We start from the raw sequence: 110,400 nt of genomic DNA, 5'->3' as shown, positions 1-110,400 counted from the left end.
CCAAAAACCGCCGCCCCCCTGTCAAATCCTACGGGTGGCCAACGGCCTGTGAAGCCCCTTCGGGCTTCGCCTCTGATCGCCTCTGGCGCATCCGCGACCGGAAGGGGCGGAAAGGTTGGGGTCCGGGTCTGGGTCCGGGTGCGGGTCTGGGGGGTGTGTGATGGCGGCGCGGCCCAAAAGCGAGCGGAGCTATCAAGAGCGGCTGGGAATGTTCCAGTCCTACACGCCGCCCGGCCCGATCGCTCAAGCGTGGCTCTATGACACCACGGAAATGAGCTTCATCATGGGGCCGGTTGGCAGCGCCAAGACCACGACAGGGGGTCAAAAGGTTCTGGAAATCGGCCGCGCGCAGCACCCTTCCACACGGGACGGCTGGCGTAAAGCCTATATCTGCGCGATCCGCATGAACTATCGCCAGATGCACCAATCGCTCATCCCGAGCTGGAACAAGATGTTCCCGCGCGATTTTCCAAATTCGGAATGGACGGGCGAGAAGGACGGCCCGTGCCGGCATGTCCTGCGGTTCGAGCCAAAGGGCGAGCCGCCCATCATGATCATTGTGGACTTCCGGTCCCTGGCGGATCACAGCCTGGAAAACTTCGTGCGCGGTTTCGAGCCGACCGCCTGGTGGCTCAACGAGGTGGACGAACTGCCGCCCGGCGCGCTGGGCGCATGCTATGACCGCGCGGGCCGGGCCTTTCTCGACGAACGGCCTGATGACTTGCCGCCCGTGCAGTATTCGAAAGTCTTTGGCGATCTGAATGCGCCGGATCTCGATAACTGGTTCACCGAGGATTACATCAACGCCAAGCCTGCGGGCTTCCGGCTCTACCGCCAGCCGTCCGGCTTTGATCCGCGTCACGAAAACGCGGTCAATCTGCGCAAGATCAATCCGAACTATTATCAGGACAAGGCGGAGAAATACCGCAACGAGAACGGCGATTGGGCTGTCAAGCGCTTCATCGAGAACGAGCCGGGGATCTCGCGGCGCGGCAAGTCCATCTACGACACCTATGTGGACGAGGTTCACACGGGCAAGGCGGCCCTGCCCTGGTCTGGCGGGCGGATCGTCATTGGCGTTGACCAGGGCTCAACCCCGGCCGCAGTCGTGTGCGAGGAAACCCGGCTGGGCGGCGCGCATGTGCATTTCGAGCTGGTGACGCCGCCCGGCGAAACCCAGGTGGCGGCGGATCTGGGGCGGCGCGTGGCGCGCAAGATGCTGGCCGAGTTTGGCCGCACCAGTGTGACCGCCAATATCGAACTGGCGTTCGACCCGGCCAGCTTCAACACCGAAAGCACCGAGTACCATTTCGCCTTCAACTTCATGACCGGCTTCCGCGAAGTCATGGGCGAAGGCGTGGGGCGCGTCGTTCCCAAACAGGCCCTGTCCAATGACCCGGACACGCGCTGGGATGCGGTCAAGCGCCTGCTGCGCGAGGTGGGCGGGCTGCTGGTGTCGCCTGATTGCCCGTATCTGCGCCGGGGGTTCATGGGCTCATACAAGCGCGCCCAGCTGCCCGGCCAGACGGCGCGCTTCTCCGATCGCGCGGAAAAGAACGAATACAGCCACGTTCATGACGCCTTGCAGTACGCCGCCCAGCGGTTCCGCCCCGCGATCGGGCGGATGACCGAGGTCGCGCCGGGCGTTTACCGCGACACCTTGCCCGAACAGCGCGGCCGTCCGGCGCTTTACGCCCCCACCCCTTCCATTCTTCTCGATCATGAGTGAGGCCATGGGTTTTCTGTTTCCGTCCGCGCCCGATCCCGAACCGACGCCAGAGGCCGAAGACGCCACGGCGCGCCGTCGCGCCCGCGCCTTCCGCGAGCGACGCCGCAATATGGGGCGGTCCTCCACGGTCCTGACCGGTCGCACCGATGCGCCGGCCGCGTCCGCCCCTTCCAGTCCGTCCGACCCGGTTGGGTCTGCCCGCATTCGCCGCACGGGCGGCGGCGCGCTGACCCCCTGGACCCAGCAAGGCGGGGCGACCCGCTCCACGCTTTTGAGTGATCTGCGATGAAACTGAAGCCCGGCGCTGCGAGCGAAGAAGAAAACAAGGCTGGCATGTCCGCGATCAAGTCGCGGATGGCCGAGCTGAAACAGATCCGTGACGGCGATGTGCTGACCGAGTGGGAGGAACTGGCCCCCTGGGTGCTGCCGCGGCGTGACTTCTGGCTTCCCAAGACACGGGGCGGGCTGCGCCGCAAGAAGCTGGTGGACCTGTCCGGCGCGATCAACTGCGAGCGCGCGGCCGCCCTGATCCATGGCTACATGATCAATCCCTGGGAGCCCTGGATCAGGCCCCGACTGCAAACGCCGCGCGATTTGTCGCGGGAGGAAGAAATCTGGTTTGAGGATACGGGCGACCGGATCTTCAATTTCCTGTCCGGCTCTCGATCGAGCTATCGCACCGCCAGCCATGAAGCGCTTCTGGACTGGATCACCTTTGGCAATTCGGTGAAATGGTCCGGCTCGGCCGGGGCGGCGCAACGGCCCTATTTCAAATCCGTTCCGCTCAAGGAATGCTATTGGGCCGAGGGCGAGGACGGCACGGTGGATACGCTGTATCGCCGCTTCACCATGACCCTGATCAATGCGGTCAAGCGCGCTCAGGCGCTGGGCGTGTTTGAGGCCCTGCCCGGCCTCAAGCGCAAATGGAATGACGGCAAGTGCAATCACCAGGAAGAACTGACCATGGTGCGCGCGGTGGAGCCGCGCGTTGATGGCGTCTATGGCGCGGCCGGGATCAACAAGCCGTTTTCTTCGGTGCTGTATTGCGAAGACACCGATGACGTGTTCCAGGTGTCCGGGTTTGACCTGTTCCCCTTCACCGTCTCGCGCCTGACCAAGCGGGCCGGGAGCGCCTATGGTCAAGGTCTGGCCTGGAACGCCCTGCCGGCGATCAAGCTCCTGAATGCCCTGAAAGAGGGATTGCTGCGCCAAGCCGAGCAGGAAGCGGACCCCGCCCTGATCGACGTGAATGGCGTGTTCCGCGACAAGGCGCTGGATCGCCGCCCCGGCGCAGTGAATTTCCTGCAAGGCGCGGACTTTGGTCTGGCGCAGCCGCGCGAGCTTTTGCAGCGCGTCCAGCAGCAAGGCAATCTGCAAATCAATGTCGAGCTGGTGCGCGAACTGCGCCGCGAGATTGAACAGGCGTTTTTCACCGACTGGATGGCGTTGGGCGAAGGCAAGTACGTCACCGCCGAGCATACCGCGTCGATCCGGGATCTGCGCTTGCGCGCCATGTCGCCCATGGTGGCGCGCGGCGAGCAAGAAGATCTGACCCATACCGGCGACCGCGCGTTCTACCTCTTGCAGAAAAGCGGCGGCTTCACCGAGGCCCCGCAAACTCTGGCTGATGAGGTGGTGGATTACGATTACACCAGCCCGCTCGCCCAGGCGCAGAAACGCGGCGAGCTTGAGGAAGTCGATCGGGTCATTCAAGGCGCCATGGCGCTGCGGGATCTGGACCCGGACAGCCTGGACGTTTTCGATTTTGACGAGATCGCCCGCTCGCGCGCCAAGGCGACCGGCGCGCCGGTTCGCTATACGCGCAGCCTGGACGAGGTGGAGCGTTTGCGCGCCGAGCGTCAGAAGCGCCGCCAGCAGCAAGAACAGGCCGAGCAAGCCGAGAAACAGGCCCGCGCCCTGCGCGATGGCTCGCAGGCGCTCAATACGGCCGGGCTGACGCCGGAGGCTGTCTGATGGCCGTGGCGTCGATCTTCCGTCTGTTTGAAGGCTTGCGTGAATGGCAGGCCCGCGCGGCGTTCGCAAGGGATGCCCGCGCCCTGTTCGGCGGGCCGCGCGGCCGCCGTGTCATGGCGGGATTGTTTCAAATGAATGGCGTGTTTGCAGGAGCCGAAGCCCGGCCCGTAGATGCACGCGCCGCCTTCATCGCTCAGGGCCGCCGCGAGGCGGTGCTTGAGCTGTTCAAAGCCGCTGGGGGCGATGTCGGCGCCCTCGGCCGAGCTGTCGCGGCCGACAATCTCAATGAGGCGTTTGATGACGACCGAAACCACCGAAACCCCGAACACGCCGCCGACCCCGGACACGGAGACGGAGAACGGGACGCAGAACCCGCCCCCCTCCGATACGCAGACCTCGACGACGAAGGATACAACGATCCTCGGCGGGGAGCAGTCCAGCTCGGAGGACCAGACGGATACGACGAACTCGACGACCCAGGCGAAGACTGAAACGGCCAATATGGCGGCGCTTCTGGCGTCGCTTCCCAAAGAGCAGCAGGACTTCATCCGGTCGCGCGGCCATGGGGAACACTCGCTTGAGGAACTGATCGGCGGCTATCAGGCAGCCTACCGGTACACGGGCATGGACAAGGCCGAGCTTGTGCGCCGTCCGCGCGAGAGCCGGGAGAATGACCCCGAAGGCTGGGCGGCCTATGACAAGGCGCTGGGCGTGCCCGAAGATGGCAAATACGGCGAGTACACGCCGCCTGACGGACTGGCCAATCAGGTGCCCGATGAAGTCATGACCAAGCTCGATGCGTTTCTGATCGAGCAAGGCGGCCCGGCCGCCACGCCGGAAACGCGCACGGCCGTGCTCAATTTCTACAACCAGCTGGCCAAGGACGAGGGCGCGCGCGCCGAGGACGCCTACAAGCAGCAGGTGGAAACCGGGCTGAAAGCGCTCAAGGATGAATGGGGTGATGATTACGCCGGGCGTGTGAACGGGGCCATCCAGGTGCTGCGCCAGTTTGACGACAAGCCCGCCGAGGGCGAGCAGCACGGCCCCATGGTCAAAATGCTCAATGAAACCGGGCTGGGTGATGATCCGCGCATGATCGCCTTCATGAGCAAGATCGCCGAAGCCACCGCCGAAGGCGGGCTGGATCAGGTGACAAGCCCAAGCAGCCCGCACCGCATGTCAGCTGACGCGGCCAGCAAGCGCATTCAGCAGATTGAAAGCACGGATGGCTTCTGGACCGGTCAACGCCCCGATCATCAGCAATTGGTGAAAGAGCGCGCAGAGCTTATGAAAATCGCTCACGGCGCTTGACGCTCGCGCCAAATCAGGACAGCGATTAAAACCCTTGCTTTCGTCGGCGGATACCCGGTCACGGCCCGCTGGCGAAGGCCGGTTGGGCGACCGCAAAACGTCAAGGCGCAAGTCCGGTATCTGCCGGGGACCTTAGCCGTCTGAGCACTTGTTCATTCGGAAACACTAAGGGAGCGCCGCAAGATGGCCGATACCCCCACGGAAGGCGGCCGCCTTCCCCAGCACAAAGTCATCGCCTTTGGTCAGAATGTGACCTTTGTGGGTCAGCAGAAACAGAACCGGCTTGTCGGTGCTGTTCAGGCCCAGATGGGTTACGCCGAAAAAGGCGACCGCTACACGCTTGAAGGCTTTGGCCTGTCTGATCCTACCGAGATCTACGATGATTTCGGTGATACGCCGGACGGCGATCAGATCGACAAGCACCGCCGCGTCGGCATGTTCAAGACCTATACTGACACCAAGAAGGTCGGCAGTATCGAGCGGGCTGAAACCCTGATTGATCCGGCCAACCCGACGGTCATGGCCATGGGCTGGGGCATGGAGCGCCGCCGCGATCGGACCATTCTCAAAGGCATGGTTGGCAAGGCGGCCTATTACGACAAGGAAGGCGATATTGCCTATTCCGCCTTGCCGAACAGCCAGAAGATCGCGCACGACTTCAACAAGCTGACCAAGGGCGCAGCGGATGGTGACGCGGCGCCGGCCTCGGCGGTTGTGGGGCTGAGCTGGCCGAAGCTGCGCCAGATGAAGATCATCCACGGCCGTTCTGATCGGGAGCGCACCGGCCCGATCCATATTGCCTGCACCGAAGAAGACATTGAGTTCCTGCGCACCTCGGCCGAGTTCTCCGCCGAGCGCCATGTGATCAACGGGATCTCCCGTGTGGCGGATGGCGAAACCGCGCAATTCGGCTCGTACTTCTTCCACATCATGCCGGAAAAGCAGCTCAAGGCTGACTTCCTGGTGGGCGGCGCTGCGAACCGTTGGTTCATCCCGACCTGGAACCCGGCCGTGATCCATTACAAGGAACGGCCGCTGGTCAGCACGAAAGTCTGGGAGCGCTCCGAGAAGCGTTTCCGCTGGTATGCCCACTACGAAAACCAGGACTCCTGCGTGCGGGAGTATGATGACGGTGTTGTGCTGATCGAGGTCCAGCGCGAGGCCGCCTGATAAGCGGGGCGGGGTTCAGGCCCCGCCCTGATCTTCCCTGTTTACCCTTACAAGCAAGGAGCCAATCATGGCGACCCTCTACACCAATCTGACCAAGGGGCTTGACGAAACTCCGTTCCGCCCTGTCCCGGAAGGCTATCTGCAAGGCAAGGCGCGGGCAGTTCGCACGCAACCGGCCGTCCTTGAACCGGCGCAGAATGACGTGCTGGACATTGCCGTGCTTCCGGCTGACACCGTGTTCAACCCGATCCATGCCGCCGTGCTGTTCGGCGCGTTCGGTGCGGGCGTCACGCTGGATATTGGCTGGAAAGCCAATGGCGCGATCGGCCTGGCCGCAGATCCGAACGGCCTGGCGGACGGCCTGGATATTTCCGCCGCTGGCAGCGCCAACCCCTTCGGGATCAAGAACACCGTGACCGGCTTTGATCAACCGCTCTGGAAATGGTGCGGGCTGAGCGAAGCCCCGGCGCCCGGCAGCATGATTACCCTGACCGGGACTTTCGCGGACGCCGCGCCCGACCCGGCCTCGATCGCGTTCTACCTGCCCCTGCTTCAAGGGCGCTAACCCCTCCCCGGCGCGTGGTGGGCGCGTCGGGCGCGTGACGGGGGCTATTCGGCCGCAACCTTGGCCCCCGTCACGCCAGTTTTCCAACCCGGAGCGAGGCGCGCGATGGACACCCGGACCGACATTATCAACGGTGCGCTGGATTATCTCGACGAGCCTGAAGTGCGCGGCGAGCCCGACAGCGCCGAGCTTCTGGGGCGGTCGCTGCAATCAGCGGCCTTTCGCCGTTACAGCAGCGCGCTTGATGATCTGCTACGCCGCCGGGCGTGGAGCTGGGCGATGCGATACGAGCAATTCGCCGCCCATGTCGGCCCGGCTACGGATCGTGAGGCCGAGTTTAAAACCCTGATCGAACTGCCGGAAGGTCTGATCAAGGTCATTGCCGTCAATGATGACCCCGAACTGCGTTGGGCGCGGCGCGCGGGCGAAGCGGGCAGCGCAGCGGGGCTTCTGGGCGTCAACGCGGATGCGCCTGTGCGCGTGCGTTACGTGCTGCGCCCGGACGAAGCGCATATGCCCGCCGACTTCAAGCTGGCGCTGGCCGCGCATCTGGCGCAGCTGGTCAGCGCGCGAGCGTCCGACATTAGCGGCGCCACCCGACAAGGCATCGCCCAGGATGCGCGCCGGCTTTACGGCCAGGCCGCGATCAATGACGGCGCTGAAGGCGGCGCGGCGCTGACGCGGCCCTTCGGCGAGGACGAAAGCCCGATGCTGAACGAGGCGTTCAGCTGATGGATACGGGCGTTCAGCAAACCCGGTTCAATGGCGGCGAGTATGACCCGCGCCTGCATCGGCGGTCTGACTGGGACGCCTGGCAATGGGGCATGTCGCGCATCCTCAATCTGGTGGCGCTCAAGGAAGGCGGGCTGACCCGCCGCATGGGAACCCGGTTTGTCGCGCGCTGCGTGGATGATGCGCCGGGACGGCTTCTGCCGTTTCGCCGCTCGCAGGACGACATGGTGCTGATTGACGCGCGCGCGGGCGCGTTCCGGTTCTTTGATGCAGCCGATCAAAGCGTGATCGAGCATGAGGGCGCGCCCTATGAGCTGGCGCACGCCATGGACCTGCCCGCCCTGACGGCGCTCTACACCTGGCAATCGGCGGACGTGCTGTTCATGAGCGATCGCCGGGGGGATGATCAGCCCCAGTCACTGGCCCGGTATGACACGACCGACTGGCGATTGAACCCGTTTGAAGCCAAGCAAGGCCCTTACCTACCCCAGAACGGGGATGACACGCATACGCTGAGCGTGAGCGCCTATGAGGGCGCGGCCACCCTGACCAGTTCAAAGCCCTTGTTCACCGCCGCCCATGTGGGCGCGCTGGTGCGCCTGTTTGAAGGCGATCAGATGGAGGATTATTCCGTCTGGACCCCGGAAGAAACGGTGGACGCCAATTCGGTGCGCTCCTATGGCCCGAATGTCTATCAGTCCCAGGGCAGCGCCACATGCGGCAACCGCCCGCCCGTGCATCTGGACGGCATTGTGCGCGACGGTCAGGCGGGGGCGTTGTGGCAGTACCTGCATGACGGCGCGGGGCTGGTTGAAATCACCAGCGTGGCTTCTGCGACGAGTGCAGGCGTCACGGTGCTCAAGCGCCCGCCCTCCGCAGGCGTCGCTCTGAAATTCTGGGCTGAAGGCGCGTTCTCGAATGCGCGCGGCTGGCCGCGCATTGGCGGGATCTTTGAAGAACGCTTTGTGCTGTTCTCGACCGCCGCCGAACCGGACACGGTGCATCTGTCAGCGACAGGCGAATACACGCCGACCCAAGCGGTGTTCCGCCCCGGCACCGGATCGGGCGAGGTCAACGACAATGACGCGGTGCGCCGCACCATCGCCAACGGCCAGGTGCTGTTTCCGGCCTGGGTCCATGCGGACGAGCAAATGCTGATCGGGACGCCTCTGGGCGTGTTCCGCTTTGTCGGCCCGACCCTGGATGAGCCCATCAGCCCGGCCTCGGCCGTGGCGCGCAAGCTGCGCCGCGTGCCCGGCTGCGCCCCGGACGTTCTGCCTGAAACCGCCCATGGCCGCCTGATTTACCCCTCGCGCACCGGGCGCGGTCTGGTGTCGCTGGATCTGGTGGATGAAGGCTTTGAAGACCTTTTGGCGCGGGCGGGCCATATCGGCCGGCGCGGCCGCATCCAGCAAATCGTCTGGCAGGCCGAGCCCGAACACCGGCTCTGGATGCGCAACGAAAACGACGAGCTGTTCTGCTTCACCTATGACCCGACCCATGGCGCCTATGGCTGGACGCGTCAGGCCCTGGGCGGACGCTATGAGGACCGCGCGCCCAAGGTGGAGAGCCTTGCGGTCCTGCCCGATCAGTCCGGCCGGGACCGGCTCTGGTTGCGCGTCGCGCGCACTGATGATGCGGGCGCTGTGGTGCGCACCATCGAAGTGCTGGACCCGGACTGGTCGCCCGAACGCGCCCTGCTGGATGCGTGTCTGCATCTGGACGCAGCCGTGAGCTATGACGGATGGAACACCGACGCCAGCCGCACGCTGACGATCGAGAGCGTGACCGCGCTAGAGCGGGACGCCAGTTGCACGCTGAACGCGGCGGGCATAACCCTGGACGCCCTGGCGGGGCGGACCGTGCATTTGCGGGTTGTGGACACTGACCGGGACGGCCAGCTGAGCGCGCGCATTATCAAGCTCAAGCTGGCTGATGACGCCAGCGGCGCGACCGCCAGCGGCCGTTTCACGCACACCCCGCCCCAGGATCTGAGCGGCTGGATCGCCAGCCCGATCAGCGACTGGGCCGAATGCGCCTTGCAGGTTGGCGGTGCAAGCCATCTGAATGGCATGCCCCTGACCGGCTGGGCGGACGGCGTGCGCCTTGATGATCTGAGCGCCGAAGCGGGCGTTGTGGACGTGAGCGCGCTGATCGAGCCCGCCGCCCGGATCGAGGTCGGCTTGTCTCATGACTGGTTGGCGCGCACCCTGTATCTGGACTTTCCCAGCCGGGGCGAAACCAAGCTGGCGCGCAAGCGGATCAAGGATCTGGCGATTGGCTATGTGAACACGCGCGGCGGCCGCGTGCGCGTCATCACCGGGTCTGACAAAGGCGTGTCCCATCACGCCCTGCCGCTTGAAATCCGCGATGATGCGGACCCGCTGGGCCAAGCGCCGCGCGCCAAGAACGGCCAGACCCCAATCAATATCGAGAGCGGCCGCGCCTATGAAGTGCGGCTGGAAATCAGCGGCGACGGGCCGGAGCCCTTCACGCTGGATCATATCGCGGCGGGGGTTGGCCTTGGCGTATGAGTTGCGCCCCTATGCGCCCGGCGATGTGCTGGCGATCGAGGTTCAGCCCGATCAGCGCGGCGAGCTGATCGAGGGCTGGCGCGACCAATGGCGGACGCGGCGGCCCAAGGGGCCGGCGCTGAGCCTTCTGTCAGACGGGCAGGCGCGGATCTGCGGCGGCATCGAGCCGATCACGCCCTGGCGCGGCTATTTCTGGCTGTTGGCCAGTGAGGGCGTGGGCGCGAGCGGCTGGGGAAAGGTCATGCGCGCAGGCCGCCAGCTGCTGGACGAAAGCCCGCACCATCGGATTGAGAGCGTGGCCAATGCCGAGGTGGGACGGTTCGCGCGGTTTCTGGACAAGCTGGGCCTGCACCGCGAAGCCGTGATGCGCCGTTACGGCGCGGCCGGCGAGGATTTTGCGCTTTATGCGATCACGAAGGAGGCGGTCTGATGGCGAATTTGCTGATGGCGGGCGGCGCGATCGTCACCGGGGTGGGCGGCTATTATCGCTCACGCGCCGAGGCCGCCGCCCTGGAAGCGGATGGCCGCGAGGCGCGCCGGGTGGCGGAGAGCGAAGCGCGGGCGCGATCGCGCGAAAGCCGCGCCGCGATCGGCCGGGGCATCGTGACGGCCGGGGCGTCTGGCGCAACGATCGAGGGCTCCGCCCTCGACGTGCTGGCTCGCATGGAAGCTGAGGGCGACGCCCATGCCCGCCGCGCCCGATATGAAGGGCGTCGCCGACAGGATGCGCTCAACAATCAGGCCGCCAGCACCCGCGCCCAGGGCACGATCACGCTGGTGTCCTCGCTCCTGGCTGCAACCGGAACCGCCCTGTCGGGCGGCGGGTCAAGCGGCGCTGGCGCGGAAGGCATGAAGATCCAGGCAGGCGCGAGCAAAGCCGCCAGCGCAGGCGGATAGGAGGCGACATGGCGGCGCGTATTGATGCAGGCGCAAACCGGCGCAGCGGTCTTGGGTTCATCCAGACGGCCGCGCGTCAGGCCGATATTGGCGATCTGGGGCTAACCACGCTGGGCCGGGGGCTGATGCAGCGTGAAGCGCGCAATGAGGCCCAACGTGATGCGCTTGGCCGCCAGATCGACGCGGAAAAGGCCGAGCATGCCCGCAATGAAGCGCGCTTGTGGCTGGCGCAGGAAAGCGGCGGTCTGCGTGAAGAACTGACCACCCTCTTCAACACCGAGGCCGAGCGCTATACGGGCGCGGAAGACGGGTTCGCCCAGCACTTCCAGACCCGCATGCAGGAGACAATCAGCGCCCGCCTGGGCTCGACCATGACCGACGAACGCCGCACGGCCCTGCGCTATGCGGCGGAAGGGCTGAGCGAGCATTTCGGGCTGAGCGCGACGGAGCTGGAAACCAGCCGCCGCAGCGCCTACCAGGCCGGGGCGGTGCGCGATGGCGTGGTGTCGCGCGCCAATGCCGTGCTGAGCGACTGGCAGAGCTATGACACGGTGCGCGCGGAAGTGCCCGTGCTGGTGGAAGCGGCGCCCGAGCATTTGCGCCGTCAGCTACAGGCGGACGCTGAAGAACGGCTGGCGGTGGCGCGCTTCTCATCGCTGATCGAGGATGACCCGGCGCAGGCGCTCGCCGAGCTGGACAGCGGCGAGTGGGATGCACGGCTTGGCGATCGCAAGGGACCGGTGTTGAACCGGGCGCGTTCCGCACGGGAAGCCGCGCGCCGGGAGGCCGCCCGCGCCCAGAGCGAAGCGGATATGTTCGCCCTGATCAATGCGCAGCCGGCCATGGAAAGCCATGTGGCCTCGATCGCGGCGACCGGCCGGGGCGTGGAGGGTTTTGACGAGGACGACATTCTGGGCGTTCTGGCGCGGCGTAGCCCGCAGCGCGCCGCCCAGTTCCGTCGCGAGATTGACCAGGCGCACGCCACCTATGCCGCGCTTGGCGATATTGACCAGATGACGGGCGCGGAAATCAACGCGCATCTGCAAACCCTGCGCCCCACGCCGGGCGCGGCCGATTTCGCCCAGTCCGCCGCCCTGTATGAACAGGCCGCGCGCGTGGTGAGCGCAACCCAGGAGCAACGCGCCGAAGATCCGGCCGCCGCCGTGGCGCGATCGGAACCGGTGCGCCGAGCCAGCGAGATCGCCCGCGCCGCCGAGATCCTGTCTGATCCGATGACCGGGGAAGCCGAGCGCAGCGAAGCCGCGCGGACCTTGCAGGCGAGCGGGATTACAGATCCGGGCCAGGCGCAAATCCTGCTGGCGCGCACCCGGCTGTCCGAGCAGGAGCGGCTTGGCGTGCCGCCCACCCAACGCCGGGTGATGACCCAGGCCGAAGCCGACGCCGCCGTGGCCCGCTATGAGGGCGAAACCGATCCGGGGCGCGCCTTGCGCGATGTGCTGGACATGGCCAATGGCTGGGGCGCGTATGCGCCGCAAGTGCTGGCGGATCTGGAAGCGGCGGGCCTGCCGTCCGAAGTGCGGCTGGCCGCCGCCCTGCCCCAGACGCCGGGCATGGTGACGCGGTATGCGCGCGCGCTGACCAGCCGGGACGACAATGAGGACCGGCTCAGCGCGTCCGAAAAACGCAATCTGGAAAACGCGGTTGCGCGCGAACTCTCGCCCCTGGTGGAGAGCTTCGCCGCCAATGTGGACGCCGCCCCGCGCAGCGCCGCCCTTGTGGAGGCCGCCTATGCGCTGGCGCTCGATGCGCGCGTGTCCGGCACACGCCGGGGCGCGGCGGCGCGCGATGCGGCCCAGGCGTTCACACAGCGCTATGACTATCATGACGGCTATCGTGTGCCCGTCAGCGTGGCGAACGCGCAGGTTCACTTGCCGATGACGCGCGAGCTGGACGGGGCGTCGCGTCCGCGCGGCGGTTCCGGGCCGCAGCGTCGCGGCGATGTGATCGCGCAAGGCGCGGATGCGGCCCTGTCGATCCTGACCGCGGACAATGGCGCCCGGCTTCTGGCCACCGAAGGGGGCGCCCTGCCCGTCTTGTCACGCGCGCGCATTACCGCGTCCGGCGTTCTACGCGAGGGCCAATGGGTGACCCAGGACGATGAAAGCGGGCTGGCGCTGATGGCCGAGCGTGACGGGGTTCTGTTGCCCGTGCGTGATGCAGCGGGCGATCCGGTGCGTCTGGGCTGGGACGAGCTGACCGAGCTGGGGCGCGTGCATATCGCCCGGCCTTCGCAATCCTCCGCCGTCTTTGACCGCATGACCGCCCTGCGTCGCGGCGAAGACCCTGACGCGCCCGGCGTGCGCCCCTATGGCCGTGCAACCGGGGAAGGCTGGCGTAACTGGCCGATCCTTGAACAGATCTGGGGGGATGAATGAACCCGTTCGGCCTGCACCTGCCTGAGCCCGATCCCGAATTTGAGCAGAGCGCCCCCTTGCGCGTCGGCCGAGGCGCTGCGTTTGGCGCGGCCGTGGATGACGCCCTGTCCACCTCCCTGACCGGATTAAGCGCGCGCGGCCTGACCGCCGCCTCGCGCAATCTTGGCCGCGCGGTTGAAAACCTCGCTGCGCCGGGCGTGCCGCGTCTTGAGAGCGATCCGTATCTGTCGGCCGAGGACGCCAACGCCGCCTTCGGCATTGAGGGGGTTCTGAGCTTTGATGCGGCCGTGCCCGAAAGCCGCGCGCGTGAGCTGTACCAGATCAAGAGCGCCGAGGCGGAGCGCCAGGCGCTGTTGTCGCGCTCTGACGCCACCGCGCCCGAACTGTTCGCGGTGGGGCTGAGCGCGTCATTCCTGGACCCGCTGGGCGCGGCGGCGTCGGTCCTGCCGGTGGGCGCGCTGGCGCGATCCGCGCCGGTCATGGGCCGGCTCGCCCGCTCATCCTCACTGTCAACCCGGCTGGGCGTGAATGCAGTGGAAGGCGTTGCGGGCGCGGCCGGGGCGGAAGCAGCGATCTATCCGCTGGCGAGCGTGCGCGAGCAACGCGACTACACCGTGGCGGACAGCCTGTTGAACCTTGTGGTCGGCGGCGGTTTCGGCGCAGCGACCGGGGCTATGGGCTATGCCTTCATGCCCGGCGCGGAACGCCGCGCGCGCCAGCAGGCCGAGGCGTTGAACGAAAGCGCCCCCGCGCCCCAGCCGGTCCGGCAAGCGGCCATGGAGGGCGCGATCGCGGATCTGGCGAGCGATCAGCCCGTGTCCACCGCTGGCGAAGTCATGCAGACCTATCGCGCGCTCGAGCGCGAACGGCTGGAAACGCCGGGCGAGCCCATCGCCACACGGCCCTTGCGCCGCTCCACCGCGATCACGCCCACCGGGAGCCGGGTTGATGTGGAGTATGCGCTGGTTGAGGTAGATGATCTGATTACCTCGCACACCGATGATTTCCGCCGCGATCCGCGTTTCCCCGAAGCCTTGCAGCCGCGCGACCGCACCCGCGCCGCCATGCAGATGCAGGTTGAGGAAATCAGCCGCCATCTGGACCCCGAACGCCTGGGCGAAACCTTTGAAGCGGGATCGGGCGCGCCGGTCATCGCCCCGGACGGGATCGTGGAAAGCGGCAATGGCCGGGGCATGTCGATCCGCCGCGCCTATGCCAACGGCCAGGCGGAAGCCTACCGCGACTGGCTGACCCGTCAGGGTTTCAACACCAAGACCATGGCGGCCCCGGTTCTGGTGCGTGTGCGCACGTCCCAGCTTGACGCCCGATCGCGCATCGACTTTGTGCGCGATGCGAACACCCGCGCCACGGCGGGCTTGAGCGCAGCCGAGCAGGCGTTGACCGATGCGCGATCGGCGAGCGCGGAACTGTTTGACCTGTATCAGGGCGGCGACCCGGCCCAGCTACAGAACACCGATTTTCAGCGCGCCTTCATCGAGCGCGTCGTGCCCGCCGCCGATCGCAATATCTATCAGAATGCGGACGGGGCGCTGTCGCCCGAAGGCTTGCGCCGCCTGAATGATTTCCTGTCCGCCTGGGCCTATGATGACTTGAACCTGATCACGGCCCTGACCGAGAACGAGGAACCGGGGCTGAAATCACTGGGCGGCGCATTGCGCGATGCGGCGGCCGATATGGGCCAGCTGCGCGCGGCGATCCAGCGCGGCGACCTGCATCCCGATCTGGACCCGGCCCCGGCGATCGGGCGCGCCCTGCAAGCCTTGCGCGTGATCCGGGAGAACGGGATTTCCGCCATCGACACGGTAGACGCCTTTGATGGCGTTCTGGACCTGGACGCCTATTCGTATCTGGCGCGCTTTCATGTGAGCGGCGATCTCAACCGGTTGCGTTCGCGTGAAAGCCTCGCCAAGCTCATCAGCACCAGCGCTCGCATCCAGCTGGATCGGGCGCGCGGCGCGCTCATGGAGGAACCCCGCCATGTCACAGTCACGGACGCGGCCCTTGAAAGCCTCGACACCCTCGCCCGCGCCGCAGAGCGAGAGCCCGGACGGGGCGAACAGCGCGCAGCGGGTTTCCGCAGCGTCGCTGAGGCGATCCGCGCACGCCGAAGCGCTGGAATTGGCGGCGAAGGAGGTGGCGGAGAGCCCAGAGGACGCAGCCTATTTGACGCGCCTGAGCCAGAGGCTCGCGCCGAAATAGGCGGCGATGACGCCACCCGCCTTCAATCGGAAATCGAGGATCTGGACGCGCTTCTGAGTGAAGACGAGCGCGCGGCCGCCGCCGAGGCGGACGGCGTGCGTGATCCATCCGTGATCAATACTGCGCTGCGCGCGGCGGCGCGTTGCCTGCTGGGACGCTGATATGAGCTGCAAACCTTCCATGCGTGAAGCGGTGGGCGAAGGCTTCACCGACGCCGAACTGGACGAAGCGCTGGCGCGCATGTCCGCGCGCTTTCGCCGCGAGAAGGCCCGACACGCCAGCGATGCGGACGCCATGAACGCGGCCCGTGAAGCGGTGCTGGCCGATATGGTCAAGGACAATCTGATTGAAGCGCGCATGCGCCGCTATGCGGCCCTGGCCAAGGACGGCCGGAACCGCACCTTTGACGCGATGTATGGCCGGGGCTTTGACGAGGCGAGCGCGCTGCGCGCCTTCAATGTGGGCGAGGAAAGCGATGCGCCCGGATCGGGCGCCAGCGTGGACGCCCAGGGCCGCGCGCTGGAAGCGGACCTGACCGGAACCTTGCTGGCCGACCTCAAGGCGTCCGGCGTCATGGATCGGCTGATGAAGTGGAGCGGCGGCCGCGACAAGCCGCTTGAGCAACAGATCCTGCGGGAAGTCCATCGGCTCAATGGCGGGGATGGCGCGCCCGCTGCGGACGCGGACGTGGCGCAGGCGGCGAAGGCCATTCAGCAAACGCTCAAGCGCGCCATGGACATTCAGAACGAACACGGCGCCTGGATCGAACCGCTCACGGGCTATATGGGCCGCCAGTCCCATGACCCGATCAAGATTTCAGGCGGGTTCTGGCGCGGCGGAATGAACCCGACCGTGCGCGAGCGCGCCCGCAAGGACTGGGTGGCGTATATCCGCCCCCTGCTGGACGAGCAGAGCTTTGACGCCATCCACGCCGAACGCGCGCGCCGCGCCCAGGAGATCGAGGCGGGCGGCGTGCGCGAGACAGTGGACCCGGAAGGCTTCACCACCCTGAGCGATGAAGCGCTGGAGCAAGCCTATCTGGAAAGCATCTGGTACGACATTACGGCCGGGCGGCATGAAGGCTCATCAGGCGCGCTCGATGATCTTGACGGCTTCCGGCCGCCGCCCGGCAAGGCGCGAGCCGCCAGCAAGTCCCGCACCCTGCATTTCCGCGACCCGGAAGGCTGGTTTGCCTATAACGAGAAATACGGCCGGGGCTCGATGATGGAAGCGGTGCTGGGCCAGGTGCGCCGCGCGGCCCGCAATGCGGCGCTGATGAAAGCCTGGGGGCCGAACCCGCGCGCGGCCTTTGACGCCCATGTGCAGAGCGCCCGCCAGCGCGCCAAGGCGCGCGGGGCGGACACGAAAGTGGATAACCGCCTGTCAAACTGGCTGCGCATCGCCGAGTTCGAGCAGCTGGACGGCAGCGCGGATGCGCCAGAAAGCGTGCGCATCGCCGCCGTCAGCCGGGCGATCCGCAACTGGCAGCAACTCTCCAAGCTGGGCGGCGTGGTGATCAGCGCCCAGACCGATACCGCCTTCGCCGCCAACGCCATGAAACGCGCCGGGATTGATTACCTGGACGCCTATTCGTGGATCTACAAGGCGGCGGCCGGGTTGGATGGTGACGCGGCGCGGGACGTGGCCGATGATCTGCGCGTGGCCTCGCTCGCCATGGCGGGCGATGTGGCCGGCCGCTTCAATGCGCTGGATGGCGCACAGGGCGTCATGAGCCGCATGCTGTCGGTGTTCTACCGCGCCAATGGCTTCCAGTTCTGGAACGAGCGCTTGCGCCGGGGCGCGGGCGTGCTTCTGGCGCGCAATCTGGGCCGCAAGGCGAAACAGAGCTGGGCCGAGCTGGACGACGCCACGCGCGGCGGGCTTGAACGCTATGGCGTCAATGAGCGCCTGTGGGGGCTGATCCGCGACAAGACGCAGAGCGTTGACGAGGTGGGCGATCTTATCACGGTGGATGCGGTCAAGCGCGTTCCGGCCGACCGGCTGGCCCGCGCGCTTGGCATGACCCCGCCGGGTAATCGCAAGGCGTTTACAGAGCTACAGCTGACCCGCGCCCGACGCGAGGCGGAAACCCGGTTGCAAGCCTATTTCACCGATCAGGCGGACAATGCCCTGACCGAGCCGCGCGCCCGCGAGCGCGCCATGATCCGGGGCGGCACCCAGGCCGGGACCGTGCCGGGGCTCGCCATGGAATTGTTCATGCAGTTCAAGTCCTTTCCGCTCACCGTGATCACGCGCCAGATCAATCCGGCCCTGCGCGGCGTGGGCCATGGCGAGCCCGTGGCGGCCATGGCCCACCTGATCCTGAGCACGGCGGTGCTGGGCTTTCTGACCTTGCAGCTGAAGGAACTGACCAAGGGGCGCATGCCGCGCCCCGCGATTGATGAAGACACCGGGCTTCCCAATGGCGATCTGTTCGTGGCGTCCCTGTTGCAAGGCGGTGGCGCGGGCATCTATGGCGATCTTCTGATGGCCGATTACAACCGCTATGGCGGCGGGCTGGCGGAAACCTTGGGCGGCCCGGCCGTGGGCGAGCTGTCCAGCCTGTTCCGGCTCTACGCCACCTTGCGCGATGTGGAGCATTCCGATCAGGCGCCCGCCCAGGCCCTGCGCTTTGCGGCGAACAACACGCCCTTCGCCAACCTGTTCTATGTGCGTCCGGCGCTGGACTATCTCATGCTCTACCACGCCCAGGAGGCGTTGAGCCCTGGTTATCTCGATCGCTACGAACAGCGCATCGAGCGCGAGAACGATCAGCGCTTCATCGTCCCGCCCAGTGAGGTTGTTGACGGCTGAGCCGTTGGACATGACGAGAACCGGGTGATCATGCCAGCCGTCAACCACGAAGGCGCATGATGACTGAACCCGTCCAGACCGAGATCCTGCGTTCGCCGGCCAACGGCGCTCAGACCGATTTCACCCTGCCCGGCAATGAGGCGACAACGCCTTATGAGATCATTCTGGTGGACGCCAGCGGGGTTGAAACCGTCCTGGTGGAGGGTGATGACTGGACCCGGATCGTCTCGGCGGGCCAGCAATATGCACGGATCAGCCCGGCCCCGGAAGCAGGGCAGACCGTCACGCGCTTGCGCGCGTCGGCGGCCATCCAGCCGACCCGGTTTCAGGACGCGCGCGCGTTTCCGGCGCGGCCGGTCGAGGACGCCCATGACCGGCTGACCCGTGTGGTTCAGGATCTGGATGCGCGCACCTCGAACACCGTGCGCATGCCGCGCAGCGATCCCAAGCCCATGGCCCTGCCCGCCCGCACCGCGCTGCGTGACCGTCTAATGGCGGGCAACAAAGACACGGGCGATCTGGAACCCACGACCTTCACCGCAAAGCAGGTCGCCGATGTGGTCAATCTCGTGCTCAATGGCTACACGCCCGAACCGGGCGAGCCGGGGCAAGTGGTGGCGCAAGTGGCCGTGCCGACCCTGGCCGAGCTGCAAGCGGTGGACGTGTCCGAGCTGAGCGGCGGCGCCGGCATCGCCATGGCGTCGCGTACGGCCCTGGGCGATGGCGGCGGCGGCCTGTTTGTCTGGCGCGCGGGCGATCATTCAGCCCAGCTGGACGCTGACGAAGTGACGGCCGGGCAAGGCGATGGCGGCTTGCTGGTGGCGCCATCCAGCGATCGCAGCGGCGCGTCTGGCGTCTGGCAGCGCTTTCCGATCAATCCCGACGCGGTGCATCTGGCCTGGTATGGCGATGATGACGCCGCCGTGGCGGCCGTCGAGCGCGGGTCCGCCCGCTATGTGGATCTGGGCGGGCGCACGGTTGCGACCACGGTGTTCGATGAAGGGCTGACCAAGAACTATTTCAACGGGGTCATCGGCGCAGAGAACATTGTCGGCAATCCGGTTGAGCTGCGCCTGCAATACCCGATCCGGGATAACCAGATCGCCACCAGTTCGACCAAGACGCCCATCCTGGACTGGGAAGGCAAGCGGGTCTTGTGGCTGGGAACCTCAATCCCGTTCGCAGGCGACCGCGCCACCGGCTATCCCGAACAATTCTGCGAGCGCCTGAAATGCGAGCCGGTCAAGAACAATTCCTGGGCGGGCTCACACGCCAGCTGGCATCCCGACCAGGACCCCTATAACGATCAGACTTCGACCCGCGCCCTGTCCATGACGGAGGCGGACCGGATCTGGGGGATTTCCGAATACGGCTCGAACAGCTTCTACGATGACAGCTATTCGCCCATTACGGTAACAAGCCAGCAGACCGCCGATTGGCGCATCTTCAAGCCGTTTGAAGACCATGCCTATGACGTGGTGATGCTCGATCACAACCATAATGACCGGCGACAGACCACGGCCGGCACGTTGTCTCCGCCAGAAAGCGCGATTACCGCGATCGCCAAGGGCGCCTCCACCGCTGTCACCGTATCCAATCCAGAGCGCTTCGCCGTGGGCGATGGCGTCGCCCTGCTCATTGAGGGCATTGATCAGCTCAAATATTGCGCGGCGCGTGTGGACGCGATCAGCGGCAATGACCTGATCCTGATTGTCGATAGCAGCAGCTATTCGGGCAGCTTCACGTCCGGCACGGCGGTCAAGCTCGATCGCACCACCGTGTACGGCGCCTGGGAGTTCCTGATCTATTACACCCGCTGGGCGGCCAGGGCGAACGGCCGCCCGGACCCGACGATTATCCTGTCTGGCGCGCCATCCAATTTCACGGGCGGCAAGCTCGATCACGGCATTTACTTCGTGGGCGAGCTGATCCGAGACGTGGCCGAGAAACACGGCCTGGCCTATTTCGACGTGGCCGAGGCGATGAAGGTGGCGCTGTTTGATCACATCACCTTCTTCACCGATAACGTCCATCCCAACGAGCTTGAGGCCCAGACCGCGATTGCGAACCATTGGGTGCAATGGGCGCGCGGCGGCGCGATCAAGGAAGCCAATGATGGTGATTTCCTCAAGCGCGGCTCGCGCCAGCTGGCGCATCTGAACCAGCACGCGCCGATCTACTCGCGCTGGTTTGAGGGTTTCGTCACCTCGCCCTTTGTCGAGGGCGGCGCGGTTACGCGCCTGGACGAGGATTTCAGCACCGATCTGAGCGCCTATACCAGCACCGGCACCGCGCCCGTGATCGTCAACGCCCCATGGGGCGGCGGCAAGGCGCTCAAATCCACCTCGCGCGCCGGCCAGCTGCAAGGCAATTCCTATATTCGCGCCTCAAGCCTGGACCTGTCCGGCGGCGGCGTGTCCATGGAGTTCGATCTGTGGCTGGACAGCGTGACCGGGCATGTGGCCAGCGGCGGCGCAGGCGTGAGCCTGTTTCGCACCTACACGCCGTCCGGCCAGCACATCACCGTGGAAATCATCTTCATTCCCACGGGCGCCCGGCTGCAATTCTCTGTCTATGATCCGGTCAACGGCTTCTCCAAACCGCAAGTCTCGGCCGCGAACTTCCTCACCGCCCAGACCCGCCACCGCGTCAAGATCGAGGCGATCAAGGCCACCAACGCCTATCCGGGCTCGGCCCTGTTCTATCTTGATGGCGAGCAGCTGGGCGGCGCCACGCTCATAGCCGACGAGAACACGCCAGACCCAACCATGGTGGATATGGGCGTGTGCTTTACGGCCCTGGCGGGCGACATTGATGTTCATATCGGCAATGTCCTGGTCAAGGACTTGCAGGCGATGGACTATACCGGCCGGTGGACCGGCTCGCTCAATACGACAGACGGGCTCGTGCAAGTGGTCAACGGCACGATTGTCGGCGGGCCGGGCTCCGGCTCCGGCTCGGGCAATACGGGCACGCCTGACAGCCTGTCCGGCTTTAACGATCTGGGCGAAGCGGCGAGCTTCACGCTGGGCGCGGGGCTGGCCTTTGACGGCGCATCGCTCAAGCTCGCCGATGGAACCGCGAACACGCTCAAGGGCCATGATAATACGGGCGCGGCCTCCGAAGTGACGATCGGAACCGGGCTTGAGCTGGTCGGAGGCGTGCTCACCTGCACCGTGACCGGCAGCGGCGGGACAAGCCAACCCGGCACGCGCACGGTCGGACTGAATGAAATCAAGACGGGCACTGCGGGGCGCGTCCTCGGCTGGAAGACCAATGGCGACCCGTCCTATTACGCGGCCGGCGCCGGCATCGAGCTTGACCCGACCTCGCCCGGCTTCATCAAGCTGGCGGACGTGATCGGCGTGACGGCCCTCAAGATCGGGCCAACCCAGCGATTGAACGCGGATGGTCTGTTTGATCGCAATGGCAACCGCGTCGTCTATGACCGCCAGCCCTCCATTGGTGATGTGAACAATCTCACCCAGCAGACCAACACCAATTTGTTCAACACGATGGATGCGACGTTCGGCGGGGCCTACGCCGTCAGCGCTCAGCGGATCAACGAGAATTTCGCCACAACCGCCGATCGCCTCAATCGCATTGTGGCGGCGATGCGCGCGCACGGCCTGATCTTCCCATAGGAGCGAATGATGACGCACCCGACAGTTCAGAACGTCACCGAAGCCTCGGCCACCGTCATCGCCCTGGGCGCGATCCATTTGACGGGGCCGCAGCTGTTTGAGGGTTTCGGCCTCCTGTGCGGCATGGCCTTCGTCTTCTTCCTGCGCGAGAGCGTGCCGTTTCGCAAGCGGCTCTACTATGCGGCGGGCTCTGTGGCGGCCGGGCTGATTTTCACCCATGCGGGGGCGGCCGTGCTGGCGACCAACTGGCCCTCCATGCCGGGGGAAATGCGCGTCGCCATCGCCTTCCTGTCCGTCCTGTGCGCCATGCCGCTTGTCACGCTCTGGCGCGGCGCATGGCGCGCCGCCGCGAGCGAGCCCGGCAATTTTGTGGACATGATCACCGGCCTTGTTCGCCGGATCTTCAACCTGCCCCCGCGTTCAGGCGGCGGGCGATAGGAGCAAGCCATGAGCGATCCCAAGCGCCTGCGCACACAATCAGGTTGCGTTGTCGGCATAAAGGCCATCACGCCCAACGACAGCGAGGATCTGGCCAATGAGCAGGGCGAGTATCCCACCCATATTTTCTTCGGCGAAGTCGGGGCCGTCACGGTCCATGACTGTTTTGACAACGCCATCACATTTGCGGCGGGCGAAATCATGCCTTCGCGCTGGCACGCCATGAGCGTGAAGCGGGTTCTGGAAACAGGATCTGACACCTTCACGGCGGGCGCAATCAAGATCGGATGGGGAAGCTAGATGGCCCAGGCGCAAGCACCTTCAACGTTCTTCGGCGGCAGCGGCGGCGGCGGCGGTGGCGGCGGTTCCTCAGACGCCAGCCTTGGCGAGCTGGCGATCGTTCAGGCGGTCAACGCTGCATCGGTGTCGTATGGCTGGCGTAAAGTTGAGGATGCATCTGCTTTACCAGCGGCGATCAATCGCCTTTACGGGGCGACTATTGTCAGCAACACATTCGCGGATTTATTTGCATCCAGCTCTGATCGGGCCGCAGTTTTCGCTAGCCCTGCATTGTTGTCCTCATTGGGCGATAGTGAGGTTGCAAGTTCAGCGCTCGTTACATCGGCTGCTGCCATGTCTGAACTTGCGGCGTCTGAGAGCGCCATGCGTGCCGTGCTCTCGTCTCATGGATTGTTTTCCAAAATAATGACAACGCCTTCGGCGCGATCAACCTTTACAAGTTCGTCCGCACTTGCGCAGGCGACAATCCCCAATCATGTGGCGAGCAATACTAGTGCAGCCGGGGTTATATCTGCCTCAAATTCCGGTGCGCGCCCCCCCTATTACTCGGTAGACGGTACAGGGAATTATTGGACTCCCGAAGCATCGCCAGCATGGTTGGAGTACACGTTTAATGCACCTTGCGTTATCCACACGGCGTCATGGCTACACCAAGGCGCCCAGAAGGCGCAATCAGGTGACGTTGAGGCCTATGTCAACGGGGCTTGGCTTAAGGTGGGAGAGATGTCACTCGCCGGGGTTTCGTATCTAGACCCTGCCTACCTGAACGCGCCGGTTTCTTCCGCGCGCTGGCGCGTGAACAACATCACACCAGACTATACTCGCGTTTACGATTTCCGCCTTTACGGTTTTTACGACTAGGGCGACGCATGACCCATCTTGTCCTCAATCGCAAAAGCCATGGCGAACACTCCACGCTGGGCGCGCTGCACCTGGCCCAGGGTCTGTTCATTACGTGGATGCTGGAACGCGGCCCCGGCCCGAACCGGCCGAACCTCGATCGCATCCCGGCCGGGGAATATCCGCTGATCGAGCGCACATGGGGCGACTGGTACGAACGCCTCGGCCGCAAGCCGCTGGTGGAAATCGCCGATGTGCCCGGCCGGTCCGCGATCCTGTGTCACCCGGCCAATCGCCACACCGAAATCAAGGGCTGTCTGGCCCCAGGGCTGCGCCATTCGAAAGAGGATGGCGAGCATTGCGTCTGGGCGAGCCGCGACGCCTTCGCCAAGGTCAACCCATATCTGCTGATGGCGGCGCGGGATGGCGGAACCCTACTGATCACGGATGAAACGCCATGAGCGGCGGCGGCCTAGCCGGCATCGTCGCCGCGATCAGCTTCACGCTGGGCGCGAGCGTGGGCGCGGGCGCGCTCTATGCCGCGCCTCATATCGGCTTGCGCGCCGTGGAGCAGCGCTTGACCAAGGCGCAAGGCGCAGCCGCCGCCCAGGCTGATGCGCGGGCGCGTGAAAGCGAGAACCGCAGCGACGAGCGCGAACATGCGGACGAAGACATAACGGCGGAGCGTCGAAGCTGTGACGCCCGCATTGCCGATCTGACGGCCTTGTGGAGCGTTCCCGCGCGTTCAGCAACCCAGACGCCCCCGAATGAGGCAGACCCCTATGAGAGCTGTTCTTGCGCTGACTATGGCGACATTCGCCCTCTCGATCACTGGCTGTCAGACGCCGGACTCCTGGATGACGGTTGAGCCTGTTCGCCCTGTCGCGCCCTCACCGTCCCTCTGTGCGCCCAGCCCGGCCGAGCCCAGGCGCCCGGCCATGGCGGCCGTCAATCAGGTGGCGGCCGCATATATCCTCGCGCTGCAAGGCCACGCCCGCGCGGCCTGGACCATCATCGACAAGGAGCGCCAGCGGCGGTGCGAGCCGGAACTGGTTGCAGGAACACACGCGGAACGGTAGTCACACAAAAATGGCTGTGTGACTGTTTGCAGAAGTCACACAAACCGGAATGTTCCGGTTCTGTTTTTGCCAACCCTTTGAAAAGATTGGTGGGTGGTGACGGGGTCGAACCGCCGACCTACTGGGTGTAAACCAGTTGCTCTACCAGCTGAGCTAACCACCCGCTTCCGACTCGGAAGGGCCGCCCTTTTAGCCTTCAAGCTGGGTGGGCTTCAAGCGGTCAGAGCCGTAAGATCCGAAGCGCCGGACAGATTTTGCATATCCGCCCAGATGCTCCAGCGCCCTGGCCACCGCCTTGTCCTCTTCATGGCCTTCCAGATCGAGGAAGAACATCTGCTCCCAGGGCGCGCCATGGACAGGACGGCTTTCAAGCTTGGTCATGTTCACGCCATGCTGGCGGAAGCCATCCAGTGCATCCACCAGCGAGCCCGAGGCGTCAGACGTGATGAAGACCAGCGAGGTCTTGCACGGCAGCAGGGGCGAGGCCGGCGCAGGATCCACAGCCAAGGCGACGAACCGGGTCTCATTGCCTTCGAAGTCTGAAATATTGGGTTCGATAAGGTTCAGACCGAACAGGCGCGCCGCGTCGGGCCCGGCTACGGCGGCCACAGACGGGCCCTCATCCAGCGCGCGTTCCAGGGCGCGCGTGGTGGAGGTGACCGGGATCTTCTTGAGATCGGTGCGCGCGTTGAGCCATCGCTGGGCCTGACGCAAGGCCTGGGGGTGACCATAGACGGTCCGGACCGGACCCAGATCGGTCGCCTTGCCCATCAGGGTGTGCTGGATCTTCATATGGTGTTCGCCGGCGATCTTCAGATTGGAATCGCGCAGCAGGTCGTAGACCTCGTTCACACCGCCCGTGGCGGTATTCTCGATCGGCAGGAAGCCGTAATCCGCTTCACCATCCTCGAGCGACTTGAAGATGGCGGCGTAGTCGCGCTTGATGACCGGCGCGACCCCTGAATACCGGCCCGAGAAATGCGCGTTCGCTGCAAACTGGGAGTATGAGCCCGGCCCGCCCAGATAAGCGACGCGCGCCTCGGTCAGCATGGCGTCCCCGACCCGCGCATCCAAGCTGGCGCGCTGGCGACGCAGGGAGTCGTCAATGATCGCCTGGAACAGGGTTTCCACGAAACTGTCCGCCAGCCCCAGATCACGGCCCTTCGCGACAGCGCGTTCGATCACGGCGCGTTCGCGGTCGGTATCTCGCACCGGGCTCTGATCGCCGGCCTTCAGCGCCACCAGCGTTTCCACGAGGCGACGTCGCTCCGCCAGGAGCTTGAGGATTTCGGAATCGGTCGCATCAATGGCCTGACGCAGGATCTGGCGTTCGTCATGCGGCTTGGTCGGGCTCATCGCCTCATCTCCCAATAAAAAACCCCGCCATTGGCGGGGCTGGTGACTTTTTCTTGCAAGCAAGCAGCGTCAACCGGCCCCGGGGGGACGATAAAAATAGCCGCCAAAGAAAAAGAGGTTCGCTGTCATCATGCGTTGCAGCATGAAACTGTCTCAGCGCATCGGTCAAGCCCTATTGGACCGACATTTGACTTTCCGCGCGCAACACCGCCCGATAGCCGCTCATCTGCTGCAAGGATCGCCCAGACATGCTCACCGCCCTCACCGCCGCAACCCTCATGATCGCTCAGCCCCACGCCGTCATCGAGACGAGCGAGGGTGATATCGTCGTGGCGCTCAACGACAGCGCTGCGCCTGTCTCAGTGGCTAATTTCATCGCCCATGCCGAGGCGGGGCATCTCGATGCGGGCAGCTTCTATCGCAGCGTACGCGACGACAATGAGCGCCCCGGCGTCGAACCCATGCATCTCATCCAGGGCGGATATGGCCGTGACGGCCTGCCTGAAGCCGAAGGCATCGCCCATGAGAGCACGCTGGAGACCGGGCTGACCCATAGCCGCGGCGCGATCTCCATGGCCCGCACCGCAGTGGGCACCGCCACGACAGAATTCTTCATCATGGTTGATGATTATCCCGGCCTTGATGCAGGACCGGGCAAGCGCAATCCCGATGAAGCCGGCTATGCCGTGTTCGGCGCCGTCATAGAAGGCATGGATGTGGTGGAGCGCATCTGGATGGCGCCGACAAGCCTTGAGGCAGCGCCGGACGACTTTCCCTATCCGCAATACATCGTCGAGCCGGTCCGGATCGAGACCGTGCGCATTGTCGACGAAAACGACGAAGACTAGTCCTTGAGCTCCAGCCGGAGCGCGGTGAGGCGCTGGGCGACATCATGCGCCGTCGCTTCACCCATCATCTTTTCAAGCCGCGCATTGACGGTCTCAAAAGCAATGCGGGCTCGATCCGCCTTCTCCACGCCTTCCTTGCTGACCGTCAATCGCCAGCGGCGGCGGTCACTGGCGTCACGGGCGCGCTCGATCAGGCCTTCCCGCTGCAGACGCGCCACCATCTGGGTGACGGCGGGTTCTGACAATTCCAACCGCACGGCGATATCGCTCTGGGTCGCCTCGGAGTCACTCAGCACCACGCCCAGAAGCGCAGCCTGCGCCACAGTCAGCCCCGCTGCTTCAATGACCACGGCATCCGCCTCCTGACGCAAACGTTCGGCGGTTTTGATCACGGCGGAATACAAACGGGGGCTGGCGTCGCTCATTCACTCTCTCGGCATTCAAGGCCCGTCCAACCGACAGAACAGGCATAAAACAATTTATCGCTATCCCAGTTTGGTCAGAAAAGCCAAGTCGCTAAACGTCTAAACTGTTTCCTGGGCACAATAGAAAAGGCCCCGGAGCGTGCTCCGGGGCCAGATCCGCCTGAAAAAGAGGCTTAGTGAGGGCGTTGTTCTCCACCACCACTGACTTCGGTGGAGCCGGGCAATGCTGCAAGAGCAGCCGCTTCCGCTTCGGTCCACTCCACTGGCTTGATCGGTTCGGACAGCGCCGTGTTGAGCACTTCCTCGACCGTTTCGACCGGTATGATCTCGAGCCCTTCTTTGACGTTGTCCGGAATCTCGGCGAGATCCTTCTCATTGTCCTTGGGGATGAGCACGGTCTTCACGCCACCGCGCAGCGCGGCCAGCAATTTCTCCTTAAGACCACCGATTGGCAGAACGCGCCCACGCAGGGTGATCTCACCCGTCATGGCCACATCCTTTCGCACCGGCACGCCGGTCAGCGAAGAGACGATTGCGGTGATCATGGCGCCGCCGGCGGACGGTCCATCCTTGGGCGTTGCGCCTTCGGGCACGTGCACGTGAATGTCGGTGGTGCGGAACACCGTCGGCTTGATGCCCAGTGTCGGCGCCCGGCTCTGCACGAACGAATTCGCGGCAGAAATGGATTCCTTCATCACTTCCTTGAGATTGCCCGTCACGGTCATCTTGCCCCGACCCGGCATCTGGACCGCCTCGATGGTCAGCAGATCGCCGCCCACCTCGGTCCAGGCCAATCCGGTCACAAGGCCCACCTTGTCTTCGGACTCGGTCTCGCCAAAGCGATGCTTCCGCACGCCCGCGAAATCATCCAGATTGTCCGCGTTGATCGTGACATGCTCCACATCACCCGCAACAAGCTTGCGCACGGTCTTGCGCGCCAGCCGCGCAATCTCGCGCTCCAGGCTCCGCACGCCGCTTTCGCGCGTGTAATACCGGATCAGATCGCGCAGAGCACTGTCTTCGACCGTCCACTCGCTTTCTTTGAGCGCATGCGTCTTGAGCTGCTTGGGGATGAGGTGGCGTCGAGCAATCTCGATCTTCTCATCCTCGGTATAGCCTGCGATCCGGATGATCTCCATGCGGTCCAGAAGCGGCTGCGGCAGGTTGAGCGTATTCGCCGTGGTGATGAACATCACGTCGGACAGATCATAATCCACTTCGAGATAGTGATCGTTGAACGTGGAGTTCTGTTCCGGATCCAGCACTTCAAGAAGCGCCGAAGCGGGATCGCCGCGATAGTCCGCGCCCAGCTTGTCGATCTCATCAAGCAGGATGATCGGATTGGTGGACTTGGCTTTCTTCAGCGACTGGATGATCCGGCCCGGCATGGAACCGATATAGGTCCGGCGGTGACCACGAATTTCGGCCTCGTCCCGCACACCCCCCAGTGACACGCGGACAAATTCCCGCCCCGTCGCCTCAGCGATGGAGCGACCCAGCGACGTCTTGCCGACGCCCGGCGGGCCTACAAGGCACAGGATCGGACCGCGCATCTTCTTCACGCGAGTCTGGACCGCCAGATGCTCGACAATGCGTTCCTTGACCTTCTCCAGACCGAAGTGATCGCGATCAAGAACCTGCTCGGCCTTGCCCAGATCCTTCTTCAGGCGCTTGCGCTTGCCCCAGGGCAGCGCCAGCATCCACTCCAAATAGTTGCGCACCACGGTGGCTTCCGCCGACATGGGGCTCATCTGACGCAGCTTCTTGAGTTCCGCCTCGGCCTTCTCGCGCGCTTCCTTGCTGAGCTTGGTTTCGGCGAGTTTCTCTTCAAGTTCGGTCAGCTCTTCGCGACCGTCATCGCCCTCGCCCAGCTCGCGCTGGATCGCCTTCATCTGCTCGTTCAGATAATATTCGCGCTGGGTCTTCTCCATCTGCCGCTTCACGCGGTTCCGGATCTTCTTTTCGACCTGCAGCACGCTGATTTCGCCTTCCATCAGCGCGAACACCTTCTCGAGGCGTTCAGCGACCTTGGAATTGGCCATCAGCTCCTGTTTCTCGGAGATCTTCACAGACAGATGCGCCGCAATGGTGTCTGCCATCTTGGCGGCGTCGGAAATCTCGCTCACCGCAGACAGCGCTTCGGGCGGCACTTTCTTGTTGAGCTTGACGTAGTCCTCGAATTTTTCGGCGGCGGCGCGCATAAGCGCTTCCACTTCCGCCGGATCGGCGACTTCCTCATCAACAAGCTCGGCTTCGGCCTCGAAATAGGCCTGATTGTCCAGGAAGCGGGTGATGGTCATGCGGCGACCACCCTCGACCAGCACTTTCACCGTGCCGTCGGGCAGTTTGAGAAGTTGCAGCACGGACGCAACCACACCGTCGGTATAGACCGCTTCATGGGCGGGATCGTCATCCGCAGCGTTCTTCTGGGTCGCCAGCAGGATCTGCTTGTCCGCGCGCATGACTTCTTCGAGCGCCCGCACCGATTTCTCGCGGCCCACAAACAGGGGCACGATCATGTGCGGGAACACGACGATGTCGCGCAGCGGCAGCAGGGGAAGCGTTTTTGTTTCGCTCATAGTCATTCTCCAATGGGCCGGGTCGCCCCCGCTCCGGGGCGCAACTCAACCGCGCCGACCCTTGCGGCGTCGGCCTCACGACCAAGCCCTCTTATCAAGCCGAGCCTCGCCGTGTTCGCGTACCCAAACAAGTGGAGGCGGCGCCTTGAGGCTTCAAGCCTGAGGTTCAGCGCGGTCTGCAGCCTGATCCGTCCTGCCCGAGAGTATCCGGGCTGAGTTTGGACTTTATGAAGCGGCTGAACGCGCTCCTGCCAAACCCACATGGCTCAACAGCTCATCGTGGGTCGGCCAGTCATCTTCCAGACCGCATTCACTGCAGAAGGCCAGCCAATCGGTTTGCTGCAACAAGCGCTCAAACTGGGCGGGCGGCACGGGCCGGCTGAAGAGATAGCCCTGGAACTTCCAACAGCCCAGACGCGTGAGCGTTTGCGCTTCCTCTGGCGATTCAACGCCTTCGGCGAGCACCTCCAGACGCAAGCCCGCGGCCAGCGAGACAATGGCCTGGGTCAGCATTTGCCGCTTGCTGTCTGTGTTGATGCCCGTGACGAAGGACCGGTCGATCTTCACCAGATGCACCGGGACCGCGATGAGTGAGGCGATCGAGGCCCGCCCGGTGCCGAAATCATCCAGCGCGAGACGAAACCCTGCTGCCGCCAGGTCTTCCGCCGCCGCCCTGACCGCAGGCTTGCCGCCATCAATCAGGATCGATTCCATAAGCTCGATCATGACCTCGGAGCGTGCGATCCCACGCGCATCCGTTTCCCGTTCAAGCGTCTCGAGGAACGTGGAATCCGAGAGCTTGTCGGCTGTTATGTTGAAGCACAGATGGGGCAGATCCAGTCCGCGTTCTTTCCATTGGACAAAGTCATCGAGCGCACGGGTCAGAATGCAGGCATCAATCGTTTCGGTCAGTTTGGAACGCTCGGAGATGACGAGAAATGTGGCCGGCGTCAGCAAGCCGTGCACAGGGTGCCGCCAGCGCGCCAGCACCTCGGCCCCGTAGACCTTTCCGGTCAGCGCATCCACCTGAACCTGATAGAAGGGTTCGAACTGTCCGCTTGCGATCGCCGGCTCCAGATCCCGTGTCAGCGATTGGACAAGCGCCTGTCGCGAGCTCAGTGAGCAATCGTAAAAATGAATCCGGCCGCGCCCATTGGTCTTGATCTCGTAGAGCGCCAGATCCGCTTCCAGCAGGACATCATCGACCGATTTCTTCTCTCCGGCCCGAGCAAAGGTGATCCCGATGCTGGCGCTGATCTGGGCCTGGTACCCTGCGATCATCACAGGCTGCGAAATCTCACGGATCAATTGCTGCGCCATTTCCAGCAAGGGTTCCTGGGCATCGTTATCAATCGGAATCAGCAAGACGAATTCATCGCCCCCGATCCGGGTGGCCATGCCGTGCTCACCGGCAGCCCGGATCAGAATCTCGCTCACGCGAGACAGGACCTCGTCGCCCGCCCCATGCCCCAGGGTGTCGTTGACCCGTTTGAAATGGTCCAGATCCACGTGAACGACCGCCAGGCACTCTCCCAGCCGGCCTGAAACCAGCACAGTCTCCAGCTGACGCGACAAGGCCCGACGGTTTGGCAGCCCCGTCAAAGGGTCCGTGAGCGCCAGCTTCATCGCCGCGTCCTTGGCTTCTTTCAGCCGTGTGGCCATGGCCTGACTGTCCGCCAGAAGAACGGACTGGGTCTTCATGACATAGAGCAGGTCGATAGACGGGTCGGCCGGTGAGAAGTCCCGCTCTGTCAGATTGAACAGGTCCACCGCCTTGGACAGCTGCACGCCGAAGGAGGCGTTGAAGACGTACAAGCCCGGCGTGGCGGGTGTGGGACACAGATGAACCCGCAGAACAAAGGGCTCGGTTGCATCAGGGGCCGAAAACTCGACAGACACCCGTTCATTGAGGAACTGGGAAATCTCCTGTGACTTCCGAAGTGAGCGTGGGCTTCTGACCTTGAACACATCGAAGAACCGGCGCTGCACCGCTTGCTCACCCACCACCTTCTTCAAGGACGGAGCCAGGTGTACGATCTTTCCTTCACCATCGACAAACCCACCGAACGGGAGGATCTGGTCCAGGAAGGCCGTCTGAGCGGTGCTGGCCTTCATCAGGTCACTCCTGCAGCCGGATGGTGAAGCTGGCCCTTGCATCCGACACCGCAGGCGTCTCGTCCTGTGTGAGTTCGATCGCTTGTCCGGTTTGCTCGGACAGGCCGCGGACGAGACCCATGACCATGGATTCCAGCCCTTCGCGATCACTGAAATAGCGCAGAGAGAAAACGTTCTCCGCCAACTCGACGAAATCAAATGAGGGCGGCTTGAGATGCGGCATGGACAGCTTGATGCGCTCATGCAGCTCATTCAGGCCATCCAGACGCTCGAGGAGGTCATTGCCGCCAAAGCGGAGCAATTGTCCGATCGCGGTTTGCCCCGAATAGTCGACCCAAAATGTTCCGAACACCTCCAGAACCTGAGATGCCGGCATGTCGTATTTGGCCGAAATCGTTTTCACGAGATCGTAAGTCACTGCGTCGGGATAGGTCGCCATCGCCTCGAACTCGTCATCTGACAATCCGACGGACTGACAGATTTCAGACCAGTCCCGCTGGCCGAAATACTCAACGATGAAGGCCCGCACCCCCTGATTGACCATTCCATACATGGCCGCCAGCTCTCCCATCTGTTCAAAGACAGGATTTCGCGTCGAGCATAACAAACCGTGACACAGCTGTGCGGCCCACCGTGGTCACAAAAAAGGCCGGAGCTTCACGCTCCGGCCTTTGTTTCGATCAATGCGGCAAGTCTGCGAGATCAGGCGCCCTGTTTCGGGGTCGCCGCTTCGCCCTTGGACTTGGCGTAGATGTAAAGCGGGGTCGCATCGCCGGTCACAACCTCGGCGTTGACCACGACCTCTTCGACGCCTTCAAGGCTGGGCAGATCAAACATGGTGTCGAGCAGAATGCCCTCCATGATCGACCGCAGGCCGCGCGCGCCGGTCTTGCGGGCGATGGCCTTGTCGGCGATGGCGGTCAGCGCGTCCTCGGTGAAAGAGAGGCCCACGCCTTCCATCTCGAACAGGCGCTGGTACTGCTTGACCAGCGCGTTCTTCGGCTCGGTCAGGATCTGAACCAGGGCTGCAACGTCGAGATCTTCCAAGGTCGCGATCACAGGCAGACGGCCAACGAATTCGGGGATCAGACCAAACTTGGTCAGATCGTCCGGCTCCACCTCGGCTAGCACTTCACCCTGACGGCGGGCGTCCGGATCGCGCACATCGGCGCCAAAGCCGACGGCGGAGCCTTTGCCGCGCTGGGAGATGATGCCTTCAAGGCCGGCGAATGCGCCGCCCACGATGAACAGGATATTGGTGGTGTCCACCTGCAGGAATTCCTGCTGGGGATGCTTGCGGCCACCCTGGGGCGGAACCGAAGCCACCGTGCCTTCCATGATCTTCAGAAGCGCCTGCTGCACGCCCTCGCCCGACACGTCGCGCGTTATGGACGGATTGTCGGATTTGCGGCTGATCTTGTCGATTTCGTCGATATAGACGATGCCGCGCTGGGCGCGCTCGACATTGTAGTCCGCCGCCTGCAGCAGCTTGAGAACGATGTTCTCCACGTCCTCGCCCACATAACCGGCTTCGGTCAGCGTGGTGGCGTCGGCCATGGTGAAGGGCACGTCCAGGATCCGCGCCAGCGTCTGGGCCAGCAGCGTCTTGCCGCAACCGGTCGGCCCGATCAGCAGGATGTTGGACTTGGACAGCTCCACCTCGCCGTTCTGGCCGGCATGGTTGAGACGCTTGTAGTGATTGTGCACCGCAACCGAGAGCACGCGCTTGGCCTTGGCCTGGCCAATGACATAGTCCTGCAGGACCTGAAAGATTTCCTGCGGGCTGGGCACGCCCTCATTGGATTTCACAAGCGAGGTCTTGTTCTCCTCGCGGATGATGTCCATGCACAGCTCAACGCACTCATCGCAGATGAATACGGTCGGTCCTGCGATCAGCTTGCGGACCTCATGCTGGCTCTTGCCGCAGAAGGAGCAATACAGAGTGCTCTTTCCGTCGCCTGTGGTCGCCTTGGTCATGGCTGCTCCCGTCGGTCCCGCTGTGCGCCGTAGCGCGGTTGGTTCGCTGTGGCCTTTAAGGTCACTTCATAGCTCAAAGTGACTCGACCCGTTCCTGCAAGATCAAGGCCGGACCTTAGCGAAACGTTTCCATAGCGCATGTGATCACAGCCAGAGGGGTTGGATCAAGCATGCAAAACCGCGCTGACCCGGTCTGGCGCAGCGCGGCTCACATGCTCAGAACTGAGACAGACCTGACCGAAATCAGGACGCTTCAGCCCCGCCGCGCTTTTCGTAAACATGGTCGATGAGGCCGAATTCCTTGGCTTCATTCGCATCCATGTAGAAGTCCCGGTCCAGGGTTTTCTCGACTTTTTCAAGCGGCTGGCCGGTGTGCTTGACGTAAATCTCGTTCATGCGGCGCTTGATCTTGAGGATGTCCTCGCCGTGACGCTCGATATCGGCGGCCGTGCCGCGGAAACCGCCGGACGGCTGGTGCAGCATGATGCGCGCATTGGGCGTGGCGAAGCGCATGTCCTTGTCGCCCGCCGCCAGCAGCAGCGAGCCCATGGACGCCGCCATGCCGATGCAGGCCGTGGCGACCGGCGAGCTGATGTACTGCATGGTGTCATAGATCGCGAGACCCGCGCTGACCGAACCGCCAGGCGAGTTGATGTACATGGCGATTTCCTTGTTCGGGTTTTCCGACTCAAGAAACAGAAGCTGGGCCACCATCAGGCTGGCCATATGGTCTTCGATCGGGCCTGTGACGAAAACGATGCGTTCCTTCAGCAGGCGCGAATAGATGTCGTAGGCGCGTTCGCCCCGCGCACTTTGCTCGACCACCATGGGAACGAGGTTCATCATCACATCCTGCGGCTCACGCATAGCCAGCTCCTCAAGGAAAGCAGTGTTCGTCTAGGTCGGCCCGATATGGCCATGGACCCGCACTGTGACAAGCCGCGCGGCTGCGCGCAAACCCTCAAATGCACAAGGCCCGGGCCTTTTCCCTCTCAGGCGAGAAGAAAACGACCCGGGCCTTCATGGTCCCGATCGGGTTAAGGCTGGATTAGTCCTCGTCGGACTTGGCTGCCTTTTTCTTCGGAGCCGCCTTTTTCTTCGCCGGAGCCTTTTTCTTGGCGGGCTTTTTCTCTTCAGCGGCCGGCGCTTCATCGTCTTCAGCGAACAGCGCTTCGCGATCGATCTCCTGATCGGTCACTTCGGCCAGTTCGAGAATATAATCGACGACCTTTTCTTCATAGATCGGCGCGCGCAGGGCCTGAATGGCGCCCGGATTCTTCTGGTAGAACTCGACGACTTCACGTTCGCGGCCCTGAAAGCGTTGCGCTTCCTGGTTCACGGCGCGCGCCAGCTCTTCCTGGGTGACGTCCACATTGGCCTTGCGGCCGATTTCCGCCAGCACCAGGCCCAGACGCACGCGGCGCTCGGCGATCTTGCGATAGTCAGCCTTGAGCTCGTCCTCAGACTTGCCCTTGTCTTCATCGTCAAGCTGGTCGTTTTCGATGGCGTTCTGAACTTCACGCCAGATCTGCTCGAATTCCTGATCGACCATCTTGGCCGGCAGCTCGACCGCGTCGTGCGCCGAATCAAGTTCGTCCAGCAAGGAGCGCTTGACCTTCATGCGAGACGCCTGGGCGTGCTCGCTTTCAAAGCGCTTGGACAGGGCGTCTTTCAGGGATTCCAGATCGGACAGGCCCAGGCGCTCAGCCAGGGAATCATCGATCTGAGTCTCGCCCGGAGCCTGGACTTCCTTCACCTCGGTGGCGAAGACCGCGTCCTTACCCGCCAGGTGTTCGGCCTGGTATTGCTCGGGGAAAGTCACTTTGACCTCGACCTTGTCGCCCGCCTTGGCGCCGACGAGCTGGTCTTCAAAGCCGGGGATGAACTGGCCCGAACCGATCACCAGTTCAGCGCCCTCAGCGGCGCCGCCCTGGAATTCCTCACCGTCGATGGAGCCGACAAAGTCGATGACGAGCTTGTCGCCCTCAACAGCCTTGCCCTTCTTCTCTTCGTAAGAGACGGCCTGCTTGGCCAGCTCTTCGAGCGCTTCGTCGATCTGCTCGTCCGCAACGCTTGCGACCGGACGGGTCAGCTTGAGGGTCTTGGGATCGACGGTGTCGAATTCCGGCATGATCTCGAGGCTGATCTCGAAAGAGAAGTCCGAGCCGTTTTTCAGAACGTCTTCAGGCTCCGACTTCACATCAACGGCCGGCTGGGACGCCGGACGGATGTTGCGCTCGTCCAGGGTTTCCTGGGTGGCTTGCGGCACCAGCTCCTGAAGGATGTCGCCCATGATCGAGGCGCCAAACATCTTGCGGATGTGATTGGCGGGCACCTTGCCCGGGCGGAAGCCTTTCAGGCGCACTTCAGGACGGATCTCTTCGATCTTGGCGGTCAGTTTGGCTTCGAGCTCCGACGCGGGCACGACAACCTCAAACGTGCGCGAGAGCCCTTCAGCGGATTTTTCAACTACGTTCATCTTGGCGAGGCCTTGTTAGAAAGCGGTCGCCGCCATGCACGGACGCGCAATGCACGCCGGCGGCGGCCGGGAATGAGCGCGCGTTATGTCATGCAGAATTTGCAGACGCAACGCCCAGCGGCGGTGAATATATGCAGTCCGGCGCCCCGGTCAGTAAAAACCGGAGCGGCGCGAAGAGGCAGATCATGCCTTATCAGCATTATACCTGCTCAACTCAATCAAAACTTCTGCGCCAGCTCAGTGAGATTTCATTGTTCGAATCCCCGCTGACCTCCGACGCCAGCACAAGGGACGGGTTAAGACGCCATTCGATCCGGGCCGAACCCAGCGCCTGCCCCACCCCGGATTCGAGCTCCAGATAGACATCTTCGGTCAGCTGACGCCCACCGAGCACGGTAATGGCGCCGTCTGCGTTCTGCCGCACATCAAGCCGGTCCACGCCCAAGGTGGCGCGCACATCCGCCATCGCGTCCATCCAGCCCGCCCCTGACAGTTGCGCCGCCAGTTGGGACGCCTGCAGCGCACTGAGGTCGGACACGCCGGATCCGAACAAAAGGCGAGAGAGAATTTCATCTTCGGGCAGGCTGGGCGTGCTTTCAAAATGCACTTCCGGCGCCCGCACCGAACCTTCGACACGCCCGATGACGGTAAGGTCGTCCGCTTCGTGACGCGCCTCAATCGCCAGACGGGTCTGCGCCACAGGGCCATCAAACGTCACCCGGCCCGAAACCAGGTTGAACTGAGCTGTCAGGAGCGAAGCCTGTCCGGAGATGAGATTGGCCTGACCCGACAGCCGCGGTTGTTGCGCAGATCCGGTCACGTGAACATCAGCGGACCATTCCGAGCTGAAGGCCCGGCTTGAAACCATCAAGCGGTCATCCGCACGCAATTGATAATCAAGCTCGATCCGGACAGGCCGTCGATAAGCCCGGTCCAGTACGTCGGGGCGGTTCACCTCTTCCACCTCGATCTGGGGTATGGAATTGCCGCCGCCACCGCTCGGACGCACGTCCAGACGCTGGATGTCGGCCTCGCCCGTCACCGTGACCACGCGTTGCTCCAGGGTGAACTCTGCAAAACCGCTCGCGCCGCCAGACAGCTCGGGGCGATCCACCAGATACAGCTGATTGAGCTCGATGCGCCCTTCCCCTTCGAGCCCTTCGGACGTAGCGCGAAACTCAGCCCGGGCAGAGGCGCCGCTTTTCCCGCCTTCGCCAATCTGCATGCTTTCAATGATCAAGGCGCCATCACGCCAGGCGCCATCGGCTCGGATGGGTTCGAACGCACGACCTGCAATGGCGGACTGCAGGGCCCCATCGCGAAACCGGACCTGTCCCGATGAATCGAGCCCATCGATCTCGGCCTCCACGGACAGCACGCCGCGCAGGATTTCACCTTCAGGCATGTAGAGCGCCGCCAGAACGCCGACATCGCCATTGACGCCCAATGTCCCGCGCCAATCAGGCTCAAGCAGTGACCCAAGTCCCGTAACAGCGCCTTCGCGGTTCAGGTCCAGACGTATCTCAAGGTCTGTATCATTGAACGCGCCCGACAGGTCCGCGCGGTCTCCGGTCAGTTCAAGGCGTAGTTCGCCATCGAGCGCCCCCAGCGCGGGTTCGGCCGCCGAGGACAGACCTGAAACGCCCAGCACCGACTGCCCCGACCATGCGCCGCCTTGCCGAGTGAACTCACCGTCCAGAGCCAGCTCCCCCTCCGCCTGGGGCAAGCTCAACAAGCCCATAACGAGATCTGCCGGGATGGCGCGAAGATCATAGGAGAGTTCTGTGAATTCCCCGTTGTGACGGTAATCCAGGTCCAGCCCCGCGCCATCCAGAGCAAGCCCGGTACGAGCGGTCAGTTCACCGCCGGCATAGGCGATTTCCAGCGGCTGCGGGGATGTCAGCGTTCTCTCTGTCAGCTCTCCCGCGAAATCCAACGAGGCCTGGAGCCCGTCATCGCCATAGGAGACGGGGCCGCCAACAGACACGGTGAAGGGCTCTGTCACCGCGCCATCGGCATTCAGCTCAAACGTCATGGCCTCCACGGGCCCGGACAGGCGCATATTCGCCGCGTTCAACGTCACGCCGGACATGCGATAGCTCTCCAGGCGGGCGGCCAAGTCGACACGGCCGTCCATCAAGGCGTCTCTTGCAGCGTTATATTCCACAGAGGCGGACCAGAGCTGGATCGCGCCGTCCTGGCGGGCCGCGAAATCAACAATCAGCGCCTCAGCGTCCAATCGCGCTTCACCCTCCACAGCGATGTCGGCGAACCGGCCTGATTGGACGCCCACACGCCCCGCGCCATCGGCCCAGCTTATATCACCCGCCATATTCAGGGTGCGGTCAGAGGTTTGCGCATCAAAGCGCCATTCGCCCCCCAATCCGCCTTCGACCTGAGGGTTGATTTCAATACGCAGCACGGGGTCCGACACAACGGTTCCGCTGATCGACAAGGTGTCGGCCTGGGCCTGGAGCCGGGCGGCAAGTCCGACTTCAGACTGCTCGAGAGAGGCTGCACCGGCCACAACACCGGACAATCCGCCCACTCCAAGGCCTTCTGCATCGAGTGCGTAATCGATCTGGCCCTGCCATGTGCGCTCTGGCTCGGGACGAAGGATTTCGCCCGTCAGACGCAGATAGTCGCTTTCCAGATCCAGATCCGAGACGGCGACGCCGTCGGCGAAATCCACTCGCCCCTCACCGCTGAGTCCCGTTGCGAGGGTGTAGGGCGCCGCCTCTCCGGTCAGCTCCTCGCCATCCACGTAAAGCATGAGGCCGGAGACACCGCCTTCCCCCCTCACAGTGACCGGACCGCTCAGCCCCTCCTGCACCCGGCCCGCATCATCAAGATTCAGCGCGAAGCGTCCGTCGAAATCCAGAGGATCCAGTGTGACATCGCCTGAGCCTTCCAGCGCCAGGCCAGTCGATTTCGCCCGAAAACGATCAAAGCGAAGTCTCTGATTAGAGCGCTCATACAAACCAGCAGCGGAATACTCGACGGTCTCTCCCAATAGAGCGCCGGCGCGCGCACTTGACCAACGCGCCTCTTCCCCGTCACCTGACAAGTCAAACAGGATACGCTCACCCTCGCGCCCCAGAGTGAAGTTGATGCTCATGGCCTCAAGCTGCAGCTGAGGATGAGAAACCGTTTCCAGCTGCACATCACCCGCCACCCAGCGCTCGTCATTGTCCGGTTCGACTTGGGCGTCAAAACGCGCCGAGCTGACCTCGATCGCTACGGGGAGAACCAGCGCAAGCCCGTCCTCGTTCAGGGTCCCGGATATGTAGAGCACTGCGTCGTCCGAGCGGATCAGCGTGACTTGTCCCGCCTCACTGGTCACCCGCACCTGGCCGCTCTTGGGCTCAATTGCGCCTTGCCCCGTCACTGCGCCATTCTGCAGGAGCGCACGGACGGTTTCCGGCAAGTCGGGCCAGGCTTCGGCGTCTGTGTCGGCGTCAAGGCTCCAGCTCCCGCCATCCCAACGCCCTCGCCCCTCCAGGCCAGCGCGGTCCGCGATCATGAGCACGAAGTCCGCAGCGCCGGCGTCAGCATCTCCCGAAACCTCAGCATTCAGGGTCAATCCGCGGCCTTGCGCGTAGGCAAGCTGGGCCAGCGGGCTGTCGGCCTCAATCTCTGCAGAGAGCCGCCCTTCGATCACACCCTGCGGGCTTCGTGTGAACTCTCCGCTCAGACGGTCGGAAGCGCCATCGGTCCGCACGACTTCGATGGTCGCGCTTTGCCCCTGTTGCGCGTCACTGGCCAGGGACGCCCGCGCCTGCAGCGCCGCACGTTCTCCCAATACCGGCTCAGCCAACACGAGTTCAGCAATCCGCAGCGCGTTTAGCCGCAGGCCCGGTCCGCCACCACTCCCCGAGGACGGCTCGCGTTCGAGCTCTGGCCGACGCAGCATCTCGATATGAGCGGCCTCGACCGCCTCGATCCTCACCGCCGAGCCCAGAAGCGATCGGGCGCGCCAACGGACATGCAGCCCTTCCGCCTCCAGCCAGACTCCCTGATCATCCGAGAGCGTCAGGCGGCGTATCGTGAAATCGGACAGCACATCGCCTTCCAGGCCCGACAGCTTCACTCTGCCGACGGCGCTGATCTCACGGTCGTCCACGAAGTGAGTGACCAGGGCGCGGCCCGGCCCCTGCGTCAGACTGAACAGCCCGGCCGCCAGCAACAGCACCAGGCCCGCCAAAGCGAAGGCGACATATTTGAAAACGGTTGAAGCGCGCATCAGAACGCCTCTCCCAGTCCGATATAGACCTGGATGTCCGCATCACCGGTGTTGGCGTCGAGCGGCGTCGCCACATCAAACCGGACCGGCGCGAAATCGAGATAATACCGCACACCCAGGCCGACAGCGCTTCTGACCGCGCCAAAATCCGGCGTCTCGTCACGTCCGGCCGCAGCCGAATCCACAAACAGAACTCCGCCCCAGCGCCGGGACTGGCGCCACCGCAGTTCAACGCTGGATTCTACAATGGAACGCCCCCCGACCAGATCGCCCTGCGCATTGCGCGGCGATAGCGACTGGTACTCATAGCCCCGGGCCGAGCCGCCCCCACCCGCGAAAAATCGTTGCTCCGGCGGCAGGGATTCCAGAGGAGCGCCAATCAGCCCACCTGCCCGCAAACGGCCGGCGATGATCAGAGATGACGTCAAACGCTGATAGGTCCGCCCTTCAGCGACTGTCCGGAAATAGGTGGAAGTCGCATCACCCGCCAGCACCGTGGGCGACACCTCCATGGACACCAGATGCCCCTGGCTGGGCGCAATCGCGCTATCGCGCTGGTCCCAAACAGCACCCAGAGACACCGAACCGGTATAAACGTTGAGATCCAGCGTCGCATTTTCACTGTGAGAGACGCTGAGATCACTGCCCAAGGATACAGTCAGGGCGTCCGTGATTGGCCTTGATACGCGTGCGCCCACACCGGCCTCGACAAGGTCATACGCATCAGTCTCTTCGCGTTCAGCCCGCGCTTCCAGCGTCAGGGCCTGGCCCAGACGTCGCCAGTGCGGCGCCGTCAGTTCGACCTGCAGACCGCTTTGCACCGTCGCAAGGTTGAGATTGATATCCAGGGTTTCATCACCGCCGAAGAGGTTGCGTCTTTCATAGGCTCCGCTCACCCCGCCACCTTCACTGGTGGACAGGCTGAACCCGGCTTCCGCCACGTGACGCGGAGCGGGTGACGGAGACACCCTGACAGCGCGCCGTTGCGGACCATCAGCCTCATCTGGCGCTTCGAGCGTTACGGCTGCGCTAGACATGCTTTGCAGAGCTTCAAGGCGGCTTTCAAAACTGCGCATTTGTGACGCGCTGACCCGTTCACCGGGTTGAAACGGCGCGAGACGGCGTATGAATGTCTCTCGCCAACGCCCTGATTCAAGGACGATATCTCCATAGAGGCTTTCAGCGCCCGGCGCGTACACAAAAACGGCGTCACCGCTCGCATCGGCATGATCCACCGTGATAGTGCGATCTTCCAGTTGAGCGTCCGGCCAACCAGAATTGCGCAACGCCCTCAAAGCCTCGGTCTCCGCATTGAGAACAGCTTCCGCACGGACGGGGTCGCCCACCTCGATCGGAAGCGCCTGGCGGGCCACGGAGCGCGCATCGGACTGACCACCTGTCTGCACGCTCACAGCCGTGAAGTGGAAACGCTCACCCGCCGTTACCTGATACACCGGCGCGTCTTCGCTCTGATCCACGATCACCCTTGCGGTATAATACCCCTCAGAGCGCAGATAACGTACGAGCTGTTCCGAACTGGCGCGCGTGTTCGTGGCCCCGGCCTTGGTCCTCTCATCAATGAGAGATTGAAGCGCATTCTGCAGCGCCGGGTCTTCGGACTCCGTCAGATTCACGCTTTGCCCATGGGCAGAGGCGGTCAGGGTCAAACCCGCCAGAAGCAAAAGCGCCCGGAGCCCGATCATCTGCAAATCAGTCCACCTTAAATCAAGAATAAGAGCGGCGAAGCCTGCGCCTCGCCGCTTTATCGCTTCATTCGCCTCAAAACATGGCCAAAAAACAACCGGCCTGTCATCACTTGGCTTTGAGCTCTCCGGTTTCAAAGCGTATTTCGCCGTCACCGAATTGTATCTCTACCGTATCCGATTGAGATTCCTGCCATATCAGCGTCGCCAGCGTAGCTATCAGCACAAGAATTATGGCGATCCCTATGAGGACGACAGGGCTTGGTTTTTGGTGTTTCATCTCCTGCTCCATGGCATCTTGGCCATGCAACGCAGGCCGGGATCAAAAAGTTCCTGAATTAATTGGGAACTTTTCGATCGTTCCTTCGTTTGTCGCGCATGAAAACAATTGCATTGATTACCTATGGTCGCAGCCTGATGGCGCTGACAATGGCGGAATCCGTACACTCGCTCGTCGATCGAGTCGTCGGAGTGGACACCATCAAGCTCACCGCTTTGTCCTTCTCGAAATATTGCGATGAGACGCGCACCGTCTGCGAGCCCTCTGACGAAGAGCGCTATGCTCGCGATCTCGCAGAAATCTGTCGAGATTTTCCAGAAGACACAGTGCTGGTCCTGCCCGGCTTTGAAGACATGGAGCCGCTGGCGCGTCACCGGGACCTTTTACCTGCCAACGCCAAGCTGGCTGCGCCCGAACAAAGCTCGATCGAGCAGGTTACGCCCAAGCACCATTTCGCCGATCTCGTGGAAGAGCACGGGATCAACGCCCCTCAGACCAAAGTCTTCATGGATGAGGAGCAAGCCCGCGACGGCCTTTCAATGGAATTCCCCGTGCTCATGAAACCGAGCCGAGGCGCTGGCGGGCGCGGCATTTCCAAGGTCGAGGATGAGACTGCCTATGACCGTTATCTGAAGGACCATGCCGAGCAGTATCCCTTGTTGGCTCAATCGCTCGCAAATGGTGAGGATTATTGCGTCAGCGCCCTGGCTCATGACGGCGACGTGCTGGTCATGTCGGCTTATACCAATCTGGAAAACCAACCGCGTGAAGCAGGCGCAGGCGTCGTACGCAAAACCGTCAGCACCGCGCCCTTTGAGGATGATATTCGCAAGATCGCAAAGGCGACGAACTGGACCGGCGTTTTCGAGACCGATTTCATGTGGAATGGCGAAGAAGGTGATGCGCCCGCCGTCATCGAGGTCAATGCCCGCTTCTGGGCGGGGCTGCGTCATTCTACGCTGAGCGGCGTGGATTACGCCCGGCTTCTGGCTGAACTCACCCTGTATGGGGAGCTGAAGACCACGCCAGGAGAACCGGAGATCGGGTATTGCTCCCAGGTGCCGCTCGCCTGGATCCCTTCGGCCGTAGACGGCGCTTTCAGTGAAAGCGACTACGCCCAGCAATTGTCCGAGAGCTGGGAGCGGCTCAAGCAATCAAAGGGCTTCAGCCTCAAGAGTTTCGGACGTCTGCTTGCATCCTTGTCGGACGCCAAGGCCGCAAAGGAAGCGCTTGAAGATGTCACCCATCGGGTCATGGACCGCTCGACACTGGACGTGGATTTATTGGCCAAGGATGACCCTGCGGCAGCGCTGGGCGCGTTGTTCATCGTCTCCCACCTTGTGAAGTATGGCGAACTGCCGCCTGAAGTGAGCTTTGACTCCGTTGGCTCATGACCCGCCCGGTGATCGCATACGTGACCGCCCCCGAGGGCGACTGGATGTTGTCCACGCTGGTGCATGCCGTCATCTGGATGAGCGGCGGCAAGCCCAAACGCCTGCGCCACGAACCTGACAATGCAACGCGTCAATTTGACGGCCTGATCCTGATGGGCGGGCTGGATATTCACCCCAGCCAGTATGACGCCAGCATTGAAGTGGAAAGCCAGTTTGATCCGGACCGGGACCGTCTCGAAATCACTTGGCTACAACACGCCCGAGATCACGATACTCCCGTCATGGGCGTGTGCCGTGGCCTTCAAATGCTCAATGTATTCTATGGCGGCGATTTACATCAGCAGCTCGACCCGGTCCTGACAGAAAACTGGCCAAACGGCCCAGTTGGTTACACCTTCTTTCGAAAGCCGGTCGAGCTCACGGGCGACAGTTTCCTCAGGGACGTCTTCGGTCCCGCTGACACAGTCCGCGTCAACAGCCTGCACAGGCGAGCTGTCCGCAAGATCGCCCCGGACTTTCATGCGACTGCCTGCGGAGAACGCGGCGGCGTCCAGGCCATTGAGGCTGACCATGCGCCCTTGAGATTCGGCGTGCAGTTTCACCCTGAGCTTTTGGTTTACAGAGCCGATATGAGACGCCTGTTCAGACGCTTTATCCAGCACTGCTCAAACTAGAACGGCCCCGTCCTGAGACGGGGCCGCTTCATGTGAGGGAGGAAGACCTTAGCTGCGGTTTTCCTCAGCCGTATCTTCAATCGCATCACCAGCTTCTTCAATGTCCTGACCGGCGCCGGCAATGGTGTTGCAGCCTGCCAGGATCAGGGTGGACACGGCCAGAGCGCAAAGCATGACGTATTTCATAATAGCCTCCTCGTTTCAGGGTCCTTATGAAACGATCCAGTTCGAGACTGGTTCCGGCTCAATCCGTCTTTTCTTGACGCACCTGAAGAACGAAATCCGTACCGCCTTCAGCGTTGGACTCCGACCAGGTTTCGCCGTCCACCTGCATGGCGAAGGCTTCCATCAATGACGACCCCGTACCGTGCGAGGCAGTCTCGGTCATGCCGCTGCCATTATCGCTAACCCGCAAGGTCAGGTCCTCCGCCGAGCTGGCTTTCAGGGACACCAGAACACGTCCGCTGGTTTGATCCTTGAAGGCATGTTTGTAGGCGTTCGTGACGGCTTCGGTGACAAACAGCGCGATAGGCACGGCCGCATCAGGCTCGAAGGACACCTCATCGCATTCCGCCTGCACGCTGATGGAACGCGCTCCATCATCACTCACCTGCTGCAGGTTCATGCATAGCTCGGTAAGAAAGCCTGGCATGTGAACCGCTCTAAGGTCGTCAGCTTCGTACAGGCTGCGGTGTACCAGTGAGAGCGCGTTGATGCGCCGACGCGCTTCCATGAGAGCCATGCGGCCCTCGCCATCCGCCATGCGTCCAGCTTGCAGATTCAGCAAGCTGACGATGATTTGCAGATTGTTCTTCACCCGGTGGTGGATTTCACGCAGCAACGCGCCACGCTGTTCAAGGGAGGACTCAAGCTCACTGTGTTGTTCCTCCAGAGACGCGGCCATTTCACCCATGGTTTCAGCCAGCCCCCGGATCTCGCGAGGCGCATTCCGGGCGCGTACGGGGACAACATCCAGCCGGCCGCTACCGTATACAGCAGCAATGCGGCGCAAATAGCCCAGCCAGCGTAGAACATAGTGGTCCACAGCCAGCCAGACACTGGCCAGCGCCAAGGCGTACATCAACAAGGGCACAAGAAAGGTCGCGGCGACCGAGATCAGCCCCCATTGCGCAGTCGGAGATGGCGATACCAGAAGCAGCGCCAGTTCATGGTCCACAAGCGGGGCCAGGACAGCAGGCGTTTCCCGCCCGTCAATGGTCACCTGCATGGGCTCAGGTCGGTCAACCTCAAGAACTCGCAGGAGCAGCTCTTGCTCCAAATCGATTGCGACAGGCTTGAGAATGCGGGCCGTATCGACCTCACGCGCCTGGTCAGGCGTTACGAGCAAGACCTTGCTGCCTTCGGCCGTCGCATTGTCGATCAGGATACGTGACGCCTGCAGCACATCGATTGCTGCGGCAGCCGCGCCCCTGAATTCATCCTGATTTCCAAGGCGGGATGCGACCACCAGAATAGGACGCCGCGACACCTGACCGAGCATGACGCCAGACACTGACCGTTGAGAGCCGGTTTCAAGAGTTTGGAACCAGCCCTCCGTGCTCATGTCGAGACTGCGCGCATCATCAAGCGCCGAACAGATGATCTCTCCACTCGGATTCGTGAGAGCAATATTGGTCAGAACATCGTCGCCCTCGGAAATCTGGGCCATGGCGTTGGCGCAGCCGCCGGGGGCGCTCATGAAGGCGAACCCGCGAGTGGACACGGCGTCGATCACGCCTTGTGCCCGAGAAATCGATTTATTGAGTTCTGATGCTGCAAGAGCGCCCAGAATGACCATTCGATCACGCTGGACCCGTTGTTCCTCGCGCGCTTCACCCCATGTCTGCGCCATCGCGACTAACAAGAGTGGAAAGAGCGCCACAGCCAGGACCAGAGCGAGTACGAAACGCAATCGCCCGGTCATTTCACCGCCCGGTCTGAACGGCATGCTAACGCGCCTGCTCAGCTAGGTCGCTGACCTGATCGAGGAGGGTGTCCACCGCATCAGAAGCGGCCACACCGTCGGAATTGGCTTTGGCGGCAGGGCCAGCTTTCATGATGCCCTCCAACGCCAGACGAGCGCGTGAGACCCGGCTTTTCACCGTGCCTATTGCGCATTCACAGATTTCGGCGGCTTCCTCATAGGAATACCCACCTGCGCCGACCAGTATCAACGCCTCGCGCTGATCTTCCGGCAACTCCGCCAGCCCGCGACGCAGTTCATCGAGCGCGACAATCTGTTCCTGGTTGTCAACGGCGGGAAGCGTGCGTTCAGCCAACTCCTGGTCCCACTCAGCCTGTCGCCATGACCGTCGTTTGTCGGAATAAAATTGGTTGCGCACGATCGTGAGCACCCAAGCCCGGAAATTGGTCCCGGCCTTGAATTTGTCGCGTGCGGACCACGCTTTCATCATGGCGTCTTGCGCCAAGTCGTCAGCGCTGGCGGCCTCGCCGGTCAGGCTTCTCGCGAAAGCGCGCATATGGGGGATAGCCTCGGTCAGCTCCTGGCGGAACTGGGACTGAGACATCATTTCGGACGGCGATAAGCCGGCAGATTCAGATCCGACCTTACTCACGGGCGCCACCATCATTCTCGCCGCGCTTGGCTTCGCCTTCCTCAAGTCGGTCCAGCAGATCGGCAAAGTCGTCCGGCACGCCCTCGTCCAGCACGGAATCAAACATGTGCCGTAAGCCTTGGCCTATATTTTCTTGTTGCTTCCGCGTCCGCTGCACAATGGACGGATCGGGCGCGTTGCGCGCGCCATTCTTGCCCTCAGACATTGCCATTCTATGTCGCCATTCTCATGTCATTTCATACTGGCCCTAAAGGCCGATCTGTCTGTGAAACGTCCCTGAGCTGATCCGGTTCCGATAAAAATGCATTTTTTTGGGAACCCTTTCTCATATTGCCCGTTTGGACGGTGACACTGTTTTTTGGGGAGAGCCCACAATGAGTTTTGTTCAAGCAATTCGCGCACACATTCCATACTTGCGTCGATATGCCAGGATCCTGACCGGATCCCAGCAAAGCGGCGACGCCCATGTGCGCGCATGTCTTGAAGCCGCCGTCGAAGGCAATGAAGAGCTAGGTCAGGACCTGTCTCCCCAAGTGGCCCTGTTCCAGCTCTTTCATGCGTGCTGGAGCCCGGATCTTGATACCAGTTCCACTGATGAGGAATCGAGCCCGCTCTCTCATGTGACGCCCAAGGCGCGCCAGGTGATGCTGCTGACTTCGGTGGAAGGTTTTTCCATCGAAGATGTCGCGCACATCCTGCGGATTGATGACAGTGAAGCCCAAAGCCTTCTGGTCTCCGCTCAACAGGAACTCAATGCCGGCCTCGCGACCCGGGTCATGATCATCGAGGACGAGCCGGTGATCGCGCTCGACTTGCGCGCCATTGTGGAGAATGCAGGCCATAGCGTCACCGGCGTTGCTCGCACGCGTGATCAAGCTGTAGCGCTGGCCCAGAAATCACCGCCCGGACTGGTGCTGGCAGATATCCAACTGGCCGATAACAGTTCCGGCATTGATGCGGTGAAGGACATTCTGGACGAGATGAATGTGCCCGTGATCTTCATCACCGCCTATCCCGAACGTCTGCTGACAGGTGAGAAGCCGGAACCCACCTACCTTGTGACCAAACCCTTCATGCCGGAAACGGTGTCGGCCACCATCAGCCAGGCCCTGTTTTTCTTCGAGAAGAAACCCGTCGCGGCCGAATAAACCTAGCCACAACAAGACTACAAAAGGGCGTCGTGAATATTCACGACGCCCTTTTTGCATGGATGAAGCGCGATGATGGGCGCGCAAGTTTCTGCCTCAATATATTCACAGAATAGCCGCCGATTAACTTGGAACGGCACCTCGATAACAACGTTTCTTAATTGCGTTCGACTTGATCGCTAGCAATGAAGGAGACAAGTTATGTTGAATAAGCTGATGCTGAGCACCTCGATCGCTCTGATGTCCACCGCCGCTCTGGCGACTGCACAAGCCCAAGAGGCTGAGATGCACACGGAAATGACAACCGGCGCCGAAGCCGAGATGGCGTCTCACAAGGTCAAAGCCTCAAACGTTGTGGGTGCTGACTTGGAGTATGCTGACGGCGCGTCCGCGATCACCGACATCCGTATGACTGACGCAGGCGATCCCGAAGCGCTCGTCATTTCCCGCGGTGGTTTTCTGGGACTGTTTGACGAGGAGGTCGCAGTCTCAACCGTCGCTGCAAGCATCTCACACGATGAAGACGGCGAACTCGTCGTCACCGCTTCGCTGACCGACGAGCAGCTTGAGGACGCCGAGGCCATCCAGGATAGCCCATTCGTGGTGTCCATCGAGGATCAGCGTGAGGACGGCGAGCTGTTCTACAGTGACCTGACCGGCGCTGCGATCATGAATGATGCCGGCGAAACCATCGCCCATCTCGAGGACGTGAAGTTCACGCTCGAGGGCGACACGGAATACGCCATCATTCGCGACGGCGGCTTCCTCGGCCTGGGTGGCGAAGTTGGCGTCGTCGACTTTGATGAACTGGATCTGGCCTACAGCGCCGAAAGCGGCTGGACGGTCACTTCCGACATGACGGCCGAGGATGTGCGCGTCATGGAAGATACGCCGGTCAACACCGGGGCCTATCTGGACGGCCGCTAAAATCTGAGGGGCATGACCAACCCCAAAGCCTGGGGGCGCGCTACGGCGCGCCCCCTTTTTTGCGCCTGTCTCGCAGCACATTGATCCGCTCGAGAAACGTCCCGCTTCATGGCTCCCCAACACCAGACGCCTTGATAAAGGCAAGCGACAGCTGTCGCCCTCTCCCGCTGGCCGTCAGCGCGGGCGGCGTCATCTCTCATCGGATGCTGACTTGTCCGTCACGACCGTGAGCCTGCGCGCAAGGCGGACCGCCTGACCATCCGGGCACGCATAATGAAGCCGCCCTCGATATCGAGAGCGGCTTCAAGAAAGGCTGCGGAAGGGGTCAGGGGGGAGGGTCAACCTCCGCAGCTTTGGTCGTAATACGCCCCGTGGGATTCGGGACAGCTAGGTAACGAACAGTCAGGCAGGAGGTTCCTGACAAATTCGCTTTTATTCGATTTCCTCGTGAACCTGCCCATAGGCCAGTCCAGCGAACAGCGCCGCCCCGCCCAGGGTGTTGCCGACCAGGACAGGCAGAATGAAAGCCAGGCCCTCGCCCAGCCCCCAGACCCCTGCGGCGATCAGGACGGTCGTCTCGACCGTGCCGGCCACGATATGCGGGAAGCCCCCTGCCCCTACGAGATAAGTCACGATGAAGACAGCACCCAGCTTTTCATAAGGCAGGCCCGGCAATGACCAGGCCATCAGGCCGATCAGGAAACCGGCCGGCAAGGCGGATATGAAATTGCCCAGGGCGTCACGGTGCGTGATATGCGAAGACGCCGTGACCATGGCGTCATAGAGATCTGGCTCTGTGACATGACTGAGCACGGCGCCGATCGCGACAGCCCCGACCAGATTGCCCACCAGGACAATCGCCCACAAGCGCCCCAATAGACGCACAGAACGCCAGCGGCGGTTCTTGGTGACGGGCAATACGGCGGTGAGCGTGTTCTCTGTGAACAGCTGCATCCGCGCCATGGCGATCAGCAGGAAACCGGCCGGATAGCCGACCGCAATGGCGAGCGCGCTCCAGGAAGCGTCGCCGACCGCCTTTGCGATCGCCCCCATTAGCAAGACAGAAGCCCCCATGGCGAGACCCGCCGTGAGGGCTGAGTAGAGGAGCGAGCTGGAAGGCCTGAGCAGCTCTTCCTTCCCGGTTTCAGCAATGACTGAGTAGAGCGTCTTGGAGGCAATTTCGCTGCGCGCCGCAAGGCGTTTGGCGCGCAGTTCGTGTTCTGTTTTTTTCGGCAAGGGCAGACCCTTTAATTGGAAAGCGCGAACTTGGACAAGGTTTCCATGGCCAGCTTCGGTTTACGCGCCAGAAGCGCACCAAACCCCATGAGGGTCGCGGTCGTTTGCAAAGGCTTCCGCTTCATGGCCAGCTCTACCAGCGCCAGGGGCGACGCCGTACTTGCGGACGATGTTGCAGGAGGCTCTTTGCGATTGGCTTTCCAAAGTAGGATGGCCGCAGCGATCGAACCCAGACAGGCATAAATAGCGCCAATCAGCGCACTTGCCACCCAAGGGGAGTACTGGACCGAGGCCCAGCTCCATCCCGCATGGGTGGCGAATATTGCGCCGATAATCGGGCCGATAAGCGCGATTGGTATCAGCAGTGCGTTCACGATACGCTCCCTAGCGACGCATCAGAAGCGCGCCGAGAAAGCCTGCGCCGATTGCAGCGCCGCAAGCGCCCAGCGGATTTTCGCGAATAAGTTCGCGAAGCTGGTCAGGGGCCTCTTCGGCTGTTTCAAGGCTGTCCTCAAGCGCGGAGCGACCGGCTTTGACGCCTTTTTCCCCGCCCTGTTGGACAACCTTGGACAGATCGCCCACCAGCTGGTTCATGTCCTCACGCAAGGAGTCCAGATCCGCCTTGAGTTCTTCAGTTGTAATTTCGGCTTTAGCAGGGCCACGGGCCATTTTGCTCTCCTTTTCTGAAGGTTGGTCGGGCGACGAAATTTGATTAGCGAGACGGTTCGTCCGTGGCGTCTTCAGCGGCTTCTTCAGCCTCGTCCACGGCTTCATCCATTTCTTCGCCAGCGTTCTCGAACGTGTCCTGGTTTTCACCCGTCACTTCTTCAACGGCTTCGTCCATGTCTTCGCCAGCGTTTTCAGCGGGACCATCCGAACAGGCGACAACGGTCAGCAGGAACGGGGCGGCGAACAGAGGTGCATACTTTTTCATAATGACAATCCTTTAGTGATTAGAAGTGCTTATCAGACGGGCATAGCCCGCCTGGCCTCGTCAGTGTTTGATCAGCGGGGCGCTCGGCCGCGCAGCGCACCGAACAGGAGCGACACGACGAACAGAACCAGGAAAACGAAGAACAGCACTTGCGCGATAGAGGCGGCGCCAGCTGCGATGCCGCCGAAGCCGAACAAGGCTGCGATCAGGGCGACGACGAAAAATCCAAGGGCCAGTCTCAGCATGGGTTAGCTCCGTGTGTTTCAATCAGGCCGACAACTAACGCTCCGCTTGGAAACAGGTTCCAGAAAAACCCAAGTGCATCATCAAATTTGGCGTGCATATATAAAGCATACTTTTTTCCATCTGATTGCAATTGCCAGCTCACTGCGGCTCTCCGAAGACGAGTATTCAGACAGGTTGCTGCTTTTATTCAGCCCATCACGGAACCGTATCGTCGCGAGGCGCGTTTATCCGTCTCGCAACAAGATGGAGATTGATTATGAGCAGCGCCGCTCTTGCTTCCAAAACCGTTCAATTCGATCAGAAAGCCGGCATTCAACCTGAAGACCGCTCAAAGATCGCGAGCGAGCTGGGCAAGGTCCTGGCCGACAGCTACATGCTCTTCATCAAGACACAGGGTGTGCACTGGAACGTTGTGGGCCCCACCTTCTACAGCCTGCACAAGCTCACCGAAGAGCACTACGAAAACCTCTACGGCGCGATTGATGAAATCGCCGAACGCATCCGCGCGCTCGGAGAGAAAGCGCCGGCGTCCTATCGCAAATATGGCGAACTGTCCGACATCGAGGATTACGACCTTGAACAGTCTGCCGAGAAGCATGTCAAAATGCTGATCGACGACCACCGGACCGCGGTGAAGTCGATGCGGGACGCCATTGAATGGTGCGAGGACAAGAAAGACTTCGTGACTGCTGACATGATGATTGAACGCATGGCCTGGCACGAAGAAGCGATCTGGATGCTCAACTCCATCATCGCTGAGAAGTAAGACCATTCAATCCGGAGAAGCGGGCTTTCGAGCCCGCTTTTTCGTATGGGGTAGCCTGATGAGCCAGACACCGGATTCCGCCGCGTCCGAAGCGCTGAACGCCATGGAAGACAATGTTCAGAGCGTTGTCGAACAAGGCCGAACGGCGTTCTCCGTGTTCATGGACTGGATTTCTGAAGACACCCAGGCTGTCACCCTGGCCTTGGCCATCACGCTGGGCGTGGCGGTCGCCGCAACTCTGGTAAAATGGGGCATATCCCTGCTGCGCCAGCGCGCGGACAAAACCAGTCTCGCCTATGTCTTTCTGGGGACCGCAGACCGTATGTCCGCCATGACCTTTCTGGTCATAGGCGCCGTCATCGGTCTGGGCGCAACTGGGGCGCCATCAACCGTTATTGACGCTGTGTGGTATGTTCTGGGCCTGATTGTCATCATTCAGGCGGCGGCGGTGATCCGCGGCATCCTGGTGGATATGGTTCAACGTCGCGCGCTCAAGCGGTCAGACACCCGCAGCGCGGTCTGGAACGGCATTGCCATCATCAAATGGGCGATCAGCACGTTTATCTGGTCCGCTGCACTTCTACTGGTTCTCGACAATGCGGGGGTGGATATCACCGCCCTCATCGCCGGTCTGGGCATTGGCGGCATCGCCATCGGTCTCGCGGCCCAGGGCCTGTTCAGCGACTTGTTCGCAGGTGTTTCCATCCTGTTCGATAAGCCCTTCAAACGTGACGACTTCATCGAGTTCGGCGACTACCTCGGCACGGTCAGCAAGATCGGACTGAAGACCACGCGCATACGTTCGCTGTCGGGCGAAGAAGTCATCATCCGCAACACCAATCTGCTGGATGAGACGATCCGCAATTACCAACGGCTCGAGGAACGGCGGTGGCGGTTCCGGATCGGCGTCACCTATCAGACGCCGGCGGATCAGCTTGAGCAGATCCCGGATTGGATCGAGACCATCGTCGATGAGACCGAACAGGTCCGGTTCGAACGCGCGCATTTTGCCGGATTTGGCGATAGCGCCCTGGAAATCGAGGTCGTCTGTCATGCCCAGAGCATGGAGTACATGATCTACATGGACGTTCGGCACAAAGTGAATATCGCGCTCGTACGCAAATTCGCTGAAGAGGGCGTCGAGTTCGCCTACCCCACACGCACGCTCATGCTCGCTCGCGATGACGGCTCGGTCATCGACCCCAGCCCGACTGACGCAGGCGACTCGCAAAAAGGAGAACCGTCATGACCAAGGATCATGGTCCATTCATCAAGGATGACGAAACATACCAGGCTTTGCGCGAAGAAGGCGCGTCCAAATCAAAGGCCGCCCGCGTCGCCAATGCGCAAGCCTCAGATGACCAGGACGCCTCGTCGAAGGGGGGCGAACATGCCCCCTATGAGGAATGGACCAAGGACGAGCTTTACGAACAGGCCCAGGATGTCGGGATCGAAGGGCGTTCCGAAATGAACAAGGATGAACTCATCAAGGCTTTGCGCGACGGTCAATAATCACGATCAATCTTCCTCTGCCTGCACTCAGTCGGGAACATCTTTTCTGTAAATGCGTTTCTGAATTGAGGCTGGACTAGGAGGACTGCATGTTTGTGACGACCGCAATGTTGCTGGCTATGCAAGGCGCACCGGTCACAGACGCGCGCCTCCCGCATCCTGCCCCCTCCACGAAAGCCATATTGCGCAGTTTTACGGAGCAGCTGCACGCCGAGTTCGGCGACGCCAGCCAGACCCGTTGGGCCGTGCCGTTGGGCGGGGAACATAGCCCGACTCTCATCCCGATTGTTTCGGCGCAGAGTGAAAGCCTGAACGACAGTGATGAATTGTCGACCTTGGGTTTCGGTCTGGAGCTTGAAACCAATCCGATCGCTTTCCGCTCCATTCGTCGGCTGAGTCTAATCGTCTCCTATGATCAGGAGACCGTGATCATGCGCCCGGGCGGCGGGGGCGTCAGCGCCCTGACGCGGGTCGCCGGAGAAGTCGGTGTGGCCGATGGCTTCGCAGGTATTGGCATGTCCATGAACGATAACGGCGCCATTACGGCAGGCTATATCCGCCAGGAGCGTGAAATTCGCTTCGGCGAGAATAGCTGGGAGGCGGAATCAAGCTTTGTCGGCCTCACATACCGTCAGGCTTGGTAAGCCCACCGCCCTTGAATTTCAAATGATTACCCTGCGAAGTCGCCGACTCTAACTATCGGCGGCCTTTGGCCTTTTTCGAGGCCGCCAACTTTTTTTCTCACAGGCATTTCACCCAAAACGGGAACCGGTCAGCTTGGGGAACGTTTTATTGGCAAGCCTGACAGCGAAGGAGGCCTGACCGATGAAGACCGCCATGATCCTGACTGCAGCTGCAGCGTTGGCCGGACTATCGGCAGGCGCCTTCACGCAGACGCCCCCGGCGAGCGAGACCCAATTCGTTCAGCAAACAGCCGATGGAAAGACCTATTATATGGCGTCTACCCTTCTGTCCTCACGTTTGATGCTTGAGGACGGCCAGGTCCAGATCAAGGACCTTTTGCTCGATGAGACCGGCAATCTCCAGGCTGTGGTGGTGAACAACCCCCACTTTCTGAGTGGAGACGCGGCCATTGCTGCCGATCTGGTCTATCGCGCTGGCGGACCCGGTCGCCAAACATTGCGCGCGGACTTTGACAGCACCGATTTCGAATTGCTCAGTCAAGGGGCTGGCTATCGTCCAATCGGGCTGGGTTGGGCGAGTGAATATGACAACGCTCGATCCGTGAACGCCATGATGGGCACGCCCATCTCCGTCAGCGCATCTTCAGAAGCGATTGCGGTTGGAGATGTCGAGATCAGCGTGGGCGGAGCTGTGATGGCCGTTCATTTTGAATCTCAAGGATGGGCGGCGTTTGACACGCTTGAGGGACGTCTCCCCGTGAGCACGCTCCAGTTCGATCATGACCAGCCAGACGGCTGGACGGTCGCCGCCAATGTCAATGACGCCCAACTGGATGCGTTGGCCGGACGGGATACCGCCCTCTTCCTGAGCGCCGCGTCAGCCTCGTAAATTTTTGAGTAAAGGAGACGATTATGAGTTCGCAACAAGCAACCGCGACCGGTGGTGATGTGCTTCGCATTCTGCTGGCCATCCTGCTGCCCCCGCTCGGGGTGTTCTTCCAGGTCGGCCTGGGCCTTCATTTCTGGCTCAACATTCTTCTGACCCTGTTCGGGTATGTGCCGGGCATCATCCACGCCGTCTGGATCATCGCCACCCGCCGCTAGGCCATAAACCGCATTCGGGCGCTGGAACACTCCCCATTCCAGCGCCCGAATTGTATCTGGGTGCAACTCAGGAAAACCGTGCCCGATAGGCTGGCGCACGCAACCGCGCGCCTACTACGCTACAATGATCGACCGATCGGAGTGCGGGGGTCATGAGAGAAATGGTTGCGCACAAGCAGACCAATCTCGAACCGGAACGGTTCGCAAGGCGAACAGCCGCCCGCAGCGACAGCGAGGAGCGAAAGCCCGGACGGGCTTGAAGATCAGGTATAATGGTGCGGGTGAGAAGACTCGAACTTCCACGTCATAAGACACTGGAACCTAAATCCAGCGCGTCTACCAATTCCGCCACACCCGCACGAGAAGGCAGGTGGCAGAATTAGCGTCAGGCGCAAGCCAAGGTCAATCAGGCTATGCCGTTCAGGGCTAGGCTGAGTGCCTTCTGCGCAGAGGTGTGGACGAAACGCTCCGGCGCGCCATCATGAAGGCTTGCATATGCAAGGCGAGCTGATCATGACCCATTCCGAACCCGACACGCCCCGTTCTGAAGATCGCAGCGGCATGGATTGGGAAGCGCGGTTTCAAGCTGAGGATGCGCCCTGGGAGCGCCACGACGTGCACCCTGCAGCAATCGACTGGGTCAACGCGGACGTGCTCAAGAGCGGCCAAAGCGTCCTGATGCCCGGATGCGGGCGCAGTGAGGAGCCCGCTTTCCTGGCGCGACAAGGGCTTGAAGTGACCGCAACCGATATCGCCCCCAGCGCCATCCGCTGGCAGCTGGAGCGTTTCCAATCAGAAAAGGTGAAAGCGCGCGCCATTGAGACAGACGCCCTCGCCTGGCGCCCGGAGACCGGTTTTGATGCGATCTACGAGCAGACCTTCCTGTGCGCCATCCATCCCAAGCGCCGGGAGGATTATGAAGCCATGGCGCATGCCAGCCTGAAGCCTGGCGGCGGACTGTTGGCGTTGTTCATGCAGAAAGACAAATGGGGCGGGCCGCCATACGGATGCAGCCTTGAGGCCATGACAGCCCTGTTTCCGGATACGCGCTGGATCTGGCCTGAAAGCGAACCGCGCGTCTACCCGCATCCCGGCCTGAACGACAAGGCCGAGCTGGCCGTGGTCCTGATACGGCGATAAAGCGCCGCTAGCGGACTTTTAAACCCTTTGCGCCAGGGTAACGGTTCCAGAATGGAGTCCGCATGGCCGCAGTAAGCGCCTCTTATGTCTCGACACTCTATAACGCTGGCGCTGTGGCGTCGGGCGCAAACAAGCGTGCGTCGCTTCTCACGTCTTCTCTTGGCGACAAGCCGACAAGCGAGGTTGAAGACCGCCTTAGCGCAGCACTTGAAGCCATGAAGCGGGCGCCGGAGGAGAACCGGCAAGCCACACGCAACCGGGCCCGCCAACGGGTCGAGGCCGTTCGGGAACAGCTCAAACTCATCAAGGAGCTGTACGCCCAGAACCCCAAGGAAATGGCCAAAGCCCTCCGGCATCTGGTCAAGGAGCTCAAATCCGCGCTCAAGGCCTATAAAGAGGCGGGCGGAGACATGCAGACGGTCGGCGGCGCTGGCCTGACCGCCCCGGCGGCGGCCCCAGCGCCTTCTGAAACGCGGACAGCCCCAGCAGACGACGCGCTTTCAGCTGAGACCGACTCGGAGCAGGACGCGACGACTGTCGCCGCAGAGGTAGAGGCTGAAGAAGCCGCTCGCGCGACCGACCCCATGGCTGGTCCAGCATCCGCACCTGAACCGGCGCGCGCGTCGCTCGATGATCTTGAGGCGCGCCTCGGCGCGCTGATGGGTGATGAAGCGTTTGTCCAGTCAGTTGACGGGCTCAAGCGCAAGATCAAGGAATTGTTCGAAACCGCCAGGATCCAGTCCGCTTTCCTGGAGCGCGACAAGGCGCGTGACAGCGCTTTTGAAACGCTCGACAAGGCGCTCAAGACGCTTGATGAGGACGTCACCGATTACACCCGTGACGTTCAGGACGAGCTGATCGGCGTCCGCCTTCAGATCAAGATGATCGAGCGCGGGGAATTGTCCGCTCCAGCGGGTCTGGACGTGACGGCCTGAGCGGACCTAGCGCTTGCGGCCGTCCTCGGCGGTCAGAGGCGCAAACTTCAGGACCAGGAACGCAATCACCACACCGGCGATCAAGTTGGCCGCGAACAGGCCCCAGATCACGCCTGTCGCCCCGCCCAGCCAGTTGCCCAACCAGGCCAGGGGAATGATCAGCGCGAGCCCGCGGAAGGCATTGCACGCCACGCCGATCAGAGGGCGGCCCAGACCATTGAACCCGGCCGCCGCCGCCATCGCCACGCCATACCCGGCCATGGAGAACGGAGCGATCGCCCAATAGCTGCTGGCAATGGCCTGGCCGTCAGCTGAGGGCAGAAAGACCGGAGCGAGAAAACGGCTTAGCCCGAACAGCAGCACCGCCATCGCTAGCCCCCAGCCGGCGCAGAACAGGAAGGATTTCAAGAATGCCTCACGCACCCGGTGATCAAGACCCGCGCCGCCATTCTGTCCCGTAATCGGTCCGATTGAGCCCGACAACGCGAACAGCGGGATCAGGGCCAGCGCTTCGACCCGCATGCCCACGCCCAGGCCGGCGACCGCAGGCTCTCCAAAAGGCGCCATGGCGGCGAACACCATGGTGTTGGCGAGCGGCCCGATCATGTTCGATCCCGATGCCGGCGCACCGATGCGGGCGATTTCGCGCCAGTTCCAGAACAAGGTATCAAAACCGGGCCAGCTGAAATCGAGCAGTTTCTCGCGAAACACCAGAACGCCCAGCGCGATCAGGAACACCGCCATGTTCGCAATCAGGGTCGCCAGCGCCGCGCCGGTTACCTCAAGCGCGGGTATGGGCCCCAGGCCAAAGATCAGGATCGGATCGAGGATCATGTTGATGAAGGCCGCGATGATCATGATCACGCTGGGCACGATGGCGTCGCCCATGGCGCGCAACAGATTGCTGGCCACCATGGGGCCGACCATGAAGACCGCCCCGGCGAACCAGATCGTCATGTATTCGCGCACATAGGGCATCATCTGATCGGTGGCGCCCATGGCCCGGAAGACCGGCCCGATCAGGGGAATGCCGATCAGGCTGACAATCAGCACCACGATGAAGGACAGGCTGAGCGCATCTGTCGCCACGCGTTTGGTGGATTCTCCGTCGCCCCGGCCGGCAGCGCGCGCCACCACCGAGACGGCGCCAGCGCCCAGACCGATGGAAATGCTCATCACCAGCATCGAGACCGGAAAGACGAACTGGACGGCGGCTTGCTGATCGGTGCCCAGGCGCCCGACCCAGTAGGCGTCAATCACGCCCACCAGCATCATGGCCAGTATGCCGAAGCTCATCGGCGCGACCAGGCGCATGATGTGACGGAAGACCGACCCCTGGGTCAGATCGTTCGAGGCGCGGGTGGAGGCCATGAGAACGCTTTCTTGAAGTCGGAAAAATCAAACAGCGCCAAAGGTAGGATGCCCTCCGGCGCTGTTCCATGGCTGGACTGGAAAACGTCTATTCGTGATTGTCGAAAACTGACCGGCGGGTTTCCTCAGCCGTCAGGAATGCTGGTTCAGATCATACGCCGCCAGTCCGGCCAGGTTGACGATGTCGGAGACGTTCGAGCCGACCCGGGCGACCTGCACGGATTTCTCAAGGCCGATCAGAAGCCCTTCGATCACCGTCGCGCCGCCTGCTGACTTGAGCAGTCGGGCTGCGATGGAGGCGGAGTGCACCGCCGGCATGACCAGCACATTGGCGGCATCCGAGAGGCGCGAGAAGGGATAGCGCTCGCGATGGTTGGGATCGAGCGCAATATCGACGGCCATTTCGCCTTCATACTCGAAATCGAGATCCAGCTCGTCCAGACGCGATACGGCGCTCTGGACCTTGGTGGTCCGTTCGCCGGGCGGGTTGCCGAACGTGGAATAGCTCATGAAGGCCACGCGCGGATCGAGCCCCAGACGGCGCGCGGCATGGGCGGCCCCCACAGCGATGTCCGCCAGACCATCGGAGTCCGGGAATTCGGTCACATTGGTATCGGCGATCACCAGCATCTTGCCCCGCGCCAGCGCCACGGTCAGGCCGATCACCCGGCCGCCAGGCGCCGGATCGAGCACAAGGCGGATATCACTCATCGTATTGGTGAAGTGGCGCGTCACGCCGGTCACCATGCCGTCCGCATCCTCGAACTTAAGCATGCAAGCGGAAAAGACATTCCGGTCGTTATTCACAAGACGCTGAACGTCGCGGCGCAGATAACCCCGGCGTTGCAAGCGCTTGTACAGCCAGTCCGCATAATCGGCATTGCGGTCGGACAAGCGGGCGTTCTGGATCTCCAGAACGTCATCGGGCAGCCCCAGAGACCGCATGTTCGCCTTGGCCACCTCTTCGCGCGCCACCAGTACGGCCTGACCCAGCCCCTGGGACTGGAAGGCGAAGGCGGCGCGGATCACTGACGGCTCTTCCCCCTCGGCGAAGACGATGCGCTTGTTCGACCCCGAAATCGCCTGTGTGACGCGCTGTTGCAGCGCTGCGGTGGGATCCAGACGACGCGCCAGGGACTGGCGGTACTTCTCTTCATCCTCGATCGGAATGCGCGCCACGCCCGTCTCGATAGCCGCACGCGCCACATAGGGCGGCACGAAGCTGATCAGGCGCGGATCGAAGGGCGACGGAATGATGTAATCGCGGCCAAAGCGCAAACCGCCATCGGACTTGTTTGCGGTGGACACTTCATCGGGCACGTCCTGGCGCGCCAGATCGGCCAGCGCCCGGGCGGCCGCCAGCTTCATCTCCTCATTGATCGTCCGCGCCCGCACATCCAGCGCGCCGCGGAAAATATAAGGAAAGCCCAGGACATTATTGACCTGATTGGGGAAATCAGAGCGGCCCGTGGCGATGATCGCGTCTGACCGCGCCGCACGCACCTCATCGGGCATGATTTCCGGTGTGGGGTTGGCCATGGCGAACAGGATCGGGTCAGCCGCCATGGATTTCACCATGTCCTGGCTCACAATCCCGCCGGCGGACAGCCCCAGGAAAATATCGGCGTCGACCATGGCTTCCTTGAGCGTGCGCAGATCGGTCTCGCGCGCATGCTGGGCCAGTCGGTCATGAAGGTCATTGCGGCCCGTATGGACCACGCCGTTCACATCCACGACCGTGACATTGTCATGCTGGACGCCCAGCGACTTGACCAGCTCCAGAACCGACAGCCCGGCCGCCCCGGCGCCACAGAGCACCAGCTTGACGTCCTCGAACTTGCGATCGGTCAGATGGCAGGCATTGATCAGACCGGCAGCAGCGATGATGGCGGTGCCATGCTGGTCGTCGTGGAACACAGGAATATCGAGCTTATCGCGCAAGCGCGCCTCGATCTCGAAGCATTCCGGGCTCTTGATGTCTTCAAGATTGATCCCGCCAAAGCTGTCGCCGAAGCCGGCGACGCAATCCACGAACTTGTCCGGGTCGGTGTAATTGATCTCGAGATCAAAGCCATCAATATCGGCGAAGCGCTTGAACAGGACCGCCTTGCCTTCCATCACCGGCTTGGAGGCCGCAGCGCCCAGATTGCCGAGTCCCAGGATCGCCGTGCCGTTCGAGACGACAGCCACGGTATTGCCCTTGGACGTATAGTCGTAGACAGCGTCGGGGTTCTCGGCGATGGCGCGCACCGGCGCCGCCACGCCTGGCGAATACGCCAAGGCCAGATCGCGTTGAGTCGCCATCGGCTTGGTCGGGAGCATCGCCACCTTGCCCGGCGGGCTCGCGCGGTGAAACTCCAGCGCGTCAACGTCGGTCGAGGAGAACTTTTCTTTTTCGGACATGGCGATGATGGATCTATCTGGTTGGGTGGACAGGTAGGTGAGCTATACGCGTCTGCGGGTCCGCTTGCTACACCGGCGCACGCATCAATCTGCGCAGAGCCGCTTTGCGCAATTGCTGGCTGGCGACGCAATCAAGCGCGTGGGGCAATTGCGCCAGCACCGTATCCACACTGCTCCCCACACCCAGACGCCGCCCTGCGTCCCCGTGGACATAGACCGCTGCGGATGCGGCGTCATACGCGCTTTCACCCTGCGCGAGGAATGCGCCGATCAGCCCCGCCAGCACATCGCCCGTGCCCGCTGTCGCAAGACGCGGACTGGCATGAACATTGACCCGCACATCACCATCAGGTGCGGCGATGACAGTGTCCGCGCCCTTGAAGACGATAACCGCGCCGCTTCGCATGGCGGCCTGGCGAGCCCTCTCGATCTTGGTGGCGTCAGTCGCCTCCCCCGTCAGGTCCGGGAACAGGCGTGCGAACTCCCCTGCGTGAGGCGTCAGCACGCATTGGTCATGCAAGCCCTCAAAGAGCGCCTCCGGCTCGTCCTCGAAGACGCTCAAGGCGTCGGCGTCCAGCACCAGCGGGATCTCTTGGCACAGCGCCGATCGCACCTTGGCCTTGAGCCTGTCATTGACGCCAGCGCCCGGCCCCATCACGGCGGCGCTGGCGCGGTGCGCCCCGAGCACGTCTGCGAAGTCCTCAGCGGACTCATACGATCGCGCGACCAGGCTGTCTGAAGCAGAGGCGATTTCATTCAGCGCCCCCTGCCCCGACAGCAAAGTTACGAAGCCGGCGCCGCCAATCTGTCCAGCCCGAGCCGCCAGCCGCGCCGCGCCCGTGGCGCCATATCCGCCGGCCAGTACGCAAAGTCGACCCCGGCTGTGCTTGTGCGCATCTGTTTGCACGTCTGCGCCAGGTATGGGCCACAAATCTGGGTGGTTCACTGTCGCACAGGACGGCGCGGCTTCAGACCATCCCTCTGGTATTCCTATGTCACACAGCACCACCTCCCCGCATTGAGCGCGCGCGGGCGAGAGAAGATGGGCTTGTTTGTAGCGGTGAAACGTCACTGTCAGATCAGACCGGAAGACAGGGCCATCCATGGGCGTCAGATCACCGGACAGGCCGCTCGGCGTATCAATCGCAACGCAAACCCCGTCATGAGACTGGCTGTCTCGGGCCAGACGCGCCGCCTCACCTTCCAGCGGTCGATTGAGCCCGGCTCCAAACAGAGCATCCACAACCAGCCCAAAGCCGCTGAGATCGCATGCTCCAAGCGTCCGGACCTCGCCTCCCCATCTTTCAGACGCCCTGCGCGCATCTCCTTGCAGCTCTGATGGAGTAGCGAGCGAACAGACTTCCACGGGCCATCCCGCCGAACTCAAGGACGTGGCAATGACCCAGCCATCGCCTCCATTATTGCCCGGTCCACACAGGACAACGGTCGGGCGCGGCGCCCATCTGTCCATGATGGCCTGCGCCGCCTGGCGACCCGCCATCTGCATCAGACGCCAGCCCGAAACACCCTGTTCAATGGCGAAGGCATCAGCTTTCGCCATGGCTGAAACCGTCAATATGGCGTGGGGTTGCTCGGTCATTCCGCCCGGCTCCTGATATTTGCTCTACAATCGAGCATCCGCGCTCACAAATGAAACATTCGCGTTTTTGCGCATCTGCGCCGCGACACGATGACTTGCGATGCAGACCGTGTTCTTTAGCGTGCCAGTCGTGAGCGGAGGCCCCGAATGAAAAAAATCGAAGCGATCATCAAGCCGTTCAAACTGGACGACGTAAAGGAAGCCCTGCAAGAGATCGGTCTTCAAGGCCTGACCGTGACGGAAGCCAAGGGCTTTGGCCGCCAGAAGGGTCATACGGAGTTGTATCGCGGCGCGGAGTACGTCGTTGATTTCCTGCCCAAGATCAAAATCGAGCTTGTGATCCCCGATAATCGAGTCGAGGCCGCCGTAGAAGCCATTCAGAACGCCGCCCAGACCGGGCGCATCGGCGATGGCAAGATCTTCATCCTCCCGGTGGAAGGCGCGATCCGCATCCGCACCGGCGAGACCGATGATGACGCCATCTGAGCACACAGTTTCCAACCGTCCGCCAGCACCCACAGTCAGCAACTAAGGATACGACCATGTCTGCAGACAAGATCCTCAAACAAATCAAGGATGAAGACGTCGAGTTCGTCGACCTGCGCTTCACAGACCCTCGCGGCAAGCTGCAACACGTCACGTTTGACGTGGACATGGTCGATGAAGATTTCTTCGAAGAAGGCTCCATGTTCGATGGTTCGTCCATCGCCGGCTGGAAAGCCATCAACGAGTCCGACATGGTCCTGATGCCGGATCTGAACACGGCGGCCGTCGACCCGTTCTTCCAGCAAACCACGCTGTCGATCGTCTGCGACATTCTCGAGCCGGACAGCGGCGAAGCCTATAACCGCGATCCGCGCACCACGGCGAAGAAAGCCGAGAACTTCCTCGCCGCCTCGGGCATTGGCGACAAGGCGTTCTTCGGCCCCGAAGCCGAATTCTTCATCTTTGATGACGTGCGCTGGTCGACCGCGCAGAACAACACCTTCTACGCGCTTGATTCCGAGGAAGGCCCCTATAATTCCGGCGCCAAGATGGAAGGCGGCAACCTCGCCCACCGTCCGGGCCCCAAAGGCGGCTATTTCCCGGTGCCGCCGATCGATTCACTTCAGGACATGCGCTCTGAAATGCTGTCGGTGATGAAAGAGCTCGGCCTGCAGCCTGAAAAGCACCACCACGAAGTGGCGCCGTCTCAACACGAGCTGGGGATGAAATTCTCCACCCTCACCGAGATGGCCGACCGCATGCAGACCTATAAGTACATCGTGCACAATGTCGCCGCCGCCTATGGCAAGACCGCGACCTTCATGCCCAAGCCGGTCTATGCCGACAACGGCTCGGGCATGCACGTGCACCAGTCGATCTGGAAAGACGGCAATCCGCTGTTCGCAGGCGACAAGTATGCGGGCCTGTCGGACACCTGCCTTTACTATATTGGCGGCATCATCAAGCACGCTCGTGCGATCAACGCCTTCGCGAACGCGTCGACCAACTCCTACAAGCGTCTGGTGCCGGGCTTTGAAGCGCCGGTCCTGCTCGCCTACTCGGCGCGCAACCGGTCTGCGTCGATCCGCATTCCGCACGTGCCCTCCGCCAAGGGCAAGCGTCTTGAGACCCGCTTCCCGGATCCGGCCGGCAACCCGTACCTGACCTTTGCATCACTGCTGATGGCCGGTCTTGATGGTATCGAGAACCAGATCCATCCGGGCGACGCCATGGACAAGGACCTCTATGACCTGCCGGCTGAAGAGCTCAAGGACATCCCGACCGTCTGTTCGTCCCTGCGCCAGGCGCTCGAATCGCTCGACGCTGACCGCGACTTCCTCAAGAAGGGCGGCGTGATGGATGACGATCAGATCGACGCCTACATCGATCTGAAGATGGAAGAAGTCACGCGCATCGAACATCACCCGCACCCGGTCGAGTTTGACCTGTACTACAAGGTGTAGGACACACGCCTGATACACGGCGATGCGGCCGCTCCGGACCTGTCCGGGGCGGCCGCTCTCATTTCAGCCTCTTCTTCACAAAGCGAAATTGGCTGCGGCGCAGGACCGGGCGACGGTCGACGCGCACAAAACCATGGGCTAGAAAGACTCTCCTACGCACGTATGGTTCACCTCTTGTGAACTTGCGCCCGACCGGAGACCGACGCATGCGCCGCAGCCTTCTCGCCGCCGTTTCCCTGTCCGCCCTGATCGCCGCACCCGCCTGGGCGGATGAGGAGATCAACGACGAACGCACAGAGCCCGTTGAGACCGCGGATGCGGACGGCGCCGGAAATGCTGACAACATCGTCATTGGATCAAACGGACGCGTCACGCTGGTCGGCACGCCTGGTCCGGCCGTACGGGTCAATTCCAATCACGACCTGACGACCGAGACAGGCTCGACCATCAACATTCTTGATCGTGATAGCGACGGCAACTTCGTCGATGTTGATGGAGCTGTCGGGGTTCAAGTCGACTCAGGCGTGGACAGCGACATCACCCATGCGGGGCGCATCCTGCTCGATGATAGCCAGGATGCTGTGGACAGCGGCACCGATGATCTGACGGACACGGATGGCGATGGCCAGGCCGACGATCCCGATACCGAGGCCGATGGCGCCTTTGCCCAGGACCAGAACAAGACCGGCATCCTGCTTGGCGAGGTCGACAGCGATTTCGCGCCCGTCGACGGCCAGGCTCCGATCACCGGCGATATCAACATCACCAGCACGGGCTCTGTGGTCGTGCAGGGCCAGAACAGTTTTGGCGTCCGCGCGGTCACCGCTATCGATGGCGACTTCCTGAGCCGTGGCTCGGTCAACGTCACCGGTGAAAATAGCCGTGGCGTCTCCATCGAATCTGATGTCAGCGGCGATGTGGAAGTACGCTCCGTGACCGCGACCAGTCCCGGCGGCGAAGGCTTTGTCGTGGAAGGTGATGTGGGCGGCGGCATTCGAGCTAACGGTTCAGTGCAGGCCACCGGTTATCGAACCACTCGCCGCTTCAGCGGCACGCTGATGGCGCTGTTCGAAAGCGAAGCTGAAGCCGCCGAACGCGGCGATGTCGCCGACAATCTGGATTCGGGCTCGGCCTTTGTTGTGGCCGGCTCCGTTACCGATGGGGTTTTCATCTCTGCGACCGGCATCATCCAGGCCTACACCGGCAGTGGCGCCGGTCTGGAGATTCGTCCCGATGAGGGGGCGGACAGCGATGTGGTCATCGGTGAAGTCAGCCTGCCGGACGATTACACCGCTGATAGAACTGATGATGACGATGACGGCGATCAGCTCGGCTACGCTGTCGTCAATGAAGGACGGATCGCCAATAACGGCATCTTCGATGGCAAGGATGCGACGGCCTTCCTGATTGTCGGCCGAAACGACAATGGCGAATTGCGCTCGGTCATTCTGGGTCAGAACGGCATTTCCAACGCAGACACCATTCAGGCCATTGCCTATGACGGGACGGCAACCGCCGTGCGGCTTGGCGAAGGCGTCCAGGCGGAAAGTTTTCACAACACGGGCACGGTTCAGGCTTCTGCCAGCCTTGGCGCATCTGAAGACGGCTTCGCCGACGATGCGTTTGGCGCGGCTGTCGCGATCGCGCTCGATCTGGATGAAAACTCGCAACTGCGCCGTCTTCTCAATGAAGCCGGGACCATTACCGCAACGGTGACGGGCGGCGGCCAAAGCGCTGTCGCCATCCGTTCCAATGACGACAGTCTCGAGGAAATCCACAATACCGGCGTCATTAACGCGTCCGCCATCAATCTGACCGATGCGTTCTCGCAAGACGACATCCAAACGATCGCCATTGACGCGCGCAACAACAATACCGGCCTGCAAATCATTCAGGATCAGGCCTTTGATGACGATGGAGAGCCCCTGGGCACGCCTCTCATCCGCGGCGACATCCTTCTTGGGGATGGCGACGACCGGGTCGAGATCAACGCTGGCTCCATTGATGGCGACATCGCGTTCGGTCTTGGCGCCGACACCCTTGTCATCAATAACGCTTCTCTGAATGGCGCCATCAGCGATGCTGACGGCGACCTGGTGCTGGACGTCGCCAATGGCCAGATCGGGCTGACCGGGTCTGACGCGCTGGCCCTGCGCGATGCGATTTTCCGCAATGACGGCGTGCTGGAAGTGGTGATCGACACCGAAGGTCGCTCGAACGCCTTTTTGAACGCAACTGGCGATGTAACCTTTGAAGAAGGGTCCGCATTGTCGGTCGGTCTGGCCAATGTCATCGGCCAGGGGGGCACGTTTAACATCATTACGGCGGGCACCCTGACGATCGCGAATGAGGATGAAACGCTCACCACCTCGGACTCGCCGTATCTTTATAACGCCAGCCTTGAGCGTTCGAGCGAGGATGCGAACAAGATCGTTCTGACGCTTGAGCTGAAAACGGCGGAAGAGCTGGGCATGCACGCCAATCAGGCCGCCGCCTATGACGAAGCCCTGGCGGCTTTCCAGAGCGTGGAATCGTTGGGCGCGGCGTTTGCGAACCTACGCACGGCAGAGCAGTTTTACGGCGCATATGACCAATTGCTGCCCGAATACGCCGCCAGCGCGATCCAGTTCGCCCTCGCCTCCAATGACGCCGCCGCCGGCGCCTTGCAGGGCCGTCTGAGAAACGCCCGACTGGCGCCGGACAATCTGGCAGGTGTCTGGATTCAGGAATTCGGCTACTTCGCCGACCGGTCCAGCACGGCTTTTGGCGCCGGATATCGGGGCCAGGGCGTCGGCCTCGCCGTGGGCCTCGACCGTCCTGTCGGGCCGTTCTACGCCGTGGGCGTCCAGCTCGTTGGGGCCGCAAGCGAGATTGAGGAAAGCGATGGCTTCGACCAGCCGATGATCTCGATGTCAGGTCAGGTTGGCGGTTACGCCGCCATGGATCTTGGCGGTTTCGACATTTCGGGCAATATCGGCATTGGCTACGACTATTTCGAAACGGATCGCGAAATCCGCATTGGCGATTTCACAGCCCTGACGACTGCGGATTGGACCGGCTGGCACGCCACCGCCAGCTTCCAGGCGGGTCGCGACTTCGCGTTCGGCAACTGGGTGCTGCGTCCGGAAGCCGATCTGACCTATGTCACCTTGTTCGAGAGCGGTTACACCGAAACCACTGCCGGAACCAATGCTGACGCCATTTCCGATCTGGGCCTGGTCGTCGATGATCGCGATTCCTCGATCCTGCTCGGCTCTGGTACGTTGAGCCTTGCTCGGCGCTTCGGAACGGATCAGTCCTGGTGGGCGCCCTCCATTCGCGTGGGTTATCGCGGTGAGTTCTCAAGTTCCGGCGGCGAAACAACCGCGCAGTTCGGGCAGACGGGAAATCCCTTCACCCTGCGATCTGAACAGCTGGCAAACTCGGGGGCGCTCATCGGCTTTGGCTTGAGCGCAGGTTCGGACTACTCCACATTCACTTTCGCCTACGACGCGGACGTGCGTGATGACTTTGTCCGGCATGTCGCGCGACTGGTTATCCGCCTGACATTCTAGGACAACTACACATATTTACATTGCCCGTCAGAGGGGAATTTGGTGGGAACAAATCGTCTTCCTGTCCTGACCCCATGCATTGACGGCGAAGACATCGGGTCGGCGCGTATGACGCAGGCGCGCCGACCCCTCTTTCTTTCGCCCCCTTCATTACAACAAATACGCTCTCACGGTCCGATCACCGTCAAAGCCGTTTCACAGCCGGTTAACCGTGTCGCGGCAGAGTGGCGTCATGATGATGCGGTCTGCTCTTCTTGGCTTGTTCAGCCTCATGATTCTGGCCGGGTGCGCGTCAGGGCCGCCTGATCAGGTGCATGACGCCTGCCTGATCCTTCAGGACAATCGCAGCTGGTGGCGCGATCTTCAGCGCTCGGAGCGGCGTTGGGGGCTGTCACCGGGGGCCCAGCTTGCATTCCTGAAAAAAGAATCGAGTTTCAACCGCCATGCGCGCCCGGCCCGACGTCGCTTGTTGGGCTTCATCCCAGGCGCACGCCCCTCGTCTGCCTATGGCTACGCGCAAGCGCTCAACAGCACCTGGGACTGGTATCGCGAAGACACCGGTCGGCGCGGCGCTGATCGGGATGATTTCGGCGATGCGGTGGATTTTATCGGTTGGTACGCCAACAAGTCCCAGCAACTGTCCGGTATTTCGCTCGACGATCCATATTCGCTCTATCTGGCTTACCATGAAGGCCATGGCGGCTATAACCGGCGCACCTACCGCAACAAGGACTGGCTGCTGCGGGCGGCTCGAACCGTCCAGGCGGATGCACAGCGTTATGACAATCAGATCAGCCGGTGCGAACGGCGTCTGGGCCGCGGCCTGATCCCGTTCTTCTAGCGCCTTGCCGTCTCGGACAGCGTTTCGAGCACCGATAACGCCTGTTCGGCCCGTGTTTCCGGAACGAAGACATGATCATGGTGAAGCCCCGCGACCAGGTTGGCGCTGATCCCGGCTCTCGCCAGAGCCGTCGCGATTTGAGCGGTCAAACCCACCGCCTCCAAAGCCGAATAGACGCTCAGCGTGATCCGTCGACACGGGAATTGAACCGGCAGTCCGGCTGACAGGAGATGGTCATAAGGGGCGATCACCGATCGCCCCTCGTCTTCCTCAAACCAAGCCACCGTCTGCTCAGGCCAGGGCGTGTCCTGATCTTGAAGGGCGGCATAAGCATAGCGCTCAGGATCCAGACAGGGCTTCATATCGCGCAACAGCGCATCCAGATCCGTCAGAGGCGTCATTCGACCAGACTTTCCACATGGCAATGCCGTTCAGGCTGCGTGATCCCCTACACGATCGGATCAGGCTGGGGCAAATTGACTGGCCATGGCTGATGATTCGCAAGACGATCTGTTTTCCGCTCCGTCCGGCCCCAAGGGCCCGGCGACGCCGTCCGCTCCACGCGTGACGCCTTCCGAACCTGCGCCTGCACCCAAGGCGTCTGAAGCGCCGTCTGAGCCCAAACCCGAAACCGCCAAGCCTGCGCCGTCCAAACCCGCGCCCGCCCCGAGCGTCGCGCCGACCGCCGCAGCGGAAAACAAGGGTTATGACGCCGCCTCGATCGAAGTGCTCGAAGGGCTCGAGCCTGTTCGCAAACGTCCGGGCATGTATATCGGCGGCACCGACGAACGCGCGCTGCACCACCTGTTTGCGGAAATTCTCGACAACTCCATGGACGAAGCGGTGGCTGGATATGCCGACCGGATCGAAGTCACCATGGATGAAGGCGGCTTCGTCTCGGTCTCCGACAATGGCCGCGGCATTCCGGTCGACCCGCACCCCAAATTTCCCGATAAGTCTGCGCTTGAAGTGGTGCTGACCACCCTGCATGCCGGCGGCAAGTTCTCGGACAAGGCCTACCAGACCGCCGGCGGTCTGCACGGCGTGGGCGTGTCTGTGGTGAACGCGCTGTCCGAACTGGTCGAAGTCGAGGTCGCTCGCGACAAGACGCTCTGGCGTCAGATCTATGTCCGCGGCATCCCGCAGGGCCCTGTGGAGAAAATCGGCGCGGCGCCCAACCGTCGGGGCACAACCGTCCGCTTCAAGCCTGACCCGGAAATCTTCGGGCCGCGCGCTGTGCTCAAGGCCCCGCGCATCTTCAACATGGCGCGCGCCAAGGCGTTTCTGCGCCGCGGCGTCCAGATCCGCTGGAAATGCCCCGAAAGCCTGGTCGAAGGCACGGACATTCCGGCTGAAACCACCCTCGCCTTCCCGGGCGGGCTGGCTGACCGGCTTGTCGAGCTGACGCCCAACGCCTCGCTTGTCACCGACCAGTTCGCCGGTCGCGTCGAACGCGATGGCCGCATGGGCGCCGTGGAATGGGCGGTCGCGTTTTCCGAAAACGGGTTCGGCCCCGATGACAGCTTCTGCCAGAGTTTCTGTAACACGGTGCCCACCCCCATGGGCGGCACCCATGAACAGGGCTTGCGAGCCGCACTGTCCAAGGGCCTGCGCGCCTATGGCGAGCTGGCCAATGTGAAGAAGGCGGCCCAGATCACCGCTGACGATGTCATGGGCGGCGCCGGCATCCTGATCTCGGTCTTCATCAAGGACCCCGAGTTCCAGGGCCAGACCAAGGATCGCCTGTCCACGGCCGAAGCGGGCCGCCTGGTTGAACAAGCCATTCGGGACCAGTTTGACCACTGGCTGGCGGGCCGGCCCAAGGATGCCGCGCGTCTTGTCGAATGGGCGGTGGACCGGGCCGAAGACCGACTCAAGCGCAAGCGCGAGAAAGAGGTCAAACGTCAGTCCGCAACGCGAAAGCTTCGGCTTCCAGGTAAGCTGGCGGACTGCTCTCAGAATTCCGCCGATGGCGCCGAGCTCTTCCTGGTGGAGGGTGATTCCGCAGGCGGTTCGGCCAAACAGGCGCGCGACCGGAAGACCCAGGCCATCCTGCCCCTGCGCGGCAAGATCCTGAACGTCGCCTCCGCCACGGCTGACAAGATCGCGGCCAACCAGGAGATTTCCGATCTGCTGCTGGCTCTGGGCGTCCAGCCGGGCAAGAAGTTCGATCTCGAGGATCTGCGGTATGAGCGCGTCATCATCATGTGTGACGCCGATGTGGACGGCGCTCACATCGCCGCTTTGCTGGCGACGTTCTTCTACAAATTCCTGCCCGGCCTTATTGAATCGGGCCGCCTTTTCATGGCCCAGCCGCCGCTGTTCCGACTGACGCAGGGCGGCAAGACGCTCTACGCCCAGGATGAGGCCGAGAAGAACCATTTGCTGGAGACCGCCTTCAAGAAAGGCAAGGTCGAAGTCGGGCGCTTCAAGGGTCTGGGCGAGATGACCCCGCCCCAGCTCAAATCCACCACCATGTTGCCCGAGAGCCGTTCGCTGGCGCGGGTTGTGGTGACGCCTGAAATGCGTGAGAGCGCCGACGCGCTCGTGGAAACGCTGATGGGCAAGAAACCCGAACTGCGCTTCCAGTTCATTCAGGACAATGCGCCCTTCGTGGAAGAAGTGGACGTCTGATCCCGGACGTCCACGCCTGCCCTACTCGATCCGTTCGGTCACATCTGTCAGAAGAGCCTCGGCCATTTCACGGCGGAATGTCCGAATGCCATTGAAGCTTGAGGCTTCGGCATGCAGGGCGAAGACGATGGGTGCGCGCGCCTCCCTATCCAGATACCCGACATACCAGCCTTCAAATCGTCCTTCGAAATTGCCTAGCTCCACAGGTCCTGCGCCTGTCTTGCCATGCAGCGCGCCATCGGGCCTCTCGCCGGCCAGTGAGACTTCATCCAATGCATCAAGGCTCGCTTCGCTGATGCCCAGCTGGCGGTTCAGTAGACGCTCCAAAAAGGCGATCTGTTCACGCGGAGAAATTTCCAGGGTCTGGTCGAGCCAGAACCGATCTGAACCGTCCGCCACCTCGGCGTCGCCATAGGCCCAGGCGGGCAAGAGGTCCTGATAGGTCCGGGCGCCGATCTCGATAGCCAGGTCCTGAAACGCCCAGGCGGCGGACCGCGTGAACGCCGTTCTCAATGTCTGGTCCTGACGCCAGTCTGCGGGCCAGTAATTCGCGGCCGGACGCGCCTGCGAATCCCAAGGTAGTCGTGCCTCCAGATCTTCGGCCACGCCCGTTTCCAGAGCTATGATGAGATTGGGGATCTTGAACGTCGACCAGGGGCCCCGACGACGGTCTGGCTCGCTGCCATCCAGGACATAGGTGATGCCAGTTTCCATGTCCCGCGCAATGAAACTGACCTGGCGATCTCCGATCGCGGCCAGATGCGGGTCCCGGCTGAGGGTGAGTTCAATGGAATCTGACTGCGCGATGGCCGGCAGACTAACGATAAGGGCCGCCATCAGGCTCAGGCCCAGTGAGACAGGGTTCATCCGTGCATCCTCTTTCCTGCATGGGCTCTGTCGCGTCCTAAAAAGGCGAAGACGTGGCGCAAACGGCGCCATTACACGACACGACGGCGGACTTGACGGCAGGTGTTATCAAGTAACCCCTTCCCTCACCCCTCAAAATTAAGCCAGTCTGCGCGCTTCGCGATCCGCGCCTCGCGAACGGCGCGATAATAAGGGGAGAGTTCCGTGCACAGAACACTTAAGGCGCTCGGCGCGTCGATAGCGGCCTTGTCCGCTTTCGGCCTGGCGGCGTGCTCATCCGAGACCGGTTCCGGTTCGGAGCCCAGCGGCGATGTGGACATCGTCCGGTATGACTCCAATCCGTTTCCCAGCACCTATGAGCCGGTGCCGTCCGGCGTCACACTGATTACCGGCGCCACCGTGTTTGACGGTGTCGGCGGTGAGCTTGAAAACACCGACATCCTGATCGAGAACGGCCGAATCGCCGCCATCGGCGCCGGTCTCTCGGCGCCAGAAGGCGCAAGCGTCATTGACGCCGAGGGCCGCTATATCACGCCGGGCGTTGTCGATATTCACTCGCACCTGGGCGTATATCCCTCGCCCAGCGTCAACGCGCACTCTGACGGCAATGAAGCTGTGGCGCCGGTCACCGCTGAAGTCTGGGCCGAGCATAGCGTCTGGCCCCAGGATCCGGGCTTTGACACGGCGCTGGCCGCCGGCGTCACCACGCTTCACATCCTGCCCGGTTCGGCGAACCTGTTTGGCGGACGCGGCGTCACCTTGCGCAATGTTCCCTCCCGGACGATGCAGGGCATGAAGTTTCCCGATGCGCCCTACACGCTGAAAATGGCCTGTGGTGAGAACCCCAAGCGCGTTTATGGCAATCGCGGCGGCCCGGCGACGCGTATGGGCAATCTGGCGGGCTATCGTCAGGCCTGGCAGCAGGCGAGCGATTATCGCCAGAGCTGGCGGGAATACTGGGAGGCTGCTGAGGCCGGTGAGGATGTCGATCCGCCGACCCGCAATTTCGAACTCGATACCCTCATGGGCGTGCTCGACGGCGAAATCCTGGTCCAGATGCACTGCTATCGCGCTGATGAAATGGCGATGATCCTCGATCTCGCCGAAGAGTTCGACTACCAGGTCACCACCTTCCACCACGCCGTCGAAGCCTACAAGATCCCCGACATCCTGGCTGAGCACAACACGTGCGCCGCGGTCTGGGCGGACTGGGGCGGGTTCAAGATGGAAGCCTATGACTCCATCCGCGAGAACCTGCCGCTGACCCATGCCGGCGGCGCCTGCGCCATGATCCATTCGGATTCAGATCTGGGCATTCAGCGCCTGAACCACGAGGTCGCGAAAGCGCTTTCCGATGGTCGTCGCATGGGCCTTGATATCTCCGACGCCGAGGCCGTCAGCTGGTTCACTTCGAACCCGGCGCGCGCTCTGGGCATTTTCGACGAAACCGGTTCCATCGAGGAAGGCAAGCGCGCCGACCTCGTGCTGTGGTCCGGCCATCCGTTCTCCAGCTATGCGCTGGCGGACAACGTCTATCTCGACGGCGCCTTGATGTTTGACCGCGCCGATCCCGAGCGTCGCACCGTGCGCGATTTCATGCTCGGCCAACCCGGTGAAGGAGACTACTGATGAAAAAGCTCCTGACCTCTCTTGCGCTGGCCGCCGCGGTGATCGCGCCCGCCAGCGCGCAGACTCTCGTGATCAATAATGGCCGCGTGGTCACCAACACCAATGCCGGAGTCATCCAGAACGGCGCCGTGGTGGTGCGCGACGGCGCCATCGTGGAAGTGGGATCTGATGTCGCCATTCCCGACGGCGCTGAAGTCATCGACGCGGAAGGCGGCTGGATCACGCCTGGACTGTTCCATCCGCAAACCCAGCTCGGTCTGATCGAGGTGGGCGCTGAGTCGTCCACCCATGACGACTCTGCTGAAGACAGCAGCTTCACCGCGGCGATTGATGTGGCGGACGGGTTCAATCCCTCCGGCACCCATATCGATTCCACCCGTCTTGAGGGCGTGACCCGCTTTGCGGTTCATCCCACGACGGGATCGGCCATCCTGGCCGGACGCGGCGCTCTGGCTGACGCAACAGGCGAACCTGACAGCCTGTTCGCCTCGCGCCAGTTCATGCTGGTGGACATGTCCCAGTCTGGCGGTCGCACCGCAGGCGGCTCGCGCACAGCCGCCTGGACCTTCCTGCGTGCGGCGATCGAGGATGCGCGTTTCTATCCAGGGCGCTTCATGTCTCACCATGAAGGCGACGCCATTGACCGCTATGATGCAGCTGCGCTCGTGAGTGCTGTCCGCGGTGAGATTCCGCTGATCATGCTCATGGATCGGGCGGCTGATATCCGACGGGCCATTGCCTTTGCCGACCAGTATCCGGCGATCCGGGTCATCATCGCCGGTGGCGCGGAAGCGCACCTTGTCGCCGATGATCTGGCCGATGCCGGGATTCCGGTCATCTATGATCCGATGCGCAACCTGCCGGACAGCTTCGACACCCTCGCCTCCACCAATGAAGGCGCGTCGATTCTTCATGAGGCCGGCGTACAGGTGGCTTACACAACGCTCGGTTCGGACCTGTACTTCAACCCGCGGCTTCTCGCCCAGCACGCCGGCATCGCCGTCGCGCACGGGGCGGATTGGGATGACGCCTTCCGGGCGGTCACCCTGACCCCGGCCGAAATCTATGGCGTGGGGGATCGCTTCGGCGCCCTGGCCACAGGTTACACCGCGGATGTGGTGGTCTGGGATGGAGACCCGCTGGAAGTGATGAGTGCGCCGACAAGCGTCATCATCGGCGGTGAACTGCAGAGCCTCGAAACGCGCCAGACCCGTCTGCGCGACCGCTATGCGGACGTCACAGACGAGCATCAGTACGCCTACGAGCACTGATCGCGTCCCTTAAACGTCACACATGGGCGTTTAAGACACAGAAAAGGGCCGGCCGCGTTGACAGCGCGCGCCGGCCTTTTATGTTCGCGCGACGCAAATGCGCCGGATGAGCTGGCGCCGGTTAGACAGGATCGACCCCGGTCCTGACCGATAAGCGACTTCAGAGGCGCATGACGTTTGAAGACCTCGGGCTGAGCCCCGCACTCCTGTCAGCTATTGCTGACGCCGGTTACGAAAAGCCCACCCCGATCCAGGAGGGCGCCATTCCTGTTGCGCTCACCGGACGTGATGTCCTGGGGATCGCCCAGACAGGCACCGGCAAGACCGCATCCTTCACCCTGCCCATGATCGAGCGCCTGTCGCGCGGCCGAGCCCGCGCCCGCATGCCGCGCTCTCTGGTGCTGGCGCCCACGCGCGAGCTCGCAGCTCAGGTGGCGGACAACGTCAAGCTCTACGCCAAGAACCACAAGCTCAACATGGCGCTGCTGATCGGCGGCGTATCGTTCGAGCCCCAGAAGAAGATTCTCGACCAGGGCGCGGACATTCTCATCGCGACTCCGGGACGCCTGCTGGACCATTTCGAACGTGGCGGACTTCTGCTGACCGGCGTTGATATCCTCGTCATCGATGAAGCCGACCGTATGCTGGACATGGGCTTCATTCCCGATATCGAACGGATCCTGAAACTGCTGCCCCCGCGCCGCCAGACCCTGTTCTTCTCGGCCACCATGCCGTCCGAAATCAAGCATCTGGTGGACACCTTCCTGCGCGACCCCGAACGGGTTGAAGTGACCCGCCCGGCTCAGACGGCCGAGACGATCACCCAGTACATCCTGCGTGTGTCCGACAATCAGGCGCGCACCAAGCGCGAAGCCCTGCGCGCCGCGATCAATCGCGATGGCGTGAAGAACGGCATCATCTTCTGCAATCGCAAGCGTGATGTGGATATTGTCGCGCGCTCCTTGCAGCGCCACGGATTCTCGGCCGCCCCGATCCACGGTGACCTTGATCAGAGCCAGCGAACGAAAACCCTCGCCGAGTTCAAATCCGGCGAACTGCGCCTTCTGGTCGCCTCTGACGTGGCCGCACGCGGTCTCGACATTCCGGCGGTGAGCCACGTTTTCAACGTGGATATTCCCCGCAACGCGGATGACTATGTCCACCGCATCGGCCGCACCGGCCGCGCCGGTCACAAAGGCGAAGCCGTGACCTTGGTGTCTTCAGAAGACTCCAAGGCGCTGGCCAAAGTCGTCAAGCTGATCGGCAAGGAACCCGAAGAGCTCAAGCTGTCCGAGGACACGCAGGCCGCGCCGGCCCAGGACGCCGCCCCGCAGACAGAACAGTCCGAAGACAAGCCCAAATCCCGGCGCCGTTCGCGCTCTCGCAACAAAGCCGAAGCTGAGAGCCCGGCTGCAGAGCCCGCCAAGGCCGAAGCCGCTTCGGAAAGCGTGTCAGAGACTGAAGCCGCCCCGCGCAAAGGCCGGTCGTCTCGCAATGAGCGCTCGCAACGTCAGGACAAGAAAGAACGTCCTGATCGTCACGAACGCGATCTGAGCCCCGTCGGATTCGGTGACCACGTACCGGAATTCTTGCTCCGTCCGGCGCTTTAATCGTCAAAAAAGCGCCCTGCGTTTACCCGATCTTTCGATTCAGATGCGATGGTTCCCGACAAGAACCGCAGAATAGCGGTCCAAGGTCAGGGGTTCGCTTTGAACGGTCGTCAACACGCTGCTGAAGGTATCGAAATCGGGCGCAAAGCGCTTGATTTGATGGCAAGTCTCGGGCTCGTGCCCACGCCGCACAACTATGCGATTTTCACCGCATATGTGTCAGATACGATTCCGGCCTTGTGCTCGGTGATCCAGGGGCATCTGGATCGCGACGAGCCGTTGACGTCTGAAACCCTCGAAGATCTTTACGATACCCATTTCAGCTTCAAGCGCATTCAAAGCGCTGTGCTCGACGCCGGCGGCGCCATGAGCCGCGAGCTGGGTTCGGTGGTGCAAACCCTGCAAGCCGCTGAACGCGATACCGCCGCCTATGGCGCGGAACTCGCTGGCGCTTCGGGCCGACTGGACAAAGTAACCGACGCCAACGCCATCAAGCAGATGGTAGAAGGCCTGGTCGCCGCCACGGCGCGCATGCAGCGCCGGTCGCGCGATCTGGAGCGGCGTCTCCAGGAGACCAGCCAGGAAGTCAATCAGCTCCGCAGCAATCTTGAAAAAGTGCGCGAGGAAGCGATGACGGACGCCCTCACCGGCGTCGCCAACCGCAAACGTTTTGACGAGTCCATGCGCAAGTCGCGCCGCGACGCCGATCTGACCGGCTCGCCCTTCTCGCTGGTGCTCTGCGATATCGACCACTTCAAGCGCTTTAACGACACCTGGGGCCACCAAACCGGCGACCAGATCATCCGTTTCGTTTCAGCCTGCCTGTCACGTTACGCCTCTGATCACCATGTGGTCGCCCGCTATGGCGGCGAGGAATTCGGCATCGTCATGCCGAACACTTCGTTGCAGGAAGCCTCGGCTATCGCCGAGAAGATCCGACAGGTCGTCGAGAGCAAGCGCCTGCTGCGTAAATCCACCAATGAGGACCTGGGCAACATCACGATCTCCATGGGGGTCTCACAGTTCAGACCCTCCGAAGTCGTGGAATGCCTCATCGAGCGCTGTGACGCCAATCTGTACAAGTCAAAACAGAAAGGCCGGAACCGTGTGACCGCCGATGGGTCTGACATGTCTGGCCGGCGCAGCACCGCTGCGGCCTGAAAGACAAACTGTTCCGGTTTGCGCTCCTGACAGGATCGTGCATGCTTCCCTGAGGGGGCGACATGGCGCGACACTACGCACTTCGGGGAGAACGGCACTTTCAATGGCGTGGACGAGACGTGTCCCGCATAGAAAACCTGTCCGATATCGTCTTCGCCCTGGTGCTTGCACTGGCGGCCACACAATCGATACCGACGACCTTTGATGAGTTGGCGGGATTGTGGCGCGACGCCCTGTCGCTCGCAGCTTGCTTCGCGCTGATCATATTCCTATGGCGCACGCACCATGTCTTCTTCAGGCGTTACGATCTTCAAGACAGCGTGGTCAGTACGCTCAATGCGGTTCTGCTCTTCCTGCTGCTCGCCTATATCTATCCCCTGAAGTTCATGACGGACTTCGTGATCAATCTCTATACCGGGTATTACACCGCCGCCCACCCGCCGAATGCCGTGCTGGAATATGCCCAGGTCAAATGGCTGTATCTGATCTATGGCGGGTTTTTCGCTGCCGTTTTCGGCCTTTTCGCCTTGCTGTACGCGCATGCTCTCCGACATGCAGACGATATCGGCCTCGACCCAGTAGAGCGTATCTACACCCGTTACGAAGTGGAGTTCGCGCTTGGCGTCGTCGTTCTGTCGATACTGATCGTGGTCTCCGCCTTCATGCTTCCCACAACCTATTCAGCCTTCGTCGGCATGGCCTATGCCCTTATGGGCGTTGTGGCGTGGATTGCGGGCGGGCGCGCGACAGCCAAAGTGAAAACCGTCGACTCTACAGCTTCCGCGCAAACAAAAACGGCCTCATCAGATCAATGAGGCTGTCCTTCAGGTCTTGCGCCCTGTCGCCTATTGGGGCGGACGGGTTTGCGCAAAGCTGGCGCGCTGGTCCCAACGAGCCGCGAATGCGCCAAGCTCGGGATAATCGCTGCGCCAGTCATATTCAGCAAAGCGCAGATCAAGGTAGTGCAAGGCCACAGCGACGCTGAGCGCGCCCAGGTCCACGGAACGCTCGTATTGGCCTCGGTCATCATTGAGAGCCTCAAGCGTGCGCTTGACGCCGCGCTCCCAGCGATCCGACCAGAAATCCCACTGCTTGTCTGAATCGCGCTGCATCTCGATGCGGCGACCAATCGTCAAATCGATCAAACCATCCGCCAGCGCCTGCTGGCGGAGCACGAGGATCCGGCTGGCGCCGCGCTTGGGGATCCAGTTTTCGTCATCAAGGCTGTCGATGAACTCGCAGATCAGCGGCGAATCCATGAGCGCAGGCGCGCCTTCGCGCGTCAGGGCCGGCACCTTGCCTAGTGGGTTGGCCTCCAGCAGATCCGCGGGATCGCTCCGAGGGTCGCACTCGATCACCTCGATCTTGTGCTCAAGGCTTTTCTCGATGATCAGCGCCCGGCATTTGCGTGCATAGGGCGAGGTCGGCGACACAAAAAGTTTCACAGCACCAGTCCTCCGTCAGAACCGGCATGAGGCCGTGCGTCTCCGTGAAAGGCAAGCACTGCCCGCAGAGTGTGCGCTAGTCAGCGGCTTGAGCGGGTACGAGGGTCACACTCTCGCCGCAGCCACAAGCGTCCGTCTCGTTCGGGTTGCGGAACACGAACTTGGCGTGCAAAGGCGTGACTTCATAGTCGACCTGAGCGCCCAGAAGGAACAACAGCGACTTGGCGTCCACGACGATCTCAACGCCCTGGTCCTCCACACGCTCATCAAGCGGGTCCGGTTCCGTGACGTAATCCATCACGTATTCCATGCCGGCGCAGCCGCCATTCTTGACGCCCACGCGCAAATATCCGGCGTCGCGATCCGCCATGAGCTTTTTCACGCGATCAGCAGCGGCTTCAGTCAGAGTGACGGCCTTGGGTCGTTGTCGGGCCATGATCGGCTCCTCAGAACATGTTCAGCGTCAGCTTGGCTTCATCGGACATGCGATCCGGCGTCCAGGGCGGATCAAACGTCAATGTGACATCGGCCCGGTCCACGCCTTCCACAGTTTCGCAGGCATCGCGGACCCAGCCGGGCATTTCGCCCGCCACCGGGCAGCCCGGCGCCGTCAGTGTCATTTCAACCTTGAGCGCGTGATCGGGCTCGAGATCGACCTGGTAGATCAGGCCCAGCTCATAGATATCGACCGGAATTTCCGGGTCAAAGACGGTTTTCAATGCCGCGATCACGTCCGTGGTTATGCGCTCGATCTCCTCTTGAGGAATATCGAGTTCGGCCTTGGCAGTACCGTCCGTCGTTTCAGACGTCACAGCCGCGTCTCCCGCATCTGCGTCGGTCATCGACGGCGCTGCGCCCAGATCCAGAACGTCACGGGTGTCACCCGTATTTTCAGTGTCCATGCTCATCATGCCCTCTAGATGAGAAAGCTCTTGGCTTTTCGCAATGCGTCGAGCGCCGCGTCCACATCCGCTTGAGTATTGTAAGCGGCGAAGCTGGCGCGCAGCGTGCCCACCACGCCGAAGCGTTGCATCAGCGGATGGGCGCAATGGTGCCCCGCCCTGACGGCGACGCCGTACTTGTCCATCAATTGAGCCAGATCATGCGGATGCGCGCCGGCCAGACCGAAGGAGGTGATCGCGCCCTTGTCCTGGGTGCGACCCAGAATGTGAGCGCCTTCGAAGTCCGCCAGGCCCGCTTCAAAGCGGTCCATCAGCTGACGCTCGTGTTCCATCAAGGCGATCCGATCCAGCCCCGACAGCCAGTCGATCGCGGCGCCCAGGCCGATCACCTCGGCGATGACCGGCGTGCCCGCCTCGAATTTGTGCGGGACATCGGCATAGACAACACCGTCCTCGCGCACTTCGGCGATCATCTCGCCACCGCCCTGATAGGGCCGCAGCCTGTCCAGCCAGTCGCCGGCGGCATAAAGCGCGCCTGCACCATTGGGCCCGTACAGCTTGTGGCCCGTCACGACGTAGAAGTCACAGCCGAGCTCCGCCATATCGACTGGCATGTGCACGGCGCCCTGCGAGCCGTCCACCAGCACGGCCGCGCCCACGGCATGGGCTTTCTCCACAATCGCCTCGATGGGCGAAATCGTGCCCAGAACATTGGACATGTGAGTGATGGCGACGAGTTTCGTCCGCTCCGTGACGAGCGCGTCAAACGCCTCCATGTCGAGCGCACCCTCATCGGTGACCGGCGCCCATTTCAGGACCACGCCCTTGCGTTCGCGCAGGAAATGCCAGGGCACGATGTTGGAATGGTGCTCCATCTGGCTGACGATAATCTCGTCGCCTTCCTGCAAGGTCGCGCCAAAGCTGTCCGCCACCAGGTTGATGGCTTCGGTCGCGCCCTTGGTGAAGACGATCTGGTCCGCCGATGCCGCGCCCAGAAACTTCGCCAGCTTGCCGCGGCTCGCCTCGAACGCTTCAGTGGCTTCATTCGCCAGCGTGTGAAGGCCGCGGTGCACATTGGCGTAGGAATGTCGCCAGACATCCGCCACCGCCTCGATGACCGCTTCAGGCTTCTGCGCCGAGGCGGCGCTGTCGAGATAGACGAGCGGCTTGCCGTTCACCTCGCGCTCAAGGATCGGGAACTGGCGGCGCACCGCCGTGACGTCAAACTCGGTCATGGATCTCAGTTCCGCTGTCATTACAGCGCCTCCAACATCGCCATGAGACGGGCCATCAGGCGTTCGCGGTCATCGTCGTCCCGGATGCGCTCGATCGGCTCGGCGAGGAAGCTCTGGGTCAGAAGCGCCCGCGCCTTGGTCTCGGGCAGTCCGCGCTGGCGCATGTAGAACAAGGCGTCCTCGTCCAGCGCGCCAAAGGCGTTGCCATGGGCGCAGACCACGTCGTCGGCGTAGATTTCAAGCTCGGGCTTGGCGTCGATCTCGGCCTTGTCATCCAGCAAGAGCCCGCGATGCTGCATCTGGGCATCGGTCTTCTGGGCCGCCTGCTCCACATGGATCTTGCCCTGGAAGACGCCCTTCGCGCCTTTGATGGCGGCGCCCTTGAACAATTCCTTGGTCACCCCGTTGGGGCCCTCATGGCGCACCAGCGATGTCTGATCGAGGTGAAGCCCTTCATCGAGCACATAGGCGCCATCGAGCTGCAGCTCGGCGCCCTCGCCGGCATGACTGACATGAGTTTCAAGACGAGCGAGCTTGGCGCCAAAGCCCAGTGTCGTCTGGTTGAGCCTGGCCTTGGGCGCCAGATCAATCAGGCTTGTGACCACCAGCGCTGCATCCGGAGATGCATGCTGTTCGATCACACGATCAAGCTGGGCGCCCGGCATCACGACGATGACCAGCGTCAGATTGGCGAAGCCATCCGCTTCAACGGCGTAGTTCTCGACCAGTTCGGCCTTCACGCCCTCCGGGACGAGGATCAGGACCTGCTGATGAGCAAAGCCCTTGGTCGCTTCGACCCCCAGCTCCAGCCGCTCGCCGTCTTCAAGGGTGTAAACCTGGATGTCCTCGCCCAGCGCCGAGGCGAGCCGCGGCATGAGAAGGCCCGGCTCCTCATCCTGCTCGGCCCAGGCATCAGGCTCGCGCGAAATGGTGAAGGTCAGAACGCCGGGCTCGGCGGGCAACTTGCCCACCACCGTGCGCAGATCGGTCCATTTCCAGTCTTCCACGCGGCGATGCGGCAAGCCCTGCTCACTGAGCAAGGCGCGCAGGGGCGCATCCTGGGGCAGCTGATCAATCAGCGCCGTTTCCATATCGGTGAGTTTGAGCGCTGCTGTCATTACGCCGCCTCGCCTGCGTATTTGTCATAGCCCTCTTTTTCGAGCTTGTGCGCCAGCTCGGGACCGCCGGTCTCCTGGATGCGGCCCGCCGCCATGACGTGAACCACGTCCGGCTTGAGATAATCGAGCAGCCGCTGATAGTGGGTGATCACCAGCATGCCGCGCTCTTCATTGCGCAAGGCGTTCACGCCGTCAGCGACCACTTTGAGCGCATCGATGTCGAGGCCGGAATCGGTCTCGTCGAGGATCAGGAATTTGGGCTGCAGCATCAGCGCCTGGAAAATCTCCATGCGCTTCTTCTCACCGCCCGAAAAGCCCACATTCACCGGGCGCTTGAGCATGTCATTGCTGATGCCCAGCTGAGCGGCCGCTTCGCGCGCCAGCTTCATGAAAGCCGGCGCCGGCACTTCCTCTTCCCCGCGCAGGCGCTTTTGGGCGTTCAACGCTTCCTTGATGAAGGTCAGGGTCGGAACACCAGGGATTTCAACCGGATACTGGAAGGACAGGAAGACGCCCGTCGCGGCGCGCTCTTCGGGCTCCATCTCGGCCAGGTCTTCGCCGTCAAAGCGCATGGTCCCGCCGGTGATCTCGTATCCCTCACGGCCCGAGAGCACATAGGACAAGGTGGACTTGCCGCAGCCATTGGGGCCCATGATGGCGTGCACTTCTCCCGCCGGCACCTCGAGGCTGACGCCCTTGAGGATCTCGCGGCCGTCGCCGTCTTCCGCATCCACACGCGCTTGCAGGTTTTCAATCACCAACATGGTCGTCTTCCTTATCGTCGCGCCGGCGCATGAGAGGGAGGCCGGCTCGAACCCTTTATCGTCTCAGCGTCACGCCCGATGGCGCACGCATGTCATCTCGTTCTAGAGCTCTGCTTCACAAGCGCTCAGCAGCGCATCTGCATCAAGCTCCATCTCATCAAATCCCGGACCGGGCATGAGAACACAGGCGCCATCGGCCAGATCGCTCTCAAGCGTATAAACGTGCTCCAGCCCATCTTCGCCCAAGCCATGGACCTGATAGCTGTAGCGCACTGCCGAAACGGCGACGCCCACGCCCAGCAAGCCGGTCTGCTCATCACGCTCCAGCGTGTTGGCGCCGACCTCATCGGCAAGGACGTAACGCCCCTGCTCAAGCCGCCAGACCCGATAGAGCGTGTTCGACATGCCCCCGGTCACCGGCACGAAGAGTTCTGAAACGCCGTCCAGATTCACGTCCAGAAGCATCGGGTCTGGCGTACTGACATCCCGCGCTTGGGTGAAGCTCTGAAGTTCCTCACTGTCTGACAGCGTCAGGAGACGGAAGGCATAGCCGTCTTCCTCCGCGGTGTAGATCAGAGCGCGCGCTTCATCGACCGGCTGAACGCAGCCTTGAGGAAAACCCTCGCCACACATGGCGAGGCGGGACGCTGAAGTCGGTGCTTCAGCTTGACTCTCAGGCTGATCGAAGCCCGACAGCAGAAGGGCTCCAAGCAACGACGCCCCAGACAAGGACAGTCGTTTAAACCCTTGCATCCTGTCCTCCATATTCTGGACTATCCACCAGAACGAAGAGAGGACGGCAGCCCACCTTACGTCTGTAATCGTTCACGCTGGCGAAGCCGGAGTAGAGAAACTCACACACATCTTTCATTTCGCCAGAAACGCCGTGAGTGTTTGGAAACTCAACAAGCAGAATGTCGATGCTCGCATCATCCGCGGGATTGCCTGGCGCAAGCTCATCGCCACGCATGCAATCAATCCAGGCATCCCGATTGCGCCCGTAATAGTCTGGGAAACCAAACTTTTTAGCGCAGGCCTCATGGAAAGACGCCCAGTCACGAAGCTCGTTAGATGCAAACCGTATGGTCGGGTAGTGCTGCGCCATCTCTAGCCCACGCTTCCTTCGAGCGAAACCTTCAGGAGCGCCTGGGCTTCCACGGCGAACTCCATGGGCAATTCCTGCAGCACTTCGCGGCAGAAGCCGTTCACCAAGAGCGCCACAGCGCTTTCTTCATCGAGCCCGCGCTGGCGCGCATAGAAGAGCTGTTCTTCAGAGAGCTTGGAGGTGGTCGCCTCATGCTCCAGCGTCGCCTTGGGCGTCTTGCACTCGATATAGGGCACGGTGTGCGCACCGCAGGTATCACCGATCAACAGACTGTCGCACTGGGTGAAGTTGCGCGCGCCTTCCGCCTTGCCATTGACGGACACAAGACCGCGATAGGTCTGGTCGGATTTGCCCGCCGATATGCCCTTGGAGATGATGCGCGACTTCGTATTGCGCCCCAGATGGATCATCTTGGTGCCGGTATCGGCCTGTTGGCGTCCATTGGTCACGGCGATGGAATAGAACTCGCCCTGGCTGTTATCGCCCTTGAGGACGCAGGACGGGTATTTCCAGGTGATGGCGGAGCCCGTCTCGACCTGGGTCCAGCTGACCTTGGAATTGCGGCCGCGACAGTCGGCGCGCTTGGTGACGAAGTTGTAGACCCCGCCCTTGCCGTCCGCATCGCCCGGCCACCAGTTCTGCACGGTCGAGTATTTGATTTCGGCGTCATCAAGCGCGACCAGCTCCACCACGGCGGCGTGCAGCTGGTTCTCGTCACGCATGGGCGCGGTGCAGCCCTCGAGATAGGACACATAGGCGCCCTCGTCCGCAACGATCAGCGTGCGTTCGAACTGGCCCGTGCCTTCCGCATTGATCCGGAAATAGGTGGACAGCTCCATCGGGCAGCGCACGCCCTTGGGCACATAGACGAAAGAGCCATCGGAAAAGACGGCGCTGTTGAGCGTGGCGAAGAAATTGTCTGTCACCGGAACGACTGAGCCGAGATACTGCTTCACGAGCTCGGGGTATTCGTGGACGGCTTCAGAGATCGGCATGAAGATCACGCCAGCCTTTTTGAGTTCTTCTTTGAAGGTCGTCGCCACCGAGACGGAATCGAAGACGGCATCAACCGCCACCTTGCGCTGCGACCCTTCGGTACGCGCATCGGCGGCGCTGGCGTCCGCGCCTTCCACGCCCAGCAGGACTTCCGCTTCTTTCAGCGGAATGCCGAGTTTCTTGTAGGTGTCCAGCAGCTCCTGAGGAACCTCGTCCAAGCTCTTGTATTTCGCAGAGTCCTTGGGGGCCGCGTAATAATACGCGTCCTGATAGTCGATGGGAGGATAGCCGACCTTGGCCCAGTCAGGCTCTTTCATCTGGGTCCAGCGGCGAAACGCCTCCAGACGCCATTCAAGCAGCCATTCCGGCTCGCCCTTCTTGGCCGAGATGAAGCGCACGGTGTCTTCGCTCAGCCCCTTGGGCGCGCGTTCTTGCTCGATCTCGGTCGTGAAGCCGTATTTGTACTTGTCAGACTCAAGCTGACGTACGTCTTCGATAGTTTCCTTGACCGCAGGCATAAGCCGCTTCCTTCTTCAGTCTCAAACCGCAGCGCGGGGGCGCACACGGTCGTATTCATTCAGCCAGGCGTTCGCGAACGCCTCGATATCGTCCCGGGTCGTCGTCCAGCCCAGCGAAATGCGCAGCGCGCTTTCCGCATCGCCGGTCGCCGCACCCATGGCCTCGAGCACTTTGGACTTGCGCACCTTGCCCGATGAGCAGGCCGAGCCGGCGCTCACCGCGAAGCCGTTAAGGTCAAGCGCAATCACCTGGATCTCGCTGGCCCAACCCGGCGCGGACAGACACAGCGTATTGTCCAGGCGTTCCGCCGCTTCGCCCCAGATAGTGATCTGGGGCGCGCCCGCTTTCAGTCGCGCTTGCAGATCATCGCGCAAGCTTTTGATCTGGCTCAGCTCTTCTTGACCACCCGCTACAGAAACAGCGGCGCCGAATCCGGCGATGCCAGCCACATTCTCAGTGCCTGCGCGGCGGTTTTTCTCCTGCCCGCCGCCAATCAGCTGAGCTTCAACGCCCGCTTCACAGGCCACAGCCAGAGCGCCGACGCCTTGCGGCCCACCCAGCTTGTGCGAGGAGAAGGCGGCGAAGTGCGCGAAGGATCCCGCAAAGTCGAACCCGGCCTTGCCCAGCATTTGCACGGCGTCGATGTGATACAGATGCCCCGCCTCGCGGATCATCCGGCCCGCTTGCGAATAGGGCTGGATCACGCCGGTCTCGTTATTGGCCGCCATCAGCGCGAACAGGATCGGCGTTTCGCCTTCTGTCTCAGCGCGTTGGAGGCGTTCTTTCAGCCAATCGAGATCGGCTTGGCCTGTGCTCAGGACCGGCCAGACCTCACACGGCACACCCAGCGCTTGCGCTGCAGCGCCCACCGCATCGTGCTCTATGGTGGACACGATAACGCGCTTGGCGCCAGCCGCGATTCCTGCCTTCAGACCGAGATTATTGGCTTCCGTGCCGCCCGACGTAAAAACGAGATCCTCCGCGCGTGCGCAAATCTTTTTAGCAATGACAGTGCGTGCCGCCTCGACACGGGCGCGCGCCGTCCGCCCCGGCCCATGGACCGAGGACGGATTGCCTACAGCCTGCAGCGCCGCCATGACAGCGTCGCGGGCTTCAGGCCGGACCGGAGCGGTCGCGTTATGGTCGAGATAGACCGTCACTCCGCCGCCGCCTCCAGGGTCGTCTCACCGGTGCGTCGGCGCATGGACATCCCCATCACGCGGCGCTCCAGAACATCTTCGAGGGTCACATCGTTGAGGAAGAGATGAATGTGGCGGCTCAGCTCATCCCACAGATCGTGGGTGATGCAGCGTCGGCCGCTTTCCATGCAGCCCGTCGCCTTGCCCTGACAGCGTGTGACATCCACAGGCTCTTCAACGGCGAGCATGATGTCGGCGATACGCGTTTCATTCAGGGCGCGCGCCAGCTTGTAGCCGCCGCCCGGCCCGCGCACGGACTTGACGACGCCGGCGCGACGCAACTTGGCGAAGAGCTGTTCCAGATAGGACAGCGAGATTTCCTGACGCGAGGCGACATCGCCCAGCGGCACGGGTTTCTCAAGGCTGGCCTGGGCGAGATCGACCATGGCCATCACTGCGTAACGCCCCTTGGTGCTCAGCTTCATGACATTATCCTTGGCTAACCCGAACAAATAAGCGCGGCGCGCTCGCATTATGCGGCCCGGCTGTGCTATGAGGCCGACCCGTTTGTCTCACATCTATCGCGCACAAGGGAGCTAGGATCCCTAGCGCGAGAGTCAAGTATTAGGACTTGGTTTTCCCATACCCCTTGCACCGCCTGGAAATCAATTCCTGAGTGCAGAGCTAGGGAAATTGCAGCAGGACCCGTAATCCTTCCATGCCCGACGTTATCATTCCCGGCCCGGCCGGCCGCCTTGAAGGCAAATACAGCCCCTCCAAGACCCCTGGCGCGCCCGTTGCGCTGATCCTGCACGCGCACCCGCGTGGCGGCGGTCATATGGACACGCCGGTCACCAACATGATGTATGACGAGTTCAAGGAGCGCGGTTTCTCCGTGCTGCGGTTCAATTTCCGCGGCGTGGGACGGAGCCAGGGCGCTTATGACCAGGGTCTGGGCGAGCTGTCTGACGCCGCCACCGCGCTCGACTGGGCGCAGGCGCACAATCCCAACGCCTCCTATTGCTGGGTGGCCGGCCACTCCTTCGGCGCCTGGATCGCCATGCAGCTGCTGATGCGGCGTCCGGAGATTGCGGGCTTCCTGTCGGTCTCGCCGCCCACCAACATGTATGACTTCAGCTTCCTCGCGCCCTGCCCGGCCTCGGGCCTGATCGCGCACGGGGAGTCGGACGCCATCGTGCCCCATGACGAGATGGAGCGCGCCATGAGCAAGGTGCGAACCCAGAAGGGCATCGTGATCACACACGACATCATCAAGGGCGCCGGTCACCTCTTCACCGACCATCTCGAACCGCTCGAAGCCTCGGTGAAAGCCTATCTGGACAAGCGACTGCCTGAAGTGGAAGTCGAACGTTCGGAAATGGTCAGCACCGGCAAGCGCTAGCCACAGCGCGAACCGAAACAGAAAGCCCCGGTCCGGATGGCCGGGGCTTTTTCGTTTCAGGGTCGGGCGATCTGGCCGCCGGTGAGCGGCGCGCTCACGCCTGTCGTTCCGGGAAAGCTGAGGGGCAGTCCTCGTAGCGTGCGCGCCGCCAGAACCGCGAAGGCTTCCGCCTCGATCAGGTCCCCGCGCCAGCCCACGGCCTCGGCGCTGCAGACCGAAACGCCGGTGACGGCGCTGATCCGGTGCAGCAAATCCGCATTCTTGCGACCGCCGCCACACACAATCAGTCGGCGCGGGCGTTCCTTACAGGCTTTCAGGCCCAAACCAATCGCCTCTGCGGTAAATTGGGACAAGGTGGCGGCGCCATCCTCAACCGTGAGATTGCGCGCCGGGTCGAGCGAAAAGTCCCACCGATCAAGGGATTTGGGGCCTTCCAGAGCAAAATGCGGATGCGCCATCAGCTCGGCCAGTCCCGCTTCCAGAACGCGTCCCTGCGACGCCAGCGCCCCGTCGCGATCCATGGGCGCGCCGGTCTGCTCCTCGACCCAGGCGTCGATCAGACCATTGCCCGGCCCCGTGTCAAAGGCATCCAGAGCGCCATCCGACCGGATCAGGGTCAGATTGGCGACGCCGCCGATATTGAGGACGCCCAGCGGCTGTTCCAACCCGGCCCACCGAGCGAGCACTGCGTGATAAATGGGCGCCAGAGGCGCGCCCTGGCCGCCCGCCGCCATGTCCGCCGTGCGAAAGTCATAGGCGACCGGCACGCCCAGCCGTTTGGCGAGCGCCGCGCCATCACCCAGCTGACGAGTCCGGCCTGCAAGGCCCGCGGCCGGCGGTTGGTGTATGACCGTCTGACCATGAAAGCCCACAAGATCGATCTCGGAGACCGAACGCGACGCCAACCGGGCCACCTGCTCCACAGCTCGGGCATGGGTGTCTGTCAGAACGGCTTCAGCGTCGGAAAACACATCGGGCTCATCGCCCTCGAACCGCCAGCTGAGCGCGGCCTCCACAGCCGTTTTGAGGACTGCGCGTTCGTTCGCTTTAAACGGAATCTCACACCCGGGTCCGAAATGACTGATGGTCTCACCATCGGTTTCAAGCAGGACAGCATCGACACCATCCAGAGAGGTGCCGCTCATAAGGCCGATTGCAATCATTGCGCATCCCCTGGCGTGTCTGCATCCGGCGCCGCTTCGTCTTCAGAAGGCGGCTCTGGCGCCTCTCCCTGCTCATCTGCTTGAGTGGGGGCGTCCTCTGGATTCTCTGGCGCATTTGACTGGTCGGCTTGTCGTTCGGCCTCCAGCGCATCGAGCTCACGTTCAGCCGAAGTGCCCTCGAAGATGCGGCGGAACACGCCGGGCGCCAAAGCCGAGAGCGGATTGGCCGTCACGCGGGTCTCGCTGAACGGGCCGCTGACGGAGAACGTCACGCCAATCACGCCTTCGCCCTGCCGCGAGGTAAAGAGCTCGCCCAGCACAGGCACCGATCCCAGTATCGAATTCACGCCATAGGACGGCAGCAGCGTGCCGTTGACGGTCAGGCGCTCTTCGCTGAAATCGACCAGACCGGTCCATGTGGCGCCCAGCGAAGGGCCGGCCACGCGGGAATCGCGCATTTCGAGAATGCCGTCCTGCCAGACAAACCGGCTTTCAAGCCGCTCAAAACCGATGCCCTGCCCGCTCAGAAGCCCGCCTAGCCCCTCCAGCGAGCCCGCCGCCAGTATGCGCGCCAGCAAGGGCATGCGATTGAGCGTGAAATCACCCACCTCGATCTCACCGCTTACACCACCGGTCTCTCCCAGCGGAGGCGCCACGCCTTCCAGCCTCAGCGCCCCGCCATAGATGTTGTCAAAACCGGCAAAGGCGGAGAGTAACAGACCGGCATCCGGTCCCATGGCGCTCAGGCGGCGCACGCCCGTCACCGCTTCAGGTTCAAACCGGACGATCACCGGCCCGCCTGCAGCATCCGCCTCCAGCACAAATCGGGCGATGCCTTCCGGGCGTGAATAGAGTGTCAGCCCCACATTGGTGAACGCCTGATCGCGGACCAGGGCGCGTCCCAGAACGCCCTCGAAATTGACGCTGGCGCCCAGATCCCCGCCGCCCGAGGGCGCCGCCATGCCAAACAGGTCCCGAGCGTCCAGGAAGGGGCCCTGCACCGCAATGTCGAGCACGCCCTCAGGTCCGTCAGGACGCGAAATCACGGCGCTGAGGTCCATGCGATCCTCGATGAAGACTCGTTCGGCCTCTGCAGACAGCAAACGACCATCCGCCGCCATTTCCGCTCGGGTGTTCAGCACCACGCCGTCGCCATCCAGCTGCAAGCTGTCTAGCGCGATCGCCCCGTCCTCGGACAGGGTGGCGGCCAGAGAGGCCGTGGCCGGCTCGCCCGCAGGCTTGTCCCAGAGATTGGCTGGCAAGGCGATTGCCGTGTTCTCTAGATCCAGGTCCAGATTGACTGTCGAGAAGTCAAATCCGCGACCATTCATCACCGCTTCCACGCCCACCGCGCCGTCCATGAACCGCCGCAGGGGCAGTCCCACCTGATCGAGCTCTCTCGCCGTCATGGTCGCGTTCACCCGAACCTGGGTGGGTTGGGCGTCTGGCCCCAGACCGAAGGTTTCGGTCCAGACGATGTTGGCGTCCGCCGAAGCGATGCGGGCATCGCCTTCCGCGTTCAAGCCCTCGGGCGTGACCGAAATGGACACAACGCCATCGGTCAGCTCCACACCGGGAGGCCCCGCCGGGCCGGAAACGTCCTCGAACGTTCCGGAGAATTCAAAGTCCAGATCCTCGGCTGGAACAGAGCGCAACATGGGACGGCGAATCTCGAAACTGAGCTCGCCCTGACCGCCGAACGCTTGAGGATCGAAGCCATACTCGCTGGCGAGATTGAGCGGCGGCTCGCTGACCAGCATCAGCACGTCAGCAACATCGCCCATGCCGGAACCGCCAAATCGCGCGATCGCACCTTTCGGATTCAGACGCGGAATCTCGACATAGATCCGGGTCGCCTCGATATCGCCGATCGCGCCGCCTGATCCCTCAAGAGACAGGGAATTGCCGCGCAGCACCGCTTCACCCGACAGGCCCAGCAGCGGCGTCATCGTGCTCATATAGCGCACATCGGCATCGCTGAAATCGAAGCCGAGAGTCAGCGCATCGTCCTCGATCGCCTTGGCTGCGAGCGCTTGCGCACCGAGGTTGAGGTTCAGACGCGCATTCGATAACTGGCCGTCCAGTATGCTGTCGCGCACCCAGTCCCGCGCGCCGAGCGCAAAATCGACAGGCCAGTGGTTGAGCACATCGGCCTTGGACAGCGTCCCCTGGACCGGCCCCTCAAGTTTCAGGGTCGGCAAGAGTCCGGCATCTGTGTCTTCCAGCGCCACAGAGCCCGTCAGGCGCGCCGTGGCCGCCGGCAAGACCGCGTTCAGGGCCTCGAAACTGATCAGGGGTTCATCAATGTCGAGCGCACCCGCCATCTCCACAGATCGCCATTGCACGGGTTGCGGAAACACCCCGCTGAGATCAAGGCGCCCCTCTCCCGCAGACAATTCGTAGGAGGCCCGGGCGGGAATGGCGTTGTCATAAGCCGAGAAGTCCTGAAATGCGCCGCTCAGCGTCAGGGTCAGAAGATCGGAATCCACGCTCAGCGCATTCAGGTCAAGGCGACCAGCCTCCACATCCAGCGCCGCGTCGATGCTGGCCGCACGGATCGCGGTCTGGCGCCCGCCTGACCGGATGACGCCGGTATCCGCCTCCATCTGCAAGCTGGCCTGGCGCAGTCCCGCCTCCCGGGACGCATCGAACACAAGATGCATGTCAAAGGGCGCATCCAAAGCAGACAAGCCCGTAAACGGCCCCTGCAGGGGCGCCGCCGCCGCCGGCACCAGATCAGACAATCGCGCCTCGACGAACACGCTTTCAAGCGAGCGGCCTGACTGGATGTCGAGCGTGATGGGCGCGCGCCCCGCCGAGGTGATGAGCCCGCCCTCGGCCGTCAGCGACAAGGCGCCCTCGGTCATCTCCAGCACGCCGCCCATGCCCGTGAACAAGCCGGTCCAGTCGTGAAACTCATCACGCATCTGCAAGGTGACGTTTGACACATCCACCCGCAGCAGACGCGCAAAGACACGGCTCGCACGATCCATGTCGAAATCGGGAACGGCGTTCTCGCTCTCCTGGGTCGCCCCGAACCGGTCCTCCAACGCGCCCAAGCCCCCGGTCAGGCGGCCCAGCTCGTCTCGATAGAGCCAGAGCGTGCCGCCCCGCGCTTCAAGACTGACGGGCGCCACCCGTCCCGTCATCAGCAGGTCGAGCGCCACGCCGGCCTCGATCTGTTCAGACGCGATGATGACATCGCCATTGGCGCGTGTGATCCGGACATCGCGCGCCGTCACGACCAGCGCGGCATAGGCCGGGTCAAAGCTGATCTCCAGGTCGCCGATCGCCGCCTCATCGCCCTTGACGGCTTCGAGCAGGACTTCGGTGACGACCGGGCGGATCATCTCGGCGTTCACCGGGCCTTCCGCCAGCCGCCAGAGCGCGGCCCCGAACGCCACCACAGCCAGCGCCAGAAGCGCGGCAATCACTTCAAGCAGGTAAAGCAGAGACAGGCGGGCGATACGGCGCATGTGAACTCAAAGTCGGGTCGCGACTGGACGCGGCGGGTCGAATTGACAATCTTCCGCCCCAACGGTTCGGAAAACATCAAGGACAACACTCATGAGCGAGCTTAAGCCCGGCGACAAGGCCCCAGACTTCACGCTGCCTGCAGATGGCGATCGCCAAGTGAGTTTACGCGAGCTGCAGGGCAAATCTGTCGTCCTGTATTTTTACCCCAAGGACGACACCCCGGGCTGCACGAAAGAAGCGATCGGCTTTTCAGAAGCCATCGACGAATTTGACGCCGCGGGCGCCGTTGTCATCGGGGTCTCCAAGGACACCGTAGCCAAGCATGACAAGTTCCGCGACAAGCATGACCTCAAAGTGATGCTGGCGTCGGACGAAAGCGGCGAAGTCGTCGAAGCCTACGGGGCCTGGGTCGAAAAGAACATGTATGGCCGCACCTATATGGGCATTGAACGCTGTACCTATCTCATCAACTCGGACGGCGTGATCCAGCAGGTCTGGCGCAAGGTGCGGGTCAAGGGCCATGTCGAGGCCGTGCTCGAAGCGGTCAAAGCGTCCTGATGACGCCGGGCACGCTGGATTCAGTGATGGCGATGGCGGCTCAAGTCGTGGCGACCGCCGCACCGGACGACAAGGTCCGTCTAGCGCACGCCACGGCCGCCGCCTGGCGGGCGGGCGAGCTTGAGGCGCCCGAACGCGGCGCGGCATCCTGCGCGCCGGATACGCCAGGCCGCCCCCCTCACCCTGAGCTCAAGCCGCCCGCGCGGGTTCCGCGGCGCCGGCTCGGCAGCCCCGCCGGACGCTTTGCGTTGATGCATGCGGTCGCTCATATCGAATTCAACGCCATTGACCTGCATTTTGACATGGTCGCCCGCTTCGCCGGGGATCCGCGTATCGCCGACGACCAACGACACGCCTTCGTGTCGGACTGGATCAGCGTGGGTGATGACGAGGCGCGACACTTCACCCTGGTGAGAGACCGCCTCAAAGAGCTGGACGGGGATTATGGGGATGTCGCCGCGCATGACGGCCTGTGGGAAGCCGCCAGCAACACGGCCGGCGATCTCGCCGCCCGGTTGGCTGTGGCCCCCATGGTGCTGGAGGCGCGCGGTCTTGACGTCACGCCGATGATGATCGAGAAGCTGCGCTCGGTCGGGGATGAGGCCAGCGTCGCCATTCTGAACATCATCTACGAAGAAGAGGTGGGCCACGTCGCCGCAGGGTCACGCTGGTTCAACCATGTGTGCCGGGATGAAACGCAAACGCCTGAACAGTGCTTCCACCGTCTAGTTTCGACCTATTTCCGCGGTGCGCTGAAGCGTCCTTTCAACGAGCCCGCCCGCACTGCTGCAGGGCTGCCGGGATGCTTCTACGAACCTTTGGCGGAGGCGCTTTCCTGAAACCAGCGCTTGCAAGACTCAGCAACACACCAGACAAATTTCTGTCCGCGCCTTAGGGACCGGAACGAGGTTTGCAACGGATCAGTTGATAAACGATGCGTTATCATGCGAGATAGCGCATCGAGGGGTGAGGATAGCGAGGCAACGCAGTCGGATGGTGAAACGACTACTGGCCGGACCATGGGAGCAGATCAAACAGCGCTTCCCAGATCGGCAGATCTATCACCGGACCGAAGGTCAGGTGCGATACTTCGCTATCACGACCGAGATGCAGCTCTCGGCTATCGCTGGCGTGTGTTTGCTGGCGGTGTGGTTGTCCCTCACCACGGTCGGCATGCTGCTGGACGGGCGCGCCGATCACCGCGCCAAGCAGCAATTTGCTGAAATCGAAGCGGAATACCGAAATGAGGTTGATGAAGCGCGCGCTGCAGAGGCCGCCGCCATCGCCTATATGGAATCGCGCACGGACGCCTTTGACCGCACGGCGGGCGAGTTCCAGATGCGCCACGACACCCTACGCCGACTGCTCGATTTCGCCGATGATCTGTCAGTCGGGGAAGAGCGTGAAAGCCCCAGCCTTGATGAAGGCCGGATCCTGATGGCCGCGGCGCCAGCGGACCCCGATCCGCGTCAGGCGCTCGTCGATCCTGTCGGAGAAGAGGCGTTTGACGGCCTCGCCGAGGAGCGCGTGGCCGCCCTGCTCGCCGATCAGGAAGCCGCGCTTGCGGAAGCCGAGAATGCGGCCGAACGTCGCCTGGAGAATTTGCGCGCGGTTCTGCGCCTGACCGGCATGCGCGTCGACGAAGCCATGCAGGAAGGCCCGCTGGAAGATGAGGATGGCGGCACCGGCGGCCCGCTCATCAGCCTGGACCAGGCGCCGCTGTTCAGCGAAGCGCTCAATCTCGAAGACCCGTTCAATGCCCGCGTCGCCCGCATCGCCAACCGGCTGGTGGAGAGCGAGCAGATCGAAACGCTTCTGAACCACACCCCGCTCGGCCTGCCGATTGACGGGCCGTTCCGTGAAACCTCACGCTATGGCGCACGCATCGATCCGTTCACGCGCCGTCTCGCCATGCATGCCGGCAAGGACTTCGCAGCCTTCAGGAACGCCCCGATCGTGGCGCCGGCGCCGGGCGAGGTCGTTTACGCGGGCTGGCGAGCCGGGTATGGTCGTACGGTCGAAGTGGATCACGGATACGGGTTCCGCACGCGATATGGCCACCTTCACTCCATCGATGTGCGCCGCGGTGATGATGTGGAGCTGGGACAAAGACTGGGGGGGATGGGGTCGACCGGTCGTTCAACCGGGACGCACCTCCACTACGAAATCTGGTTCCGCGGCGAACACATTGACCCCGAAGACTACATAAGAGCCGGACGCTATGTTCACTAAAAAAGACACGCCCCCGAGCGACAACACAGCCGCCGCTGCGGCGCCTGCTCCGACCAAGAGGTCCGCCATGAAAGCCAAAGCCCCTTCCATTCTGAGCGCTGATCTGAAGATCACCGGCTCGATCGTCTCTGATGGCGAAGTGCAGCTGGACGGCACTGTAGAAGGCGATGTCCGCGCCACGGACCTCACCATTGGCGAAGAAGCCTCCATCAAGGGCGAAGTCATCGCCGAGAATGTGGTCATCCGTGGCCGCGTTAACGGTTCGGTTCGCGCCCGTCAGGTGCAGCTGTCCTCGACTGCGCGTGTCGAAGGCGATGTCATCCATGCGACCCTCGCGATCGAAAGCGGCGCCTATTTCGATGGCTTGTGCAAGCGCTCCTCCGATCCGCTCTCGGATGTGAAATCGCCGCCCGCCAACGCCAAACCTGCGGCTCAGAGCACGAGCTCCGGCTCCGGCTCCGGCTCCAGCACCGGCTCAACCGCCTCCTCCACCACGCCGCCGCCTGCTGCGGCAGCCAGCTCGGACAAGGCAGTGGCCAACGACCCGTTCACCTCCAAATCCTGAGACGACGGGTTTTGCGAATACAAAAAGGGCCGGTGCTGAGCACCGGCCCTTTTCATTTTGCTCAGCTTGTCAGGCCTAGTCCTCGTCGGACTTGCCCACGCGCTGCGCCAGGGCGGCGGCCATGAAGTCATCAAGATCGCCGTCAAGGACGCCCTGAGTGTCAGACGTCTCGACCTGGGTGCGCAAATCCTTGACCATCTGATAGGGCTGCAGCACGTAAGAACGGATCTGATGTCCCCAACCGATATCGGTTTTGGATTCCGCGTCGGCCTGGGCGGCCTCCTCACGTTTCTGAAGCTCCAGCTCGTAAAGACGGGCGCGCAGCATGGTCCAGGCATTGGCCCGGTTCTTGTGCTGCGAGCGGTCGGTCTGGCAGGCCACGACGATACCGGTCGGCTCGTGGGTCAGACGCACGGCGGAATCGGTCTTGTTCACGTGCTGACCGCCCGCGCCCGAAGCGCGATAGGTGTCCACGCGAACATCCTTGTCCTCGATCTCGATATCGATGGCGTCATCAACCAGCGGATAGGTCCAGACCGAGGCGAAGCTGGTATGACGACGCCCGGAACTGTCATAGGGCGAGATCCGCACAAGCCGGTGAACACCCGCCTCGGTTTTCAGCCAGCCATAGGCGTTGTCGCCCTTAACCAGAATGGTGATGGATTTCAGACCGGCTTCATCCCCGGCCTGCGCCTCGATCACTTCAACCTTGAAGCCGGATTTCTCCGCCCAACGGGTATACATCCGCGCCAGCATGGAAGCCCAGTCCTGAGCCTCGGTGCCGCCTGCGCCGGGGTGAATCTCGAGATAGCTGTCATTGCTGTCCGCTTCACCAGACAACAAGGCTTGCAGCTCGGCCTTGCCGGCCCGCGCCCGCAGCGCTTTCAACGCCTCGGCTGCGTCCTGATAGAGATCCTCATCGCTATCCATTTCGGCCATTTCGGCCAGCTCGAGCGTGTCTGCGAGATCGGCGTCGATCTCCTGCACCTCGGTCATGGACTGATCGAGCCGGTTGCGCTCACGCATGAGCTTCTGCGCCTCGGTGGGATTGTCCCACAGACCGGGATCTTCCGCCTTGGCGTTCAGTTCATCGAGTCTTTTCTCAGCCGTAGGCCAGTCAAAGACGCCTCCGTAGCAAGGCGGTGGACTGTTCGATGGCGTCTTTGAGTTCAGCGATCTCGGCGCGCATAGCGGATCTCCGATAGTCTTGGAAAACAGGTCTGGAAGGGGTCGATAAACGAGGCGCAGCCCCTGGACAAGAGACTGCGCCTGTTTGTGAGAAGCGTAAGCTGGTCGCGCTAGTAAAGACCGCCCAAAGCGTCTTCTTCCTCTTCATCCTCAGGCGCATCGGACTGGGACTCATCGGAAAAGTTCACGCCCAGCGCATTGGCGCCAAAGCTCAGGGTTTCTTCCGCTGCGCTCTGGCCGCGTTGCGGCTCGGTGCCCGGCTTGAAGGCTTCCAGAATGACGCCGGGGCGACCAATCACGCCCGGCTCGCCGGTTTCGCGATCAATCGGGGCGAGGTTCACACCATCAGGGACCCGGAAGGGCGCGGAGGAATAGGTCTCAAGCGCCGTCCCCAGGAATTGTGCGGCGACCGGCGCCGCCACACGGCCGCCCGCCTCGCCCGAACCCAGCGGACGGGGCGTGTCAAAGCCCACATAGACGCCCACGACCAGGTCGGGGCTGAAGCCCACGAACCAGGCATCGTGGAAGTCATTAGTGGTGCCAGTCTTGCCGCCCAGCGGACGGCCCAGCGAGCGCAGTGCGGTGGCAGTGCCCCGCTCCACGGCGCCTTCGAGCATATGCACGATCTGGTAGGAGGTCACAGGGTCGATGACCTGCTCACCCAGTTCAGGCAGGCGTGGTTCGTGCAGGGAAGGATCATATCCTTCGGGCACGTCGCAGCCGACGCATTCACGTTCGTCGTGGATGTAGATGGTATCACCCGAACGGTCCTGAACCCGGTCGATCAGCGCCGGTTCGATCAGGCGTCCGCCATTGACCAGGGCGCCGTAGGCGCCGATGAGCCGCATCAGCGTGGTCTCCCCCGCCCCCAGCGACATGGCCAGGGTGGGCTGGAGGTCGTCATAAATGCCGGTGCGTTCGCCCATATCCACGATCGGCGCCATGCCCATGTCCTGCGCCAGGCGCACGGTCATGACGTTCCGGGACAGCTCAAGACCCCGACGCAGAGTCGAGGGACCATAGAACACTTCGGAATAGTTCTGCGGACGATAGAATCGCATTTCCGCATCACCGGACGCCACAAAGGGCGCGTCCAGAATAATGGAGACCGGCGTGTATTCGTTTTCCAAGGCCGCGGCATAGACAAACGGCTTGAAGGACGAGCCGGGCTGGCGGCGGGCCTGAACGGCGCGATTGAATTGGCTGTGCTGGAAGGAATAGCCGCCCACCATGGACAGCACCCGGCCCGTGAACGGGTCGATGGCGACGATCCCGCCATTGACCGCCGGCATCTGGCGCAGGCCGTAATGGTCGTCTTCCACGGTTTCATCCGGCGCGTCTTCGGCCACCAGATCCTCGACGATGACCACATCGCCCAGCTCGAACACGTCAGACGGCTGTCGAATGGCGCTGCCGGTCCGAGGGAAGCCGTCCTCGTCCCGCCGCGGCTCGCGCGCCCAGGCCAGCGCGTAAAGCGGAATGCGACCACGGCTGCGATCGGCAAAGCCGATCAAGGCGTCCGTATCGGTCAGCTCAAGCACGACGGCGAGCCGCCAGCCTGAATCCATATCGGCAGGCGGTTCGATCTCGGACAGCTGTTCGGGCCAGGCGTCAAAGGATTCAAGCGTCGTCACCGGGCCGCGATAGCCATGGCGCCGGTCATAGGCTTCAAGACCATCGCGAAGCGCGCGGCGCGCAGCCAGCTGCATGCGGGTATCCAGCGTGGTGCGGATCGACAGCCCGCCTTCGTAAAGCTGATCCTGGCCATAGCGGTTGAAGACCTCGCGGCGAACCTGCTCCACGAAATACTCGGCCGCCAGATACTCATCCCCGTCGAGGCGCTCAGCGGTTTCCAGCGGCATCTCCATCGCCGCCTCGCCCGCTTCGCGGGTGATCACGCCATTGGCGATCATGCGCGAAAGCACCCAGTTGCGGCGTCCGATCGCGGCTTCGGTATTGCGGGTGGGATGGTAATTGCTGGGCCCCTTGGGCAAAGCGGCGAGATAGGCGGCCTCGTGCAATTCCAGCTCGTCGAGGGATTTGTCGAAATAGTTCAGCGCTGCTGCAGCGATTCCGTAAGCGCGATTACCCAGGTAGATCTCGTTGAGATACAGCTCGAGGATCTGATCCTTGGTGAAAGCGCGCTCCATCCGGCGCGCAATGACGATCTCGCGAATCTTGCGATCAATGCGCTGGTCGGAACTGAACAGGAAGTTCTTCGCCACCTGTTGGGTGATGGTTGAGCCCGACTGCAACGCCGCATTGGGATTGCGCATGCGCGCCAGGATGGAGCGGATACCGCCCCGGACCATGCCCAGGTAATCCACGCCGCCATGGCTGTAGAAATTCTTGTCCTCGGCGGACAGATAGGCGTCGATGACCAGCGGCGGAATATTCTCGATCGGCACGAAGACGCGGTGCTCGATGGCGTATTCCTGGATCAGGCGGCCATCGCCGGCATGCACGCGGCTCATGATAGGCGGCTCATATTCCGCCAGCTGTTGATAGTCCGGCAGGTCTTCGGTCACCCGAACGACGTAGACGGCGCCGGCGATAACCGCGATCACGCCCAGAACCACCGCCGCACTGGCGCCCCAGATCAGGGCGCGCAACGCGTTTTTCCAACTCAACAGCTTCATCTTGCCCTCATAGACGGCGCGCAAGGCCTGCCCGCCCCGCCTTATTACGCCCGTAGATGGCGTCATTATGACGTGAGTTGGCCGTCAACCCAATCAGAGATGCAGATGAGAGGCCCGATCAGCGGGTGCTGGACGCCGATGCCGCGTTCTGGGCGATGTAACGCTCGCTCTCAGCGCCCTGGCAATGGGCGAAATGCGCATCAATCGCCGCCGCCGCCGATTGCATCAACCGGCGCCGATCCGTGGCGCTGTTCAAACGACGCGCATCGGTCCGGTTGGTCAAAAAGCCCATTTCGAACAGAACCGCTGGCACTTCGGCGTCAATCAGCACGGCGAAGTTGGCGCGCATCGGCGTATCACGGAACAACGGATTCACCCGCCCCACTTCGGTACGCAGGGCATCGGCGAAGCGTTCGGACTGGCTTTCCTTGTTGGTCAGCGACATTTCCACAAGGATGCGCGACACTTCTTCCGGACGGTTGGAATCCACCCAGTCGCCCTGGCTGATGGCGCGCGAACGCGCCCGGTCCACGGCCCGGTGATTCATGGAATACACGGTCGCCCCCTCAGGCGTGGTGGACGTCCCTGCGGAATCCGCATGCAGCGAGATGAAGAGGTCGGCCTCGGCCTGACGGGCGATCTCCACACGGTCATACAGATCCACATACACATCGCGGTCACGTGTCATGATCACTTCATAACGCCCGGTCGCGTTCAGGATGTCGCGCAGTACGAGGCCAGCGGCCAGGTTCACATCCGCCTCGTCACCGCCGCCAAAGCGCGCCAGCGCGCCCGGGTCCCGGCCGCCATGACCAGGATCGATTACCACGCGCACCGCTTCACAGGCAGGCGGCGCAGCGGACACGACCGCATTCTCGACGAGAAACTGCGCCATGTTCGTCGACTCGGCGGGGAAGCCCGAAACCTGCTGGAACGTAGAGGAGCCCACCGGCACCAGGTCGACCACCGTGCGATAGCCGCCCCCGTCCGGGTCCAGCGAGAAATGGTGATCCACCGTGGAGGGTTCGTTCAACGCGAACACCAGACGCGGCGCGCCCGCCTGACCGTCAAACTGGAAGCGCCCCACAAGGCCATCCCCTTCGCCCTGGCGATTCGGCAGTTCGCGCACGTCCCAGCCTGCCTGGTCAAAGGAAACAACAAGGCGGGAAACGGGTTCGGCCAGGGTGAAGGCGCGGGAATCAAGCGGTGTTTCGCTTTCGATGACGATCCGGGTGTGCGTTTCGTAGGCGCCAAACCGGACTTTCGTAATATCGGATGCGAACGCCGTGCCGGTTGCCACCGTCAGCGCGCACGCGACCAGACTCGCCATCAATCGCAACATGACCACCACCATCCCGAGGTCCCAAGCGGGTTCTGCGTCATTGTGAGGCGCGCAAAACTCCATTCAGCGACAAGGTAAAACGACACGCCTTGAGATTCGGTTAGCGAGTCCTTTACGAGACTCTAACACGGCGAAGCTCGCTTTTCATTGGCGACATTATCGTGCAATGTGACTATGTTCGATAGTCAGGTTCGGACGCGTCCGCGCGCCGCCTGCCTCGAACGCCCTTGAAGATCCGCGCTTCGGCGCAAATCTTCAGAGCCAACAGATTTTTGGACGACGCGGGAGGGCCGAAAGCCCGCCGCCGGCGCCACAAGCCAGAACAACTGGCGCACGGGTGACCGTTCGAATCAGAACCGCCCCTGCCCGGTTAAGGACAGAACCATGATGCGCGCTCCCGCCGCGAGATCATCTTTTCTAAGAACAGATCGCCGCCGAGCGCGTTCCATCCACAATCGCTGCATGTCTGACGCCGCCTCCCTGGAGAGCGCGGCGGTCGACGTGCGGTATGGAGCGTTTTTTTATGTCACGCAAAATGCTGATCGACGCCGCCCACCCGGAAGAGACCCGGGTGGTGATTGTCGACAACAATCGGGTTGAGGAATTCGACTTCGAATCCGCCTCGAAGAAACCCATTCGGGGCAACATCTATCTCGCCAAGGTCACCCGCGTAGAGCCTTCGCTTCAGGCGGCCTTCGTCGAGTATGGCGGCAACAAGCACGGCTTCCTCGCCTTCAACGAGATCCATCCCGATTACTACCAGATCCCGCATGAGGATCGCGCCGCCCTGCGCGAGGCTGAAGCCGAAGCCACGGCCGACCTCAATGACGAGGCTGCTCCCGAGGACGAAAACGAGGACGCGCCCGCGCCCGACGAGGACGATCTGATTGACGAAGCGGCGCGGCGTCGTCGCTCCTTCCTGCGCAAGTACAAGATCCAGGAAGTCATCAAGCGCCGTCAGGTGCTGCTGGTGCAGGTCGCCAAGGAAGAGCGCGGCAACAAGGGCGCCGCCCTGACCACCTATCTGTCGCTGGCCGGCCGGTATTGCGTGCTGATGCCCAACACTGCGCGCGGCGGCGGCATTTCGCGCAAGATCACCAATGCGTCAGACCGCAAGCGCCTGAAATCGGCCGTGTCTGAGCTGTCTGTGCCTCAGGGCATGGGCCTGATCATCCGTACGGCGGGCGCAGCACGGACCAAGGTCGAGATCAAGCGCGATTATGATTATCTAATCCGGCTTTGGGAGACCATTCGCACCACAACGCTGGAATCGAGCGCGCCCAAGCTGATCTATGAGGAAGGCAATCTCGTCAAACGCGTGATCCGCGACCTCTATGACAAGGAAATCGACGAGGTGCTGGTCGACGGCGAGGATGCCTACAAGGAGGCCAAGGCCTTCATGCGCATGCTCATGCCCAGCCACGCCAAGAAGGTCCAGAATTACCGCGACGCCACCCCGCTCTTCCTGCGTCATCAGGTGGAAAGCCAGCTTGAGGCGATCCATTCGCCCATCGCACAGCTGAAATCGGGCGGCTATATCGTCATCAACCCGACCGAAGCGTTGGTTTCCATCGACGTGAACTCGGGCAAGGCGACCAAGGAACGCAATATCGAGCAGACCGCGCTCAAGACCAATATGGAGGCGGCTGAGGAAGCGGCGCGCCAGATGCGTCTTCGCGACCTCGCCGGTCTGCTGGTCATCGACTTCATCGACATGGACGAGAACAAGAATGTTCGCGCCGTCGAGAAGAAGATGAAGGACTCCCTCAAGCGCGACCGCGCCCGCCTGCAGGTGGGTCGCATCTCACAGTTCGGCCTGATGGAGATGAGCCGTCAGCGCCGCCGCACCTCGCTTGTGGAAGGGTCAACCGACACCTGCCCGCATTGCCGTGGTTCGGGCTATATCCGCTCGATTGAATCGAGTGCTCTCGTGGCCCTGCGGGCGCTCGAGGAAGAAGGCGTGCGCGGTCGCACCGCCAAGGCGCGCCTGCGCTGCTCGCCCGAAGTGGCGCTCTATATTCTCAATGAGAAGCGCGATCACTTGACCGCTATCGAGGCGCGGTACGAGATCAGCGTCACGGTGACCGCCGATGACAGCCTGATCCGTCCTGATTGCCAGCTCGAGCGCCTGGAGAGTCGTCGCGAAGCCGCACGGGCTGTGGCCGAAGCGGCGCGCGCCGAGACGCCGCTCACCAGTGCGGACGCCGTCGAAGTGGACGCCATCGCGGAAGCGGACACGCAAGAGGACAGCGACGAGGCGAGCGAACGCGAGTCTCGCCCGTCTCGCACGGCCTCTGAGGAGACCAATGAAGACGGCTCCAAGAAGCGTCGGCGTCGTGGACGTCGCGGCGGCCGAAACCGTCGCAAGCGCAATGAGGAGGCCGGCTCGCAGGATGACGCCCAGGCCGTTCTGGACAATACGCAAGATGAATCCCGCGACGAAACCGCCTCAACCGAAGACAAGGACGAGGTCGCCGGCCTGCAAGTGATTGAGCCGTCAGAATCAGATCCGATCGGCGCCAGCGAGACCGAAGAGGACGCCGCGCCCCGTCGCAAGCGTCCCAGCCGCCGCCGCCGCAAGGCGACAGACCGGATCGAAACGGCCAATGAAGACGCCGCTTCGACCGATGAGGCGCCATCTGCCGAGGCTGATGCAGCCCCTGCCACAGAGGCGTCCTCGTCAGCCGTTGAGGAAGCGCCAGCCAAGCCCAAACGCCGTACCCGCCGGAAGAAAGTGACGGAAGAGGCCGAGGCGCAGACCGAAGCCCAGGGTGATGACACCGCCGCTGAAGCCAGTACGGAAGATGAGCCTCCCGCAAAGCCCAAGCGTCGGACCCGTCGCAAAAAGGCCGAGCCGGCTGCGGATACCGGCGCCGAGACGGAACCGTCCAAGGCTGACTCCGAGAACGCCGAAACGGAAAAACCCAAGCGGCGCACCCGCCGCAAGAAGGCCGAGCCGGACAATACAGACGCAGTTGCGCGTGAAGCCATGGAGCAGTCCGGCACGCCAGCCGATTCAGGTGGAAACGATGCTCAGCCTGCGCCTGTCGCAGCCCCAACGCCCTCTGATAAGCCTCAATCTGAAGCCTCTGATGCATCGGACGAAGCCGCGGCAGAGAGCGACTCAGGCAATGACGGCAATGAAGAGGCCCGCCCCGCCAAACGCGGCTGGTGGCAGAAATCCTCCAAGTTCCTGGGACTGGGCTAGATCAACGAGCGGCGCCGGATGTCACACTTCCGGCGCCGTTCTCACCTTCTCTGGCGTCTACACGGTCAACGCGATAGGCTCATCGCCTCAGGCTGGGTCGACTGACACTGAAGAAGGCGTTCTGAATGCTCAAATCCATGCGGAGCGGCATTGTCCATCTGGCAGCAGCAGCAGGGCTGGCGTTCGCCAGCCTCTCCGGTGCGCACGCTCAGGGCTTGATCCGGGATACTGAAACCGAGCGCGCCATGCGCGAATACACCGACCCGCTGCTGGAAGCGGCCGGCCTCGATGTCGATGCCGTGGATTTCTATCTGGTCGGCGACATGGAATTTAACGCTTTTGTTGCGGGCGGTCAGAATATCTTCCTCAATACCGGCACGATTATCCGCGCCGAGACGCCCAACGAAATCAAGGGCGTTATTGCCCACGAAATCGGACACATCGAAGGCGCCCACATCATTCGCCGCGGCGAAGCCAGCCGGGCTGGGCTCGCCACCATGGCCGCCTCCTTGGGGGTCGGCCTAATCGCCGCCCTGGCCGGGGCTCCGGACGCTGGCGCTGCCATCATCGCCTCAGCACCGCAATTCGGTCAGCTGAACATGCTTACCTATACGCGTGCTCAAGAGGCCTCGGCTGACCAAGCGGCTGTCCGCTTTCTCACTGAAACCGAGCAGTCTGGCCGAGGCCTTGTCGCGACCTTCGAACGGCTGGCCTATCAAGAGCGCATTTCCTTCCAGCGCCGGTGGGAATACTTCCGGTCTCACCCGCTATCGGCAGACCGGGTCGCCGCCCTGCGTCGAAACGTGGAGGCTTCGCCCTATTCCGATGTCACTGACAGCGCCGAGGAACTGGCCGAACTCGATCGGCTGAAGGCGAAGATCATCGGCTTCATGGCGCCGCCCGCGCAAACCTTTTCGCGCTACCCTGAAACCGATACCTCCATTCCGGCGCGCTATGCCCGCGCCGTGGCGTATTACAAGCAGGGCCTGACCGATAACGCCGAACAGGCTGTCAATGAGTTGCTCGAACTGGAGCCGGAGAACCCATACTTCTTCGAGCTCAAGGGCCAGATGCTCTATGAAAGCGGGTTCATCGAGCGCTCGATCGAACCTTATCGCCGCGCCGTCGAGATCATGCCCGATGCGCCGCTCCTGCGGATTGGCTATGCCTCTGCATTGGTCGCGACCAATGATGACGCCAATGCGCGCGAAGCTCTGAGCCAACTCAGAATCGCGCTTGTGAGCGAACCTCAAAATCCATTCGCCTGGTTCCAGCGCTCGCTGGCGCACCAGCAATTGGGAGAGACGGCGGAGGCTGAACTCGCGACGGCAGAACGTGCATACGCCGTTGGCGACGAGATGCAGGCTCACATTTTCGCCACGCGCGCGCAGGAAGAGCTCGAACGCGGCACCGAAGCCTGGGTGCGTGCGACTGAAATCCTCGCCGTGACCCGACCCGACACCCGTGAAATGCGCGAGTGGAATCGGCGCGAGCGAGACCGGCGTCCCAATTTCCAGACCCTGGACCGGCACACGCTGTTACAGCCTTAAACGGGCTTGTGATTGTGCCCGCGGTTGCAAACGCGCTAAAGGCGGGGCGACCAAGACCTGATATCTGACTGGAGCTTTCATGCGCACCTTGCTGCTCGCCCTTGCTTTCACTCTGGGCATGACCGCCTGCGCGCCGGCGCAAGAACCGGCCAATCGCGAAGAGATCGAACAGATTGTCCGTGAGTACATTCTGCAAAATCCCGAAATCATCGAGGAAGCGCTGATCGAGCTGCAGCGCCGGGCTCGTCAGCGTGAACAGGACGCCCTTTTGGGCGCTGTGACTTCCAGCGAGGACCAGCTCTTCGGGGACTCACGTGATCCGCAAGTCGGCGCTGAGGATCCAGTGATCACCGTCATCGAGTTCTTTGACTATCGCTGCCCGTATTGCACCGTCTCCAATGAATGGATCCAGTCCACCCTGGAAGACCATGGCGACCAGGTCCGCTTCATCTACAAGGAATTTCCGATCCGTGGCGAGCAATCGACCAACGCCGCGCGCGCGTCTCTCGCCGTCTGGCGCATTGCGCCGGACAGCTATGAGGCGTTTCACAACGCCCTCATGAACGCCAGCGGCCCCCTGCCCGATGACCGGATCGACGCCTTTGCCGTCACCGCCGGGGTGGATGTGGACGCCATGCGCGCGGAAATGGAGTCCGAAGAGATCACCCGTCAGCTCGCCGATGTTCGCCAGCTGGCCCAGTCCATCGGCATTACCGGCACGCCCTTCTTCATTGTCGGCGACACGGTCATTCCCGGTGCGGACATTGAGGGGCTGGAGCGCGCCGTGAACGAAGCGCTCGCCAATTAATCACGATTGTCAGCGGCGCCGGGTCATTTCCCGGCGCCGTTTACAGCTTGTTTCCCGCTTGTGGTTAATCATCCCCGCGATCTGGAGGGGATGATGACGTCTTTCAAACTCGTACTGGCCGCCTGTGCGGCGCTTACCGTCACCGCTTGCGCCAGCCGTGACGCCATTTCGGCGCGGCAAGCGCCGCAACCGCTCATCACGCAAAGCGTGCGGGTGGATGCCGCCAGCCCCTTCTACCACCAGATGGCGCTTGGCCCGGTTACCGGGACATCTCAGTTCTCCTGGTTCCTGCCCGAACCCAATCGCACGATCCTGCGGCCCCGCTTTGAAGCCGCGCTGGAACAGGCCGGACTCGCCGCGCCGAACCGGGATCAGGCGCGCTATGTCATCTCAATGGATTTTGACCATGTGGACGGGCCTGATTTCGGCTCGCACATGGACGCGGCCCTGCTGGGCCGGGTCTGGATCACCGATCGCATGACCGGGCGCGTTGTGCTCGACGAGCCCGTCAGCGCGCACCGCGAAGCCTACTGGCCCGGCATTGATGAAGCCGATTGGGCCGATGGCGGCGTCTATAGCGTGCTGAACATCCTGCCCTTCTTCTTTGACAGTCCCTGGTTCAGCGTCGGCGCCCGCTGGGACACCACCTACCCGCCCTATTCCGGGCCGGAATGGCTGCCGCTCGTCCCTATTCGCATGCGCGAGACGGACAATGCGCTGATGGTGGGTCCGTCAGGACGCGCCTATGGCGCCCGGTCGGGCGCCGAGCGGGCCTGGCAGGTCAATGCGCTCGTCAGCGACGCCCTCGCCGCGGCCGTGATGCGCACCATGGCGCAACGGGAGATGATCGAGATCACCCACGTCCTGCCCTGCCTGGGCGGCACAGCGATGCGCGAATATGAGCATCGCCTCCTGATGCGAGGCGAACGGGTCTCGCGTCCTGTCTGTTCAGAAGTCGTGGATGACCTGCCGGTCGGAGCGGAAGCGCTAAGACGCTCCCGCTAGGCTTTGACCTAAATCAGCCCCGCCAGCGGGCTCGACGGATCGGCATAGCGCTTCTTGGGCATGCGTCCCGCCAGATACGCCTCACGTCCGCCAATGACGGCGTGCTTCATGGCCTTGGCCATGCGCACCGGGTCCTTGGCCTCGGCGATGGCGGTGTTCATCAGGATGCCGTCACAACCGAGCTCCATGCCCACAGCGGCGTCTGACGCCGTGCCGACACCCGCATCCACGATCACCGGCACCTTCGCCTCCTCGATGATGAGGCGGATATTGACCGGATTCTGGATGCCGAGCCCCGAGCCGATCGGCGCCCCAAGCGGCATGATCGCGCAGGCGCCCGCCTCTTCCAGCCGCTTGGCGTAAACCGGATCGTCCGAGCAATAGACCATGACCTCAAAGCCCTCCTTGACCAGCATCTCGCAGGCCCGAAGGGTTTCGGCCATATCCGGATAGAGGTGCTTGGGATCTGACAGCACTTCAAGCTTCACCAGATCCCAGCCGCCCGCTTCGCGCGCCAGGCGCAGGGTGCGCACCGCGTCCTCGCCGGTAAAGCAGCCCGCCGTATTGGGCAGGAAGGTGTATTGCTTGGGATCGATGAAATCGACAAGCCGCGGCTGGCTGGGGTCTGAGAGATTTACCCGACGCACCGCGACGGTGATCATCTCAGCGCCCGAGGCTTCAAGCGCGCGCGCATTCTGCTCATAGGTTTCATACTTGCCCGTGCCGATGATCAGGCGCGAGTTGAAGCTGCGTCCCGCCACGACCAGCGGGGCGTCGTCCTGGGTCTGAGCGGTCATGGCTCACCCTCCTCCGACAAAATGCACGATTTCGAGCCGGTCGCCCGCTTCGATGCGAATCGAATCATAGCCGTCGCGCGGCGCAATCTCGAGATTACGCTCCACGGCGACCTTGCGGGGGTCCAGCTCCAAATGCTCCAGCAACCCTTTCAGGGTCAGGCTGGACGGGATCTGGCGGGTTTCCCCGTTCAACTCGACATCAATCTCGGTCATGACCTGCGTCCCACGCACGGGTTTGCTTGTTCACACTCTCATCAGGTCGTAGAACCGAGGCTGGCAGTCAAGGCGCGCGGGCGCCCTTCAGCCGGACCGGAGTGAGCAAACGTGTCGACCCTGAAACCCGTTTTTGTGCTGAACGGCCCCAATCTCAACCTTCTTGGGACCCGCGAGCCTGAAATATACGGCACGACCACCCTCAAGGATATCGAGGCCTTGTGCCGGCAAACCGCTGAGTCGCTCGGCGCTTCCA

General features: G+C 62.4%; 96 protein-coding genes and 2 tRNA genes (1 of these 98 only partly in view). 53 read left to right on the top strand and 45 right to left on the bottom strand.

What is annotated here, in order from left to right; all coding sequences use genetic code 11:
* Positions 1-208: 208 nt before the first annotated feature.
* The 20 genes from RBA95_RS09770 (at position 209) to RBA95_RS09675 (ending at position 24,643) form a co-directional block, all read left to right on the top strand.
* Positions 209-1,729, top strand: a complete 1,521-nt coding sequence (locus RBA95_RS09770) for a hypothetical protein (protein ID WP_306016657.1) — start codon at positions 209-211, stop codon at positions 1,727-1,729.
* Positions 1,730-1,733: 4 nt separating this feature from the next.
* On the top strand, positions 1,734-2,018 hold the full coding sequence (locus tag RBA95_RS09765; RefSeq protein ID WP_306016656.1) for a hypothetical protein: 285 nt from the start codon (positions 1,734-1,736) through the stop codon (positions 2,016-2,018).
* Complete coding sequence (locus tag RBA95_RS09760) at positions 2,015-3,703, top strand: portal protein (protein WP_306016655.1); 1,689 nt, start codon at positions 2,015-2,017, stop codon at positions 3,701-3,703. Before RBA95_RS09765 ends, RBA95_RS09760 begins: the two co-directional genes overlap by 4 nt.
* A gap of 297 nt (positions 3,704-4,000) precedes the next feature.
* Entirely contained in the window at positions 4,001-5,014 is a 1,014-nt protein-coding gene (locus RBA95_RS09755; RefSeq protein WP_306016654.1) for a hypothetical protein, read from the top strand.
* Positions 5,015-5,197: 183 nt separating this feature from the next.
* On the top strand, positions 5,198-6,184 hold the full coding sequence (locus tag RBA95_RS09750) for a phage capsid protein (RefSeq protein WP_306016653.1): 987 nt from the start codon (positions 5,198-5,200) through the stop codon (positions 6,182-6,184).
* Between the two features lie 67 nt (positions 6,185-6,251).
* The gene (locus tag RBA95_RS09745; protein ID WP_306016652.1) at positions 6,252-6,749 is read left to right on the top strand and encodes a hypothetical protein; all 498 of its coding nucleotides are present in this window, start codon (positions 6,252-6,254) and stop codon (positions 6,747-6,749) included.
* Between the two features lie 105 nt (positions 6,750-6,854).
* Positions 6,855-7,481 (top strand): hypothetical protein, encoded by a 627-nt coding sequence (locus tag RBA95_RS09740; RefSeq protein ID WP_306016651.1) that lies wholly within the window; start codon positions 6,855-6,857, stop codon positions 7,479-7,481.
* On the top strand, positions 7,481-10,015 hold the full coding sequence (locus RBA95_RS09735) for a hypothetical protein (protein WP_306016650.1): 2,535 nt from the start codon (positions 7,481-7,483) through the stop codon (positions 10,013-10,015). The genes RBA95_RS09740 and RBA95_RS09735 overlap by 1 nt, the downstream gene beginning before the upstream one ends.
* Positions 10,005-10,445: a hypothetical protein gene (locus RBA95_RS09730; RefSeq protein ID WP_306016649.1), complete on the top strand. Its 441-nt coding sequence runs from the start codon at positions 10,005-10,007 to the stop codon at positions 10,443-10,445. The genes RBA95_RS09735 and RBA95_RS09730 overlap by 11 nt, the downstream gene beginning before the upstream one ends.
* Positions 10,445-10,912, top strand: coding sequence for a hypothetical protein (locus RBA95_RS09725; RefSeq protein WP_306016648.1), 468 nt, complete (start codon positions 10,445-10,447; stop codon positions 10,910-10,912). The genes RBA95_RS09730 and RBA95_RS09725 overlap by 1 nt, the downstream gene beginning before the upstream one ends.
* Before the next feature lie 8 nt (positions 10,913-10,920).
* Entirely contained in the window at positions 10,921-13,308 is a 2,388-nt protein-coding gene (locus RBA95_RS09720; RefSeq protein WP_306016647.1) for a hypothetical protein, read from the top strand.
* A complete protein-coding gene (locus RBA95_RS09715; RefSeq protein ID WP_306016646.1) occupies positions 13,305-15,689 on the top strand; it encodes a hypothetical protein in 2,385 nt (794 codons plus the stop codon). The genes RBA95_RS09720 and RBA95_RS09715 overlap by 4 nt, the downstream gene beginning before the upstream one ends.
* A 1-nt stretch (position 15,690) precedes the next feature.
* On the top strand, positions 15,691-18,342 hold the full coding sequence (locus RBA95_RS09710) for a hypothetical protein (protein WP_306016645.1): 2,652 nt from the start codon (positions 15,691-15,693) through the stop codon (positions 18,340-18,342).
* Between the two features lie 59 nt (positions 18,343-18,401).
* Entirely contained in the window at positions 18,402-21,986 is a 3,585-nt protein-coding gene (locus tag RBA95_RS09705) for a hypothetical protein (RefSeq protein WP_306016644.1), read from the top strand.
* 9 nt (positions 21,987-21,995) lie between these two features.
* Complete coding sequence (locus RBA95_RS09700; RefSeq protein ID WP_306016643.1) at positions 21,996-22,424, top strand: hypothetical protein; 429 nt, start codon at positions 21,996-21,998, stop codon at positions 22,422-22,424.
* Positions 22,425-22,433: 9 nt separating this feature from the next.
* Entirely contained in the window at positions 22,434-22,724 is a 291-nt protein-coding gene (locus RBA95_RS09695) for a hypothetical protein (protein WP_306016642.1), read from the top strand.
* A complete protein-coding gene (locus RBA95_RS09690) occupies positions 22,725-23,585 on the top strand; it encodes a hypothetical protein (RefSeq protein WP_306016641.1) in 861 nt (286 codons plus the stop codon).
* An 8-nt stretch (positions 23,586-23,593) separates the two neighbouring features.
* The gene (locus RBA95_RS09685; protein ID WP_306016640.1) at positions 23,594-24,025 is read left to right on the top strand and encodes a DUF5675 family protein; all 432 of its coding nucleotides are present in this window, start codon (positions 23,594-23,596) and stop codon (positions 24,023-24,025) included.
* Positions 24,022-24,432 carry a hypothetical protein gene (locus RBA95_RS09680; protein WP_306016639.1) on the top strand — a complete coding sequence of 137 codons (411 nt, stop codon included), beginning with the start codon at positions 24,022-24,024 and terminating at the stop codon, positions 24,430-24,432. The genes RBA95_RS09685 and RBA95_RS09680 overlap by 4 nt, the downstream gene beginning before the upstream one ends.
* 70 nt (positions 24,433-24,502) lie before the next feature.
* The gene (locus RBA95_RS09675) at positions 24,503-24,643 is read left to right on the top strand and encodes a hypothetical protein (protein WP_306016638.1); all 141 of its coding nucleotides are present in this window, start codon (positions 24,503-24,505) and stop codon (positions 24,641-24,643) included.
* 87 nt (positions 24,644-24,730) lie between these two features.
* Here the strand turns inward: RBA95_RS09675 and RBA95_RS09670 are convergent.
* Both RBA95_RS09670 and RBA95_RS09665 read right to left on the bottom strand, forming a co-directional pair.
* Positions 24,731-24,806: transfer RNA gene (locus RBA95_RS09670), tRNA-Val, on the bottom strand.
* Positions 24,807-24,832: 26 nt separating this feature from the next.
* Complete coding sequence (locus tag RBA95_RS09665) at positions 24,833-25,999, bottom strand: bifunctional chorismate mutase/prephenate dehydratase (RefSeq protein WP_306016637.1); 1,167 nt, start codon at positions 25,997-25,999, stop codon at positions 24,833-24,835.
* A 248-nt stretch (positions 26,000-26,247) separates the two neighbouring features.
* Here RBA95_RS09665 and RBA95_RS09660 point away from each other — a divergent pair, with 248 nt between their 5' ends.
* A complete protein-coding gene (locus RBA95_RS09660) occupies positions 26,248-26,847 on the top strand; it encodes a peptidylprolyl isomerase (protein WP_306016636.1) in 600 nt (199 codons plus the stop codon).
* On the opposite strand, the gene RBA95_RS09655 is transcribed toward RBA95_RS09660, so the two are convergent.
* The 10 genes from RBA95_RS09655 to RBA95_RS09610 all read right to left on the bottom strand — a co-directional run bounded on the left by RBA95_RS09655 (position 26,844) and on the right by RBA95_RS09610 (position 42,648).
* Positions 26,844-27,272, bottom strand: coding sequence for a MarR family winged helix-turn-helix transcriptional regulator (locus RBA95_RS09655; protein ID WP_306016635.1), 429 nt, complete (start codon positions 27,270-27,272; stop codon positions 26,844-26,846). The genes RBA95_RS09660 and RBA95_RS09655 overlap by 4 nt on opposite strands.
* A gap of 173 nt (positions 27,273-27,445) precedes the next feature.
* Positions 27,446-29,851, bottom strand: coding sequence for an endopeptidase La (gene lon, locus RBA95_RS09650; RefSeq protein ID WP_306016634.1), 2,406 nt, complete (start codon positions 29,849-29,851; stop codon positions 27,446-27,448).
* Between the two features lie 225 nt (positions 29,852-30,076).
* Positions 30,077-31,966, bottom strand: coding sequence for a bifunctional diguanylate cyclase/phosphodiesterase (locus tag RBA95_RS09645; RefSeq protein ID WP_306016633.1), 1,890 nt, complete (start codon positions 31,964-31,966; stop codon positions 30,077-30,079).
* A 4-nt stretch (positions 31,967-31,970) separates the two neighbouring features.
* Positions 31,971-32,519, bottom strand: coding sequence for a heme NO-binding domain-containing protein (locus RBA95_RS09640; protein WP_306016632.1), 549 nt, complete (start codon positions 32,517-32,519; stop codon positions 31,971-31,973).
* 149 nt (positions 32,520-32,668) lie between these two features.
* A complete protein-coding gene (gene clpX, locus RBA95_RS09635) occupies positions 32,669-33,943 on the bottom strand; it encodes an ATP-dependent Clp protease ATP-binding subunit ClpX (protein WP_306016631.1) in 1,275 nt (424 codons plus the stop codon).
* A gap of 243 nt (positions 33,944-34,186) precedes the next feature.
* The gene (locus tag RBA95_RS09630; protein ID WP_306016630.1) at positions 34,187-34,810 is read right to left on the bottom strand and encodes an ATP-dependent Clp protease proteolytic subunit; all 624 of its coding nucleotides are present in this window, start codon (positions 34,808-34,810) and stop codon (positions 34,187-34,189) included.
* A 181-nt stretch (positions 34,811-34,991) separates the two neighbouring features.
* On the bottom strand, positions 34,992-36,422 hold the full coding sequence (gene tig, locus RBA95_RS09625) for a trigger factor (protein ID WP_306016629.1): 1,431 nt from the start codon (positions 36,420-36,422) through the stop codon (positions 34,992-34,994).
* A 214-nt stretch (positions 36,423-36,636) separates the two neighbouring features.
* A complete protein-coding gene (locus RBA95_RS09620) occupies positions 36,637-40,665 on the bottom strand; it encodes a translocation/assembly module TamB domain-containing protein (RefSeq protein WP_306016628.1) in 4,029 nt (1,342 codons plus the stop codon).
* Positions 40,665-42,368, bottom strand: a complete 1,704-nt coding sequence (locus RBA95_RS09615; protein ID WP_306016627.1) for an autotransporter assembly complex family protein — start codon at positions 42,366-42,368, stop codon at positions 40,665-40,667. Before RBA95_RS09615 ends, RBA95_RS09620 begins: the two co-directional genes overlap by 1 nt.
* Before the next feature lie 109 nt (positions 42,369-42,477).
* The gene (locus RBA95_RS09610) at positions 42,478-42,648 is read right to left on the bottom strand and encodes a hypothetical protein (RefSeq protein ID WP_306016626.1); all 171 of its coding nucleotides are present in this window, start codon (positions 42,646-42,648) and stop codon (positions 42,478-42,480) included.
* Positions 42,649-42,746: 98 nt separating this feature from the next.
* Here RBA95_RS09610 and RBA95_RS09605 point away from each other — a divergent pair, with 98 nt between their 5' ends.
* A complete protein-coding gene (locus tag RBA95_RS09605) occupies positions 42,747-44,042 on the top strand; it encodes an ATP-grasp domain-containing protein (protein WP_306016625.1) in 1,296 nt (431 codons plus the stop codon).
* Positions 44,039-44,716, top strand: coding sequence for a gamma-glutamyl-gamma-aminobutyrate hydrolase family protein (locus RBA95_RS09600; RefSeq protein WP_306016624.1), 678 nt, complete (start codon positions 44,039-44,041; stop codon positions 44,714-44,716). Before RBA95_RS09605 ends, RBA95_RS09600 begins: the two co-directional genes overlap by 4 nt.
* Before the next feature lie 48 nt (positions 44,717-44,764).
* Here the strand turns inward: RBA95_RS09600 and RBA95_RS09595 are convergent, their stop codons facing one another.
* From RBA95_RS09595 to RBA95_RS09580, 4 genes are read right to left on the bottom strand one after another with little or no spacing between them, the layout of a single operon-like run.
* Positions 44,765-44,902: an entericidin A/B family lipoprotein gene (locus tag RBA95_RS09595; RefSeq protein WP_306016623.1), complete on the bottom strand. Its 138-nt coding sequence runs from the start codon at positions 44,900-44,902 to the stop codon at positions 44,765-44,767.
* 58 nt (positions 44,903-44,960) lie between these two features.
* Entirely contained in the window at positions 44,961-46,664 is a 1,704-nt protein-coding gene (locus RBA95_RS09590; protein WP_306016622.1) for a sensor histidine kinase, read from the bottom strand.
* A gap of 1 nt (position 46,665) precedes the next feature.
* Positions 46,666-47,304, bottom strand: a complete 639-nt coding sequence (locus RBA95_RS09585; protein ID WP_371933603.1) for a sigma-70 family RNA polymerase sigma factor — start codon at positions 47,302-47,304, stop codon at positions 46,666-46,668.
* Positions 47,285-47,497: a NepR family anti-sigma factor gene (locus RBA95_RS09580; RefSeq protein ID WP_306016663.1), complete on the bottom strand. Its 213-nt coding sequence runs from the start codon at positions 47,495-47,497 to the stop codon at positions 47,285-47,287. Before RBA95_RS09580 ends, RBA95_RS09585 begins: the two co-directional genes overlap by 20 nt.
* A 169-nt stretch (positions 47,498-47,666) precedes the next feature.
* Between RBA95_RS09580 and RBA95_RS09575 the strand changes: the two genes are divergently transcribed.
* Together RBA95_RS09575 and RBA95_RS09570 are read left to right on the top strand one after the other, a co-directional pair.
* Positions 47,667-48,440 (top strand): response regulator, encoded by a 774-nt coding sequence (locus tag RBA95_RS09575; RefSeq protein WP_306016620.1) that lies wholly within the window; start codon positions 47,667-47,669, stop codon positions 48,438-48,440.
* Between the two features lie 201 nt (positions 48,441-48,641).
* Positions 48,642-49,367: a PRC-barrel domain-containing protein gene (locus RBA95_RS09570; protein ID WP_306016619.1), complete on the top strand. Its 726-nt coding sequence runs from the start codon at positions 48,642-48,644 to the stop codon at positions 49,365-49,367.
* Between the two features lie 432 nt (positions 49,368-49,799).
* On the opposite strand, the gene RBA95_RS09565 is transcribed toward RBA95_RS09570, so the two are convergent.
* The 5 genes from RBA95_RS09565 to RBA95_RS09545 all read right to left on the bottom strand — a co-directional run bounded on the left by RBA95_RS09565 (position 49,800) and on the right by RBA95_RS09545 (position 51,782).
* Positions 49,800-50,603, bottom strand: coding sequence for a formate/nitrite transporter family protein (locus tag RBA95_RS09565; protein ID WP_306016618.1), 804 nt, complete (start codon positions 50,601-50,603; stop codon positions 49,800-49,802).
* Positions 50,604-50,614: 11 nt separating this feature from the next.
* On the bottom strand, positions 50,615-50,977 hold the full coding sequence (locus RBA95_RS09560) for a hypothetical protein (protein ID WP_306016617.1): 363 nt from the start codon (positions 50,975-50,977) through the stop codon (positions 50,615-50,617).
* 10 nt (positions 50,978-50,987) lie between these two features.
* Positions 50,988-51,272, bottom strand: coding sequence for a hypothetical protein (locus RBA95_RS09555; RefSeq protein WP_306016616.1), 285 nt, complete (start codon positions 51,270-51,272; stop codon positions 50,988-50,990).
* Between the two features lie 43 nt (positions 51,273-51,315).
* The gene (locus RBA95_RS09550) at positions 51,316-51,537 is read right to left on the bottom strand and encodes a hypothetical protein (protein ID WP_306016615.1); all 222 of its coding nucleotides are present in this window, start codon (positions 51,535-51,537) and stop codon (positions 51,316-51,318) included.
* A 71-nt stretch (positions 51,538-51,608) separates the two neighbouring features.
* Complete coding sequence (locus tag RBA95_RS09545) at positions 51,609-51,782, bottom strand: DUF1328 family protein (RefSeq protein WP_306016614.1); 174 nt, start codon at positions 51,780-51,782, stop codon at positions 51,609-51,611.
* Positions 51,783-52,039: 257 nt separating this feature from the next.
* Between RBA95_RS09545 and RBA95_RS09540 the strand changes: the two genes are divergently transcribed.
* From RBA95_RS09540 to RBA95_RS09515, 6 genes are all read left to right on the top strand, one after another.
* The gene (locus RBA95_RS09540) at positions 52,040-52,549 is read left to right on the top strand and encodes a Dps family protein (RefSeq protein WP_306016613.1); all 510 of its coding nucleotides are present in this window, start codon (positions 52,040-52,042) and stop codon (positions 52,547-52,549) included.
* 58 nt (positions 52,550-52,607) lie between these two features.
* Positions 52,608-53,798 carry a mechanosensitive ion channel family protein gene (locus tag RBA95_RS09535; protein WP_306016612.1) on the top strand — a complete coding sequence of 397 codons (1,191 nt, stop codon included), beginning with the start codon at positions 52,608-52,610 and terminating at the stop codon, positions 53,796-53,798.
* A complete protein-coding gene (locus RBA95_RS09530; RefSeq protein WP_306016611.1) occupies positions 53,795-54,061 on the top strand; it encodes a Rho termination factor N-terminal domain-containing protein in 267 nt (88 codons plus the stop codon). The genes RBA95_RS09535 and RBA95_RS09530 overlap by 4 nt, the downstream gene beginning before the upstream one ends.
* Before the next feature lie 89 nt (positions 54,062-54,150).
* Complete coding sequence (locus RBA95_RS09525; protein WP_306016610.1) at positions 54,151-54,705, top strand: hypothetical protein; 555 nt, start codon at positions 54,151-54,153, stop codon at positions 54,703-54,705.
* Positions 54,706-54,886: 181 nt separating this feature from the next.
* Positions 54,887-55,594, top strand: coding sequence for a hypothetical protein (locus tag RBA95_RS09520; RefSeq protein WP_306016609.1), 708 nt, complete (start codon positions 54,887-54,889; stop codon positions 55,592-55,594).
* A 23-nt stretch (positions 55,595-55,617) separates the two neighbouring features.
* Complete coding sequence (locus tag RBA95_RS09515; protein WP_306016608.1) at positions 55,618-55,809, top strand: YqaE/Pmp3 family membrane protein; 192 nt, start codon at positions 55,618-55,620, stop codon at positions 55,807-55,809.
* 273 nt (positions 55,810-56,082) lie between these two features.
* On the opposite strand, the gene RBA95_RS09510 is transcribed toward RBA95_RS09515, so the two are convergent.
* Positions 56,083-56,167 (bottom strand) — tRNA-Leu (locus RBA95_RS09510).
* A gap of 155 nt (positions 56,168-56,322) precedes the next feature.
* Here RBA95_RS09510 and RBA95_RS09505 point away from each other — a divergent pair.
* Together RBA95_RS09505 and RBA95_RS09500 are read left to right on the top strand one after the other, a co-directional pair.
* Positions 56,323-56,949 (top strand): methyltransferase domain-containing protein, encoded by a 627-nt coding sequence (locus RBA95_RS09505; RefSeq protein ID WP_306016607.1) that lies wholly within the window; start codon positions 56,323-56,325, stop codon positions 56,947-56,949.
* 62 nt (positions 56,950-57,011) lie between these two features.
* Positions 57,012-57,884, top strand: a complete 873-nt coding sequence (locus RBA95_RS09500) for a hypothetical protein (RefSeq protein ID WP_306016606.1) — start codon at positions 57,012-57,014, stop codon at positions 57,882-57,884.
* A 6-nt stretch (positions 57,885-57,890) separates the two neighbouring features.
* Here the strand turns inward: RBA95_RS09500 and RBA95_RS09495 are convergent, their stop codons facing one another.
* The 3 genes from RBA95_RS09495 to RBA95_RS09485 form a co-directional block, all read right to left on the bottom strand.
* A complete protein-coding gene (locus tag RBA95_RS09495; RefSeq protein WP_306016605.1) occupies positions 57,891-59,255 on the bottom strand; it encodes an MATE family efflux transporter in 1,365 nt (454 codons plus the stop codon).
* Between the two features lie 132 nt (positions 59,256-59,387).
* Complete coding sequence (locus tag RBA95_RS09490; RefSeq protein WP_306016604.1) at positions 59,388-61,658, bottom strand: NADP-dependent malic enzyme; 2,271 nt, start codon at positions 61,656-61,658, stop codon at positions 59,388-59,390.
* Positions 61,659-61,725: 67 nt separating this feature from the next.
* A complete protein-coding gene (locus RBA95_RS09485) occupies positions 61,726-63,258 on the bottom strand; it encodes an NAD(P)H-hydrate dehydratase (RefSeq protein ID WP_306016603.1) in 1,533 nt (510 codons plus the stop codon).
* Positions 63,259-63,405: 147 nt separating this feature from the next.
* Here RBA95_RS09485 and RBA95_RS09480 point away from each other — a divergent pair, with 147 nt between their 5' ends.
* From RBA95_RS09480 to RBA95_RS09465, 4 genes are all read left to right on the top strand, one after another.
* The gene (locus RBA95_RS09480; protein ID WP_306016602.1) at positions 63,406-63,744 is read left to right on the top strand and encodes a P-II family nitrogen regulator; all 339 of its coding nucleotides are present in this window, start codon (positions 63,406-63,408) and stop codon (positions 63,742-63,744) included.
* Positions 63,745-63,800: 56 nt separating this feature from the next.
* Positions 63,801-65,207 carry a type I glutamate--ammonia ligase gene (gene glnA / locus RBA95_RS09475; RefSeq protein ID WP_306016601.1) on the top strand — a complete coding sequence of 469 codons (1,407 nt, stop codon included), beginning with the start codon at positions 63,801-63,803 and terminating at the stop codon, positions 65,205-65,207.
* Between the two features lie 206 nt (positions 65,208-65,413).
* Complete coding sequence (locus tag RBA95_RS09470) at positions 65,414-68,761, top strand: autotransporter outer membrane beta-barrel domain-containing protein (RefSeq protein WP_306016600.1); 3,348 nt, start codon at positions 65,414-65,416, stop codon at positions 68,759-68,761.
* 238 nt (positions 68,762-68,999) lie between these two features.
* Complete coding sequence (locus tag RBA95_RS09465; protein WP_306016599.1) at positions 69,000-69,602, top strand: hypothetical protein; 603 nt, start codon at positions 69,000-69,002, stop codon at positions 69,600-69,602.
* Here the strand turns inward: RBA95_RS09465 and RBA95_RS09460 are convergent.
* Positions 69,599-70,003 (bottom strand): ACT domain-containing protein, encoded by a 405-nt coding sequence (locus tag RBA95_RS09460; protein ID WP_306016598.1) that lies wholly within the window; start codon positions 70,001-70,003, stop codon positions 69,599-69,601. The two genes, RBA95_RS09465 and RBA95_RS09460, sit on opposite strands and share 4 nt — an antisense overlap.
* 85 nt (positions 70,004-70,088) lie before the next feature.
* On the opposite strand from RBA95_RS09460, the gene parE reads away from it, so the two are divergent.
* On the top strand, positions 70,089-72,236 hold the full coding sequence (gene parE, locus RBA95_RS09455) for a DNA topoisomerase IV subunit B (RefSeq protein WP_306016597.1): 2,148 nt from the start codon (positions 70,089-70,091) through the stop codon (positions 72,234-72,236).
* Between the two features lie 21 nt (positions 72,237-72,257).
* Here the strand turns inward: parE and RBA95_RS09450 are convergent, their stop codons facing one another.
* Entirely contained in the window at positions 72,258-73,103 is an 846-nt protein-coding gene (locus RBA95_RS09450) for a penicillin-binding transpeptidase domain-containing protein (protein ID WP_306016596.1), read from the bottom strand.
* A 204-nt stretch (positions 73,104-73,307) separates the two neighbouring features.
* On the opposite strand from RBA95_RS09450, the gene RBA95_RS09445 reads away from it, so the two are divergent.
* The 5 genes from RBA95_RS09445 to RBA95_RS09425 all read left to right on the top strand — a co-directional run bounded on the left by RBA95_RS09445 (position 73,308) and on the right by RBA95_RS09425 (position 79,589).
* Entirely contained in the window at positions 73,308-74,732 is a 1,425-nt protein-coding gene (locus RBA95_RS09445) for an amidohydrolase (RefSeq protein ID WP_306016595.1), read from the top strand.
* Positions 74,732-76,003 carry an amidohydrolase family protein gene (locus RBA95_RS09440; protein ID WP_306016594.1) on the top strand — a complete coding sequence of 424 codons (1,272 nt, stop codon included), beginning with the start codon at positions 74,732-74,734 and terminating at the stop codon, positions 76,001-76,003. The genes RBA95_RS09445 and RBA95_RS09440 overlap by 1 nt, the downstream gene beginning before the upstream one ends.
* A 170-nt stretch (positions 76,004-76,173) precedes the next feature.
* A complete protein-coding gene (locus RBA95_RS09435; protein WP_306016593.1) occupies positions 76,174-77,613 on the top strand; it encodes a DEAD/DEAH box helicase in 1,440 nt (479 codons plus the stop codon).
* A gap of 159 nt (positions 77,614-77,772) precedes the next feature.
* On the top strand, positions 77,773-78,774 hold the full coding sequence (locus tag RBA95_RS09430) for a GGDEF domain-containing protein (RefSeq protein WP_306016662.1): 1,002 nt from the start codon (positions 77,773-77,775) through the stop codon (positions 78,772-78,774).
* Between the two features lie 62 nt (positions 78,775-78,836).
* Positions 78,837-79,589: a TMEM175 family protein gene (locus RBA95_RS09425; RefSeq protein ID WP_306016592.1), complete on the top strand. Its 753-nt coding sequence runs from the start codon at positions 78,837-78,839 to the stop codon at positions 79,587-79,589.
* 30 nt (positions 79,590-79,619) lie between these two features.
* Here RBA95_RS09425 and RBA95_RS09420 read toward each other — a convergent pair whose 3' ends face one another.
* The 11 genes from RBA95_RS09420 to RBA95_RS09370 form a co-directional block, all read right to left on the bottom strand.
* Positions 79,620-80,219 carry a glutathione S-transferase gene (locus tag RBA95_RS09420; protein ID WP_306016591.1) on the bottom strand — a complete coding sequence of 200 codons (600 nt, stop codon included), beginning with the start codon at positions 80,217-80,219 and terminating at the stop codon, positions 79,620-79,622.
* Positions 80,220-80,295: 76 nt separating this feature from the next.
* Entirely contained in the window at positions 80,296-80,655 is a 360-nt protein-coding gene (locus RBA95_RS09415; RefSeq protein ID WP_306016590.1) for an iron-sulfur cluster assembly accessory protein, read from the bottom strand.
* Positions 80,656-80,665: 10 nt separating this feature from the next.
* Positions 80,666-81,121 carry an SUF system Fe-S cluster assembly protein gene (locus RBA95_RS09410; protein WP_371933602.1) on the bottom strand — a complete coding sequence of 152 codons (456 nt, stop codon included), beginning with the start codon at positions 81,119-81,121 and terminating at the stop codon, positions 80,666-80,668.
* A 14-nt stretch (positions 81,122-81,135) separates the two neighbouring features.
* Entirely contained in the window at positions 81,136-82,377 is a 1,242-nt protein-coding gene (locus RBA95_RS09405; protein WP_306016588.1) for an aminotransferase class V-fold PLP-dependent enzyme, read from the bottom strand.
* On the bottom strand, positions 82,377-83,474 hold the full coding sequence (gene sufD, locus RBA95_RS09400; RefSeq protein ID WP_306016587.1) for a Fe-S cluster assembly protein SufD: 1,098 nt from the start codon (positions 83,472-83,474) through the stop codon (positions 82,377-82,379). The genes RBA95_RS09405 and sufD overlap by 1 nt, the downstream gene beginning before the upstream one ends.
* Positions 83,474-84,238, bottom strand: coding sequence for a Fe-S cluster assembly ATPase SufC (gene sufC / locus RBA95_RS09395; protein WP_306016586.1), 765 nt, complete (start codon positions 84,236-84,238; stop codon positions 83,474-83,476). The genes sufD and sufC overlap by 1 nt, the downstream gene beginning before the upstream one ends.
* A 102-nt stretch (positions 84,239-84,340) precedes the next feature.
* Positions 84,341-84,952, bottom strand: a complete 612-nt coding sequence (locus RBA95_RS09390) for a hypothetical protein (RefSeq protein WP_306016585.1) — start codon at positions 84,950-84,952, stop codon at positions 84,341-84,343.
* 25 nt (positions 84,953-84,977) lie between these two features.
* Positions 84,978-85,343 (bottom strand): barstar family protein, encoded by a 366-nt coding sequence (locus RBA95_RS09385; protein ID WP_306016584.1) that lies wholly within the window; start codon positions 85,341-85,343, stop codon positions 84,978-84,980.
* 2 nt (positions 85,344-85,345) lie between these two features.
* Entirely contained in the window at positions 85,346-86,857 is a 1,512-nt protein-coding gene (gene sufB / locus RBA95_RS09380; RefSeq protein ID WP_306016583.1) for a Fe-S cluster assembly protein SufB, read from the bottom strand.
* 21 nt (positions 86,858-86,878) lie between these two features.
* A complete protein-coding gene (locus tag RBA95_RS09375) occupies positions 86,879-88,018 on the bottom strand; it encodes a cysteine desulfurase family protein (protein ID WP_306016582.1) in 1,140 nt (379 codons plus the stop codon).
* The gene (locus tag RBA95_RS09370; RefSeq protein WP_306016581.1) at positions 88,015-88,482 is read right to left on the bottom strand and encodes an Rrf2 family transcriptional regulator; all 468 of its coding nucleotides are present in this window, start codon (positions 88,480-88,482) and stop codon (positions 88,015-88,017) included. Before RBA95_RS09370 ends, RBA95_RS09375 begins: the two co-directional genes overlap by 4 nt.
* 233 nt (positions 88,483-88,715) lie before the next feature.
* Here RBA95_RS09370 and RBA95_RS09365 point away from each other — a divergent pair, with 233 nt between their 5' ends.
* On the top strand, positions 88,716-89,399 hold the full coding sequence (locus tag RBA95_RS09365; protein ID WP_306016580.1) for an alpha/beta hydrolase: 684 nt from the start codon (positions 88,716-88,718) through the stop codon (positions 89,397-89,399).
* A gap of 56 nt (positions 89,400-89,455) precedes the next feature.
* On the opposite strand, the gene RBA95_RS09360 is transcribed toward RBA95_RS09365, so the two are convergent.
* Both RBA95_RS09360 and RBA95_RS09355 read right to left on the bottom strand, forming a co-directional pair.
* Entirely contained in the window at positions 89,456-90,562 is a 1,107-nt protein-coding gene (locus tag RBA95_RS09360) for an anhydro-N-acetylmuramic acid kinase (RefSeq protein ID WP_306016579.1), read from the bottom strand.
* Complete coding sequence (locus tag RBA95_RS09355) at positions 90,559-94,038, bottom strand: DUF3971 domain-containing protein (protein WP_306016578.1); 3,480 nt, start codon at positions 94,036-94,038, stop codon at positions 90,559-90,561. Before RBA95_RS09355 ends, RBA95_RS09360 begins: the two co-directional genes overlap by 4 nt.
* Positions 94,039-94,129: 91 nt before the next feature.
* On the opposite strand from RBA95_RS09355, the gene bcp reads away from it, so the two are divergent.
* From bcp to RBA95_RS09335, 4 genes are all read left to right on the top strand, one after another.
* Positions 94,130-94,597 (top strand): thioredoxin-dependent thiol peroxidase, encoded by a 468-nt coding sequence (bcp, locus tag RBA95_RS09350; protein ID WP_306016577.1) that lies wholly within the window; start codon positions 94,130-94,132, stop codon positions 94,595-94,597.
* Entirely contained in the window at positions 94,597-95,436 is an 840-nt protein-coding gene (locus RBA95_RS09345) for a ferritin-like domain-containing protein (RefSeq protein WP_306016576.1), read from the top strand. Before bcp ends, RBA95_RS09345 begins: the two co-directional genes overlap by 1 nt.
* A 154-nt stretch (positions 95,437-95,590) precedes the next feature.
* On the top strand, positions 95,591-96,829 hold the full coding sequence (locus RBA95_RS09340) for a M23 family metallopeptidase (RefSeq protein WP_306016575.1): 1,239 nt from the start codon (positions 95,591-95,593) through the stop codon (positions 96,827-96,829).
* 67 nt (positions 96,830-96,896) lie between these two features.
* Positions 96,897-97,394 (top strand): polymer-forming cytoskeletal protein, encoded by a 498-nt coding sequence (locus RBA95_RS09335; protein WP_306016574.1) that lies wholly within the window; start codon positions 96,897-96,899, stop codon positions 97,392-97,394.
* A gap of 75 nt (positions 97,395-97,469) precedes the next feature.
* On the opposite strand, the gene prfB is transcribed toward RBA95_RS09335, so the two are convergent.
* From prfB to RBA95_RS09320, 3 genes are all read right to left on the bottom strand, one after another.
* Positions 97,470-98,583, bottom strand: a protein-coding gene (gene prfB / locus RBA95_RS09330; protein WP_306016573.1) for a peptide chain release factor 2 whose coding sequence is annotated in 2 segments (ribosomal slippage) — positions 97,470-98,513 and positions 98,515-98,583 — 1,113 coding nt in all. Because the reading frame shifts where the segments join, the coding sequence is not laid out codon by codon here.
* A 109-nt stretch (positions 98,584-98,692) separates the two neighbouring features.
* Positions 98,693-101,221, bottom strand: a complete 2,529-nt coding sequence (locus RBA95_RS09325; RefSeq protein ID WP_306016572.1) for a penicillin-binding protein 1A — start codon at positions 101,219-101,221, stop codon at positions 98,693-98,695.
* A gap of 118 nt (positions 101,222-101,339) precedes the next feature.
* A complete protein-coding gene (locus RBA95_RS09320) occupies positions 101,340-102,563 on the bottom strand; it encodes an N-acetylmuramoyl-L-alanine amidase (protein WP_306016571.1) in 1,224 nt (407 codons plus the stop codon).
* Positions 102,564-103,086: 523 nt separating this feature from the next.
* On the opposite strand from RBA95_RS09320, the gene RBA95_RS09315 reads away from it, so the two are divergent.
* From RBA95_RS09315 to RBA95_RS09300, 4 genes are all read left to right on the top strand, one after another.
* Positions 103,087-105,771 carry a ribonuclease E/G gene (locus RBA95_RS09315; RefSeq protein WP_306016570.1) on the top strand — a complete coding sequence of 895 codons (2,685 nt, stop codon included), beginning with the start codon at positions 103,087-103,089 and terminating at the stop codon, positions 105,769-105,771.
* Positions 105,772-105,896: 125 nt separating this feature from the next.
* Positions 105,897-107,321, top strand: coding sequence for a M48 family metalloprotease (locus RBA95_RS09310; RefSeq protein ID WP_306016569.1), 1,425 nt, complete (start codon positions 105,897-105,899; stop codon positions 107,319-107,321).
* 79 nt (positions 107,322-107,400) lie between these two features.
* On the top strand, positions 107,401-108,129 hold the full coding sequence (locus RBA95_RS09305) for a DsbA family protein (RefSeq protein WP_306016568.1): 729 nt from the start codon (positions 107,401-107,403) through the stop codon (positions 108,127-108,129).
* A 93-nt stretch (positions 108,130-108,222) separates the two neighbouring features.
* Positions 108,223-109,134 carry a hypothetical protein gene (locus RBA95_RS09300; RefSeq protein ID WP_306016567.1) on the top strand — a complete coding sequence of 304 codons (912 nt, stop codon included), beginning with the start codon at positions 108,223-108,225 and terminating at the stop codon, positions 109,132-109,134.
* 8 nt (positions 109,135-109,142) lie between these two features.
* On the opposite strand, the gene RBA95_RS09295 is transcribed toward RBA95_RS09300, so the two are convergent.
* Together RBA95_RS09295 and thiS are read right to left on the bottom strand one after the other, a co-directional pair.
* Positions 109,143-109,931 (bottom strand): thiazole synthase, encoded by a 789-nt coding sequence (locus RBA95_RS09295; RefSeq protein WP_306016566.1) that lies wholly within the window; start codon positions 109,929-109,931, stop codon positions 109,143-109,145.
* A gap of 3 nt (positions 109,932-109,934) precedes the next feature.
* Positions 109,935-110,144: a sulfur carrier protein ThiS gene (gene thiS, locus RBA95_RS09290; RefSeq protein WP_306016565.1), complete on the bottom strand. Its 210-nt coding sequence runs from the start codon at positions 110,142-110,144 to the stop codon at positions 109,935-109,937.
* A gap of 120 nt (positions 110,145-110,264) precedes the next feature.
* On the opposite strand from thiS, the gene aroQ reads away from it, so the two are divergent.
* A protein-coding gene (aroQ, locus tag RBA95_RS09285) for a type II 3-dehydroquinate dehydratase (RefSeq protein ID WP_371933601.1) crosses the window boundary here: on the top strand, positions 110,265-110,400 show its 5' end (the start). The gene runs 311 nt beyond the window's last position; 136 of the gene's 447 nt are visible here — the first part of the coding sequence; it begins with the start codon at positions 110,265-110,267; the stop codon falls past the right edge of the window.

Source organism: Oceanicaulis sp. MMSF_3324, from assembly GCF_030733545.1.
Classification (GTDB): domain Bacteria; phylum Pseudomonadota; class Alphaproteobacteria; order Caulobacterales; family Maricaulaceae; genus Oceanicaulis.
Note: the sequence above shows the minus strand (reverse complement) of the source record. Positions and strands in the feature narration are given on the sequence as shown.

Bases quoted from the DNA above. Each gene is read 5' to 3' on its own strand.
- RBA95_RS09770 (WP_306016657.1), top strand. From the start codon at position 209: ATGTTCCAGTCCTACACGCCGCCCGGCCCGATCGCTCAAGCGTGGCTC.
- RBA95_RS09765 (WP_306016656.1), top strand. From the start codon at position 1,734: ATGGGTTTTCTGTTTCCGTCCGCGCCCGATCCCGAACCGACGCCAGAG.
- RBA95_RS09760 (WP_306016655.1), top strand. From the start codon at position 2,015: ATGAAACTGAAGCCCGGCGCTGCGAGCGAAGAAGAAAACAAGGCTGGC.
- RBA95_RS09755 (WP_306016654.1), top strand. From the start codon at position 4,001: ATGACGACCGAAACCACCGAAACCCCGAACACGCCGCCGACCCCGGAC.
- RBA95_RS09750 (WP_306016653.1), top strand. From the start codon at position 5,198: ATGGCCGATACCCCCACGGAAGGCGGCCGCCTTCCCCAGCACAAAGTC.
- RBA95_RS09745 (WP_306016652.1), top strand. From the start codon at position 6,252: ATGGCGACCCTCTACACCAATCTGACCAAGGGGCTTGACGAAACTCCG.
- RBA95_RS09740 (WP_306016651.1), top strand. From the start codon at position 6,855: ATGGACACCCGGACCGACATTATCAACGGTGCGCTGGATTATCTCGAC.
- RBA95_RS09735 (WP_306016650.1), top strand. From the start codon at position 7,481: ATGGATACGGGCGTTCAGCAAACCCGGTTCAATGGCGGCGAGTATGAC.
- RBA95_RS09725 (WP_306016648.1), top strand. From the start codon at position 10,445: ATGGCGAATTTGCTGATGGCGGGCGGCGCGATCGTCACCGGGGTGGGC.
- RBA95_RS09720 (WP_306016647.1), top strand. From the start codon at position 10,921: ATGGCGGCGCGTATTGATGCAGGCGCAAACCGGCGCAGCGGTCTTGGG.
- RBA95_RS09715 (WP_306016646.1), top strand. From the start codon at position 13,305: ATGAACCCGTTCGGCCTGCACCTGCCTGAGCCCGATCCCGAATTTGAG.
- RBA95_RS09710 (WP_306016645.1), top strand. From the start codon at position 15,691: ATGAGCTGCAAACCTTCCATGCGTGAAGCGGTGGGCGAAGGCTTCACC.
- RBA95_RS09705 (WP_306016644.1), top strand. From the start codon at position 18,402: ATGACTGAACCCGTCCAGACCGAGATCCTGCGTTCGCCGGCCAACGGC.
- RBA95_RS09700 (WP_306016643.1), top strand. From the start codon at position 21,996: ATGACGCACCCGACAGTTCAGAACGTCACCGAAGCCTCGGCCACCGTC.
- RBA95_RS09695 (WP_306016642.1), top strand. From the start codon at position 22,434: ATGAGCGATCCCAAGCGCCTGCGCACACAATCAGGTTGCGTTGTCGGC.
- RBA95_RS09690 (WP_306016641.1), top strand. From the start codon at position 22,725: ATGGCCCAGGCGCAAGCACCTTCAACGTTCTTCGGCGGCAGCGGCGGC.
- RBA95_RS09685 (WP_306016640.1), top strand. From the start codon at position 23,594: ATGACCCATCTTGTCCTCAATCGCAAAAGCCATGGCGAACACTCCACG.
- RBA95_RS09680 (WP_306016639.1), top strand. From the start codon at position 24,022: ATGAGCGGCGGCGGCCTAGCCGGCATCGTCGCCGCGATCAGCTTCACG.
- RBA95_RS09675 (WP_306016638.1), top strand. From the start codon at position 24,503: ATGGCGGCCGTCAATCAGGTGGCGGCCGCATATATCCTCGCGCTGCAA.
- RBA95_RS09665 (WP_306016637.1), bottom strand. From the start codon at position 25,999: ATGAGCCCGACCAAGCCGCATGACGAACGCCAGATCCTGCGTCAGGCC.
- RBA95_RS09660 (WP_306016636.1), top strand. From the start codon at position 26,248: ATGCTCACCGCCCTCACCGCCGCAACCCTCATGATCGCTCAGCCCCAC.
- RBA95_RS09655 (WP_306016635.1), bottom strand. From the start codon at position 27,272: ATGAGCGACGCCAGCCCCCGTTTGTATTCCGCCGTGATCAAAACCGCC.
- lon (WP_306016634.1), bottom strand. From the start codon at position 29,851: ATGAGCGAAACAAAAACGCTTCCCCTGCTGCCGCTGCGCGACATCGTC.
- RBA95_RS09645 (WP_306016633.1), bottom strand. From the start codon at position 31,966: ATGAAGGCCAGCACCGCTCAGACGGCCTTCCTGGACCAGATCCTCCCG.
- RBA95_RS09640 (WP_306016632.1), bottom strand. From the start codon at position 32,519: ATGTATGGAATGGTCAATCAGGGGGTGCGGGCCTTCATCGTTGAGTAT.
- clpX (WP_306016631.1), bottom strand. From the start codon at position 33,943: ATGACCAAGGCGACCACAGGCGACGGAAAGAGCACTCTGTATTGCTCC.
- RBA95_RS09630 (WP_306016630.1), bottom strand. From the start codon at position 34,810: ATGCGTGAGCCGCAGGATGTGATGATGAACCTCGTTCCCATGGTGGTC.
- tig (WP_306016629.1), bottom strand. From the start codon at position 36,422: ATGAACGTAGTTGAAAAATCCGCTGAAGGGCTCTCGCGCACGTTTGAG.
- RBA95_RS09620 (WP_306016628.1), bottom strand. From the start codon at position 40,665: ATGCGCGCTTCAACCGTTTTCAAATATGTCGCCTTCGCTTTGGCGGGC.
- RBA95_RS09615 (WP_306016627.1), bottom strand. From the start codon at position 42,368: ATGATCGGGCTCCGGGCGCTTTTGCTTCTGGCGGGTTTGACCCTGACC.
- RBA95_RS09610 (WP_306016626.1), bottom strand. From the start codon at position 42,648: ATGAAACACCAAAAACCAAGCCCTGTCGTCCTCATAGGGATCGCCATA.
- RBA95_RS09605 (WP_306016625.1), top strand. From the start codon at position 42,747: ATGAAAACAATTGCATTGATTACCTATGGTCGCAGCCTGATGGCGCTG.
- RBA95_RS09600 (WP_306016624.1), top strand. From the start codon at position 44,039: ATGACCCGCCCGGTGATCGCATACGTGACCGCCCCCGAGGGCGACTGG.
- RBA95_RS09595 (WP_306016623.1), bottom strand. From the start codon at position 44,902: ATGAAATACGTCATGCTTTGCGCTCTGGCCGTGTCCACCCTGATCCTG.
- RBA95_RS09590 (WP_306016622.1), bottom strand. From the start codon at position 46,664: ATGCCGTTCAGACCGGGCGGTGAAATGACCGGGCGATTGCGTTTCGTA.
- RBA95_RS09585 (WP_371933603.1), bottom strand. From the start codon at position 47,304: ATGGTGGCGCCCGTGAGTAAGGTCGGATCTGAATCTGCCGGCTTATCG.
- RBA95_RS09580 (WP_306016663.1), bottom strand. From the start codon at position 47,497: ATGTCTGAGGGCAAGAATGGCGCGCGCAACGCGCCCGATCCGTCCATT.
- RBA95_RS09575 (WP_306016620.1), top strand. From the start codon at position 47,667: ATGAGTTTTGTTCAAGCAATTCGCGCACACATTCCATACTTGCGTCGA.
- RBA95_RS09570 (WP_306016619.1), top strand. From the start codon at position 48,642: ATGTTGAATAAGCTGATGCTGAGCACCTCGATCGCTCTGATGTCCACC.
- RBA95_RS09555 (WP_306016616.1), bottom strand. From the start codon at position 51,272: ATGGCCCGTGGCCCTGCTAAAGCCGAAATTACAACTGAAGAACTCAAG.
- RBA95_RS09550 (WP_306016615.1), bottom strand. From the start codon at position 51,537: ATGAAAAAGTATGCACCTCTGTTCGCCGCCCCGTTCCTGCTGACCGTT.
- RBA95_RS09545 (WP_306016614.1), bottom strand. From the start codon at position 51,782: ATGCTGAGACTGGCCCTTGGATTTTTCGTCGTCGCCCTGATCGCAGCC.
- RBA95_RS09540 (WP_306016613.1), top strand. From the start codon at position 52,040: ATGAGCAGCGCCGCTCTTGCTTCCAAAACCGTTCAATTCGATCAGAAA.
- RBA95_RS09535 (WP_306016612.1), top strand. From the start codon at position 52,608: ATGAGCCAGACACCGGATTCCGCCGCGTCCGAAGCGCTGAACGCCATG.
- RBA95_RS09530 (WP_306016611.1), top strand. From the start codon at position 53,795: ATGACCAAGGATCATGGTCCATTCATCAAGGATGACGAAACATACCAG.
- RBA95_RS09525 (WP_306016610.1), top strand. From the start codon at position 54,151: ATGTTTGTGACGACCGCAATGTTGCTGGCTATGCAAGGCGCACCGGTC.
- RBA95_RS09520 (WP_306016609.1), top strand. From the start codon at position 54,887: ATGAAGACCGCCATGATCCTGACTGCAGCTGCAGCGTTGGCCGGACTA.
- RBA95_RS09515 (WP_306016608.1), top strand. From the start codon at position 55,618: ATGAGTTCGCAACAAGCAACCGCGACCGGTGGTGATGTGCTTCGCATT.
- RBA95_RS09505 (WP_306016607.1), top strand. From the start codon at position 56,323: ATGACCCATTCCGAACCCGACACGCCCCGTTCTGAAGATCGCAGCGGC.
- RBA95_RS09500 (WP_306016606.1), top strand. From the start codon at position 57,012: ATGGCCGCAGTAAGCGCCTCTTATGTCTCGACACTCTATAACGCTGGC.
- RBA95_RS09495 (WP_306016605.1), bottom strand. From the start codon at position 59,255: ATGGCCTCCACCCGCGCCTCGAACGATCTGACCCAGGGGTCGGTCTTC.
- RBA95_RS09490 (WP_306016604.1), bottom strand. From the start codon at position 61,658: ATGTCCGAAAAAGAAAAGTTCTCCTCGACCGACGTTGACGCGCTGGAG.
- RBA95_RS09485 (WP_306016603.1), bottom strand. From the start codon at position 63,258: ATGACCGAGCAACCCCACGCCATATTGACGGTTTCAGCCATGGCGAAA.
- RBA95_RS09480 (WP_306016602.1), top strand. From the start codon at position 63,406: ATGAAAAAAATCGAAGCGATCATCAAGCCGTTCAAACTGGACGACGTA.
- glnA (WP_306016601.1), top strand. From the start codon at position 63,801: ATGTCTGCAGACAAGATCCTCAAACAAATCAAGGATGAAGACGTCGAG.
- RBA95_RS09470 (WP_306016600.1), top strand. From the start codon at position 65,414: ATGCGCCGCAGCCTTCTCGCCGCCGTTTCCCTGTCCGCCCTGATCGCC.
- RBA95_RS09465 (WP_306016599.1), top strand. From the start codon at position 69,000: ATGCGGTCTGCTCTTCTTGGCTTGTTCAGCCTCATGATTCTGGCCGGG.
- RBA95_RS09460 (WP_306016598.1), bottom strand. From the start codon at position 70,003: ATGACGCCTCTGACGGATCTGGATGCGCTGTTGCGCGATATGAAGCCC.
- parE (WP_306016597.1), top strand. From the start codon at position 70,089: ATGGCTGATGATTCGCAAGACGATCTGTTTTCCGCTCCGTCCGGCCCC.
- RBA95_RS09450 (WP_306016596.1), bottom strand. From the start codon at position 73,103: ATGAACCCTGTCTCACTGGGCCTGAGCCTGATGGCGGCCCTTATCGTT.
- RBA95_RS09440 (WP_306016594.1), top strand. From the start codon at position 74,732: ATGAAAAAGCTCCTGACCTCTCTTGCGCTGGCCGCCGCGGTGATCGCG.
- RBA95_RS09435 (WP_306016593.1), top strand. From the start codon at position 76,174: ATGACGTTTGAAGACCTCGGGCTGAGCCCCGCACTCCTGTCAGCTATT.
- RBA95_RS09430 (WP_306016662.1), top strand. From the start codon at position 77,773: ATGGCAAGTCTCGGGCTCGTGCCCACGCCGCACAACTATGCGATTTTC.
- RBA95_RS09425 (WP_306016592.1), top strand. From the start codon at position 78,837: ATGGCGCGACACTACGCACTTCGGGGAGAACGGCACTTTCAATGGCGT.
- RBA95_RS09415 (WP_306016590.1), bottom strand. From the start codon at position 80,655: ATGGCCCGACAACGACCCAAGGCCGTCACTCTGACTGAAGCCGCTGCT.
- RBA95_RS09410 (WP_371933602.1), bottom strand. From the start codon at position 81,121: ATGGACACTGAAAATACGGGTGACACCCGTGACGTTCTGGATCTGGGC.
- RBA95_RS09405 (WP_306016588.1), bottom strand. From the start codon at position 82,377: ATGACAGCGGAACTGAGATCCATGACCGAGTTTGACGTCACGGCGGTG.
- sufD (WP_306016587.1), bottom strand. From the start codon at position 83,474: ATGACAGCAGCGCTCAAACTCACCGATATGGAAACGGCGCTGATTGAT.
- sufC (WP_306016586.1), bottom strand. From the start codon at position 84,238: ATGTTGGTGATTGAAAACCTGCAAGCGCGTGTGGATGCGGAAGACGGC.
- RBA95_RS09385 (WP_306016584.1), bottom strand. From the start codon at position 85,343: ATGGCGCAGCACTACCCGACCATACGGTTTGCATCTAACGAGCTTCGT.
- sufB (WP_306016583.1), bottom strand. From the start codon at position 86,857: ATGCCTGCGGTCAAGGAAACTATCGAAGACGTACGTCAGCTTGAGTCT.
- RBA95_RS09370 (WP_306016581.1), bottom strand. From the start codon at position 88,482: ATGAAGCTGAGCACCAAGGGGCGTTACGCAGTGATGGCCATGGTCGAT.
- RBA95_RS09365 (WP_306016580.1), top strand. From the start codon at position 88,716: ATGCCCGACGTTATCATTCCCGGCCCGGCCGGCCGCCTTGAAGGCAAA.
- RBA95_RS09360 (WP_306016579.1), bottom strand. From the start codon at position 90,562: ATGATTGCAATCGGCCTTATGAGCGGCACCTCTCTGGATGGTGTCGAT.
- RBA95_RS09355 (WP_306016578.1), bottom strand. From the start codon at position 94,038: ATGCGCCGTATCGCCCGCCTGTCTCTGCTTTACCTGCTTGAAGTGATT.
- bcp (WP_306016577.1), top strand. From the start codon at position 94,130: ATGAGCGAGCTTAAGCCCGGCGACAAGGCCCCAGACTTCACGCTGCCT.
- RBA95_RS09345 (WP_306016576.1), top strand. From the start codon at position 94,597: ATGACGCCGGGCACGCTGGATTCAGTGATGGCGATGGCGGCTCAAGTC.
- RBA95_RS09340 (WP_306016575.1), top strand. From the start codon at position 95,591: ATGGTGAAACGACTACTGGCCGGACCATGGGAGCAGATCAAACAGCGC.
- RBA95_RS09335 (WP_306016574.1), top strand. From the start codon at position 96,897: ATGAAAGCCAAAGCCCCTTCCATTCTGAGCGCTGATCTGAAGATCACC.
- RBA95_RS09325 (WP_306016572.1), bottom strand. From the start codon at position 101,221: ATGAAGCTGTTGAGTTGGAAAAACGCGTTGCGCGCCCTGATCTGGGGC.
- RBA95_RS09320 (WP_306016571.1), bottom strand. From the start codon at position 102,563: ATGTTGCGATTGATGGCGAGTCTGGTCGCGTGCGCGCTGACGGTGGCA.
- RBA95_RS09315 (WP_306016570.1), top strand. From the start codon at position 103,087: ATGTCACGCAAAATGCTGATCGACGCCGCCCACCCGGAAGAGACCCGG.
- RBA95_RS09310 (WP_306016569.1), top strand. From the start codon at position 105,897: ATGCTCAAATCCATGCGGAGCGGCATTGTCCATCTGGCAGCAGCAGCA.
- RBA95_RS09305 (WP_306016568.1), top strand. From the start codon at position 107,401: ATGCGCACCTTGCTGCTCGCCCTTGCTTTCACTCTGGGCATGACCGCC.
- RBA95_RS09300 (WP_306016567.1), top strand. From the start codon at position 108,223: ATGACGTCTTTCAAACTCGTACTGGCCGCCTGTGCGGCGCTTACCGTC.
- RBA95_RS09295 (WP_306016566.1), bottom strand. From the start codon at position 109,931: ATGACCGCTCAGACCCAGGACGACGCCCCGCTGGTCGTGGCGGGACGC.
- thiS (WP_306016565.1), bottom strand. From the start codon at position 110,144: ATGACCGAGATTGATGTCGAGTTGAACGGGGAAACCCGCCAGATCCCG.